This is a genomic window from Bacillus sp. B25(2016b), from assembly GCF_001679765.1.
In the GTDB taxonomy this organism is placed as follows: domain Bacteria; phylum Bacillota; class Bacilli; order Bacillales; family Bacillaceae_G; genus Bacillus_A; species Bacillus_A thuringiensis_K.
In genome coordinates, this window is record NZ_CP016285.1 from 563,557 (window position 1) to 657,979 (window position 94,423).

Genomic DNA, 94,423 nt, shown 5'->3' on the forward strand with positions numbered 1-94,423 from the left:
GTTCTTTCTTTAGGACCATTCCTTCCCGTGTAGATTTGGATTGCGCTTTTTTAAATACTCAACCTGTGCCTTCAAATAAGCATTTTCTTCTTCTAGACTATTAAAATTCTTTCGATTCCAGACACCACGTTGATCATCAAAGGACTCCCCTTGTTGCGCACGTTTTACCCACTCAATAATCTGGGCATCGCTCTTCACACCGAGTTGTTCACGAATTTCTCGCAATGATTTTCTCTCTTCTAATCGAAGACGAACTGCTTCTCGCTTTAGTTCTTCTGTATATTTTTGAAATGATTGTCCTTTTCTTGCCATAAAAAAATCCCCTCCAGATAAAACAGTATTGAGTCCATCATATCAGATGGACTCTTTTTTTACTGTCTACCTATAGGGGATAATACCAAGCAGCTTCTCTTTATTTAATCCGTTTTTTGTGAGTCTTTCATTAGTACTGGATAGAGAATAAGGCCTAATACGAATAATCCAATTCCTAAGAAGAATGTTTTTAAATCAGCAGTTCCCGTTTTGATAACCCAAATAGAGTATACCAACGCCAATGTAGTAATGATTCCATCTTTTACTCGAGATCCTGGCAGTATATCATACGTTTCTCCTGTAATAACTAATTTTAATTGGTACAAGGTAGAAACAAGGTATGGAATTAAATAGGCTAATGTTGCTACGACGATAGCGAAACTATACGCTTCTGAAACAGTACCAGAAATCGTTGAAAATAAGAAAATTTGCGTCATTACATTTGTAATCAATAATGATTTTGAAGGACTACCTTTTTTATTTGTTTTCCCGAAAAACTTAGGGAAAAGTCCATTTTTTGCTGCCTGGTAAGGTACTTCTGAACTAACAACGATCCAGCCAACTGTAGATCCAAATAAAGATATAAGAGCGAGTAAAGCCATTATATATGCGCCTTTATTTCCAATTGCTAAATTTAATGCGTCTACTAATGGTTTTTGAGACTCTTTTAAAGCATCTTGCGGAAGAGCTCCCATTGTAAGTAAAGTAATTGACATGTAAATAAGAAGAGCGATAATTAATCCGAAAATCGTAGCTTTTTTTACATCGCGCTGTGATTTTGCACGATTAGAAAGCATAACTGCTGATTCAATACCGATAAATGCCCAGAGTGTTGCAATAGCAGCTGAATTGATTTGTCCACCTAATGAGATTGATTGTCCTGCTTCATTCATAAAGGTTTGACCGTCTCCGAAATTAGAAGCATTGAAAATGAATAATGTAATTACAATAAACATTGTAAATCCGATAATTTTTGCAATGGTAGCAAGTAGATTCATATTTCCAGCTCGATCAATATTTTGAGAAAGAATATATTGAATTCCCCACAGCATAAGGCTACATACGAGGAAAGTTAACCCTTTTCCGAGTTCTAGTGAAAATCCGTTTATTGAAAAAAGAATTTGCTTACTTTGTAAAACTGGAAAGAATGTTGATAAATATCCAGCGAAGGAAATAATAACAGATGCTGTTGCAGCCCAGTTAGCAGCCCAATATCCCCATGCCATACTATATCCTGCAACTTTACCAGCTTTTTTTGAAGGAAACATTGCTTGAGCATAGCTTTGTGGTCCAGCTTTTAATTCTGGTTTACGAATCGCTAAATTTCCAAATACAAGTGCAATCATAAATACGCCAAGGCCTGTAATACTCCATGCGAGTGTAGAACCCATTGGACCTGATACTTGTGCTAAATTTGCTGGAAGCATAAATACGCCACCGCCAACCATATTCCCGATAACAAATGCTGTTAAAACCCATAATCCCCATTTTTTCGTTTCCATTTTTGTTAACTCCTTTGTAGTAAGTTTTGCTTAAACATCATTTTTCACTAGCTTTTTGACAATAAAAAAAGAGCCATGTAGATAAAAAAATACCTACATGGCTCTTTCGCCAAAGCGTAGGTACAACGGGAATAACCCTTGTACCTACGCGTAATTTTTCCGCTAGGTTTCAAGGGTTACGTATGATGATGATGTTTTTGTGCAAATGTAACTACAGTTGTTGTATAAGTAAGCATAGTTCTTTGCTCCCTTTCTCCTCTGATTTTGAAGTTAGTATACTACATGTTTTTTTGAATGAAAAGAAAAATATAAAAAATTTTATAAAAATACGTTTTAAAGATTAAATATTTACCTATATTTTTCTTGTAATGGAAAATAAGTGAGAGATTGGCAGAAGAGTGAAGCATGTTATAATACATATAGAATTATAAGGTGACAAGGGGCTATTGTAGATGATGAGTAAGTATGAACAAATTTATACAGAAATCAGTAAATCTATTGATAATAAACAATTAAAAGAGGGATGCAAAATCCCATCAGAAACAGAATTAATGAAGCAGTATGAGGCAAGCCGAGGCACGGTAAGAAAAGCGGTAGATTTACTGCAAGAGCGTGGATATGTACAAAAAATTCACGGAAAAGGTGTGTTTGTTTTAAAGCGAAAAAATATTGAATTTAATTTTGGTGGTATTGTAAGTTTCCAAGAAGAAAATGAACGTTTAGGGCGTCATTGTATTACAGACGTCGTAGAAATGGAGAAAATTGAAGCGACGAAAGACGTAGCAAAGTTATTAAACGTGAAAGAAAAAACAGTGATTGACCATATTAAACGTGTACGAAATATTGATGGAGAAAAAGTAATTTTAGATATAAACCATTTTGTATCGGAATATATTCCAGGCTTAACGAGAGAAATTGCAGCTACATCGATTTATAAATACATTGAGAAAGAGCTTGGGCTACATATTAGTTATTCACAGAGGGTAATTGAAGTACAGCCATGTACAGAGGATGACAGAAAGTATTTAGATTTAAATGGAACAGACTATGTTGTCGTTGTGAAAAACTTTACACATTTGTATGATGGAAGTCAGTTTGAATATACAGAATCACGCCACCGCTTAGATATTTTTCACTTTTCGGATGTGGCACGTAGGAAGTAAAGAGGTGGAACAAAATATTGTTTCATCTCTTTTTTTTATAAAAAAAACACAAACTCGTACATACGAGTGTTGACTAACTTATATATACGAGTTAATATGTAATTGTAAACGGTATCAAAAAAAGAAAAGAGGGACGGGAATATGGGGAAAGACTATCGTAAAACAGCAGAGGAAGTGTTGCAGTATATTGGTGGGAAAGACAATATTGAACAAGCTGCGCACTGTGTGACGAGGCTCCGTATCGCTTTAAAAGATGAAAGTAAAATAGATAATGATAAATTACAGTCTGTTTCATTAGTGAAAGGAGCTTTTCATAACGCTGGGATATTTCAAATTGTAATTGGTCCAGGGGATGTAGATCGAGTATATGCGGAATTGATAACGCTTGCGGGTATGAAAGAATCGACTGTAGCTGACGTAAAAGATTCAGGTAACCAAAAGTTAAATCCAGCTCAAAAGTTTGTAAAAATATTTTCGGATGTATTTATGCCAATATTACCAGCGATCGTAACAGCTGGTTTACTAATGGGTATTAACAACCTATTAGGCGCAAAGGACTTATTTTTTGATGGGAAAAATTTATTAGATGTTTATCCAAACTTAGGCGGGCTTTGGGATTTAATTAATATGATGGCCAATACAGCATTCGTATTCTTACCAGCACTTGTCGGGTGGTCAGCAACGAAGCGTTTTGGTGGTAGTCCAATACTAGGGATTGTTATGGGATTAATGCTTGTGCACCCGGCCTTATTAAACGCTTGGGATTATGGAAAAGCAGCGACTGGTTTAGAGGGGCAAAAGATTGAGTACTTCAATATTCTAGGACTGTTCCAAATTGAGAAGGTAGGATATCAAGGACAAATTTTACCTGTTTTAGTAGCAGCATTTGTATTAAGTAAAGTAGAAATTTTCTTAAAGAAACATGTACCAAATGCAATTCAATTATTAGTTGTACCAATTACAACAATCGTTGTGACAGGTGTGTTAGCATTAGGAATTATCGGTCCGGTTACACGTCATATTGGAGATTTATTAACAGTAGGATTAGTAGGTGTATATGAAACAGTACCAGTAGTTGGAGCAGTATTATTTGGAGCATTATATGCACCGCTTGTAATTACAGGTATGCATCATATGTTTATTGCAATTGATTTACAATTGATTGCACAACATGGCGGTACATTTATTTGGCCGATGATTGCTCTTTCTAACATTGCCCAAGGTAGTGCGGCACTTGCGATGTTCTGGATTTCTAAAAATCAAAATGATAAAAGTATGGCATCAACATCAGCCATTTCAGCATACTTCGGTATTACAGAACCAGCGATGTTTGGTGTGAATTTACGAAATAAGTTCCCGTTTTATGCAGCGATTATAGGGTCTGCTGTGGCAGCGATATTCATTACATTAAATGGTGTATTAGCACCTGCTATCGGAATTGGCGGATTGCCAGCATTTATTTCTATCATTCCGAAATCGATTCCAATGTTTATTGTCGGAATGATTATCGCAGTTGTAATCCCATTTACTTTAACATGGTTATTTGCAAAAAGAGTCAAACAGAAGTAGGAGGAAGTTAAACATGAAGGATTGGCATAAAAGTGTAGTCTATCAAATTTATCCGAAGAGCTTTAATAGTTATTACAATAGGGAAACCGGGGATATAAAAGGGGTTACAGAGAAACTAGATTATTTAAAAGAACTCGGAGTGGATTATATATGGTTAACACCGATATACCAATCACCACAAAATGATAATGGATATGATGTAAGTGATTACTACAGCATTGATCCATCTTACGGAACGATGGAAGAGTTTGAAGAACTTTTAGCAGAAGCGAAAGTACGTAACATTGAGATTATGCTTGATATTGTTGTAAATCATAGTTCGACTGAACATAAGTGGTTTAAAGAAGCGAAGGAAGATAAAAATAGTCCATATCGTAATTACTATATTTGGCGTGATGAAAAAAATAATTGGCAGTCTAAGTTTGGTGGATCTGCTTGGAAATATGATGAGAAGACGGAGCAATATTATTTACATTTATTTGATGAAACACAAGCTGATTTGAATTGGGAAAATGAAAAACTTCGTGAAGAAGTATATGATATGATGCGCTTTTGGCTGGATAAAGGGGTAACGGGATTCCGATTAGATGTCATTAATTTAATTTCAAAAGACCAATGCTTCTTAAACGATGAAGGTAATACTGCGACAAGTGATGGACGCAAGTATTATACAGATGGCCCGCGTGTTCATGAATATTTACAAGAGATGAACCGCAATGTTTTTGCAGGAAAAGATGTAATTACAGTTGGAGAAATGTCTTCTACGACAATTGATAATTGTATTAAATATTCTAATCCTGAGCGCAATGAACTGAGCATGACGTTTAGTTTCCATCATTTAAAAGTAGATTATCCGAATGGTGATAAGTGGAAGAAAGCAGAGTTTGATTTCATTAAATTAAAAGAGATTATGTCTAACTGGCAAATTGAAATGCAAAAGGGCGGAGGATGGAATGCGTTATTTTGGTGTAATCATGACCAGCCTCGCATTGTGTCACGCTTTGGTGATGATGGAAAGTACCGAAACGAATCTGCAAAAATGTTAGCGACAGCTATGCACATGCTGCAAGGAACGCCTTATATTTATCAGGGGGAAGAAATCGGTATGACGAATCCTAAATTTGAGTCCATCGAGCAATATCGTGATGTGGAATCGTTAAATATATACGATATAAAGCTAAAAGAAGGGCTATCAAAAGAAGATATTATCGGGATTTTAAAGCAAAAATCTCGTGACAACTCTCGCACTCCGATGCAGTGGAATGAAGAAATAAATAGCGGGTTTACAACAAGTACACCTTGGATTTCAGCGGCTAAAAATTTTAAAGAAATAAACGTAGAGAAGGCACTAGCCGATAAAGAGTCTGTATTTTATCATTATAAAAAACTAATTGAACTAAGAAAAACATATGATGTTATGACAGAAGGAGAATATGCTATTTTAGATAAGAATCATCCTAAGATTTGGGCATATACACGTACTGTAAATGATGAGATATTACTTGTTATCAATAACTTCTATGGAGAAGAAATAAAGTATTCTGTACCAGCTCATGTTCAATTAGATGGAATGAAACAAGAGGTACTACTGTCGAATTATAAAGATTGCAGCAAGGATATTACAAAACTTAACTTAAGACCATATGAATCAATTGTGTATCGATATACGAAATAAAAAGGTTGTATGCCCGAGCGGCATACAACCTTTTTATTTTAAGACACCACTATACAAAATATTTACATCTACCTCAGGTTTGAATTTTACTTTTGCATAATCTTTATTCCAATTTTTTTTCTTCCATAAGTCAGGGTGATAGGCGATAAGGTGTCTTCCGATACCGAAAGCATCACAGTTAGCTTTTTGTAGCTTGTTAGTTATCTTTTTAGCTTCTTTCGTAAGCTGTTTAGACAATTCTTTATTTAGTTTTTTTCTTTCATCCATTTTATAAAGGTTATCTCTTGGAGCTTCAAGCGCTATCACTTTTAGTTGTAGTTTAATGTGAGCATAAACATTTCCTTTTTTATCTGTCGTTATTTTTAAGTCTCGTTTTAACTTTCGATTGCTAATTTCCATTGTTAAATAATCAGATGTCTTCTCTGATTTCTCGCTAGTAAGCTTTTGGGTTATACGCGCACTTGTTCCCATTTTTCCGGTTAATAATACGAATAAAACCGATTGTTTCAAAGGTAAATGCCCAGTTAATTTATCATTGTTAAATAAAGCTAACCCGTTTGTAATTACTTCTTTTCCTTTTATTTTTATGGAAGGGAGTATAAAGTCTTTACCGGGGTCTAACATTTTTGTAGCAGCTGTTTCTAAAGTTTCTTTTGGAAATACACTCATATCTTCTAAGCTTTTCACTTTTTTCTTTAAAAAATCTCCAATTAATAAATTTCCTACTTTCTTTTTTTCGAGTACCTCGGACGTTTCACCATCTACTGCAATAAGCTTTACTAAAGCAGTTGGATTTGTTGGATCCCGAAAACTGACATCTAAATAGGGTAGTATCCCTTTTTTTAGAATTTTGGTTCCTAGTAATTGAACACCATATTTAAAATAGCGAATATTTCCAGTCACATTTTTTTTTAGGGAATCGCTTGTATCTCTTATGTTATGCCCGGTTGCTGAATGTATTTCATTCTCGAATGAAGATTGTTCTCCGCTTGAACTTTTTACGAGCTCGATTGTTTGCTGGAGTTTATTCTCTTCCGTAATATCAGCTCCAATACTATAAGCTAATCTCGCTTCTCTTAATGGTTCTTGATCCCAACAGCCAGAAAGGAGGGAACTAGTACATAATATAAAAAGTAATTTAACTCTTTTTTGGAACATATTGTTCTCCTTTCTTCTTTCTTATTACTGAATAAAGTAGAAATAAAAGAGGGAGGACAACGATGAAAATATAGGTGAACTTATCAGTGAAAGTTGCAATTACTTTTAATTCTTCAGGTGTATCTATAAATAAGGCTACACTAAAAGCAATTATACCAACGATTGGAACAGCTTTTTTATGATTAGCAAGGTTGAATATGTGTCCAATGCCGATAGAAGCAGCACAATAATAACTAGCAATAGAGGCAGCGACAGTTATCATCCAAATTGGTATGAAGATTAGGTCCGTTCGGTCTATAATTCCAATATGCAAGGAGCGTAATAAGTAAGCAACTGGCTCTGGAATAAGCTCAACTTGTTTTGGACTAAATACGATAAAGCAAATCCAAACGGTAAAAGTATAAAAAAGTGTTACAAATCCATTAGCGATAGAAATGGCCTTCAGTTTTGCCACAGAACTCCCGTTTACTTTTGGAAAGGCAATAAGAATAATTTCAAAACCATACATGGCTGTAATTGTTTCTTTCGATGCTTGAATAATATTCCACCACCCAGCCTCTGTAAGTGGGAAAATATAAGAAAAATCAGCTCGGGAAAACCCTAGGGCAATTAAAAGGGCCATTGGAATAATGAGAATAGAGGCCATGACATAAAATCGTACGATGACTTTAAATGTATTATAAGCGACATAACAACAAGCTACTGTACATAATATGAGAATTGCAGACCACGGAGTTGCTTGTAAAACCCATACTTTAATGACATTACAAGCATTTAACATAACCGTCATACCGATAAGTGTAAAATAAAAAACATAAGCAAAACCTAATAGTTTTCCAAACTTATTACCAAATAGCATACAAACACTTTCATACATATTTGCATCAGGAAATCGTTTTAAGAAAAGCCACATAAGTAAAATAATAAGTTGAATTGCCAGACCAGCGATAAGAGCAGAAATCCATCCACCACCTTTTGCTATTAGGTGAAGACGGTTCGGTAGAGAAAGTATGCCCACTCCGATTTGGCATTGAATAACGAAAAAGGTAAATTGAACTAGTGAAATTTTACTTTGCGTGTTTGTCACCGTCCTCATCCTCTCTCGTTACATGTTGGCGTTGCATTTTTTTCGGCTTTGGATCATGTGGTCTTTCCCAAAATGACCAAATTGGTAGTCTTACGAAAGAATCTTTCATATCTTTTATCCGCATCGGGGCAACAGGAGAAAGATATGGTGTATGAAATGAATGTAGCTGACATAAATGAACAAAAGTTATAATGAGACCGAATGATATTCCTAAATATCCGAATATAGCAGCAAGAAGCATTAATGGAAAACGAAGAATGCGAACTGCTGAGCTCATATCATTTGATGGAACGAGAAAAGATGAAATTGCAGTTAAAGCTACAACGATAATCATTGTGTAAGAAACAAGCCCAGCCTTTACAATTGCATCACCAATTACTAAACCACCTACAATACCGATTGTTTGTCCCACTCGGCTCGGCAAGCGAATACCAGCTTCGCGTAACAATTCAAAGATTAATTCCATTAAGAGAGCTTCAAAAATAGGAGGAAGCGGTACTTTCTCTAATGAAGCTTTAATTGTATACACAAGTTCGAGCGGTAACACATCAGGATGAAAAGCGACAGTTGCAATATATAAAGCTGGCAAGAGAAAGGCAATTAAAAAACTTACTAAGCGAATCATTCGGACGAAAGAACCTACAATCCAGCGGTTATTATAATCATCTGGTGATTGATAAAAAGCGAATAACGTAACAGGTACGATGAGCGCTGTTGGGTCCCCATCAGATAAAATTGCAACCCGTCCTTCCATTAAATTAGCAGCGGTCCTATCTGGACGCTCTGTATTTAATTGCTGCGGAAATGGCGAGAAGGACGTATCCTCTATGAATTCTTGTATGTATCCTGGAGGCATAAGTGCATCTGTCTTAATTTTTTCTAACCTTCTTTTCACTTCGGCAACTAGATCGTCATTGGCTATATTTTGCATATAAGCAATTGCCACTTTCGTGTGCATCTCTTCACCGATTGTAAAGTACTTAACAACTAAATTTGGACTCTTAATGAGTTTGCGAATAGAGGTTAAATTCGTTGCTAGATCCTCTACAAAACCAGTATGTGGACCGCGCACAATTCCTTCATTATCAGGCTCTGCTATATCTCTCTTTAAAGATAAAGCTGTTTCGAAAATACAAAAACTATTGACATGTTCATGAAAATATAAGGATTTACCTTGTAATAAAACCTGTACTCCATAATTTAAATTCGTTTCTTTTTGCATATTTAATGTGGAAAAGGCTTTATCTAAGGACAGATCCGATCGAGTTAATAATGGTTCAAGAGCTAATTGATGAATTAAATTTGGATCTGCTAAAGATTCAATATATAAGATTGTTCCTTTTCCGTTTTGAAAAGGGAGATCTAATTTTTTTATATCATCAGAATGAGAAAGTTTATTTTCAATGTAATTAATGTTCTCCGGAAGTGATGGAAACATATGCTTTTGTTTTTTACTCTCTTGTTGTTCTTTTTTCTCTGTCATACTTTCCACCTCTTTTAGAATAAAATTACTTCTGTTAATTTTTGCTTTTTGTGAGAAATTTATGCTTGGATTATTTTTTTAAGAAGAGAATTGAAAGTTACGTTACATTGTCTTTTGTGCATTATTCAATTTCATAGCAGTACTTCTCACGTTTGTGTCGAATTAAGAAGATATATAGGAGGGATATATATGGAAATAGCTGTAGAACGTGTTTTTACAAAGGAAATTTTAGCAAGAGCGGCAAGGGAATTTCATGTAACAGTAGAAGAAAAGCCACTTGGAGATTTTGAAAATTATATTTTTAAGGCAAAGGGTGATAATGATGAAGATTACGTATTACGTTTAACACATTCTTCTCATCGCTCTAAACAAGAGGTAGAGGCTGAACTAGATTTTTTACGATATGTTGCAGAGAATGGGGCAAAGGTAGCAGGACCTCTTGATTCAACGTCTCGAAATCTCGTAGAAGAAATCGTAGCAGAGGATGGAACGTTCTTTTTCGCGTCTTTATTTACATATGCAAAAGGCGAGCAAGTAAAAGGGGAAGGATCACCTTATTGGGGAGATGCTTATTTTGAAGCATGGGGAAAAGCGATTGGACAACTGCATCGCCTAACAATGAACTATCCTAAAACGAATCATCGTGATACGTGGGAAGAAGACGAAAGTGGGATTATTAATGAATTAGAAGATGATCAAGTGAAAAAGATTGCAGCGGTATTAATGGATGAAATTAAGGCTCTTCCAGTTGAAAGAGAAACGTTCGGTCTTATGCACGGTGATATTCATCCAGGTAATTTTCATTATGATGGTAAAGAGCTAACAATCTTTGATTTTGATGATGCGGCTTATAATTACTTTATACATGATTTAGCGATGGTTCTATACTACTCTGTTCTATTTACACCGTGGACAGCAGAAGAGAAAACAGATTTTGCTCGTAAACAGTTACAAGTGTTACGAAAAGGATATGAGTATGAGCACAGGCTGGCGGATAGTTGGTATGAATCGTTACCACTATTTTTACGTTTACGTGACATAGGTCTATACGGCACACTCCAAAAGAAGTTTAAGGGGAAAGATATGCCAGATAACTTCCAAAAATTATCTGAAGAGTTATATGAAAGAATTATAAGCGAAGAAGCAATTGTGAATATATAATACATTTTGTTCAAAACAAAGTATACAAAATAAATGTATACTTTGTTTTTTTATACAAAAATATGTTTGTTTTATTAAAATAATATTGTCCTAGATTCGGTATGCACTTATAATTTTATATATATTCTGAATATTCTTTATAAAGAAGGAGGGGGAATGTTGGAAACTTTCGTAAATTGGTTAAATAATATTGTTTGGAGTCCAGCACTTGTTTATTTATGTTTAGGAGTAGGTTTATATTTTTCCATTCGAACAAAGTTTTTACAAGTAAGACACGTAGGAGAAATGGTGAAGCTGACATTTCAAGGAGAAAAATCAGAGGCTGGTGTTTCTTCATTTCAGGCGTTAGCACTTTCTTTATCAGGGCGCGTTGGGACAGGGAATATCGCTGGGGTAGCAACAGCGGTTGCATTTGGTGGACCAGGGGCTGTATTTTGGATGTGGGCAGTAGCCTTCTTAGGAGCAGGTTCTGCTTATGTAGAATCGACATTAGCGCAAATATATAAGACGAAACATCAAGGGCAGTTCCGAGGTGGTCCTGCTTATTACATCGAAAAAGGTTTAGGAGTTAAATGGTATGCTTTAGTGTTCGTTGCAGCGACAATTCTTGCAACAGGACTTTTATTACCAGGTGTACAAGCAAATAGTATTGCTGTAAGTTTAGAAACGGCTTTTGGTATTAATACTACCGTATCAGGGGCTATATTAGTTGTCGTATTAGCTCTTATTATTTTCGGTGGAGTGAAGCGAATTGTTAACGTAGCGCAAGTTGTCGTACCGTTTATGGCAATAGGCTATATTTTAGTAGCTTGCGTCATTGTTGCTATGAATATTGAAAAATTGCCAGAAGCATTTATGTTAATTATAAGAAGTGCATTTGCATTAGAAGCTGCTTTTGGTGGTATTATCGGTTTAGCAATTTCTTGGGGAGTAAAACGTGGTATTTATTCCAATGAAGCAGGGCAAGGAACTGGACCACATGCAGCAGCAGCAGCTGAAGTATCACATCCAGCTAAGCAAGGTTTAGTGCAAGCATTTTCCGTTTACATTGATACATTATTTGTTTGTTCAGCAACAGCATTTATGATGATTATTACAGGCATGTATAACGTATTTGATGCAAGCGGAAAAAACTTTATCGTTAATAAATTAAATGGTGCTCAGCCAGGACCAGGATATACACAGGCGGCGGTAGAATCTGTTTTCCCTGGATTTGGAAACGGTTTCGTTGCAATCTCGTTATTATTCTTCGCGTTTACAACAATTATGGCGTATTACTACATTGCAGAAACGAATATCGCGTACTTAAATCGAGATAAAGATCGTCCTTGGTTGTCTATGGTACTAAAATTTGTTTTTTTAGGAGCTGTATTCTACGGCTGTATTAAAACAGCAGCAACGGCGTGGGCTTTAGGTGATATCGGTGTAGGAATTATGGCATGGGTAAATATCATTGCGATTTTACTATTACAAAAACCTGCATTAGTCGCATTAAAGGATTATGAAAAACAGAAAAAAGAAGGAAAAGATCCAGTATTCGATCCGCAGCCATTAGGAATTAAAAATGCTGATTTTTGGGAGCATGAATACGGGAAAGATAAGAAAGAAGAAGTATCTTAACAGAATAGAAATGAAGAAGCAAAGGGGAAACTCTTTGCTTTTTTTTATGGACAAATTGAAGCTAAAAGTTATTTTTGGGACTATTTTTGAATATAAAAAGAATGTACATGCATTGTTAGGGGAAGGGGGAGTATGTTGATAGAATTTCGTAATGTAAATAAATATTATGGTAACTTTCAAGTTTTGAAAAATATTAATGTGCAAGTGAAAAAAGGCGAAGTGGTAGTAGTTGTCGGGCCTTCAGGATCAGGAAAAAGTACGTTGCTTCGGTGTATAAATCAATTAGAGCCAATTACAGATGGAGAATTAATTGTACAAAATACAGAGGTACACAATAAAAAAACGGACATGAATGAATTGCGGCGAAATATTGGGATGGTCTTTCAACATTTTTATTTATATCCACATAAAACGGTTCTTCAAAATATTACATTAGCACCGATTAAAGTAAATAAAGTTTCCAAAGAAGAAGCAGAGAAAACAGCAATGTTTTATTTAGAGAAAGTAGGAATTCCAGAGAAGGCTAACGTATATCCACATCAATTATCCGGAGGACAACAGCAACGGGTGGCAATTGCTAGAGGACTTGCAATGCAGCCGGAAATTATGCTATTCGATGAGCCTACGTCTGCTCTTGATCCAGAGATGATTGGAGAGGTACTTGATGTTATGAAGGCGCTGGCTAAAGAAGGGATGACGATGGTCGTTGTCACGCATGAAATGGGATTTGCGCGAGAAGTAGCAGATCGGATTTTATTTATGGATGATGGTCAAATTATTGAAGATACAACACCGGCGCAATTTTTTGCAAACCCTGAACAAGAAAGAGCTCGTTTATTTTTAAGTCGGGTGCTAAATCATTAGAGGAGGAATTTTATGCTTAAAATGAAAAAATTATTTACTTTAATCGTATTTTCATGTTTATTCGTGCTTGTTGTTGCTGGATGCGGAAGTAAGAAAGATGAGTCGAAGGAAACAAATACGAAGCAAGGCGGGGCTGTTGAACAAATTAAGAAACGAGGGAAATTAGTAGTCGGGGTAAAGAATGATACGAATTTATTTGGATTAAAAAATCCTTCAACAGGGCAGGTAGAAGGATTCGATGTTGATGTCGCGAAGGCACTTGCGAAAAAGATTCTTGGAGATGAAAAGAAGCTAGAGCTGAAAGAAGTAACGTCTAAAACACGTATTCCAATGCTGAAAAATGGTGATATTGATGCAATTATTGCAACAATGACAATTACGGAAGAACGCAAAAAAGAAGTGGATTTTTCAGATGTATATTTTAAAGCAGGACAATCGTTACTTGTGAAAAAAGGAAGCAATATTAAGAGCGTTGATGATATAAAACAAGGCGTTAAAGTATTAGCTGTAAAAGGATCAACATCTACAAATAACATTCGTCAAAAGTCACCAGAAGCGACTGTATTAGAGTTTGAAAATTATAGTGAGGCATTTACAGCGTTAAAGGCAGGTAAAGGTGATGTGTTGACGACAGATAATGCGATCCTTTACGGAATGGCAAAACAAGATTCTAATTATGAAGTAGTAGGAAAAATTTTTACAGATGAACCATACGGAATTGCAGTGCAAAAAGGGGCAGATGATTTAACGAAAGAGATTAATACTTTAATTAAAGACATGAAAGCAAGCGGGGAGTATGACAAATTATATGAGAAGTGGATTGGACAAAAACCAGAAAAGTAGATAGTAAAAGTGAGAGGATGAGAGTACTCATCCTCTTCTTGTAAAGAAAGAGGGGAGAATATGTGCCTGATTTTTCTATATTAACGAATAACATTGATATGTATTTAGAAGGATTTAAATATACAGTTATGTCTAGTGTAATTGCATTGATAGGCAGTTTTATTTTAGGAGTAATTTTGGCAGTAATGCGTATTGCACCTATTCGTATTTTAAATTGGATAGGATCAGCTTTTGTGGAGTTTGTAAGAAATATTCCACTCGTATTAATTGCATTTATATTCTATTTTGCTTTACCTGTAATAGGAATTACTTTAAATGGTTTTGTAGCAGGAACAGTTACGCTTACGGTATATACGGCAGCTTTTATTGCGGAAGTAATTCGCGCTGGTATTTTATCAGTTGCGAAAGGGCAAATGGAAGCTGCCCGCTCTTCAGGGCTAACGTATGTGCAGGCGATGTATTATGTTGTCTTACCCCAAGCTGTGAAAATTGTAATTCCCCCTTTAGGAAACCAGTTTCTCAATTTAGTTAAAAACTCTTCAATACTTGGAATCATTGCTGGTGCTGATTTAATGTATCAAGGAGATTTAATTTCAACGAAGACGTTTGTTACGTTTGATGTTTATATATTTGTCGGGATGTTTTATTTAATATTAACAATTCCGCTCAGTATGCTAGTGCGTTATTTAGAAAAACGCTTGGCAAAGGAGGCGGTGTAAATGGATTTCAAGGGAGCAATTACAGGAGATCATATTCTATTTTTATTAAAAGGGTTACTCATAACATTAGAGGTAGCGCTCATAGCAATTGTACTTAGTTTTATTATTGGAAGTGTAATCGGTATATTGCGCTACACGAAAATACCTGTCGTCTCACAAGTATTAGGAGTTATAGTTGAAGTGATTCGAAACTTACCACTACTGTTAATTATATTTTTCACGTATTTTGCACTTCCAGAAGCAGGCTTGAAATTAGAAATTATAACAGCTGCAATTGTTGCTTTAACAATATTTGAGGCAGCAATGATATCTGAAATTGTTAGAAGTGGTTTATTGTCTATTGAAAAAGGGCAGGTTGAAGCCGCACGATCTTCGGGATTAACTTATGTGCAAGCGCTTTGGCATATTATTTTGCCACAAGCATTAAGGAGAATGGTTCCGCCGCTTGTCAGTCAATTTATTTCATTGCTGAAGGATACGTCGCTAGCGGTTGTTATATCACTCCCTGAGCTTATGCATAATGCTCAAATTATTAGCGGGCAAAATGTGAATTACATGATTCCAACATTTATATTAGTAGCTTGTATGTACTTTATCGTAAATTATAGTTTATCAATTTTATCGAGAAGATTAGAACTTCGTTGACTCTTACAATATATGTAAGGGTTTTTTCCTTGTTTCTCCTTATTTTCCTCTAAATAGAATCTAAATCTTGCAATAATTAGATTTTTTATATTATTTTATCAGAAAAGTTTTAATTTTATATAGAAAATGTAATCGCTTTCGTGTATATTTTTATTATCAGAAAATTTTAACAAGATATAGGGGTATTGGTAGGGGGAGGATTTAGATGCAGCAACCAACGAATGAGAAATTACATCGCACGATGAAGAGTAGACATTTATTTATGATCGCACTTGGTGGTGTAATCGGAACTGGTTTTTTCTTAGGTTCAGGTTACACTATTAATCAGGCTGGACCAGGGGGAGCCATCCTTTCATATTTAGTAGGCGGATTTATTATGTATTTAACAATGCTTTGTCTTGGAGAGTTAACGGTAGCGATGCCGGTTTCAGGATCTTTCCAAAAGTATGCAACGAAGTTTATTGGACCAGGAACGGGCTTTATGATTGGCTGGTTATACTGGCTTGGCTGGGCAGTAACAGTGGGTCTAGAATTAACGTCAATAGGTTTAATGATGAAAAGATGGTTTCCAAATGTTGATGTTTGGGTATGGTGCCTTGTATTCGGTGTTATTTTATATGCTTCAAACGCAATTTCGGCAAAAAGTTATGCTGAATTAGAATTTTGGTTTTCTAGTATTAAAGTAATTACAATCCTTGCATTTGTCGTTCTTGGTGGTAGTGCATTATTAGGATTTATATCATATGACGGAAAAGAAGCAGCACCTCTTTTCTCTAACTTTGTAAGCGATGGTGGACTTTTCCCGAATGGACTAGCTGCCGTACTACTTACAATGATTACAGTTAACTTCTCATTCCAAGGAACAGAGTTAATCGGAATTGCAGCGGGAGAAAGTGAAAATCCAGAAAAAACAATTCCACGTGCGATCCGTAATACAGTATGGCGCATTATGTTATTCTTCATTTTAACGATGACAATTTTAGTAGGATTAATTTCTTGGAAAGAAGCAGGCGTAATTGAAAGTCCATTCGTAGTCGTATTTGATAAAATTGGTATTCCATACGCAGCTGATATTATGAACTTCGTTATTATTACTGCGTTATTATCTGTAGCGAACTCTGGATTATATGCAGCGACACGTATACTATGGTCACTTGCAAATGAGGGAATGGCACCAACTTCCTTCCAGAAAGTAAATAAGCGTGGTATTCCAATTACAGCGCTAGTCGTAACGATTGCGGTAGCAGGTCTTTCTTTATTCACAAGTTTCCTTGCAGAAGATACAGTATACATGTACTTATTATCTATAGCTGGTTTATCAGCTGTTTCAAGTTGGATCATTATTGCTCTATCGCAACTTCGCTTTAGAAGTCAGTATATAAAAGGCGGAGGAAAGTTAGAGGACTTAAAGTATAGAACACCACTATACCCAATTGTTCCAATTTTAGCTTTAATTACAAATAGTATCGTTGTTATTAGTTTAGCATTTATTCCTGAACAAAGAATGGCGTTATACTGTGGTATTCCATTTATCATTTTCTGCTATATATATTATTATATTAGTAAGAAACGGCAGAAACCGATGAAAGTGGAGATGGAAAAAACAAATGAAACTAACAATCAAACACGATGATATAGAAGCAGATTTATCGTATGATCAATTAGCAATTGGAAAAGAAAACGGGTATTCACCGTTACAATTACTCGTTTCTTCTATCGCAGGGTGTAGTGCAATTGTCTTTCGAACGATTTTAGAAAAGAAACGTATTACATATGATACGTTTACAATCGAAACTGAAATTGGTAGAAGTGAAGCTTTATCGAAGCCAGTTGAAAGTGTTCATTTGCACTATAAAATTAAAGCAGAAAACATTACAGAAGAGCAGCTGGACAAGGCGCTGCAGCTTGCAGTGAAAAATTGTACGATTGTTCAATCTGTAAAAGATAGTATAAAGGTTACGGAAACAATTGAGCTAATAAAGTGAAACATAAAAACGTGAGAGCCGTATTCTCACGTTTTTATGTTTTTAGAAAGAGGGGAAAGTGTAGTGGACTGTTTAGGTTGTAAATTAGCAAACGAAGAGGAAAAAATATATAAAGTATATGAAGATGATTATGTAACTTGTTTTTTAGATCATGCGCCTTTCTACCCAGGACATACTTTAATTGTGCCAAAGCAGCATGTTGTAGAAGTAGACGAATTAGATGACGTTGTAGCAAAATCCATTATGGATGCTTCTAAGCTTATTGCAAAAGCGATTAAGATAGTATATAAACCTGACGGAGTTACAGTTTGTCAAAATGGTGGAGTATTTAACGAGTTAACACATTATCACATGCATGTCGTACCAAGATATAAAGAGCGCTCATTTGCTGAGTTTTATACGGTGCAACCAGAGGAAAAGAAGAATCATAACTTGGAAGAGGCAAAGAATTTGTTAAAAGAAGCGATAGAGCATATGCTGCTTACTGAAAAGGCGTAAGAGGGATATTCCTAGGGAAACAGTCAAGAAAATTCTAATATTAAAAAGCCCAATTTCTCAGTTAAAATAGAGAAATTGGGCTTTTGTTTATTTTTTTATTAAATTTTATATATAAATAGATTTTATAGTGTCACAAATTATATCGCCCATTCGTTATATAGAGTGAGAGGAGGAATTATATGAAAGTTACAAACACCAATTATGAAAAGATGGAAGAGCTATACGAGTTGTACGAACAAAAAATTTATTACGTAGCTTATTCTATTTTGAATAATATTCAGCAGGCAGAAGATGCAGTTCAAGAGACGTTTATTACTCTTTATAAGAACTTGGAAAAGCTCCATAACTTGGCTACTCAAGAGCTTAAACGTTACATTTTGAGGGTCGCGAAAAACAAGGCAATTGATAGTTACCGGAAAAATAAACGACATGAAACATTTTTAGAAGAATATGAAAGAGAATCAGTAGAGGCAGTAGATGAAAATATTGAAGAGTGGGAAAAACGTAAAATGTCTGAGCTTCAAATTGATGCATTGCTAAAAGAGTTAAATGAATCTAACAGACAGGTGTTTAAGTACAAAGTCTTCTATAACTTAACGTATCAAGAAATTTCAAGTGTTATGGGGATAACGGAGGCAAATGTCCGCAAGCAGTTTGAACGCGCTCGAAAACGAGTCCAAAATATGATAGGAGGTATACAACATGACGAATTCAAAGAACTCCAAAGAAATATATGAACTTGCTGAAAAAATTGCTTTAGAAGATTTTGATAAACTTGAAGAACAACATGAATTTTCACATACATATACGCGCAAAAAGAAATTGTTTTTAGAGGAAATGAAGCTGAAAGATGGACAACCGCAGAAAAAGCGTAAAAGACATCGTATGTTAATCGCTGCTGCTTGCTTATTGATCGGCATGCCGACAACCGTTTTTGGAGCAGTGAAAGTCTATAATATGATCGTGCAAAAACAAAATTATGAAGTAAATGTTTCCTTAACAAATAAGGATTCGAAAAAGAGTGATCAGTGGTATAAGTTGAAGGTTGGTAAATTGCCAGAAAATATGGAAGCAATTGATGACTCTGCTATGAAATATTCATTTAAAGATAACTATGCAAAGGGTGGATTTTCATTCGTTCTTTGGAGAGTAGGAGGGAATTTAGATTTTCCAACCCTGTACTCGAAAAATTATGAAGAAAAAGAGATAAATGGTAAGAAGGCAGTAATTGTCCATAGAGAAAATGGTAATAAAGATTTAATGTTTAATAGAGTAATTTTTCTCTATTTTGAGGAAGAAGGAATTATGTTACAAAGTTATATTGGAAATGATATAAACGAAGAACAAATGATAGATGTGCTAGGGAGCATTTCACTTGAGCCCACGTCAAAAGAAAAGTCATCATATATAAGCGATTATGATAAAAAGTATTTTAGCCAAGAAAGTAAAACAACTAAGGTAATTCCTTTGAAGAAGGATAGCAAACGACTATTTCATATAGGGCAAAAGGTTCCAGTAACGATATCTATGGATAACAGTCAAATTGAATATGTGATAGAAAAAGTTGAAGCCTTTGATTCAATCAAAGATTTTAAACAAGAGAACTTTAATGAAATGGGCTTAGGAATACTAAGCAGGAATCAAGCTTTGGATCAAGCTGGACAATTGATACCATATAGAAGGGATAAATATAAAATTGGAAATGGTAAAGATTCAATTGATCAATTAGTAGAATCAAAATTAATTCATCCTAAATTTGTCTACCTGACAACAACAGTGAAAAATATAGGTAAACAGGCGACAGAAGAAATCTATATGACTCCATCTATAAAAGTTCTTGAAGATAAAGGAAATGCATGGCAGTATGCTGGGAAAGATGGAATCGCAGAAAAAAATATTATGACAGGCGAAGTTGATTATTTAGAGCCTCATGGAGATGGAAAAAGCTTTTACAATATTGGCAGTATCACACCAGGAGAAACGGTAAAAGTTAATTTAGGTTATTTTGTAGATGAAGATAAATTAGATTCAATCTTTTTGGATGCTTTCAATTACAGAGGGATTGGTGACACTGAAAATATGAATTCGAAAAATCGTTGGTGGTTTGATATTCGTCAATCGTAAACATAATAAAAACAACTAGATTAAAAAGCTGCTTATATTTAGCAGCTTTTTTCGTCTCCATACATATGTAAAACTTCTTTCGCACGCATACGTAAACCATCTATCAATTCTATCGGTTCTAAAACTTTTGCATCTTTTCCGAGTCTATAAAATAAAGGGGTAATAAAATCGATTTCTCCTTTATCAATTGTTGAATGTATATATCCTGTCCCGTTTTCGTTTGTTACAACGAATTCTTCAAGGTAAGGCACGCTTTTACATTGGCGTACGCCTTCTGTTGACAGTAAAACATGTAACTGAGTAGGATTATGTACTACGTGAGAGTTAGAGGCAAACCACTCTTCTAAATTCATGAATGTATCTTCATTTTCTTCCGTTGATAATATAGAAAGAATACGATCGACGCGATACAGTAATGTTTTTTCTACATTAAAATCATAAGCAGGTAAATACCATAAACCATCATGCGCATATACACCGATAGGATGAACGTGTTTTGTTTTGATCCTTGATTTAGATTCGTATTGAAAGTGTAAATTTTTATTTTCAATAGCCGCGGTTAATACTTCGTGTAAAAGTGGTGTCTCAATTGTTCTCTTCGGATTCCAAAAAGCAATATAAGAACGTATTTTATCAACTTTCGCTTTTGCCTCATTTTGTAGAGAACTATACAGTTTATGCGTAACGGAATTGATTTCTGTGTTAAAAGGTAAGTCTCGATAGTAATTTAAAGATTGAAAAGCAAAAAAGATGGAGACTGCTTCTTCTTCCGTAAATAAGATAGGGGGAATGACTTTATTCGTTAATACTTTATAACCTCCGTTACGACCTTGTTCAGCATAAATAGGTAATCCCATATCACTTAAATCTACAATATATCTATGGACAGTACGAACAGAAATATTAAATTCGTCAGCTATTTCTTGAGCTGTAAATGTCTTTTTGGCAGAAGCAAATATAAGAATATCTAATAAGCGTTTAGCTTTTGACAAATGTATCACCTTTTTTCTTTTTAAACATGACATAAATTGTCGTGTTTTATTGTTAGTATATTGTTTACAGCATAATGTTATCAAGATGAGATGTAAGGAGGAAAAAATATGTCACGTGAAATTGTTTTATTTATTGCGGCGAGCTTAGATGGATATATTGCGAAAGAAAATGATGATTTAGAGTGGTTAATGGAAACGGAAGGAGAAGGAGATAACGGTTATACAGAAATGTATGAAACAATTGATACAATAATTATGGGAAAAAGAACGTACGATTATGTAGTAGAGCATATAGAACCATTCCCGTATTTAGATAAAAAATGTTATGTTTTTTCTAACTCAGAAAAAGGTTCAAACGAACACGTAGAGTTTGTAAATGAAGATGTAGTGGAGTTTACGAAAAGGTTGAAAGAGCAAGAAGGATCTAAAATATGGATGGTCGGTGGAGGGGGTCTACTAAGAGAGTTCTTTAAGAATAATCTAATTGATGAATATGTTGTTACGATTACACCACATATATTAGGCTCTGGAGTGCCGTTATTTCAAGACAAGAACCCGGAAATCAATTTAACTTTAACGGATACGAAACGTTTTGGGCAATTTGTAAATTTATATTATAAAGTTAAATGATAAAGAAACACGACTACTGATGGTAGTCGTGTTTTTGTATAGATGCTAATGAAATGATAAAGCAAGACCCGTAATCGACTTCGCTCGTTACACTAATATTCCCGCCGTGTAGTTCTACAATTTCTTTTACGATAGATAGTCCTAAACCAGTTCCACCTGTAGCTCGTGATCTTGCTTTATCAACTCGATAAAAACGGTCGAAAATGTGAGGGAGGTCTTCAGGCGGAATACCTTCGCCTTCATCTTCAATTGTAATGGAAATACGTTTATGTTCTTTTGTAACAGAAATGTTTATATGAGAATGTTCTTTTGAATGTCTATAAGCGTTATTTAAAATGTTCACCACAACTTGTTCAAATCGTTGTTCATCTAAGTTTACTAGCAGTGTAGGAGGACAAGAGAAAGAAACTTTAATGTATCTTTCTTTATATATGGCATTTACTTTTTCGGCTATGCGAGTTAGGAAGGTGTGTAAATGTACTTCCTTTACTTGAATAGAAAAGTTATGTTGTTCCATTTGTGCAAGTGAAAATAAATCTTGAACTAAGTTTGTAATGTAATCAGACTCATCTTTTATAATTGATAAATATCGCAAACGTTGCTCTGGGGGTGTGCTTTCTTTTAAAGCAATGTCAGCGTAACCTCTTACGTATGTTAATGGTGTTCGTAATTCGTGAGCAACACTTGCTAGAAATTCACTTCGCTCTGTTTTCATATAATGTAAATCATTAGCAAGCGTTTGAATAGATGATGCTAGTTCACCAATTTCATCATTTCGAGTAGTCGTTAACGAAACTGATAAATCGCCTTTACTCATTTTTTCAGTGGCATGTTTCATGTGTAACAATGGTTTTGTTAACAACCGTGATAAGAGAAAGATAGTGATGGCTGTTAATAAAAACGTAATGACGCCGGCAATAATGAATTGTCTTGTTAGCCCATTCACCATCTTTTCAATGGATTCTGTCCCAAGAAACATGTACACATAGCCTTCATGTTTTCCATCTACTACAATGGGACTAACTGTACATATATAATTAGATGTTTTCCAATGATTCTCTATAATTGCGCCTTCATGATTTGTCCGTGTTTGCATCTTTTTAATATGCTTTTTTATAGTAGTATTTATTTCGTTGGATTTAGCTAGTACATCCTTATTTGCATTTGTAATAACGACAGTCGTTTCGGCTTCGGATTCCATTAGTGCAACATGGGAGATTGTTTGCTTATCAAAATACTTTTCAAGGACATCCCGATGACTATTTCCGCGCTTTAATAAAGCTGTCATTTCTTCATTTACTCTATTGTTGACAAGGCTATAATAAAGCAAGACAAATAGAACACTTTCAATTAAAAGTGTAACAATTAAAAAATAAAATCCGAGTTGAATAGAAATTCGCTTCATCGTTTTGCTCCTTACTCTAGAGTATCAACCCATCGATACCCGACTCCGTAAACTGTTTTTAAGTGGTGATCAATAGGGAAATTTACTTTTCGTAATTTTTCACGCAAATTACGAATATGTGAATCGACTGTTCGATCTTCTGTATTTGTATTTAACCCCCAAATTCGTTCAATAAGCTGATCGCGGCTCAATACGTAGTTTACATGGCGTAAAAATAATCCGAGTAAAGAGAATTCAATTGGAGTGAGAAGAAGTTCTTCATTATGTACAGAAACGAAATGCTTTGCCTCATCCCATAAAATGCCGTCATATTGGATTTGGGCGTGTTGATTCGTTCGCCTTAAAACAGCTTCAATTCTTGCGAAAAGCTCCTCTTCATGGAAAGGTTTCGTTACGTAATCATCCGCTCCCAGTATCAACCCTTGGATGACATCTACTGTTTGATCACGAGCAGTTACCATAATGATAGGAACGTTACTAAATGATCGAATTCTTTTGCACGTTTCCCACCCATCCATCTTTGGCATCATAATATCAAGTAAAACAAATTTAAAGTTTTGATTTTCTATATGTGAAATCGCTTCTTCTCCAGATCGTGCACATATGCAGTTATATCCAATTGGAGTAAGATAAAGTGTTAATAATTCAAGCATTCTCGGCTCATCATCTACGAGTAGTATATCGACCATAGAGTACCTCCGCATTTGTAGTTATTACTTAAATTGTAAGTCAAAATCATGAAGAAATGGTGCAGATTATTATGCATCTGCATAATTTCTTCAGAATTGCTTGTTATTGTAAAGTTGAAATTCCATTTTAGGTAATGATATTGGCTCAAAAACGATTCATAAGGAGGCGGTATAGTGAAAAAAATGACCCGAATTTTTGGGATAACAATAATTACAGCAGTGGGTCTTGCTGCATGTGGACAAACGAATACAGACCATAAAAACCATGAAGCTACAAAAGAGAAGAAAACAGAGCAAAAGGAAATGAAAATGGTTCAGGAAGTAACTGCGCCGAAAGAAATGAACCAAGGGGCATCGAATGATTTATTAACGACAAGTCTAAAAAATGTGACGAGGTTAAATACAAATGATCCCCTGCAAATGGCAGTGTTAACTTCGCAAACGATATGGCCAGCAACCCATAAAGAGAACCAGCCAGGTGCTGTTATTTTAGTACCAGCAAGCGAGTGGCAATTAGGCATTGCGAGCGCGGACCTTATTCATCATCCGAATAACGGGCCGATTTTATTTATAGAAAAAGAAAAGGTACCCGAAATGACGTTAAAAGAAATAAAACGGCTAAATCCGCTCGGAACGAAAGATGGAACACAAATTATGGTAATGGGGGATGTAGGTGCTAGCACGCTTGCACAATTAAAAGATTATAAAGTAAAGCAAATAAAGGAAACGGATCCAGCTATATTCGCTAAAGATGTGGATAAAGAATACACCGATATAACAGGAAGCTACCCAAATAGTGTTATTATCGGTTCGTCTGAAGAAGAAGGACGTTTATATACAACACCCGCTGTAAACTGGATTTCTCATATGCCGGAACCACTACTGTATACAGAAAAGGATAAAGTGCCAGAAGCGACAATAGAGGCATTAAAGATGAGAAAAGATAAAGCAAATATATATTTACTAGGACCAGAAAAAATTGTTTCAAAAGAAGTAGAAAAAGAGTTAAGCAAATACGGGAAAGTAACGCGTATTAGCGGTGAGAATCCAACAGAAAATTCTATCGCATTTGCGAAGTTTAAAGATGAAAAAACAAAATTTGGCTGGGGATTCATAAAACCTGGTCACGGTTTATCATTTGTTTCAAGCAAAACACCAGATTTAGCAGTTGCTGGGGCACCATTTTCACATATGGGTAAACATGCCCCTGTTATCTTTTTAGAGGAAGGAAAAGCTTCACAACCAGTGTATGACTTCCTTGCAAGTATTCAGCCGAAGTTTAAAGATGACCCAACACTTGGACCGTATAATCACGGCTTCTTATTAGGAAGTACGAGTGATATTTCATTCGAAACACAAGGAATATTAGATGAGAGATTAGAGATTGTGCAAGAAAGTGGTCAAGGGCATGATGGGCATTAATAAAAGGAGTAAAGGCGCTACTGAGGTAGCGTCTTTTTCTTTAGGAAACTTTTACATAGCAAAAAATCTTCTACTCGTTATATAATAGCTTTCGTGCAGTCGGCTAGATTTTCTTATGGAGAAAATCAAATTATAAAGGAGTAGAGGAGTGGTATTTTGTTTCAAACGATAAAAAATGACTGGTTTTCTAATGTGAGAGGGGACGTGTTATCAGGAATTGTCGTTGCTTTAGCATTAATCCCTGAAGCGATAGCCTTCTCTGTTATTGCAGGCGTGGATCCGACAGTTGGACTATACGCAGCCTTTTGTATTGCGGTTACCATTTCATTTGTTGGCGGAAGAACTGGAATGATTTCAGCTGCAACAGGTGCAATGGCATTATTAATGGTAACGCTTGTTAAAGATCATGGTTTGCAATATTTATTTGCTACAACAATATTAACAGGTATCGTCCAAATTATTTTTGGCGTGTTCAAACTGAGCTCATTTATGAAGTTTGTTCCGAAATCTGTTATGAGTGGTTTTTTAAATTCACTTGGAATTTTAGTTTTTACAGCGCAATTACCGCATTTTAAAAATGCAACTTGGCAAATGTATGCACTCGTTGTATTAGGACTTGCAATTATATATTTATTTCCACGTATTACAACGGCTGTACCTTCTACGCTTATTTCAATTATTATTGTGACGAGTATTGCACTTATGAGCGGATTACAGTTGAAAACAGTAGGGGATATGGGAAGCCTACCGAAAGAATTACCGTTCTTTAGTATTCCTGATGTGCCATTTACATTAGAAACATTAGGGATTATTTTACCTTATGCAGTTATGCTTGCAATCATTGGTTTACTAGAGTCTTTATTAACAGCTTCAGTTTTAGATGATATGACGCATACGGAAAGTAATAAGCATAAAGAGGCACGCGGACAAGGGATCGCAAACGTTGTTGCTGGTTTCTTCGGAGGAATGGCAGGTTGTGCAATGATTGGTCAATCTGTTATTAATATTAAATCAGGTGGACGCGGACGATTATCGACGTTTATAGCGGGCGGGTTTTTAATTGTATTACTATTCGTTTTAGGTGATTATGTTGTTCATATTCCGATGGCAGCATTAGTTGCAGTTATGATTATGGTTTCGATCGGAACATTTGATTGGAACTCTGTAACAACGATTCATAAAGTACCAAAAGGGAATGCATTCGTTATGATCGTAACAGTAGTAGTCGTTCTTATTACCCACAATTTAGGGTTAGGCGTAGTCATTGGGACAGTAATTAGTGCCGTATTATTTGCATTCAATATGGCAAAGATTCACGTGAAACATTTATATATTGAAAATAAGAAAATATACGAAATTCACGGTCAACTTTTCTTTGCGTCTACGGCAGATTTTATAAATGCTTTTTCATTTAATGAAGATGTGAAAGAAATTGAGATGAACTTTACTCATGCGCATGTATGGGATGATTCAGCAGTGGCATCAATTGATAAAGTTATCATGAAGTATGAACAAAGTGGTGTGAAAGTGAGTATAACGGGATTAAATGAACGTAGCTCAAAACTTGTTGCAAATTTAGCTACTTATAATAAAAGAATTGCTAGTTAAAAGCCTCCTTTTTAGGGGGCTTTATTATATAATACGAGTAGGATAACGAAAAGGGGATTCAGCATATGTACAAACAAATTATATTAGCATGTGATGGTTCTGAACATGCACTTCGAGCAGCGGAGCATGCAACATATATTGCGAAATGTAGCGAAGAAACAAATGTTGAAGTTGTGTACGTAGTAGATAATAGAACGGCAAAATCAGATATTATACAAGGTCAAACAGATTTAGAAACAATATCAGCTAGTCGAAAAGATAAATTAAAAGAGATTGAAGGTTTATTAAAGAAAGAGAACATTTCTTATACAATTACGATATTACATGGTGATCCTGGAGATACGATTGTTCAATATGTAAATACAGGAGATATAGATCTTGTTATCGCTGGAAGTAGAGGATTAAATACATTGCAAGAAATGGTGCTTGGAAGTGTAAGTCATAAAATAGCAAAACGAGTGAAATGTCCGGTGATGATTATAAAATGAAATAGAATGTAACGAAGACCTTAGTATAACTGAGGTCTTTTTTATGTATAAATGACTCTTATTTGTGGAAATACTAGATATATAAGTTGAAAAGATGTTAACTTACAAATTTGTAAGTTAGTTGTTAGAGAAATCGATGTTATGAAATTTTTCCCATTGGTAAAATAAAAGTATCAAAGGGGAGATAGGGAGGATGGAAGCAATGAAATCATTTCAAAATTTGTCATATAGTCAAGGGGTAAGTTTAATTTGTCTAGGGGGATTTGCTGCATCTGTTACGTTAGCTGTTTTAATAAAGGTGTTTCATCAAATCTTTTAATATTAGAGTAGGGAAGGAATTGGTTGTTATTATTAGTAGGAACAGCAATGAAAATAAAAAATAGCTCTTAGCATGTATGTAGATGCTAAGAGCTATTTTTATGCTTGTTATATGTTATTTAAGCTTGTTTTGATTTTACTGACCCTGTCTTTAAAGTAAGAGCAAGGAAGAACATTGCAAGTACGCAAGATGCGAGTAATAAGATGAATCCGCCATCCCATCCGAATGCATCTACGATAAAGCCCATAGCTGCACTAGCGAAAGCAGCTCCGCCTAAGTAACCGAAGAATCCAGTTAAGCCTGCTGCAGTTCCAGCAGCTTTCTTTGGTGCTAAATCTAGAGCGTGTAGACCAATTAACATAACCGGTCCGTAAATTAAAAATCCAATTGCGACAAGTGCGATACTATCAACCATTGGATTACCAGGAGGGTTTAACCAGTAAACAAGAACTGCGATAAATACACCAACCATAAATAAAATACCAGCAGGTGCACGACGTCCTTTAAATAGTTTATCACTCATCCATCCGCAAAGAAGTGTACCTGGAATACCAGCCCATTCATATAGAGCGTAAGCAGTACGTGAGCTACTATGAGTAAAGCTTTTTTCTTCTACTAAATAAGTAGGAGCCCAGTCTACAACGCCGTAACGTACGAAATATACGAAAACGTTCGCAATAGCGATGTACCATAAAAACTTATTGTTTAATACATATTTAAACAAAATTTCCTTTACTGAAAGCTCGCGTTCGCGATCTTTTACTTTTTCATCTGGTGGATATTCCCCAGTATGTTCTTCAATAGAAGGTAGTCCACAAGATTGAGGCGTATCTTTCATCGTAATTAATACATAAATACCAACTAAAATTGAAAGAATACCTGGGAAGTAAAAAATACTTTTCCAGTCATCTGCGAAGAAGTATAAGCCTAATGTTACAAGGGAAGGCATAAGCGCTCCGCCAACATTATGAGCGACGTTCCAAATAGACATTTTTGTACCACGTTCGCTAATAGAGAACCAGTGAACCATCGTACGACCACAAGGAGGCCATCCCATACCTTGTACCCATCCATTTAAAAACTGAAGTACAAACATAAGTATAATGCTCGTTGTAATGAAAGAAAATGAGCCGAAAATAATATTAATGATACCTGATAAAAATAGCCCAGCTGCTAAAAAGTAGCGAGGATTACAACGATCGGATACGATACCCATAAGAAATTTACTTAATCCGTAAGCGATAGAAACTGCTGAAAGGATAACCCCAAGTTCCCCTTTACTAAAGCCTTGCTCGATTAAGTATGGCATTGCTAGTGAAAAGTTTTTTCGAACAAAGTAGTAACCTGCATAACCGATGAAGATACCTAAGAATACTTGTAAACGTAATTTACGGTATTCGCTATCAACGCGATCAGCTGGTAAGCATTCCGCGTGGGGCGCAGGTTTAAATAATTGTGTGAAAAACATAAAATGAAAATCCTCCCCTAATTAATTCGAAGCGTTTTAAGACAGAGAACATAAAAAGGCCATGAAATATAAAAAAGTTTCCTTTTTTATGATTCATAGCCGTGTACTCCGTTTCTCCGTGACTGTCAATATTAACTTCGTCGAAAATTATACAACTTTGTGACAAAAATGTAAACGTTTTTATGAATAAAAGTATTGACGGATTTTGTTCGTGGGATTAATATTTAAATACATTAAATATTTTATTGTTTAAATAAGAGGTGGATAACATGCCAAATGATATGACGCATATCGATAAAATTCAAGCTCTTGCCTTTTCGATTGGAAAGAAAATGCAGACGGAGTTATTAGAACAAATGCAAGCGACAGGACTTACACCACCGCAGTTTTATATTTTAAAGATTTTAGATCATTATGGGGCTTCAAGAGCGACAACATTAGCGAAAAAGATGTATGTGAAGCCTAGCGCGATTACAGTGATGATTGATCGTCTAATCGATCAAGAACTTGTAGAACGCTATCACGACAAAGATGACCGTCGCGTTGTCATCATCGAGTTAACGAAAAAGGGGAAATCTAGAGTAGAAGAGGCAATGACAGCTCGTAACGAGCATATTGCAAAATACTTTTCACATTTAGAGTTGCAAGAAAGAGAAGATTTATTACGTCTCTTTGAGAAGTTAGAAACCATTATTTGTGGGACACAAGAGAAAAAAGAGAATAACTAAGAGGAATTGAGGAGATTACATGGAGCAACAAGAAAATCAAAATAGAAAGTTGTTGTTAATCGGTTTAATTATCGCGATGCTATTTGCTGCATTAGATGGAACAATTGTTGGTACAGCAATGCCACGTATCGTCGGTGACCTAGGTGGATTAAGTTTAATGACATGGTTAACAACAGCTTATATGTTAACATCAACGACAGTTGTACCAATTGCAGGTAAATTAGCGGATTTACTTGGTCGTCGTAACGTATATATAACAGGGCTAGTTATTTTCATGATTGGTTCGGCGTTATGTGGTATGGCAAATGGTATGACAGAATTAATTATTTTCCGTGGTATTCAAGGTCTTGGTGGCGGTATTATGATGCCAATGGCTATGATTATTATTGGAGATATGTTCACGGGGAAAGAACGTGCAAAATGGCAAGGTATTTTTGGTGCGTTATACGGCCTTGCTTCTGTAATTGGACCACAAGTTGGTGGTTGGATTGTAGATGCAGTGAACTGGAGATGGGTATTCTACATTAACTTACCGGTTGGTATTTTAGCAACAATCTTTATTGCAATGGGATTAAAATCGCATAAACAAACAGGACCAATTAAAATTGATATCGCTGGAATCTTTACGATGATTCTCGGTGTTGTAAGTTTATTACTTGCGCTAACGTTTGGCGGAAAAGATTATGCATGGGATTCTTGGCAAATTATCGGTTTATTTGCACTAGCTGTAATTGGTATTGTTAGCTTTGTTATCGTTGAAACGAAAGCTGAAGAGCCAATTTTACCAATGCATTTCTTTAAAAATCGCACATTTACAATACTGAATGCGATTGGATTCTTTATGAGTATTGGAATGTTCGGCGCGATTATGTTCGTACCATTCTTCATGCAAGGTATTGTAGGAGTAAGTGCTGCTGAATCAGGAACAATTATGACTCCAATGATGATTACAATGATTGTGATGAGTATTATCGGTGGGCAACTTGTATTAAAAGTTGGTGTAAAACCACAAATTATCGCAGGTATGCTTATTATGGCCGGTGGTTTCTGGTTATTAACAACGATGGATATGCACACAACGAAGCTTACAGCTACTTCTTATATGATGGTTATCGGTTTAGGAATGGGTCTTGTAATGCCGACATTAACATTAGCGTTACAAGAAAGCTTCCCGAAAAAAGACCTTGGTGTTGTAACATCATCAAGTCAGTTCTTCCGACAAATCGGTGGTACATTTGGTATTACAATTTTAGGATCAATTATGAATAACACTTCAGGTACGACATTAACAAAGAATTTAGTACCTGTATTAGATACATTCCCGAAAGAAGCGGGACAAATGGTAACGAAATTTAAAGATATGATTCACACAGATCCACAAGGTTTATATTCGATGCTATTTAGCCCAGAGGCATTAAAACAAATGCCAGAAGCGTTCGCTAACAGTATTGTACCTATTTTGAAAAACTCTTTAGTAGACTCGCTTCATACTGTATTCTTAACAGGATTAGTATTTATCGTAGTAGGTGCTATCTTTACGATTTTCTTACAAAAAATTAAACTATCAGATCGTAAAAAAGATGCTGAAGAGCCTGCTGTAGAAGAAAAAGAAAAAACTGTATCATACTCATAATGAAGAAGCATCGCCTTATGGCGGTGCTTCTTTGAGTATAACCTTAAAAGCTTTTTAGTGAGAAATGATTGACGTATTTTTAGAAATACGTTATATTATTTTCTGTAAACGGTTACATGAAGTGAGGAGAAAAGAGAATGAGTACGATCAAAGACGTTGCGAAATTAGCGGGAGTATCTGTTGCGACCGTTTCCAGAGTTCTAAATAAAAATGGATATGTTCACGAAGATACATTAAAAAAGGTAGAACGTGCAATTGAGATGTTAGATTATAAGCCTAGTACAGTAGCGCGTTCACTGTATAATAAAAAGTCTCGTTTAATTGGCTTAGTTGTTCCAAATATCGTGAATCCATTCTTTCCGGAAGTTGCACGTGCCGTAGAAGATGTAGCACATAAACAAGGTTACACAGTTGTCCTTTGTAACTCTGATGAAAGTTTAGAAAAAGAGAAACAATATATTGATGTGCTTAGACAAAATAATGTAGATGGATTTATTGTAGCAACGAATCCACAAAATAGTGTTAATTACATGAATGTATCTGTTCCAGTTGTTGCGATTGACCGTATGTTTAATGAGCGTATTCCTACTGTATATGCAGATAACTATGCAGGAAGTCAGGCTGCGACAAAGTTGTTACTAGATAAAGGATGTAAACATATTGCACATATTCGCGGTCCACGTGATGTGAGTACTGCAAATGAACGCTTTGAAGGTTTTGTAGACGTTATTACGCAAAATAATCTTTCGTATATGATTGCAGAGAGTACGTTTGATCCAGCAAATAGTGAGCGTGTAGCGATGGAATTATTAGAAGAATACCCGCATATTGATGGTATTGTTGCTGGGAATGATTTAATTGCGATTGGTATTGTAAAGGCTGCACTTCAAAAGGGGATTGTCATTCCAAATGATTTACAAATTATCGGATTTGATGGAATTTCTTTAACGGAAATGATGTATCCATCTATTACAACAGTTGCACAACCGATATATGAAATGGGGAAAATTGCAACAGAGTTGTTGCTAGAGCAAATGGAAGGAAATACATTAGAAGAGAAACACTATCGTTTACCGATTGAAATTATAGAACGAAATACAACGAAGTAAGGAGATGAAACAGATGCCAAATATTGCAGTAGTAGGAAGCATTTCAATGGACTTAGTGGCTGTTTCAAAGAAACGGCCGAAAGCAGGAGAAACAGTAATTGGTGAAGAGTTTCATACAATCCCAGGAGGGAAAGGGGCAAACCAAGCAGTTGCTGCAGCTAGGTTAGGAGCAAATGTAGCAATGGTTGGAGCCGTAGGAAATGATGATTATGGAACAGTAGTTAGAAAAAATTTAGAGGACGAACGCGTTTTTATCGATTATGTGGTACCGGTTACAGATAGAACGACAGGAATTGCTCATATCGTTTTAGCAGAAGAAGATAACAGTATCGTTGTCGTACAAGGGGCAAATGCTTTTGTAAACAAGTCAGTGGTAGATCGCTCCAAAGACCTTCTTGTAAAAGCGGATATGGTTGTTCTTCAACTGGAAATTCCACTTGAAACAGTAAAATATGTATTAGCTATTTGTGAGGAACATAACATTCCTGTTATGTTGAATCCAGCGCCAGCACAAGTTTTATCAGAAGATATTTTAGAAAAAGCAACTTATATTACGCCAAATGAACATGAGTGCCGCATCGTATTAGATGATTTTACATCACCAATTGAAGATTTATTGGCGAAGTATCCAAATAAATTATTGATGACAGAAGGTTCTAAAGGTGTCCGTTTCCATAATGGAACAGAGATTGTACATGTTCCTAGCATTGCTGTTGATGTAGTGGATACAACTGGAGCTGGTGATACATTTAATGGTGCGCTAGCAGTTGCACTTTCTGAAGGAGAGACACTTCAAAAAGCAATTCGTTTCGCGAATATTGCTGGTGGTCTTTCTGTAACAAAACTTGGAGCACAGGGCGGTATGCCAACGAGAGATCGAGTACGTGAAGTGCAGGTGATTGTTGGATGAAAAAGCATGGTGTATTAAACAGTGAAATCGCGGCAGTCCTTGCTTCACTTGGGCATACAGATATGGTTGTAATTGCTGATTGCGGGTTGCCGATTCCGGATGGAGTAAAACGAATTGATTTAGCTGTTGAGATTGGAAAACCGAGTTTTTTAGAGGTGTTACAAGTTGTAGCTGATGATATGGCAATTGAAAAAGTGACGTTAGCAGAAGAAGTCATTATAAAGAATGCGGAAGTAAATAAAGAAATCGAGCAGAAATTAATAGAGCCAGCATTTGAGTATGTATCTCATGAACAATTTAAAGAGCATACAAAGAAAGCGAAGGCGATTATTCGTACAGGTGAGGCTACGCCTTATGCAAATATAATTTTACATGCAGGCGTGATTTTTTAATAAAGGGAAGTGATGAGAATGCATATTGAAATGAAAAATATTTCAAAAGCGTTCAATGGCAATCCTGTTTTGAAGAATGCACAGTTTATGATTGAAACAGGAGAAGTTCATGCATTGATGGGGGAAAATGGAGCGGGTAAATCAACGCTCATGAAGATTTTAACAGGTGTATATAAAAAAGATGGTGGGACGATCACGATTGATGGGCAAGAGCGCACCTTTAAAAATGCGAAAGAAGCTGAAGAGTACGGCATCGCATTTATACATCAAGAACTAAACATATTGCCGAATTTAACAGTAGCTGAAAATATGTTTCTCGGTAAAGAGTTAATGTATGGGAAAACAGGTATTTTACGCACTCGACAAATGAACGCGATTGCGCAGCAACAACTAGCAGAGCTAGGATTGCATGTAAGAGGCGCTATGTTAGCAGAGGAATTATCGGTTGGACAACAGCAAATTATCGAAATTGCGAAAGCATTAATGACAAACGCGAGCGTTATTATTATGGATGAACCTACTGCGGCACTGACGGATCGTGAAATCGAAACGCTCTTTACAGTAATTAATAAGTTACGTAAAGAAGGTGTTTCATTCGTGTACATTTCGCATCGTATGGAAGAGATTTTCTCAATATGTGATGCTATTACGATTTTGCGTGATGGAGAATACGTGGGAAAGAGATTAATTCCAGAAACATCATTTGATGAAGTAGTGAGTATGATGGTGGGGCGCAGCATTGGTGAACGTTACCCAGAGCGAAATAGTCAAATTGGTGATATCATTTTTGAAATGCGTAACGGAACGAAGAAAGGGAAATTTGAAAATGTTTCGTTTCAAGTGAGGAAAGGTGAAATCCTTGGTGTAGCTGGTTTGATGGGGGCTGGTCGCACTGATATTATGAAAGCGATATTTGGTTATGAACCTTTAGACTCTGGACAAATTTTTATAAATGGACAAGAAGTAAAGATTGATAGTCCAATAGATGCAATTAGACAAAGAATTGCTTTTATTACAGAAGATAGAAAGTCTGAAGGATTAGTGTTAGATTTTTCAATTCGAGAAAATTTAGCTTTACCGAATTTAGAAAGTCTTTCAAAGGGAAGTGTTCTAAGCAATGAGCTAGAACAACAGTTTACAGAGGATATGATGAAGCTTCTTAATGTGAAAGCATCTAGCGGAGAGCAGGCAGTGAAATCTCTTTCTGGTGGAAATCAGCAAAAGATTGTAATCGCAAAATGGCTAGGCATTTATCCGCAATTACTCATTTTAGATGAGCCAACAAGAGGTGTTGATGTTGGAGCGAAAAAAGAAATTTACTCTATTATGAATAAGCTTACAGAGCAAGGCGATGCCGTTATTATGGTATCATCTGAGCTTCCGGAAGTTTTAGGGATGAGTGATCGAGTTCTTGTTATTCATGAAGGAAAAGTCGGCGGAATTTTAGGGAAAGATGAGGCATCACAAGAGTCTATTATGGCACTAGCTACAGGGGGAGAGTAAGGATGGCTAAGAAGGGGAATGTATTACAACAACTCGGTTCTTTAATCGGTTTAGTATTAATTATCGTCGTAATTACAGCTTTAAATCCAGCGTTTATTGAAATTCCAAATTTATTTAATATACTGCGTCAAGTATCGATTAATGCGCTTATTGCATTCGGAATGACCTTCGTAATTTTAACAGGGGGTATTGACTTATCGGTAGGTTCTATTTTAGCATTATCAAGTGCACTTGTTGCTGGAATGATGGCAAGTGGCATGGATCCGTTCCTTGCAATGGCAGTTGGACTATTAGCAGGTCTTGTAATGGGAATTGTAAACGGTATCATCATTGCGAAAGGAAAAGTAGCTCCATTTATTGCAACTTTAGCAACAATGACTATTTTTCGTGGGTTGACGCTTGTTTATATGGACGGACGTCCGATCACTGGTCTTGGTGATCATTTAATGTTCCAGATGTTTGGCCGCGGTTATTTTCTTGGTATTCCTGTACCAGCTGTTACAATGATGATCGCTTTCGCAGTACTGTACTTCATTTTGAAGAAAACGACATTTGGTCGCCGTACATTTGCAATTGGTGGAAATGAAGAAGCAGCAGCACTATCAGGTATTAATGTTACGAGAATTAAAGTAATGATTTACGGTCTTTCCGGAATTTTGGCAGCGCTTGCAGGTATTGTCTTAACATCACGATTAGATTCTGCACAGCCGACTGCAGGTACTTCTTATGAATTAGATGCAATTGCAGCAGTTGTATTAGGTGGAACAAGTCTTTCTGGGGGAAGAGGATGGATTGTTGGTACATTCATCGGTGTACTTATTATCGGTGTACTAAATAACGGTTTAAATTTATTAGGTGTATCTTCTTTCTTCCAACAAGTTGTAAAAGGACTTGTAATCTTACTAGCTGTATTAATTGATCGCCGAAAAGAAGCGTAATGGAGGGACAGTTCATGAAGAAATGGTTACTTATACTCGTTGCATGTATTATGGTCATTACTGCTGGTTGTTCAATGGAACCACCAGAATGGGCAAAGGATTCTAGCGATAAAGGTCGAAATAAAACTATTAAAGTTGGATTCTCTGTTTCAACTTTAAATAATCCCTTCTTTGTAACTTTGAAAAAGGGTGCAGAAAAGAAAGCGAAAGATAGCGGCATCGAATTGATTGCTGTTGATGCACAAAATGATGCAGCAAAGCAAACGAACGATGTTGAAGATTTAATTCAAAAGGGTGTCGATGTAGTTGTTATTAATCCGACCGATTCAGATGCTGTTGCTTCAGCAGTAAGTGCGGCAAATGCAGCGAATGTTCCTGTTATTACAGTAGACCGCGTTGCGAATTCAGGTAAGGTTGTTTCTCACATTGCATCTAATAATATCGAAGGTGGTCAAATGGCTAGTGATTACATTCGTGAATTAGTCGGCGATGGAGCAAACGTTGCTGAGTTAGAAGGAATCCCTGGATCGTCTGCTGCTCGTGAACGTGGGAAAGGATTCCATAACGTAGCCGATAAGTCTTTACAAGTAGTTGCCAAACAAGCGGCTGATTTTGATAGAGCGAAAGGATTATCTGTTATGGAAAACATTTTGCAAGCAAATAGCGATATTAAAGCCGTGTTTGCGCATAACGACGAGATGGCATTAGGTGCACTTGAAGCATTGAAGTCTGCTGGAAAAACGGATGTAGTCGTTGTTGGATTTGATGCAACAGAAGATGCTGTGAAAGCGGTTAATGATGGGCGTATGGCTGCAACAGTCGCTCAAAAACCAGAATTAATCGGAGAGAAGGCGATGCAAACAGCAAAAGAGATAACACAAGGTAAAAAAGTGGACAAATCTATTCCGATTGAATTAGAGCTTATTAAGAAAAATAAATAAATATAAAATGAAAATTAGGAAGGAAGAACAACAAATGAAATTCTTTATTGATACAGCAAACATTAACGAAATTAAAGAGGCAAATGCATTAGGCGTATTAGCTGGAGTAACGACAAATCCATCACTTGTAGCAAAAGAAGGCGTAGATTTTCACGAGCGCATTCGTGAAATTTGCAACGTTGTAGAAGGTCCTGTAAGTGCAGAAGTAATTAGCTTAGAAGCTGATAAAATGATTGAAGAAGGAAAAGAATTAGCGAAAATTGCTCCAAACGTTGTTGTAAAAGTTCCAATGACAACAGAAGGTTTAAAAGCAGTAAAAGCATTCTCTGACTTAGGAATTCGTACAAACGTTACATTAGTATTCTCAGCAGTTCAAGCGTTACTTGCAGCTCGTGCTGGTGCAACATACGTTTCACCATTCTTAGGTCGCTTAGACGATATCGGTCATAACGGTATGGACTTAATTCGTCAAATCGCAGAAATCTTTGCGATTCATGGCATCGAAACAGAAATCATTGCAGCATCTGTACGTCACAGTGTTCACGTAACTGACGCAGCATTAAACGGTGCACATATTGCAACAATCCCAGCAAACGTAATTGCTTCATTAGTGAAGCACCCATTAACAGATCAAGGAATTGAGAAATTCTTAGCTGATTGGGAAAAAACACAAGAGAAATAATAGAAAATCAAGAATCCTAGTTTAATTGACTAGGATTCTTTTTTATTTAAAAGAATTTTCATGCAATTTTGCATATTGTCTTTTAAATTTGTTATATAAGATATTTAATATATATCACATAACTCTTTATTTTTCATATTTCGATATAAAGTGGAACTTTAATCAGTGGGGGCTTTGTTCATCACCACACTGATTATTAGTTAAACCAAGGGATAAACAGATAGAGGGTCTGACCAGAAAACTGGAGGGCATGATTCTATAACAGAAAGTTTAATGTTTATAGAATTATGTCTTTTTATATAGGGAGGGTAGTAAACAGAGATTTCGACAAAAATGCACCGATTTATCTGAATTTTAAGTTTTATAAAAGGAGAGAAATGGAATGAGAAGAAAAGCCCCATTTAAAGTGTTGTCATCATTAGCAATTGCAGCAATTATCGGATGCACATCTGTAATGAGTGCGCCGTTAGCATATGCAGAAACGCCAGCAAAAGAGAAAGAGAATGTGTCTACAACGCCAATTGATTACAATTTAATTCAAGAAGATCGTTTAGCGGAAGCTTTGAAAGAAAGAGGAACAATTAATCCAGCATCTTCTAAAGAAGAGACGAAAAAGGCTGTCGAGCAATATATTGAAAAGAAACAAGGAGATCAGGCGAACAAAGAAATTCTTCCAGATGCTCACTCACAAGAAACGTCTGATTTCACAAAAAAAGTAAAAGAGAAAAAGATGGAAGAAAAGGAAAATGTAAAAAAGACTGAAAAAAATATTAATCTTGAGCAAAAGCCAGAACCAAATAAAAAGCAATTGAATGGGCAAGTTCCAACTTCAAAAGCAAAGCAAGCTCCATATAAAGGATCTGTTCGATCGGATAAAGTATTAGTGCTACTCGTTGAATTTAGTGATTATAAACATAATAATATTGATCAAACACCAGGTTATATGTATTCGAAAGACTTTAGTAGAGAACATTATCAAAAGATGTTGTTCGGTAAGGAGCCTTATACATTATTTGATGGTTCAAAAGTAAAAACGTTTAAACAATACTATGAAGAGCAGTCTGGTGGTAGTTATACGACAGACGGATATGTAACGGAGTGGCTAACTGTTCCCGGAAAAGCATCTGATTATGGAGCTGATGGTAGCAGTGGTCACGATAATAAAGGTCCGAAAGGTGCACGTGATTTAGTGAAAGAAGCTTTGCATGCAGCTGCTGAGAAAGGACTAGATTTATCCCAGTTTGATCAATTTGATAGATATGATACAAACGGAGACGGGAATCAAAATGAACCTGACGGTGTAATTGATCATTTAATGGTAATCCATGCTGGTGTTGGTCAAGAAGCTGGTGGCGGTAAATTAGGTGATGATGCAATCTGGTCACATCGTTCAAAATTAGCAGTAGATCCAGTAGCGATTGAAGGTACGAAATCAAAGGTAGAATACTTTGGTGGTAAAGTAGCAGCACATGATTACACAATTGAACCAGAAGATGGAGCTGTAGGTGTGTTTGCACATGAATTTGGGCATGATCTTGGATTACCAGATGAATATGACACGAAATATACTGGAAATGGTTCACCAGTCGAAGCTTGGTCATTAATGAGTGGAGGTAGTTGGACAGGGAAAATCGCAGGAACAGAGCCGACTAGTTTTTCACCACAAAATAAAGACTTCTTACAAAAGAATATGGGTGGCAACTGGGCAAAAATATTAGAAGTAGATTACGATAAAATTAAGAGTGGTGTGGGAGTTCCTACATATATTGATCAAAGTGTTACGAAATCAAATCGTCCCGGCGTTGTACGTGTTAACTTACCAGGTAAAAGTGTTGAAACGATTAAACCGGAGTTTGGAAAGCATGCATATTATAGTACAAGAGGCGATGATATGCATACAACGTTAGAGACACCATTCTTTGATTTAACGAAAGGAACAAATGCAAAATTCGATTATAAAGCAAATTATGAGTTAGAAGCAGAGTGCGATTTCGTCGAAGTACATGCAGTAACAGAAGATGGAACGAAAACATTAATTGATAGACTTGGAGAAAAAGTAGTCCAAGGAGATAAAGATACAACAGATGGGAAATGGATTGATAAATCATATGATTTAAGTCAATTTAAAGGCAAAAAAGTGAAACTACAATTCGACTATATTACAGATCCGGCTGTAACATATAAAGGTTTTGCGATGGACAATGTAAATGTAACTGTTGATGGACAAGTTGTATTTTTTGATGATGCAGAAGGACAGTCTAAAATGAATTTAAATGGTTTTGTTGTTTCTGATGGGACAGAGAAGAAAGCTCATTATTACTACTTAGAGTGGAGAAACTATGCGGGATCAGATAATGGTTTAAAAGCAGGAAAAGGTCCAGTGTATAATACAGGTCTTGTCGTTTGGTATGCAGATGATAGTTTCAAAGATAACTGGGTTGGGATGCATCCAGGTGAAGGATTCCTTGGTGTTGTTGACTCTCATCCAGAAGCGCTAGTTGGTAATTTAAACGGCAAACCAGCATACGGTAATACGGGCATGCAAATTGCAGATGCTGCATTTTCATTTGATAAAACACCAGCATGGAGTGTAAATTCATTAACACGTGGTCAGTTTAACTATTCTGGATTACAAGGTGTTACAACTTTTAATGATTCAAAAGTATATAGTAACAAGCAAATTGCAGACGCAGGAAGAAAAGTTCCAAACCTTGGACTTAAATTCCAAGTTGTTGGACAGGCAGAAGATAAATCGGCAGGCGCTGTTTGGATTAAACGTTAATAACATAAAAGCACATTCTTCATATGAAGAGTGTGCTTTTTAATTTGTACAGTAAGTTATTATTTTAATTTGTACAGTAAGTTATTATTTTAGTTTATCCCGCATTAACGGTCAGTAAGATCCCCACCTCAAAATTCAGCGGAAGTAAAGAAATTAGGTGGGAGATCAACTGCCCGTAAAAGCCCGATTGGTTCAACTAATAATCAGTGGGGATGAACAAACCCCCACTGATTAAAGTTTCACTTTATGTAATACAAGTGTTTATTCATGTGTACTGTATCAAATTATGTGGGGAAAGGAAATATTTCCGAGGAAATTGTCGAAGTATCGTCAGTATTTATAAACTTTCTGTTTAAAAGAGGAGATGTATTATTGCCTTTACGGCTCAATTTATTTACATTGTTATTTAGTTATACACAAAAGTAATATATTGGGCAAAAAGAGTTCTATTCGATAGGGCTCTTTGGTTTTGTATTTGATATACAAATATTAACCTCAATTGTTTGGAAATGTATCTTCTTGTTTAGCGTCATTTGGACTTTAACTGCAGTTTTTGTTTTTCGTTTATATGAAGAGCGAGATGAGCCGTTACCTTTTATATTTAAAGTAATTGGAATTATTCCAACGCTTCTATTATATTACGGATTATATCAATATGCATTTTAAAAAAGACAACGATGGATTATCCCATCATTGTCTTTTTTACTTTGCTTCTTACATAAATCATCCCAGCAAATGTTAATAAAAATGCTGTCCCGATAATGAAGCTGATGCTAGGTGATGCTCCGATTGCACCGACTGTAAAGGAGCCAGCAACAACTCCTAATGAGAAGAAGGCATAAAATAATCCGAATGCCTTTCCGCGATTATCGTCTGTAGTATTTTCAACGAGTAAAGCGTTAATAGACGGAAAGAGGATTGCGAATCCAATTCCATAAATCATCATTACGATAAAGAGCATACCTTTTGTAGCAAATAATCCGAGTAAAGATAATGCGAATGCCATAACTGCAATTCCGATTAGCATTAGTTTCGAACGATTAAATCGATCGTAAATACGATTTGTTGGAAGCAAGAAGAAGAGGATAGCAGTTATACCAAATACACTTAACATCATGCCTGTTGTGGATGCTTTAAGCGTTAATGCCTCAACTTTTACTGGTAACATATAAGTGACAATTCCTTGTGAAAACATTAATGTGAAAGCACCAATATATGCTTGTAATAACGGTTCTGATTTTAAAAGTTCAACCATATCTTCTTTGTTCATCATTTGCGTTCTTGATGTATCTTTTCTTGATACGTTATTTGGTAAGAAGAATAGAGATACGATCGTACCAAGAGCCATTAAAATAGAAATAGTAATGAAGACCCATTCTACGCCAGCTGTTGCTTTCATAATACCGCTGAAAGCCGGTCCTACGATTGCGGCTGTTCCAACAGCAGCACCAGATAGAGCCATTGCTTTTCCTTGTCTTTTTGCATTTGTTTGTTTTGATAAAAATGTAAAGGCAGCAGGAATTAAAAAGCCATCACTAAATCCATGCATAAAGCGAACAACTAATAGTTGTTCACCACTTTGAACAACGGTGTATAACAAGACTATGAAACTCGTAATTCCCATGCTTATATAAAGGATTTTTTTTGCACCAAATTTATCGACAGCTGCTCCAGCAATAATATTACCGATCATATTAGCGAATGAGTACATACCGACAACTAGCCCGATAATAAGAGGGGTTCCTCCAAGGCTTTGAGCGAAAGTACTCATAATAGGTAATTGTGAAAATGTATCTAAAAAAGCCACGATAACGATAAAGTAAATAAAATATTTCAAGCGATATTCACCTCTCCTATGCTATTATGGCACAATGCTAATTTCACCTGCAATGAAATTGAATTAACAGATGTGGAAAAAAGTACAAAGTGACAAAATATTGAACGTTATTTGTAAAAAATTAGTAGAGATGCGATTGTTTTTTTGAAATATATGGATAGAAGTATTATAATAGAATTGTAAACTTCACCAGGTTAAGTATATACATAGAGAGGGATGTATAAAATGAAAGCACTACTTTGGCATAATCAACGTGATGTACGAGTAGAAGAAGTACCAGAACCAACAGTAAAACCAGGAACAGTGAAAATCAAAGTTAAATGGTGTGGTATTTGTGGGACAGACTTGCATGAATATTTAGCAGGGCCTATTTTTATTCCAACAGAAGAACATCCATTAACACATGTGAAAGCACCTGTTATTTTAGGTCATGAGTTTAGTGGTGAGGTAATAGAGATTGGTGAAGGAGTTACATCTCATAAAGTGGGAGACCGCGTTGTTGTAGAACCAATTTATTCTTGTGGTAAATGTGAAGCTTGTAAACATGGACATTACAATGTTTGTGAACAACTTGTTTTCCACGGTCTTGGCGGAGAAGGCGGCGGTTTCTCTGAATATACAGTAGTACCAGAAGATATGGTTCATCACATTCCAGATGAAATGACGTATGAACAAGGTGCGCTTGTAGAACCAGCAGCAGTAGCAGTTCATGCAGTACGTCAAAGTAAATTAAAAGAAGGGGAAGCTGTAGCAGTATTTGGTTGCGGTCCAATTGGACTTCTTGTTATCCAAGCAGCTAAAGCAGCAGGAGCGACTCCTGTTATTGCAGTTGAACTTTCTAAAGAACGTCAAGAGTTAGCGAAATTAGCAGGTGCGGATTATGTATTAAATCCAGCAACTCAAGATGTGTTAGCTGAAATTCGTAACTTAACAAATGGTTTAGGTGTAAATGTTAGCTTTGAAGTAACAGGTGTTGAAGTTGTACTACGTCAAGCGATTGAAAGTACAAGCTTCGAAGGACAAACTGTAATTGTTAGTGTATGGGAAAAAGACGCAACAATTACTCCAAATAACTTAGTATTAAAAGAAAAAGAGGTTATTGGTATTTTAGGATACCGTCACATCTTCCCAGCTGTTATTAAATTAATTAGCTCTGGTCAAATTCAAGCAGAGAAATTAATTACGAAAAAAATTACAGTCGATCAAGTTGTTGAAGAAGGATTTGAAGCACTTGTAAAAGATAAAACACAAGTGAAAATTCTTGTTTCACCTAAATAAGATAGAATCGAATAGAGTAGCCCTTTTCTAGAAATAGAAGAGGGCTACTTTTTTTCTATACTGAAAGGTGATAGACTTTCCTTTGACTAAATGTATTTTTGTTTGGAAGGGAGAATCTAATGCTTTCATTTTTGTTAACTTTAAAGCGAATGTTAAGAGCCTGTTTACGAGCGTGGAAAGATAAAGAATTTCAAGTATTATTCGTATTAACAATTTTGACTTTAATATCGGGTACGATTTTTTATAGTACAGTTGAAGAATTACGTCCTATTGACGCTTTATATTTTAGTGTGGTCACGTTGACGACTGTCGGTGATGGGAATTTTAGTCCGCAAACTGATTTCGGAAAGATATTTACAATCTTATACATATTTATTGGGATTGGATTAGTGTTTGGATTTATTCATAAGTTAGCAGTTAATGTACAATTGCCAAGTATATTATCGAATAGAAAAAAAGAGTAAAGCATTCAGATGCTTTACTTTTTTTTTACATTAGTTTAGACAAGCCTTAATAATAGTTTATTAAAATGAAAGTGTATTTATTCATTATATTCACTGTGTATAAAGTTATAATGATATGAACATTTGCATATTTTAATTTAGTGATAGAAATTTCGTGAAAGGTGGGATATTCTAGTCATAGGTTAACCGGACGACATCATAGGATCCTAACAAAATGTTTACAATAATTCAATTATAAAATGGAGGATTTTATATGAAAAAGAAAGTACTTGCTTTAGCAGCAGCTATTACATTAGTTGCTCCATTACAAAGTGTTGCATTTGCTCATGAAAATGATGGGGCACAGAGATTTGGAGTTATTCCGCGCTGGTCTGCTGAAGATAAACATAAAGAAGGCGTGAATTCTCATTTATGGATTGTAAACCGTGCAATTGATATTATGTCTCGTAATACAACACTTGTAAAACAAGATCGAGTTGCACTATTAAATGAATGGCGTACGGAGTTAGAGAACGGTATTTATGCTGCTGACTATGAAAATCCTTATTATGATAATAGCACATTTGCTTCACATTTCTATGACCCTGACAATGGGAAAACTTATATTCCGTATGCAAAGCAGGCAAAGGAAACGGGAGCTAAATATTTTAAATTAGCTGGTGAGTCTTACAAAAATAAAGATATGAAACAAGCATTCTTCTATTTAGGATTATCTCTTCATTATTTAGGGGATGTAAATCAACCGATGCATGCGGCAAACTTTACGAACCTTTCATATCCACAAGGGTTCCATTCTAAATATGAAAACTTTGTAGATACGATAAAAGATAACTATAAAGTAACGGATGGAAATGGATATTGGAACTGGAAAGGTACGAATCCAGAAGATTGGATTCATGGAGCGGCAGTAGTTGCGAAACAAGATTACGCTGGCATTGTAAATGATAATACGAAAGATTGGTTCGTGAGAGCTGCTGTATCACAAGAATATGCAGATAAATGGCGCGCTGAAGTTACACCAATGACAGGTAAGCGTTTAATGGATGCACAACGTGTTACTGCTGGATATATTCAGCTTTGGTTTGATACGTACGGAAATCGTTAAGTATTTAAAAAAGGTCAAATCTCAGAATAGAGTATTTGGCCTTTTTATCACTATACAATACATGGAGGTATGAAACGTGAAAGGTAAATTGCTAAAAGGTGTACTTAGCTTAGGTGTTGGTTTAGGGGCTTTATATAGCGGAACGTCAGCTCAAGCAGAAGCGTCTACAAATCAAAATGATACATTAAAAGTGATGACGCATAATGTATATATGCTATCAACAAACTTATATCCGAACTGGGGACAAACTGAGCGTGCTGATTTAATTGGGGCGGCAGATTATATAAAGAATCAAGATGTAGTTATATTAAATGAAGTGTTTGATAATAGCGCCTCAGATCGTTTATTAGGGAATTTGAAGAAAGAATATCCAAATCAAACAGCGGTATTAGGTCGTAGTAGTGGTAGCGAATGGGACAAGACGTTAGGAAACTATTCATCTTCAACTCCTGAAGATGGTGGCGTTGCGATTGTGAGCAAATGGCCAATCGCTGAAAAGATTCAATATGTATTTGCAAAAGGATGCGGGCCAGATAATTTATCGAATAAAGGATTTGTATACACGAAAATTAAGAAAAATGATCGTTTCATTCACGTGATTGGTACGCATTTGCAAGCGGAAGATAGCATGTGCGGAAAAACTTCACCTGCATCTGTACGTACAGACCAATTAAAAGAAATTCAAGACTTTATTAAAAATAAAAATATACCAAAGAATGAGTATGTGTTAATTGGTGGTGATATGAACGTAAATAAAATAAATACAGAGAACAAGAATGATTCAGAGTATGCATCTATGTTTAAAACATTGAACGCTTCTGTACCATCTTATACTGGACATACAGCGACTTGGGACGCGACGACAAACAGTATTGCAAAATATAATTTCCCTGATAGTCCTGCTGAGTATTTAGATTATATTATTGCAAGTAAAGACCATGCGAACCCATCGTATATAGAGAATAAGGTGTTACAGCCGAAATCTCCACAATGGACTGTTACATCATGGTTCCAAAAATATACGTATAATGATTACTCTGATCATTATCCAGTAGAGGCGACTCTTTCTATGAAGTAGTTTCAAAAAGTTTCTTCGTAAAGAAGAAACTTTTTTTATTTGCAAACAGGAAAATCACACTTTCTTTCCAATATGTATAAGACATATTGAGAAGAGGAGAGAAAAATGTGGATCGAGGACTTTTTAAAGAAGTTCCATTACCGTGTGCATTTTTGGATGAAGTGGCTTTAGATAGAAATATTCAATCGATTATAGAGTTAAGTGGAAATAAAAAGATTCGTATAGCGAGTAAATCGTTACGCTCTGTTCCGATTATGCAAAAGATTTTAGCTGCAAATGATCGATTTCAAGGTATTATGTGCTTTTCACCTAGAGAGATTTTATTTTTAATAGAACAAGGATTTAATGATTTATTGCTTGGATATCCTGCTTACGATGAAAGAGCTCTGTATGAAATTAGTTTGTTAACAAAGAAAGGTTTCATTATAACTTGTATGGTGGATTGTGAAGAGCATATTGTGTATTTAGAAAACATTGCTGAGAAATCTAAAGGATGTTTTCGTGTTTGTTTGGATATTGATATGAGTAGTCGTTTCTTTCAATTTCATTTTGGTGTACAAAGGTCCCCAGTAAAAAATGTGCAGGATGCGTTGAAAGTAGTAGAAAAGGTGAGAAGGTCATCATATTTAATGTTAGATGGTGTGATGGGTTATGAAGCTCAAATTGCTGGCGTGGGAGATCATATACCGAATCAATGGTTGAAAAGTAAAGTGATTTCGTATTTAAAGCAGAAATCAGTGCTAGAAGTTAAAGAAAGAAGAGAACATATTGTAAAAGCAATACAAAACATTGGTATTGAGCTAAGGTTTGTAAATGGAGGCGGAACAGGAAGCATAAAAACAACCGAGAAAGATAATTCAGTTTCAGAGATTACAGTAGGTTCTGCTTTTTATTCTCCAAAGCTGTTTGATTATTATAAAGAGGTGAAATTTCATCCAGCGGTCGGATTTGCCTTACCAGTTGTGCGGAAACCAGTCCCGTTTATTTACACTTGCCTAGGTGGTGGATATATTGCTTCAGGAGCAGTTGGAAAAGATAAAGAGCCTGAAGTTTGGAGACCGAAGGGTGCAAAACTATTAGCTTTAGAAGGTGCTGGAGAGGTACAAACACCAATTTTTTATAACGGCGAGGAACGAGTGGATATAGGAGAGTCCATATTGTTTCGCCATAGTAAAGCTGGTGAGTTATGTGAGCGTTTTCCTTTTTTGTATCGTGTTAAAAAAGGAGAGATTGTTGGGGAGTATTCAACATATCGGGGGGATGGCCAATGCTTTCTATAAAGGGACAAAAGTGGAGAAATTGGACAGGGAATGTAGAAGGAACGCCGCATTATACGATGTATCCAGAAAGTATACAAGATGTAGTAGAAGTTGTGGGGCTTGCGCGAAAAAAGGGGAAGAAAATTCGTGTTGTCGGTTCAGGACATTCGTTTACACCCCTTGTGCAAACGGAAGAAGTTTTAGTTTCTTTAGATGAATTGAAGGGTATTGTGAATATTGATGCAGAGAAGATGGTTGCTGAAGTATGGGCAGGAACAAAGTTATATGATTTAGGGAAGTTACTTGAGGAAAAAGGTTATGCGCAAGAAAATTTAGGAGATATTGATTTACAATCTATTGCAGGAGCGATTAGTACGGGGACTCATGGAACGGGTATTACCTTTGGGAGTTTATCAACACAAGTTATAGAGATTACGGCAGTTTTATCTAATGGTGAGAGTATAGTTTGTTCGGAAGCTGAGAACGTAGAATATTGGAGAGCGTTTCAGTTGTCACTTGGAATGTTAGGTATCATTGTAAAGATAAAATTGAAGGTTATTCCAGCGTATTCACTCGTTTATGAAAGTGAGAAACAGTCATTATCTACTGTAATGAACAAACTAGAAGAATATAAGAAGCATCGTCATTTTGAATTTTTCGTTTTTCCTTATTCTGATGAAGTACAAGTGAAACTTACGAACGAAACAACGAATAAAGGCAGTGATTTGAAATGGCATAAATTAAAGGTGGAGTTACTTGAAAATAGGATGTTCTCTTTGCTATCTAAAGGGTGTAAATGGTTTCCTTCTATAAGTAAAGGAGTGAGTCGATTATCAGCTAAGGCTGTACCAAATACAAAAATAATTGGCCCGAGCTATGAAGTATTTGCTACATCACGTACGGTACCATTTTATGAAATGGAGTATAGCATTCCTTCAAAGTATATGAGGACGGTTGTAGAAGAAATCTCAAATCTTATTGAAAAGAAAAAGTATAAGGTGCACTTCCCAATCGAATGCCGCTATGTAAAAGGGGATGATATATGGCTTAGTCCAGCCTATGGAAGAGATTCAGCGTATATCGCTGTTCATATGTATAAAGGTATGAAATATGCTGCTTACTTTGGCGAAGTGGAAAAAATTTTTCTGAAGTATGAAGGGCGTCCGCATTGGGGGAAAATGCATACATTATCGTATGAGCAATTACAAGATATATATCCAGAGTTTCATTCGTTTTTACAGGTGAGGAAATCTCTAGATGAACTTGGAATGTTTTTTAATCCTTATGCAGAAAAGTTATTTATCCCGCTATTTGTCAGGCAGTAAGACCCCCACCTCAAAATTCAGCGGAAGCAAAGAAGTTAGGTCGGGGCTGATTAAAGTTTCACATTATGTATATGAAAAAGCTGACAAATAATTATTTGTCAGCTTTTTTTAGTGTAATTGCATTTCTTGTATGACTAATATGTTCATAAAATAGTAGTTTATCACGGCTAAATACATGAAGTAAAACATGAATAATGAATAGGCCGTTAATGATAAATAGGAATAACAATGTAACGAGTAATACTAAAGGCTCTGTGTGATTTAAAATAGAGCTACTAGAAAGAATATAATTGATTCCGCCTAACGCAAAATAAAATATACTGTAGCGAATAAATAGTTCTTTTAATGTAATACGATTTGATTTTCCTTTCACGTGAATGCGAAGCAATGCTTTCCCAATTGTTTTTCCATTCGTAAAGTATGGAATAATAATAAAGTAAATAAGGATTGAACACGTAATGAAAATGAGTTCATACATATTCGTGTAAGATTGCATATTAGAAACGAAGAAAGAATTCCCTTTGTTTTTAACGACAGGTACGACGATAGATAAGAAAATCCAATCAATTTGCATCGCGATAAGGCGACGAATGAATCCGACTGGTTTCGTTTCCAAATTAATATGACTATCTAACTCGTTTGTCTTCGGAAGGAAGTACGTAAATATTGGTGCAATGATAAAACCAATTACGCCACCTAATGTATTTAAAAATAAATCATCGATATCAAATAATCGGTATGCACAATTGTATATACCGTATAATCCAGTCACTTGTGTTAGCTCAAAAAATAGTGAAAGGAAAAAGGAAATGCAAATTGTTTGTAAGAAACTACGTCGGAAATAATAACGTAAGTAAATGCCGAATGGAACAGTTAATAGAACATTAAAGGCAACTTGTAAAAACGCAGACTCTTTTAATAAGTAGAAATAAGTAGTTGGTTTCGTTAAAACTGCCGATGTATGACTACTAATCTCTTGTATGAAATAAAATGGTGAGAGTTGCATGTGTTGTGTATTAGCCGGTTGTAGGCTACAAGTATCAAACGTTTGTGGCAACGGCAAAATAACAAGAAAATAGGCATTTAATAAGTAAAGTAATAATGAGTATAAAATAAATGAGCGCCATTTATTTAAATAACCGTATTTTCGATAATTAAATATTAAAAAAGGGATTAAAAGAAACATTGCTAAAAAAGGAAATAAAATAAATGCTGTTTTCACTGGAAATAAATATGCAGTCAAAGTAAAACTCCTTTCAATAAAAATTCGTTTATCATTATAGCGCTAAAAATATTTAAATACAAAGTTAAAATTTTTCGAAATAGAAATAATTACTAATTTTATAGGGATTAAGTTATAATAAATTAAATATAAGGATATTGTGATTACATAATTTGAGAGAGGGTACAAGAGATGCGATATGAACTTTTTTCTGTAAGTGGGGATCATATTACGACTTTTGAAAGTGCATGGCGTTTTCAGGAGGGAGAACAGATTTTTGTTTATGATGATCAAACAAAACGAAACTTTATTATTATTCGGCTGACACATGATGTATTTCAACAAAATAAACATGTTATTCGTTTGTATTGTCAAGAGAAGAAAGTGTATGCATAAGAGAAGCCCTCTTACAGTATGAAAAGTAAGAGCGTCCTTATCTCGTTATTTGTGAACAGCCCAATTGATGAGGGCTGATTAAAGTTTCACTTTATCATTTTGGCCCTCGTAAGGAATAAAAAGAGAAGGATTAATGCACATAGGTAGCATTTGATTTGGAAGAAAGGATATAGCCTTGTATTTTGTGCTTCAAAGTTTCATTGCCTTCTTTTTGAGAAAGCCATGTATGGTAATCTTGTTGTGTTTTCCATAACATACGAATCATATACTCTGCCTTATCATTTGTACGATGAACAGGTGAAAACTCTATGTTAATACAACCGTTCGTTCCGGGGGAAGGATAATATTGTTTAAGCCCATAAAGTAGCTCATTTTCATATCCGTACTTAATGTGAATGAGTTTAGTAACTATAAACATATAAACACCTCTTTTACGATAATAGTAGGAAAGATAGAATTACTGTAATAGTGAACTTTATAAAAATTATACTATTCAGAAAATTATAAGTAAATAATAGGTTTTAACTTAATAAAGGTATAAAAAAGCGAGTTATTCTATTACACTAGATGACTCGCTTTTAATTTGTAAGTTTTACTTTATAAGAAAATAAGAGTAAGTACACCTACGATAATACAATAGAAAGAGAAATATTTTAAATTTCCTTTTGCCATAATGTTCATAAACCATTTTAGTGAAATATACGTCATGATAAATGTTGCGATGAATGCAACGACATATGGTACGAATAATGTGTCTAGATTTGGATCATTTGCAATGTCTGTAATGCTTAACAATAAGCCACCTAAGCTAACAGGAATGTATAGTAAGAATGAGAAGCGAAGAGCTGTTTCTTGCTTCATACCAAGTAACATTGCTGCTACGATTGTGGCACCAGATCGGCTTATTCCGGGAATCAGTGCGCAAGCTTGTGCTAATCCGACGATGATTGCATCTTTCATAGAAAGGTCGCCATCATTTTTACGACCGCGTAAATTTCTAATAATCCAAAGGCCGACAGCAGTAATAAGAAGGGAAATCCCAACCATCTTCACACCTTTTAAGTACTGATCGATGTAATCTTTAAATAAAACACCAATAACACCTGCTGGAATAGTTGCCATAACAAGATAAATAATAAAGAAGAAATCTGATTTTGCGTCTTCTGCTCTTGTAAATATATAAGAGAGACCATTCTTTGTTAGACGAATTAAATCATTTCTATAAATAAGTAATACAGCTAATAATGAAGCTGAATTAACAAGTAGTTCGAAGCTAAACCCTTCTATTTTTAGTTCTAGCAAATGTTGTGCTAAAACGAGATGACCACTTGAAGAAATCGGAATTGGTTCTGTTAGTCCTTGGAACAGACCGAGAATTAAATATTTTAAAACGTAGTAAAATTGTTCCATAATAACCTCCTTGTTTATTAGTTGAAAGAAACAACTTTTCCATTATAACAAAGATATGGATGAATATTGAAAAGAAATAAATATTCGAAATAAAATAAAAATCCCTTATAGCAGTATAAGGGATTTTTATTTTTAATTAAGAAGTTACTGTTCCTTGAAGACTTTTAGACAATTGAACATCGACTTTTTCAGCATCATGAATATGATTCATAATAGTAGTATTTAATTTTTGGAACATTTGTTGTGTGTTAGCGAATTCTCGTAATATGTCATCATTACAAGATTTTTGGTTTTCAATAGCCTTAATAACATTTGTAGCACCATTTTGTAACGTTTGAATCATAACTAAAATATTTTCAATTCTAGCATTTGTATCGGCGCTCATTTCTACACCTTCATCGACTAAATGTAAATTATCTTTTGTGTTATCATATGCTTTTTCAATTTCTTCTTGAATTTTTTTCGTTAAGTTGCCGATGTTTTTTGTACTTTCTGCTGTACTTTCCGCTAGTTTTCTTACTTCATTGGCAACGACAGCGAATCCTTTACCGTGCTCTCCAGCACGTGCGGCTTCAATACTCGCATTTAAAGCAAGTAAATTTGTTTGTGCTGCAATGTTTTGAATGACTTCTACAATTTGCTCGATTTCCTTTGAGCGTTCGCTTAGATGATTCATACTATTAGACGTGCGTTGAGATTGTTCACCTAATTTATTAATTACAATAAGTAAGCGGTGAACGGATTCTTTTCCTTCATTAGAGCAGTCAATAATTTCTGCAATAGATTGAATTAAGCTTTGTTCCTTTTGTAACATTTCATTATTTAGCTCATTGGAATGTGTCGTACGTGTTGAAACATTTTCGAAACATGAACTTAATTGTTGAACTAAATTTTGAAGTGTATTATGTTGGTTATTTACAAGTTGATGCTCTTGGACAACACTTTGTACACGATCGTGGATAGTAGAAATAGTCTCTTGTTTTTCAATATCTTTTTGTTTTAATTCTGCTTCTAATTCTTGTATACGCTCTTCTAATTGAGCAATTGTATGTTGGAGTGATTTTTTTTGAGTAAACATGTATTTATTTCAACCGCCTTCGAAAGTTATATTTTCTCTATATTTGGATTTTAGCATCTTTTGTATTTTTTAAATATAGGAATTGTTAAATATTTAAGAATCTATTACATTTTATTCATAATTCTCTTTTTTTTGTCACGAAAAATAAACTGTATTTAATCGTTTTGTAAACAAACTGTAAAATAAATCATGTATAACTGTATAAGAAGGGAGTCGGATTATGAACTATTTTAAGCGAATCAGCTGTCTAGTATTAGCAGGAATTATCGGTCTTTCTAGTACAGTCGCTGTTAAAGCAGAGTCAAACGACGAGAAACTTAACAACATGCAACAGCAATTGCAACAAAACGATGCAGAAATGCAAAAGAAAGAGCAAGAGAAGCAAGCTGTTAGTAAAGAAATTAAAGGTATCGAAAACGAACTACATAATTTAAATAATACAATTGCAAAAAATAAAGAGGATCAAGCTGCTATTCAACGTAAAATCGATGAAACACATAAGCAGATTGAGCAAAAAAAGCAAGAAATTGTCGTTTTGGAGGATAAAGTCCTTGCTCGTAAAGATATTATGAGAAAACGTATGGTTTCTGTTCAAAACAGTTCAAATACAAGTTTAGTAGTAGAAGTTGTAGTAGAATCAAAAAACTTTGCAGACTTCTTACAACGTATGAACGCAGTTTCTACTATTCTAGAAGCTGATAAAGAAATTTTACGTCTACAAGAACAAGATCTTCGTCAAATTGAAGAAGATAAGAAAACAATTGACGAAAAAGAAGCATCTTTAGTAGTAGACAAACAAAAATTAGCAAAAGCGCAAGCTGAACTGCAAGATAACTTGAAAAAGCGTCAAGATAACTTACAAACAGTTCAAGCTAAATATAATGAAGTTGCAAGTCAACTTAATTTAGCAGCGGAAGAAAAAGCTAAAATTGAATCAAATATGAAGACAGTACAAGAAACGATTGCTCGTGAGCAAGAAGCAGCAAGAATCGCAGCGGAAGAGCGTGCAAAAGCAGAAGCGGCTGAAAAAGCAGAGCAAGAAGCTTTAGCGAAAGCACAAGCAGAAATTGCTGAAAAGCAAAAGCAGGAAAAAGCTAGTAAACCAGCTGAACCAGTTGCTAATAATAATTCGAAGGTACAACCTACCAAACCTGCACAACCTGAACCACCTTCTAAGCCAACTGCTGGTGGGAAAGAAATTTATGTAGAAGCTACAGCTTATACAGCTGATCCAGCGGAAAATGGTTATGCACCAGGTCAACAAGTATTTTCTGCATGGGGACACTATAACTTAACTGCAAACCCAGGAATGAAATTAATTGCTGTAGATCCAAATGTTATTCCATTAGGTAAGACTGTAAATGTTGAAGGTTATGGAGTAGCAATTGCAGCCGATACTGGTGGAGCTATTAAGGGGCATAGAATTGATGTTTTAATGCCAGATAAAGGTTCATCAAGTAGTTGGGGCAGAAGAACAGTTAAAGTTACAATTTTAAACTAAAGCGAAATCCAACTTTACAATATGTAAAGTTGGATTTTTTTATAATAATAATGTTAAGTTGAGTTTACATTTTGTTAAGGATAGCATACAATAATGGTGAGAGGTGGTAAATTTGACCATTTTAAACAGAGTAAAAGAATTAAGAGCTCGTTTTAACTTTACGCAAAGCGTATTAGCAGAAAAGGTTGGAGTAACGAGACAAACAATTGCAGCAATTGAAAAAGGGGATTACGTTCCTTCGTTGTTATTAGCACTTACGATTTGTGATGTGTTTCAGTTAAAGATGGAAGATGTGTTTGTTTTAAATAAGGAGGGGGAAGAGGATGAATAGAATTGTTTTTTCTTATATCATAAACGTGCTTTATACTGCTTTAGCATGCTGGACATTTGTTGAATTTTATAGTGTCATTACAGAGTTAGCAGATATAATTAAAAACGAGAAATTCCCATTTGAAGTATGGTTTAATGGAGTACCATTCATTTTATTATTTATTGGAGCAATTATAGTTACAATTTTTTATAGAATTCAAAAGAAAAAATATAAGAATTTATCTTTTTGGATGTATCCATTATTATTTCCACTAGAAGATGAACGTGAAAAAGCGATTACGGATAAAGCTTGCCGAACAACATTTGTATCGTTATGGTTTGTGTTACCTTGTGCAGTTGGATTTTTAACTTTTTCGCCTATTATTAATGAATATCTTCCTGGATACCCATTATATATTATATTTTCGATTTTCTTTATTCAAATGACAGTATTTCACGTATCACTATACAGAAATAAATTAGCTTAAAAAGAAACCTTCTTGCACCGGCAAGAAGGTTTCTTTTCAGCTAATACTTGTACATATGGCGATATTATTTTATCATTTTATATAGAGTAAGATTTTGTAAGGGAAAGGAATTGTATATGAATAAGCAAAGAATTTATAGTATAGTAGCAATCCTTCTATTTGTTGTAGGTGGCGTGTTAATTGGAAAGCCATTTTATGATGGATATCAGGCTGAAAAGAAACAGACTGAAAATGTGCAGGCTGTTCAAAAGATGGATTATGAAAAGCATGAGACGGAATTTGTAGATGCTTCCAAAATTAATCAACCAGACTTGGCGGAAGTAGCGAATGCATCATTAGATAAGAAACAAGTAATCGGTCGTATTTCGATTCCAAGTGTTTCAGTAGAACTGCCTGTTTTGAAAGCTTCTACTGAAAAAAACTTATTATCAGGTGCAGCGACAGTAAAAGAGAATCAAGTTATGGGAAAAGGAAATTATGCACTAGCAGGACATAACATGTCTAAAAAAGGTGTTTTATTTAGTGATATAGCTTCTTTGAAAAAAGGCGATAAAATTTATTTGTATGACAATGAAAATGAATATGAGTATGCGGTTACTGGTGTATCTGAAGTAACTCCTGATAAGTGGGAAGTTGTAGAGGATCATGGGAAAGATGAGATAACGCTTATTACATGTGTATCTGTAAAGGATAATTCTAAGCGTTATGTTGTTGCTGGTGATTTAGTAGGAACGAAGGCGAAGAAGTAAAAAAGAAGGTGAACTCTTTAAAGAGTTCACCTTCTTTTTTACTAATGTTGAGAAATAATAGAATATTTCGGTTCGTATTTAAATATTCTTCTATTTATGTATAATAAAGTTAGAATTCTATATTTTGGGAGGAACAAGAGTGAGACAACAAGTGAAGAAACTTCTTTTAACAACGAGTATAGCGTTATTGGTAGCTCCAATTTCAGCTTATGCGCATCCAGGGCGTACAGATGCTAATGGCGGACATACGTGTCGTACAAATTGTGAGAAGTGGGGATTACAGTATGGGGAATATCATTATCACAATAAACCAGCTTCTAGTAGTGGCGTAACGAGCCCAGCTCCTAGTCAGAATAATAATAGTGCTGTAGAAACTGAGAGACAAGCAGAAGCACAGCGCAATACTGAGGCTGAAAAACAACGTGCTGCAGAAGCACAGCGCAACGCTGAGGCTGAAAAACAACGTAATGCAGAAGCAAAGCGTAAAGCTGAAGAAGAGAGACAACGTGTAGCCGAGGAACAAAGAAAAGCTGAAGAGGCACGTAAGCAAGAGGAAGCACAGCGCCAAGCTGATATGGAAAAAGGTCAACTTGAAGGTCAAAAGAATGGAGAAACTGATTTTAAAGCAGGAAAAAATGATGCAGAAGTGCATGTAGCTGGAAAATCTGATGCATATAAACAAGCGTTTAAAGCGACTTATGCAGCCGCATGGTCTTTAGAAGAGCAGAAGAAAACGCATTTTGAAAAAGGAAAAGAACAAGGTTTAGCACAAGAGACGATGGACGATAGTCAAGTTGCTCCAGAGTTTAAGGTAAACTTTGCAGACGGGTTCAAAGCAGGGAATAAAGAAAGAACAGAAAAAATTGAAAAAGAGCAAGCTGAATTAGGGGAAAAGACAGGGAAAGAACTAGCTGAAAAGAATCCTGAAAATAGAGAGAAAGAAGTATACGTGAAGGCATATGAAACAGCGTATGAAAAAGGCTATAAGTCTACAAAAAAGGCAGTAGAAAAGGCTGGCTATAAGTATGCATTTGAAAACTATGATTTAAAAGTTCCTGCTAAGTATGAACGAAATGAATTGTTAAAGAAGTGGTTTACTGAAGGATTTAAATCGAATAAAAAAGCAGCGGAAATTCGAGAAGAAGGGTATAAAAAAGGAGACAGCTGGTTCTCATTCTTCTATAAGAGTTTCGTACCAAGTGAATATAAAGAACATAAAGAGCTGTACGAACAAGCAATAGAAAAAGGTAAAACAGCATAAAAAAGATGAGGAGAAATTCCTCATCTTTTTTAATCCATCCATTTCACTAATTTCTTAGAAATTAATAATAAAACACAACCTAATACAATTGCCACAGCGCCAATAACTGTGAATACTTCAGCGTATCCAAGTGAAGTTGTGAAGCTTGCAAGTTGTCCGCCTAAAATGTTGGCGATACCTGAACTTGCTAGCCATACACCCATTAATAAAGATGCTAATTTTACCGGAGCAAGCGCACTAACCATTGATAGTCCGACAGGTGATAAGAATAGCTCACCTAACGTATGGAAAAGATACGTAAAGACGATAAACAGTAAGTTTGCTTTTTCTGTAATGTTATGTTCATCACTACCTGTTTTTAATGTAGCGATAACGAGAATGATATAACCGATACCGAGTAAGATCATACCAAGTCCCATTTTAGTTGGGATTTTTAAATCACCCTGCTTGCGAGTTGCAAGTTTTGCCCATAATGCAGAAATGACTGGAGCAAGTAAAATAATAAATAATGGATTGACCGATTGGAACCAAGATGTTGGAACTTCCCATCCGAACACAGAGCGGTCTACAAATTTGTTTGTATATAATGTTAATGAGCTACCAGCTTGTTCAAAGCCAGCCCAGAAGAAGACAACGAAGCATGTTAAAATGACAATAACTGCGGTACGTTGTTTTTCTTTTTTTGTTAACGGTGTATCTCCTACTGATGGTTGTCCAGTAGCTGTTTGTAAATCGCGAGTTGGTTTCTTACCGATATTACCAAGGAAGCGATTTGATAGTGTTGTAAATAAAATTTGTCCAATGATCATTCCGATTGAAGCGGCTAAGAAACCGTAACGGAATCCGTAATGTACAACGCCATCAACTGTTGTTTTGAATAAATTTTCTGATAAAAATCCGCAAACGAGTGGAGCTAAAAATGACCCGACGTTAATACCCATATAGAAAATGGTAAATGCACTATCACGTTTTGGATCGTTCTCTTCGTATAATTCTCCAACCAGTGTAGAGATGTTCGGTTTGAAGAATCCGTTACCTATAATAATAAGCGCTAATCCGAGGTATAGACCTAATTGGTTTTGCAAGGCAAATAGTGTAAGGTTACCGATTGCCATTGTTATACCACCAATTGTGATTGCTTTTCGTCTACCTAGAAAACGGTCTGTTAAGTATCCACCAATCATTGGTGTGAAATAACAGGCTCCAGTATAAAATCCGTAAATAGAGAGTGCCCATGCGGGACTAAACCCAAGACCACCGCTTACTAAAGCTGTCGTTAAATATAATGTTAATAATCCTCGTAATCCATAGTAACTAAATCTTTCCCACATTTCTGTAAAGAAGAGTAAGTATAAACCTGGAGGATGTTTCTTTTTTCTTTGTTGTTCTCTTTCTAGTTGTATCGCTGATTCCATGTTATTTTCCTCCTGACACAAACAAAAACAAAGTTAATAATTTTGTACATTTAATATTTTACTTTATTAACTATTATAAGTCAATAAAGGTTGATTTTTCAGAAGAAATTGGAAAAGAGGAATAGCTATAGAATGGGTGTTTCTTTTGTGATAGACTATGGACTATGTTTTCTTTGTAAGGAAGCGGGTTATTGTACTTTTTTATATGTGAAATTGATTTCATAAAAGATGAAATTAAAGAAGGAGAAAGAAATGAAATTGTTACAGAAAAAAGAAATTTTACTTATTAGCCTTATGTTATTCTCTATGTTCTTTGGAGCAGGGAATCTTATATTTCCACCTTTCCTTGGGTATGAAGCAGGAGAACATGTTTGGATTTCATTAGTAGGGTTTATTATATCAGCAACAGGTCTTCCTATATTAGGTGTTATCTCTATTGCAAAAGCAGGAAGCTTTCAAACGTTAGCGGGTAGGGTTCATTCTTCATTTGCAATTATTTTTCCATGTATCGTGTATGTATTTATTGGACCTGGGCTTGGTATACCACGTGCGGGAAGTTTAGCTTTTGAAATGGGGCCAGGTCAGTTATTCCCTGAAGCAGGAAACGGATTATTATTGTTTTACACAGTTATTTTCTTTAGTATTGTTTACTGGTTAAGTTTATCCCCATCTAAATTAATGGGGTTGTTTGGAAAAGTCTTGACGCCGTTATTATTATGTATGATTGCACTCATTTTTATAAAGAGTATGTTTACAACGGTAGGAGATATGAAAGAACCAATAGGGAACTATGGACAAGCTCCTATGTTTCAAGGGTTTTTAGATGGATATTTAACAATGGATGCGTTAGCTGCTTTAATCTTTGGAATTGTTATTGCAAATGCATTACGTGCAAAGGGTATTGAAGATGATAAAGGTTTAGCGAAATATATGAGTATTGCTGGAATTGGGGCAGGACTATTATTATCTATTATTTATGTCATCCTTGGATATGTGGGGGCAATTAGTGGCTCATTAGGAACATTTGATAACGGTGCGAAAGTGTTAGCACAAGTTATGATTACATTATTTGGACAGGGCGGAGTCGTTTTATTAGGTCTTATTTTTACTATCGCGTGTTTATGTGTTTCAATTGGACTTGTTACGTCTTGTAGTCAATTTTTTGCGAGTGCATTTCCGAAAGTATCTTATAAATTGTGGGCATTTATAGTAAGCGTTGTTAGTATGATCTTAGCTAATTTAGGGTTAACGCAAATTTTAAAAGTATCAGTACCAATTCTTGGATTTATTTATCCAATTGCGTTAACGCTTATTATTCTAGGGTTATTCCATCAGTATATTGGAAAGTATACATACGTATATGCAGTAACTGTTTTGGTTGTAGCGATATTTAGTGCAATTGACATTTTAAATAAAAATGTAATGATGAATCAGTGGACGTCAGCATTAAAATACATCCCGTTTTATACAGAAGGTGTTGGGTGGATTGTTCCAGCTATTGTAGGCATGTGTCTTGGTTTTATCGTTAGCATTGTTCTAAATAAGAATAAATGAGTAAAAAGGTGTTTTCCTATTTTGGGAAGACACCTTTCTTTTTTTGGAAAAATACTATTGAAAATGAATAGACTAAGAGTATGATAAAGATAATTGGTAATATATAGGTTCAATGAGAGTTACGAATGAGGGGGGAGCGTATGAAGAAGGATTTGGATAAGAAAATAGAAGCACTCGAAACGGCAATTGAAACAATTCAAGAAGCACTTGCTGAATTAAAAGTAAAGCAAAGGGAAATAGAAGTAGAAAACGCTCAGCAACATGTTAGTAAGAACAAGAAAGAATATATTGAAACGGTAATGGAGGAAAAGCCAAAAGAAGAAATAGTTAAGATAAAAGAGCCTTTGCAAGAACCTGAGGTAAAACAAGTAGATATATCGGCTTTTAAACCAGAGCCATTTAATATTATTAAGTTTTGTCAGACGTGGTTACCGCGTGTATTTGTCGGTATTATGTTGCTTGGAGTGATCTGGTTATTTAAAGCAGGGGTAGATGCTGGTTTATTAACACCAGCGATACGAATTGTGTTTGGTATCGCATTATCTATCGGGTTGTATTATATAGGAGATATTCAAATTAAAAGAGAGCGGCAAGCGTTAGGATTAGTATTAGCTGGAGGAAGTATTACCGGGATTGTTCTAACGACGTTTGCAGCACATTATTTATATGGATTTATTCCGGCCAGTGTCGCGTTTCTCTGTAATATTGCATGGGTTATTTTAGGTATTTATTTAGCGAAAAGATATCAATCGGAATATCTTACTATTTTCGTAGCGGTCGGTGCGTTCTTCGTACCATTCTTGTTAAATAGTACGACTCCTAATCCTTATATTTTCTTTGGATATGAGACAGTATTAACACTTAGTTTATTATGGTATGCGTTGAAAAATCGTTATAAATACTTATATATGATTTCTTACGCTGTTGCAGCCATTGTCCTTTTCGTTTTCTTTGCTGTTATGTCAATGTTAGTAGAGAACTTGCAAATGCAGTTAACGATTGTATATGGTTTGATTCATTTACTATTATTTTGGCATATGTTTACGGAGAGAAGTTTTATACTAGAACCACGTTTGGCGATATTTAGTGCGAATGCAGTGTTCTTTATACTAGCTATTTCAAAAATACCTGATTTTACAACATGGGGATTGATTATTAGTGCATTCGTACATGCCGCTATGTTCGTATGTGAATATAGGAAAAATAGACATTCTACATTTACAAATCTCTTATTTGGTTTCGCAATGGGAGCATTTAGTTTAGCAATTTTATATGAGTATAGTTTAGTGAATGCAGCGATTGTACTATTGTTACAAGGTTTCCTCGGCATGGTCACTTCTATTAAAGTAAAACAACAGATAAAATTGTATGTTAGTGCGACGGTTTACGCAATTGGAATGATACAGACTATTTTTAGCCCGTTTGATCAATTTATTTCGGCAGGCTTTGTTGCTCATCTTATTTTAATAGGAACGTTCTATTATTGCATGAGAGAAGCGAAAGAAGTATTAGCGAGCTTCGGTAAATATATGTATTCTATAGTGCTCTATTGGTTTATGATAATTGTATTTATTACAATTACGAGAATCGGTGAAGTTTTATCTACAGATGGAAGCGTAATTAGTGTATCAGTATCGTTATTATGGATGGTATATGCATTATTTGCGGTTTGGTTTGGAAGAAATAGAAATATGAATGAAATATTATATGCTGGTTTAGTCGTTTTAGTCGTAACGGTAGGGAAGTTATTCTTACTTGACTTACCAGAGGTATCGATGATGATTAGGGCAGTGTTATTCCTAATCGTCGGTAGTATAGGTATCGTTATTTCAAGAATGTTTTTCTCGAAGGAAGAGAAGTGAGAAGAAGGCAATCCATGTATGGATTGCCTTTTTTATTATTTCTTATTAATCGTTACAGTTTCATTATATTTCGTTGTTGTATTTTGGCGTAGACGAAGCGTTGCTTGTCCAGTTGTATTTGAATCAATCTGTACATTTACAACTTTCTCAGCAGAGCCTAAGCTGTTTGTTGTGAAAGAAAATGCACTACTATATCCGAAAGTAGATGGCCAAGTGCCGTTTGCATTTTGTACTTTAGCCACTTGTGTTCCACCAGTAGTGAAGATACCTAAAGAATAGTTGTTATACGTTGTATTAGGTAGTAAGTTATTTACTTGAATCTTCATTTGGAAAATTTCATTGTTTGGTAGAATGCTAGGGTGTGTAACGACGTAGTCGCTTGTTGTTACCGCACCGTTATAACCGTATGAACCTGGTTTAAAAGTATTTGTATTAAACCATTGATAACCTGCATTTGGTGCACTCCAAGGTTCAGGTTGTGGTTCTGTTGATAAGTTTGGCTGTTCAAATGTTTGTAGAGCTGTAGGTGAATCAAGTTGTAAACCATTTACTTGATCTAAACTTGTAAATGTCTCTTTATTTGATAACCAATTTACGATGTTTTCTAATAAAATCGCATCGTTTTCTTCTTTATAACCATCATAAGTTTTCTTTGTTTGACCAGAATCTTCACGAACGTATTTTGGCGTAGCATCTTCAACAGGAGAAGAGTCACCAATAAAGGCAGCTTTTCCAAGTCCTACTTTTGCAATTGCAGCATATGGGCCTTCTGCAATACCACCGCCATTATAAACGCCACTATCAACAGCGTTATTCCATTTTGATGGATTTTCTGGAAGGTAAACAAGTCCTTTTGCTAGTTTTGGGTTTGTAATTGCTAGAGTAGAACCAGCATGCATTGCTACAGACGAAACACCTTTTGTAATTCCGAAAGATTGTTCAGGCGATACAATTGTTTTCGCTGAAACATCACCAAGTGCATTGTAGCGGAAGCGAATACCGAAGTTGTCAGAGAGCCAATCAGAGCTTTCTACTCCTTGCATAGCTTGTGAATTTGCTTCTTCATTAGACATTCCTTTTGCTGGATTATCCCAAGCACCGCGTCTATATCCATTAAATACTTCAGAAGAGTCCCAGCGATTTTTATTACGATCTGCATTGTAATGATCAGCAATAAAGAAGATACTACCACCATTTTTTACATATTGTAACATAGCGTCCTGCTCAGATTTTTTGTAAGGAATATTAGCTTCTGGAACGATAAATACATTGTAATCTTTTAAGTCTTCGTACGTAATAGGTGTTGATTTACGAAGTTCCTTTACGTGATATCCGTTTTTTGCAATGCCGTTTCCGAAGTCAGAAAAGCCACCGTCAATAACCCAGTCAGCTGTCCCAGCAGTTTGACCGTGTGTATTATCGAATAATACTTTCTTCCCATTGTTTTGATTTACAACTTTTGCAGCAATTTCAGGAGCTGGGTCTACAGAGCTTTCGGCATAAGTAGACGGTATGAACGAGGTCCCTATACTTAGTGTAATTGCTGTTGCTAAAGAAAATGTAATCCATTTTTTATTCTTCATAGAAGAATCCCCCTAATAATAAATATATGTGCTTTAATAATGTAATTTATTTTTCTGTAAAAATAAAGACGGAAAACATAAAAAATATTAAAAGATTGTAAAAATACCGTGAATTATGTTGAGAAATATTTATATAGATATAAAAACATCCCTTCCAAGTAATAAGGAAGGGATGTTTTGCTTAACTAATTTTTGAGTTAGGTGTTTCATCAATCTTATGAAACCCTTTCATGTAATATACAATTGCTAAGCCGATAAGCCAAATTGGGCCGACAATCAATGCGATTCGTGTATCTTCTGAATACGCCATTATACCTAATACTAATACAAGGAAAACGAGTGAGAAATATGAGCTTAATGGGTATAAAGGCATTTTATACGATAACTTTTGTTTATTTTGAGTAGGCAAGCTTTTACGGAATTTAATTTGAGCAACTAATATAATTCCCCAAGTCCAAATTGCGCCGAAAGTTGAAATGCTAGTAAGCCATGTAAATACCTTTGCAGGTACGAGATAGTTTAATATAACACCAATGAGTAAAACGATAGCAGTTGCTACAATTCCTTGGCTTGGAATGCCATTTTTATTTAAACGACCAAATCTTTCAGGAGCTTTTTTCTGCTGAGCTAATGTATATAGCATACGGCCTGTACTAAATAAACCACCATTACAAGAAGAAAGAGCTGCTGTTAATACGACAAAATTAATAATACCTGCTGCTTTTGCGATACCAATTTGCTGGAATGTTAATACGAATGGACTGCCTTTCTCACCAAGTTCATTCCATGGATAAATTGCCATCATAACGAATAATGCCCCAACGTAAAAGAGTAGAATTCTCCAAAATACGTTATCGATTGCCTTTGCGAGTGTTTTCTTCGGATTTTGAGCCTCACCAGCTGTAACACCGATTAATTCAACGCCTAAATAAGCGAATAGTACCATCTGCATGGAGAGTAGTAATCCAGAAAATCCATTTGGGAACCAGCCACCATGTGACCAAAGGTTTGAAATACCAGTAGCGATACCACCGTTTCCGAATCCGAATAAAATAATACCAGCTCCGACTACTATCATACAGATAATTGTGACAATTTTAATGAGAGCAAACCAAAACTCAAGTTCTCCAAATACTTTTACCGATAAGAAGTTAAAAGCGCTCATTAATAATAGAGCAAGTAACGCCCAAGTCCAGCGCGGAATATCTGGGAACCAGTACTGCATGTAAATACCAGCTGCTGTAATTTCAGCCATACAAGTAACAACCCATAAGAACCAGTAATTCCAACCAGTAATATAGCCAGCGAGTGGTCCAATATAATCATATGCATATTTACTAAAAGAACCGGCAACAGGTTGTTCAATTGCCATTTCCCCAAGCGCTCGCATAATGAAAAAAATAACGAGTCCGGCAATCATATAGCCTAGTAAAATAGAAGGACCGGCTAGTTTAATGGCGGAAGCGGATCCTAAAAATAGCCCAACGCCAATAGCTGAGCCAAGTGACATTAAAGTAATATGTCTTTCTTTTAAACCACGATTTAAAGTTCCAGATTTGTTTGCGTGCTGCATAAGAAGAATCCCCCTTGTAGAGTGAACGATATTTGAATGCGTTTACTAAATATTTAACTATTTAAAATTATAAAACATTTCTATCTGTTATGCTACAAAAATAATCATAATGAACTGTACTACATCTGTACTTGTCCGACTTAAACTTAAAATTCGAACTATTAGGGAATATATTGACTCTTCTTTTTATTGATTGTTAAGATTAAGTATTATATTTTCTCACATACTAGTAAGAAAAAGAATGTGTGATAATAATTCAGGTGTAGGAAGGGTACATAAGCATGTTTCAATTACAAAAATATAACACTTCTGTGAAGCAAGAGTTTTTAGCTGGCATCACAACTTTTTTTACATTTGCGTATATTCTTGTCATCAATCCAAAAATATTATCTGATGCAGGTGTACCGTTTGACCAAGCGTTTACAGCAACAATTATTGCCACTGTTGTTGGAACAGTAGGTATGGCGATTTTCGCGAATTACCCGATTGTTATTGCTCCAGCTATGGGAATGAATGCATATTTTGCTTATTCTGTTGTACAGAAGGCAGAAGGGATTACATATGTAGTTGCCTTTTCAGCTGTATTTGTAACGGGAATTATTTTTCTTTTATTATCTTTTACTTCGTTTAGGCAAAAGTTAATTTTAGCAATTCCTGATAGTTTAAAGCATGCAATTGCAGGTGGAATTGGACTATTTATTGCTTTTATTGGATTACGCCTTTCTGGAATTATCGTGGATCATCCGTCTAATTTAGTTACGATTGGTGATTTTCATTCTCCAGCTGTTATTTTAACTTTAATTGGTTTAATCTTAGCGGCGGTATTAATGGCATTACGTGTGAGCGGTGCATTATTTATTAGTATGATTGTGACAGGAATTATTGCCTTCTTTACAGGGCAATTGAAGTTTGCTGATAAAATTGTGGCGATGCCTCATTTACCAGAGGGTATTATCGTTTCAAACCCAATCAATGCCTTTTCTGATGTAATTGAATACGGATTATACGGCGTTGTATTTTCATTTTTACTTGTACTGTTATTTGATACAACAGGTGCATTACTCGGTTTAATTAAACAAGCAGGTTTAATTACAGACAATACAGAGAAGCGTTTTGGTAAAGCATTTATTGCAGATGCAATTGGCGGGACTACAGGTTCTATCTTTGGAACAAGCCCAACAGCAGCGACCATTGAATCGTCAGCAGGTATTGCTGCAGGTGGTAAAACTGGATTAACAGGGATTGTAGTTGTTGGTCTAACAATTATAACGGCATTTTTCAGTCCTGTTATTGCTTCTTTATCAAGTGTAGCTGCTATTACAGCTCCTTCATTAATTATAGTAGGTAGTTTAATGGCACAAAGCATTCGAGATATTAATTGGAATGAATTTGAAGATGCGTTACCAGCATTTTTGATCTTTATAGGTATTCCGTTAACATCTAGTATTGCAAATGGAATCGCAATTGGATTTTTAGTATATCCAGTCTTGAAAATTGTGAAGGGTAAAGGGATGGAAGTACATCCATTACTATACCTATTTGCATTCTTATTTGGATGTCATTTATTCTTATAATATAAATATAGGAGAGGGCCTTCTTATGGGAGGCCCCTTTTTTGTGTATAATAAAGTGAAACTATAGGCAGTAGGGGGATCCCCACTGTGTATTAGCCCACACCAATTGTGATAAGATGAAAACTTAAATGATTTCGTAAAATATAAATTACTTAATGGAATATATATGTTACAATAAAGATAGAGGAGGAACATGAATGGCTGTAAGTAAAATAAAAGTCGCGCGTGTTCAGTTAGATTTAACACAGCAACAATTAGCAGAAAAAGTAGGCGTTACAAGGCAAACGATTAGTTTAATTGAGAAGGGGAAATACAATCCATCTTTAGATTTATGTTTAAAAATTTGTTATGCAGTAGATAAAACGTTGAATGATTTGTTTTGGGAGGAAAAGGAGTGGTAGGATGAAAATCGTGAAAGATGAACGTTTAATGATTGAAGGGTTAAAACATATTAGATTAGCTTTCATTTTACAAAATATCGTCATACTAGCTATCGTCTTTTACCGCTATGTCTTGCAAGGGGCAGGATATGAAAGTGTTTCGGATTTATTAATGGTATTTATGGGCGGGATAATAATTATTAACTTTTTAAATCTGAAAAATTCAGTGGAAGTGTATGAGCATACGGGCGGAGTGTCGCGTCGTTATTTTATGAAGCTATTATTCATTCCGGTGGGTATTATTATTGGGATTTTAGCTATTTGTATCGTTGTAACACCAGATATTTCGATAAAGGAAATTAGTATGACAGGACTTATTATGTTTGCTTGTTTTTTAGTTCCTAGTTTGTTTATATACATATATATGAAAAAAATAAAAAGAGAAGATTGAAATATAAGAAAGGCTTTCCTGTATTGAGGAAAGCTTTTCTTATATCTTTTTATACAAAACTTTATGAAGGCCAATTGGTTCAATTTCAAAAATTTCACCATGTTCCTGAAAGCCTAAGCGCTTGTAATAGTCAGCTACAGTAATTCGGCCATTACACCATAACATATTTGCTTGACGCTCTTGTAAGATTTGTTCTGCATTCTGAATTAAGGAGCTTCCAGCGTGGTTGTTTCGAAACTCAGGTAATGTGGCCATTCCTCGTAGACGATAATGAATACCGGCTGGTAGGTCAGGATATATTTCTTTTGAGAAGGAAGCGATACTAATTAGTTCATCGTTTATAAATGCGCCTAAGTGGAAGGTGTCTGTTTCATAATCGGAAGGATATTTACAATCTGCTAATGTTTGATTGGGGCGTAAAATTTTTTGACGTAATACGTAAGTTTCAGATCCCTCAATATTTTTCACGATAATCATATTAACATCCTTTCTTATAAGGCTTTTTCTGTTAATTGTATAAAGAAATAAGCAGGTGCGGCGAGAAGTCCGAGTATGCTAGCAGTTCCGAGAAGGAGTGAAAGTAGGAGGCAAGAATATTTTATTCCATTCGATTTTTTCCATCCGTAACTACAAATCTCAATACTAACACCGATGAGAATAATGGCAATGAGTATTTCTGCTAATAATAAAAGAGCTAAAGTTACAATAGACATAATGTGATCCATCCTCATAATATGTGATAGTAACATTTTACCATATGAAGTTAAAAAAATGCCCCTCAATTATGTGAGGGGCATTTTTTTACTCTAATATGTTTTTTAGTGTATCGATATGTTCTTTTGAACCTGTTACAAGTAATGTGTCACCGTGTTGTAGTCTTGTATCACCATGTGGTATTAATGCTTTGTTACCGCGGTAGATTTGAATGACAAGTACATCACCTAAAAACGGGAGGCGGCGAAGCGCAACGCCGTTATATTTATTGCTGCGCAGTTCAACTTCACGTACTGTTTCGTTTGCTGTTGTAATTAAGCGAACGAGACTAGGTTTATCAATAAGTGCACGTAATAAAATACGTGTAGAGTTAATTGTTGAGAATACAGCGATATGTTCTTGCGTTGCTTTTTCTTGTAGAAGTGGATCTTCTACACTTGCAATAACATGTTCAACACCTAGCTCTTTTGCATGTTCTGCCAATAATAAGTTTTGTTCATCATCGCTTGTTGCAACAACGACGCGATCTGCATCAAATGCTGTTTGTTCAGTTAATGATGCGATTGTAATATCATCTAATTTCACGATAGGAAAGTCGTGTGATTTCGCTTCTTCATCATTTATTTTGTTTTGCCGCATCATATATAGCGTTACGTCATAATCTTCTCGTTTTAAATCTAGTGATAACGGAAGGGTAATTCTGCTCGCGCCAATAATAGCTACTTTTGGTTTTGGTGTTTCTACTTTTGGGAACATTTTTTTAAACAATATAGGTGCAAAAATACAAGTAATAACTGCGCTTAAAATAAGAGAGGCAGATAAACTTGGACTGATAATCCCCAGTTTTTCACCAATTTGTGCAGCCGCAATAACTAAAGAAAGTGTCGATGTTAATAAAATTGCACTTCCAAGTACGATATTACGTGGATACCATTTTCTTAAGACGAGTGATGGTAAGAGTTTCGAAATAAAGAGTCCTACAATTAAGATTGGGATCATTAGCATGCTAGAAGGTTCTTTGAAAATAGACCACACCTCTAGATTTACACCAACCATTACGAAGAAAATAGGGATGAAGAAACCATAGCCGATAGAATCAAGTTTTTCCACCATATCTTCATTTGGTGATAATAACGATACAAGTACACCTGCTAAGAAGGCTCCTAAAATATTTTCTGCTCCAACAGATTCCGATAACCCAACTAAGATTAAAATGAGTGCAAAAACAGCTCGTGTATCAATTTGTACACTACCAGCTTTTAAACTATCTAAGTATGGAATGTTTTTAAAGCGTTTTGCAATAAAGTAAATGATAATACCGGCACCGAATAGAATAAGTAAGAGCCACATACTTTGGCCGCTTTCGGAATTTAATCCGACGAAAACAGCGAGTAAAATCATTGTAACTAAATCTGCAATAACAGCAACTAATAAAATGATTTGTCCGATTGCAGTTTTTCCTAGGCTGTTCTCTTTTAATGTTGGTACAACAACACCTAAAGAAATAGTTGAAATAATTAAAGTCATGAACATTGCATTATCTACGAATCCTAGCCATACGAATAGTAATGATAGGGCATAAGATAAGATGAAAATAAATAAGAAGATAATGCTTGCTGCTTGAAATGTATTTGGTTCGTTTGTCGTATTCTTTTTCCCTTTTTGTTTAAAGATAGAAAAATCAATTTCTAAACCGCTTAAGAACATGAGGAAGATAAATCCTAATGTTGATAAAACTTGAAGCCATATATCTGGCTCAATAATATTAAACCCACTTTTACCTACAAAGATTCCTGCAATAATTTCTGCAACGACCACAGGAAGTGCTTTTAATTTAAAGCGTTGTAACAAAAGGGGAACGAAAAACGCGATTGCAACGACAACCATAAGTGATAGAACAGAAGTATGATGTTCCATTGCGTTCTCTCCCTTCAAATAAATATAGTACCTATTTAGCCATATAATAGGTAGAAAAGCAACGCATATGGATTCGATTTCATAAAGAAAGAGTTTTCTTAACATTTGTCATAATAAGTATATTTTTCATGATTATGTTGTTAATTCCGTAATGTGGATGTAATAGGGGAGAGGATAAAAAAAGGACTGCTGAGCAATCTCAGCAGTCCTTTTCATGTACATTACATTGAGAAGAAGATCCATACAGTTAAACCAACAGTTGCGGTTGCAACGAAGAAACTGTAGATCATAGTAAGAATTTGAACTCTTCCTTCTCCTTCTTTTAAATGCATGAACATAATTAATTGTAACAACGCTTGCGCAACAGCCATTATGATAATGGTAGTTAAGATCGTTGATAGTGGCAGGTTTGTGTAAAGTGCCACGTATAGAGCTAGAAACGTTAGTGCAAGCGATAAAATAAATCCGAAAACGTGTGACCAAGGGAATCCGCTATGCGCATGCCCGTTTGCTTGATTGTTATTTTGACTCATTTACGCCACCATCCCGTTCAAGTAAACTAGTGTGTAAATAAAGACCCAAACTAGATCAAGGAAATGCCAGTATAAGCTGATAATAAATACTTTACGAGCTGTAACTGGTGTTAAACCTCGTTTTAAAATTTGGATAATAACACAAATTGCCCAAATGATACCGCCTGTTACGTGGGCTCCGTGCGTTCCAAGAAGAACGAAGAATCCAGATAGGAAAGCACTTGTTTGAATTGTTGCGCCTTCACCAATATACATAATGAACTCTTCAATCTCGAAGAATAGGAAGCCTGCACCTAAAAGTAATGTAAGGACGAACCATCCAAGCATCGCTTTTTGGTTGTGCTTACGCATTTCGTGAATCACGATACCACATGTGAAACTACTTGTTAAAAGTAGTAATGTTTGAATTAAAAGCGTTTTAAGTTCAAACAGTTGTGCTGGTGTTGGACCATCTGCCGTACGACCAGCAAGTACTAGATAAGAGGCGAAAAGTGTTGCGAACAGCATAATTTCAGCCCCAAGAAAAATCCAGAATCCTAGGATATTCAATCTGCTTTGTTCGGATTGATATTCCAAAGGTAAGCTTTTATCTAAAGCCGCCATATCATTTCACCTCTCATGCTACATGTTCTGATTTTTTAATTTCATCAACACTAATATAGTAACCTTCATCGTAATCGAATGAACGATAGATTAAGCAAGCTAAAATACCAATGCCGCCGATTGCTGCAAGCCAGAACCAGCTAAATACTAATGCGAAACCTGCAAGACCGAAGAATCCAGACGCAATAATAGGCACACCAGAGTTACTTGGCATGTGAATTGGTTTGATGTCTTCTTCTGCTGGTGTAACTGTTTCCCCGCGCTTCTTCATGTACCAGAAAGCATCAGCTTCTTTAATTTCAGGAAGTTTCGCGAAGTTGTAATGTTGTACAGGAGATTGAGTAGCCCATTCAAGTGTACGGCCATCCCATGGATCTCCAGTTGTGTCACGTTCACCGTGACGAGCACTCCAAATTACGTTGTAACAAAGAAGTAGGAAACCAATACCCATCATTACCGCACCAACAGATGCGATTTGGTTTAGCCATCCCCATCCAAGACTTTCAGAGTAAGTGTACATACGACGAGTCATACCATCTAAACCTAAGAAGTACATTGGGAAGAAACAGATGTTGAATCCGCTCATAAAGATCCAGAATGTCCATTTACCTAGGCGTTCATTTAACATATGACCAGTCATTTTTGGATACCAGAATGTAAATCCAGCAAGCATAGCGAATACTGTACCTGCGATTAATACGTAGTGGAAGTGAGCAATTAAGAAGTAGCTGTTATGGTACTGATAATCAGCTGCTGCCATACCAAGCATAACCCCTGTAACCCCACCGACTACGAAGTTTGGAATAAATGCCAATGACCAAAGCATTGGAACTGTAAAACGAATACGTCCTTTATACAGCGTAAACAACCAGTTAAAGATCTTAACACCGGTTGGAATCGAAATCGCCATTGTCGAAATCGAGAAGAATGAGTTAACCGCTGGACCTGCACCCATCGTGAAGAAGTGGTGAAGCCATACGACGAAACTTAGTAAAGAAATTGCAACCATTGAGTATACCATCGCACTGTAACCGAATAGACGCTTACGTGAGAATGTACTAATGATTTCAGAGAAAATACCGAATGCCGGTAAAATAACGATATATACTTCAGGGTGACCCCATACCCAGAATAGGTTGGCCCATAACATTGGCATACCGCCGCTCGCCATCGTAAAGAAGTGAGCATCGAATAGACGGTCAAATGTCATTAATGCAAGAGCAACTGTTAATACTGGGAAAGCGAAAATAATGATAATTGTTGTAATTAAGATTGACCAAGTAAACATTGGCATTCTCATTAAAGTCATACCAGGTGTACGCATTTTTAAGATAGTAACAAGGAAGTTAATACCTGTCATTAACGTACCGAGACCTGAAATCTGTAATGCAATTGCGTAGTAGTTATTTCCTACACCAGAAGTAAACTCTGTACCTGCCATTGGGAAGTAAGAAGTCCACCCAGCGTCTGGAGAACCACCGATTACGAAAGCGATGTTGAATAACATTGCTCCGACAAAGAATAACCAGAAACTTAAAGCATTTAAGAACGGATATGCAACGTCACGAGCACCAATTTGTAATGGTACTACAAGGTTCATTAATCCCATAACGAATGGCATTGCCATGAAAAGAATCATTACTGTACCGTGTGTTGTAAAGATCCCGTTATAGTGTTCAGCGTTTAAATAAGTTGTTTCTGGGAATGTTAACTGTGCACGGATCATTAAACCATCCATACCACCACGGAATAACATGATAACCGCAGAAATAATATACATAGCTCCGATTTTTTTATGGTCAACAGTTGTCAACCATTCGTCCCAAAGCCATTTCCATTTTTTATACTTTGTTAGTACGAAAATGATTGCTAATGTCACAAGAACGATAGAAGCGTCTGCACCGTAAATAATCGGGTCACCTGTGACAAAGAATTCATCAAGCTTCACTGTGTTCACTCCAATCTGTTGGAATACTAGCTATTATTTTTTGTTTTTGTAGTAGTTGTAATCACAATATTCAAGTGATTTTGGATCTACATAACTTAAGTGGTGACTAGAGAATGTCATACGACCAACTACACCAGGTTTAACAATTTCGTTGTACTTATCTTCTGTTAGTTTAGGAGCAGTTTGTTGTACTTCTTTAACCCACTTGTCATATTTCTCTTTAGTTTTTGCTTCAACTTCGAACTCCATGTGTGTGAATCCTTCACCAGAGAAGTTCGCGCTACGACCTAGGTAAGAACCTGGCTTATCAGCTTGTAAATAAAGATCCATAATCATGCCATCCATTGTGTACTTCATACCACCAAGTTCTGGTACCCAGAAAGCATTCATTGGGCCGACAGAAGTCAGTTTGAATTGAATTGGTACACCAGCTGGGATGTTTAAATAGTTAACGGTTTCAATTTTTTCCTCTGGGTAACTGAATAACCATTTCCAGTTTGCAGATGTAACATAAATTTCAACTGGTTTAATATGTTTGGACTCTTTCGGCACCTCTTCAGAAGCATAAGTTGCTTTTACTGTTGGAATCGATAATGCGATAACGATAATAACAGGAACAAGCGTCCAAATAATTTCTAGTAATGTGTTACCGTGTTGTTCAGGTGGCTCATAGTCCATATTCTCTGGTTTTTCACGATAACGAATCAAGATGACTGTAAACAGAATGAATACAATTGCGATAATTAATGACATAAGCAAGAATGACCAAACAATTAAATCATACTGTGCTTTTGCAACAGGTCCTTGCGGATTTAATACTGCGAGTTTTTTATCACAGCCACCGAGGAACAGAAGTAATGATAACGGAAGAAGCGAAGCCAACTTCCAAAACGCTTTCTTTAGTTGCACGATTGAAAATCTCCTTTCTCCTTGGATTGAAACTATGCCAATAAAACAATATAAACCTATTAATTTATAGAAGGCAATAGTTTTTGATATATTGTTAAAAAATAGACACAAATGCACACTTTTTAAGGTGAATATCATTTGTAACTTGATTACATTGTAAACTATTTTCCAGAGAAAAACGTGATTGTGAAAATTTTAAGATAAATAAAGTTATACCAGGATATCCAAGAAATAGAAAAAAGCTATCTTATCATAAGGAAGATAGCTGAATGTTTTGTATATTTAGTTTATTTATCGTGTGACAGTTCGCGGCTGTTCAAGTGTGACAATTTTTTTATATTTAACTTGGTATAAAATGTAACAAATAATCATAAATGGAATGCCACAATAAAGAGCAATTCTTTGATCTGGAATGAAAGCCAAACTAACAAATGTAATGAAATTGAGCGAGAACGCTACGATTGGAACTAGTGGATAGAGCGGTGTACGATATTTTAAATCATTTATGTCGCCACCATTTTTCACGAAATTTCTACGGAAGAAAAACTGTGAAGCGGCGATTGACATCCAAACGACAACGGCAGCCATTGCTGCAATAGATGTTAAAACTAGAAAGACAGTATCTGCTGCAAATACACTTGTTAATAAGGAAAGGCTAGCAAAAATCAGACTGAAAATTAATGCATTTAGCGGTACACCTTTTTTAGTTAATTTCGTAAATGCTGGGCTTGCCATTCCTTGTTTTGCCATCGCCCACAGCATACGAGAATTTGCGTATAGACCAGAGTTAGCAACGGATAATACAGCTGTAATAATAACAAAGTTCATAATGTCCGCTGCATATGGGACACCGGCTACATCAAAAACAAGTACAAACGGACTTTCGACTAGATTAGCCTCTTGCCATGGGAGTAAACCTACAACAACTGATATCGCTAAGACGAAGAAGAAGAGAGTTCGCCAAATTGTATTTTTGATCGCTTTTGGAATTGTTTTTTCAGGATTTTCACTTTCTCCTGAAGCGATTCCGATTAATTCTGTTCCTTGGAAGGAGTAATTTACTGTAATCATCGTAAGAAGAACAGCTAATGCACCATTTGGAAATAGCCCGCCATTTTCAGTGAAATTATGAAGCATCGGAGCTGGCTTTCCATTAAAGTCTAGTAAACCGAACATAACAGCCCCACCAAGTACAATGAAAATAACGATTGTTGCGACTTTTACACTTGCGAACCAAAACTCTGCTTCTGCATATGCTTTTGCTGATAAAGCGTTTACGAGGAAGAGCGCTGCTGCAAATGTAACGCACCAAATCCATGAAGAAACGTCTGGAAACCAGCGTTTCATTAAAATACTTACAGTTGTTAACTCTACACCAACTGTAACAGCCCAATTTAACCAATACATCCAACCGACAACAAATCCAAAACCAGGTGAAATGAATTTGCTTGCATAGCTTTGGAATGAACCTGCTTCTGGCATAGCAACAGATAATTCACCAAGACATAACATCGTTAAATACATAACAAATCCACCGACTAAAAATGCAAGAATAGCGCCACCAGGTCCGGCATTATGGACGATTTGACCAGATCCCATAAATAGCCCGGTTCCGATAACACCACCGAGTGCAATCATAAATAGGTGTCTACTTTTCATTGTTCGTTTTAAATTTGTTTGTTCAATTTGTTGATTCATATGCCCCTCACCCCGTATTTTCTTGAATGTGTGAACTTCATTTTATTCTGAGTTTTTAATCATTAGTGGGGGATGCAACACACACTCGGTTTATTTGCTATGAAATGAATGGAGTATGTAAAAAACGAACTATGACTAAATACTCTAAGAATGTTTGTTAACATGGTGATATCTTCACTATGTTAACAATTTTGATTTTAGCAAAATATTCTGGAAATGTATATTTATTTTTCTTTTTATTAAAAATAATTAGAATTTTTACAATTAATTTTATGAGCGATAATTCACATGATCTTTCTAGCAAACTAGTAAGAAGAAAGGTACAATGATAAGAGTTGTGTCTGTAAAATAATAATTAATGGAGTTTTGTTTATAATGAAAAAGTTAAAATATCTTTTTGTTTTTGGTATTATACTTGTTGCTGCATTTTTTATAGGGAAAGATAAAATCATGCAAAAGGCGCAAGTTTTACGCTTAGAGTTTCTATCTGAAATGAAAGAAGCAGCTATGATTGAAGATGTTCCGTTTATTAAACAATTACCAGAATTACCTCGAGGATGTGAAGTGACAAGTTTAGCTATGTTGCTGCAATATAAAGGTGTACAAGTAGATAAGATGCAACTTGCTAGCGAAATTTATCGTGTTCCATTTGAACAAAATGGTTTGCGTGGAAATCCTTACGAGGGATTTGTAGGAAATATTTATACAAAGGCAAAGCCTGGATATGGTGTATACAATAAACCAATCTTTGATTTAGCAGAAAAATATGTTCCTGAAAAAGTAATTAATTTAACAGGTAGAGACATGCAAGATATATATAAAGTAATTAGTTCTGGCTCCCCGGTATGGGTCATTATTAATACGACGTTTAAGCCGCTAGCTGAAAGTAGTTTTGAAACATGGAATACGAGTTCAGGCGAAGTGAAAATTACATATTATGAGCATAGTGCAGTAGTAATTGGATATGATCAAAACTTTGTATATGTAAATGATCCTCTGAAAAATAATCCACGTTTGGCTGTTCCACGAGCAGAATTTGAGAAAGCTTGGGAGCAAATGGGAAAACAAGCGATTACTATTTTATAATAAAGAAAAAGTCATCTTTTGGATGGCTTTTTCTTTTTGTTTTATTGTAATTGAAAATTCAGAAGATTCTTTTAAAAGTTAACAATTCACGTTATAATAACATTTAACTTGGTGAAGAAGGAGTGAAGGGGTATGGATGTTGCAAAGGAACTTGTTTTGTCAAAAAATCAGTTAGTTGAGTGGAGAAGGCATTTTCATAAGTATCCAGAGTTATCTTTTCAAGAAGAAAAAACATCGCAGTTTGTGTTCGATATACTTCGGAAATGCCCATATTTAGAAGTGTCACGGCCGACTAAATATAGTGTGATGGCAAAGTTAGTAGGTAAACAGCCGGGCAAAACAGTTGCGGTTCGAGCCGATATGGATGCTCTTCCTATTCATGAAGAAAATGAGTTTGACTTTATTTCTAAATATCCAGGTGTAATGCATGCATGTGGCCATGATGGACATATAGCGATATTACTTGGGGTTGTACATAAGTTAGTAGAAGCAAGAGAGAAGATTAAAGGGGAGATTCGTTTTCTATTCCAACATGCTGAAGAAAATTTTCCTGGTGGTGCAGAGGAAATGATTGCGGCAGGTGTAATGGAAGGTGTGGATTATATCATTGGTGCTCACCTTTGGGCGTCGTTAGAGGTTGGGAAAATAGGCGTTATTTATGGTCCTGCAATGGCTGCACCGGATGTTTTTAAAATTAGGATAGAGGGAAAAGGTGGACATGCTGGAATCCCTCATGAAACGGTAGATAGTATCGCAATCGGTACACAAGTCGTTTCGCAACTTCAGCAAATTGTATCTCGCCTCACGAATCCATTAGATTCTCTCGTAATATCCGTTACGCAATTTCATGCGGGGACAACTCATAATGTAATACCAGAGCAAGCGGAGATTGAAGGGACAGTGAGGAGTTTAAGACATGAGTTACGAGGTGAAACAGAGAAGAAGATTGAGCGGATTGTGAAGCATATTACGGAATCTTACGGAGCGAAATATACGTTTTCTTATGAATATGGATATCGACCAGTTGTAAATAATTATGAAGTTACAGAGCTTATTGAACAAACGGCATTACAACTTTATGGAAGAGATAGAGTTGTTCGTTTGCAGCCGACGATGGCTGGAGAAGATTTTTCAGCGTTTTTACAAAAGGCACCAGGGGCATTCTTTTTTATCGGAGCGGGAAATAAAGAGAAAGGTATTATATATCCTCATCATCACCCTCGTTTTACGATTGACGAAGATGCATTACCGATTGGAGTGGAAGTCTTTGTATCAGCCATTATGAACTTTATAAGTAAAGGAGAATGAGATGAAGAAAATACACATTCTAGCGCTTATCCCAGTTCTTTGTTTAGTAGTTGGGCCAATATTTGCGAATTCAGTTACTCCTTACGTATTAGGGATGCCATTTTTATTATTTTGGGTATTATTATCAGTGTTTATTACATCTCTTTGTATGGGGCTTGTGTACGTGTTTGATCCTGCTAATAAGGAGGATGTAAAATGACTGCATTACTTATCATTATTTTATTTTTGTTTCTCGCACTATTTTTAGGGATTCGGGCACAACATGGAAAAGATATGAATTTAGAGCAATGGTCAGTTGGGGGAAGAGGATTTGGCACTATTTTTGTTTTTCTCCTGATGGCAGGTGAGATTTATACGACGTTTACATTTTTAGGGGGAAGCGGCTGGGCGTATAGTAAAGGAGCACCTACCTTTTATATTTTGGGATATGGTGCTTTAGCTTATCTTTTATCGTATTTTTTATTACCACCAATTTGGAAGTATGCGAAAGAGCATAACCTTGTTTCGCAGTCGGATTTTTTTGCGAAGAAATATAGAAGTAAAGCTCTTGGACTTATTGTTTCAGTTGTTGGTGTTGTTTCCATCATCCCATATCTTGTTTTACAGTTAAAGGGACTAGGGATTATCGTTTCAGAAGCTTCTTACGGAAGGGTGTCACCTGTTGTTGCAGTATGGATTGGTGCTATTGTTATAACTATATATGTAATGGTTTCAGGTATACACGGTTCGGCTTGGACGGCTGCTTTGAAGGATATTATGATACTGTTTATCGTTATGTTTTTAGGTATATATTTACCGTATCATTATTATGGAGGATTTCAGCCTATGTTTGAGGCTGTAGAAGCAGCGAAGCCGGGATTTTTATCTTTACCTGAAGAAGGAATGAGTATTTCTTGGTTTGTTTCTACTATTATATTAACGGCCCTAGGTTTTTATATGTGGCCTCATACATTTGCTTCTGCTTTTTCTGCAAAAAATGAAAAAGTATTTCGTAAAAATGCAGCAATTATGCCATTGTATTCTTTAGTGTTACTTTTCGTATTTTTTGCAGGGTTTGCTGCTATATTGCAAGTTCCTGGGTTAAAGGGAGCGGATGTGGATCTTTCGTTATTCCGTCTTGCTTTACAAACTTTTGATCCTTGGTTTATTGGAATTATTGGTAGTGCGGGAGTATTAACGGCGTTAGTTCCAGGCTCTATGCTTGTTATGGCGGCTTCTACACTGTTAGCGAAAAATATTTATCGAACGATGGTTCCATCTGCTTCAGATAGACAAGTTGCTAAAGCTGCAAAGTTATTTGTACCTGTAGTAACGCTCGTAGCAGTTTTATTTACATTTAAAGGAGGAGAAACAATAGGAGCCCTTCTATTAATGGGGTACAGTATTGTTACACAACTTTTCCCTGCACTTGTATGTAGCTTGTTTCCACGTCAGGTTATTACGAAGCAAGGAGCGATTGCAGGAATGGGAATGGGGTTATTAGTTGTTGCATATATCACTTTATCGGGCTCTAATATAGCTACGATGTTTCCGAGTTTTCCGCAGTCTATAAAAGATTTAAATGTAGGTATAGTCGCATTGTTAATTAATATGATTGTGATGTTTGTAGTTAGTGGATTTACAAAAAGTGTATCTATAAAGAAAAACAGCATAATAGTAGAAAAGTAATTCGTTTATTAGAGCCATCTTTGAAAAGAGATAGCTCTTTTTTGTATATATTTTCTTCTATTAGCGGAATCTAACTAAAAACTTGTTGAAAAGGAAGTTAGGTGGGGAAATTGTTAGAGCTTGAAGGTAACTTATTTGAAGTTATGAAAGAAATTAGGGATGAGTTAGGTTCACCTAATGATTTAACAATTAGAGAAGTTGCTCTTGCTGGGAGTTTTACACGTTGTGCGGTTGTGTTTTTATGTGGGTTAACAGACAAGGATAATGTTTATAAATATGTCGTTCGTACGCTGCAATACGAAGAAATTCCAAGTGAGGAAGCCGTTGTTCAAACGTTATTGGATCGTTTTATTTCTATCGCAGAAGTTGGTGTAAAGACGAAGTTTCCAGACATTATGAATGCGATTTTAGCGGGAGATACAGTTATATTAATTGATAATATTCAAACTGCTATCGTTATTAATAGTAGGGCTTGGGAGAAGAGAAGTTTAGAACCACCAGTGACAGAAGATTTAATACGTGGACCGAGGATCGGATTAAATGAAGATATTAACGTGAATAAAATGTTAATTCGCCGTAGTTTACGTGACCCAAAGCTGAGATTTCAATCTTATATTATAGGGAAGAGATCCCAAAAAGAAGTAACTTTAGTATATGTAGAAGACGTTATTAATCCTTACATTGTAAAAGAGTTAGATCGGCGTCTTCAATCAATAGTGACAGATGTCGTTTTTGAGACGGGAACGATTGAGCAGTTAATTCAAGATAATAATTTGTCACCGTTTCCACAATTTTTGAACACAGAAAGGCCTGATAATATTGTGGCCTCATTAATGAAAGGTAAGGCGGCTATTTTAGTGGATGGATCACCGTTTGCTCTTATTGCGCCATTAGTATTTGTTGATATTTTTCAATCTGTGGAAGATCATTATGAGCGCTGGGTAATTGGGACTTTATTAAGAATTTTGCGGATGGGTTCTGGTATAATTGCGATTTTAATGCCAGCGATGTATGTAGCGCTCGTCTCATATCATCAAGGACTTATTCCTTCTAAATTGGCTTATTCAATTGCTGGAGCAAGAGAAGGGGTTCCGTTTCCTGCATATATTGAAACGTTAATGATGGCATTAACGATGGAGCTAATACGAGAAGCAGGAATTAGGTTGCCGAAACCGATGGGGCAAACAATTGGGATTGTAGGTGGTCTTGTAATTGGAGAGGCAGCGGTGAATGCAGGAATTGTAAATCCATTTTTAGTTATCATTATTGCGGTTACAGCTATTGCTACATTTTCACTTCCAGTGTATAGCATCACAATTACGTTTCGGATTTTACTTTTCGTCTTTGTATTAGCAGCAACGGCTTTTGGGTTGTATGGAATCATTCTAGCTCTTATTGCGCTTGCTGTTCATATTACAAATTTAACAAGTGTTGGTGTACCGTATACAACTCCAATTGCTCCTGCATTTTATAAAGATTGGAAAGAGGAGTTTATTCGCATGCCAAAATCAATGTTGAAAGAGAGACCGGAATATTTACAAACGAAAGATTCTACAGTACGTCCAAAGGAGCGAAAATAATTGAAACCATTTGAGTATGGCGATGAAGAAATTGGATCTCGGGAAATTGGGTTTGCGGTATCATCGACCATTATTGGTATAGGAGCATTATCTATGCCAAGGGATATTGCTAACCAAACTTTATTTTCAGATGGTTGGATTATTTTGCTTTTGGGTGGATTGATATGTGCAGTTTTAGGCTGGTTTGTAACGAGGGTGGCTATTTTATTTCCAAAACAAAACTTTGTTCAATATACGAGTGCACATTTGACAAAGCCGGTAGCATACACGATTAGTATGGTTTTAGTATTAACGTTTGCTGCTTTGACAGCATATGAATCGCGAATGATTTCAATTATTTCTCAAACGTATTTATTTAGTGAGACACCGATACAACTACTGTCTTTCTTCTTCTTACTAGTTGTTATTTACGGAATAGCAGGATCAAGAGCGGCCTTATTAAGGTTAAATGTTCTATTTTTACCTATTGTTTTAATTGCGATAGTGCTTCTTTCTTTATTGAATATAAATTTAATGGAAATAAACAATTTATTTCCAGCTTTTCAAACGGAAGTAAGTCAGTACGCTGTTGGGGTTAAAAATTCTATATTCACATTTATTGGATTTGAGGTAGCTCTGTTTTATGCTGTGTTGTTGAATGATAAGACAGCGAAAAAGGCACCAATGGCAGTTGCAAAAGCCGTGATAGTAAATGTGCTCTCATATATTTTAATTTATGTAACTTGTATTAGTGTTTTTACGTATATGACAACTCGTGGATTGACATATCCAACAATTGAATTAGGGAAAGAAATTGAAATTGGTGGAGGCTTTTTAGAAAGGTTCGATGCAATTTTTTTTACGACTTGGATTATTACTATTTATAACACTACAGCAATGTATTATGACGTCGCATCTTTATTGTTTTGTGCCATGTTTCCGAAAGTGAAGAAACATATTTTTATTTTCGGAAGCGCGCCTCTGATTTTTATGCTGAATATGCTCCCTGGTAATTTAGATACGTTATCAAGTTACGGAACGTATTTAGCGTGGATAGATATGGGGTTTGTCGTATTAGCTCCTTTGCTAGTTTTTATTGTATATAAAATGAAAAGAAGGAATGGTAGAAATGAAAAACCTTCTTAAAATTATAATGGTTATGGTTTTAGCTGGATTTATAAGTGGGTGTTCTGAACTAGAAGAAATAGAAGAAAGAGGATTTGTAGTAGGCGCAGCTTACGATATTGTGAAGAAAAAGAAATCAAATCCGATTATGAAAGGGACGTATCAGATGGTACTTCCCAGTAAGTTAGCACAACAAGGTGGACAGGGCGATGGAGATAGTGAAAATTATATTAACGTAAGTGCGAAAGCAGATAGCGTCTTCGAGCAAATAAGAATAATTGCTAAAAAAATTAGTCGAACATTATTTTTTCCGCATATACAAGTCATTATTTTTTCGGATGAATTACTAGCGAATCCGTATGTTTTGCAAAATACGTTAGATGTATATTTTCGTGATCATGAAATGAGAAGAAATATTCGTTTGTTCGTTTCCAAGAAAAATGCAGAATCTATTTTAAAACAGAGCGCCAAACCTGAAAACTTACCGGCGCAGTACATTGATATGTTAGCTGAACATCCTCCGAAAAACGCTCAAATGATTGAGGCGGCGAGAATTGGTGAGGTACAAGGGAAAATGATCGCAGATCGAAGTTTTGCATTACCTCTCTTAGGATTAACTAAACAAGGAGTACAAATGGAAGGAGCGGCATTGATCCGTGGAAAGGATAATAAGTGTGTTGGAACTTTGAGTGGAGAACAAACATTAGGAATGAACTATGTAATAGGTAAAAAAATTGGAGGTTTCTTTACTGTTCGTAAAAAGAATCAGCTCATTACATATGAAATTCATAAGTTGCGCCGAAAGATTCAGGTGTCTACTGAAAATGCTACAAAACCGAAGTTTGATATTCATTTGTCCACAGAAGGCATATTAGCTGAGTTACATTTTAATGAACCGAAACAAGTGATGAATGAAAAGTTTTTAAAGAAAGAGATTTCAAAGGAAATGAAGAAGCGTATTGAAAAGTCTATACAGCTTGTTCAAAAAAAATATAAGGTAGATGTATTGGAATTAGGAGAGGTATATAAGAGGCATAATTATAAAGAGTGGAAGAAAATTAGTAAGAATTGGGATCAAGGTCAGAATTATTTTAGTAATGCTGAAATTAATGTTCACGTTGATCCAACAATTGAACATTCAGGTTCAGCATTACCAAAGAAAGTGAAGTAAGGTGATGGAAGTTGTTTACTGGATTAGGAATTAGTTGCACAATATTAATAGCGATTCTTCCAGGAGCCATATACTTTATTCATAAGAAACTCACAACGTATGGAGCGCAACCTTGGAATACTGATGTGCAAAAAAAGAAACCTGAATGATTTCAGGTTTCTTTTATACAAAGCATATGTGAAGGGGGATACCTTCTATGTATGCTTTGCTTTATACAAGCCCTAACCAATGTACCAATTGTGTAGAGAGGAATGTCACAACAATAGCGATAACGGTAGGGATTGCAAACGATAAGAATGTCCATTTTGCACTTTTTGTTTCTTTATATATGTTAACCAGTGTTGTTCCACATGGGAAATGAAGAAGTGAGAACAACATTGTGTTTAACGCTGTTAACCAAGTCCAACCATTTTCTAAGAATAAATTTTTAATTTGATTAAAATCATCTATTTCAGTTAAAGCCCCGGTTGATAAGTAAGACATTAATAAAATTGGGATAACAATTTCATTTGCTGGTAGTCCAAGAATGAACGCAGCTAGAATAAAGCCATCAAGTCCTAACATTTTAGCGAATGGATCCAGGAAGTTTACAAAATACATAAGTAGACTTGTATCACCGATGAAAATATTAGCTAGTAACCAAGTTAATGCAGCCGCAGGGGCAGCTACAACAACAGCTCGTTTTAAAACATAGACTGATTTATCGAGTGTTGCACGCACAATTGTATTCCAAACCTTTGGCTTACGGTACGGCGGTAACTCAAGTGTGTAGTGAGTTGGAACGCCTTTTAAAGCTGTTTTTGATAGTACCCAAGAAACGGTTAATGTCATAATAATACCAATTACAACCATTCCAACTACAACGCCGGCAGTAACAAGTGTTTGCATACTACCTGTATAACCAGCAGCCATAAATAATGAGGCCATTAAAATTAACATAGGCCAGCGACCGTTACAAGGTACGAAGTTGTTTGTTAAGATTGCTAGCATACGTTCACGTGGTGATTCAATGATACGTGTTGACATAATGGCTGCTGCATTACAACCAAATCCCATTGCCATTGTTAAAGATTGTTTCCCGTGTGCACCGGATCGTTTGAATAAGCGGTCCATATTAAACGCGACACGTGGTAAGTATCCGTAGTTTTCTAATAGCGCGAACATAGGGAAAAAGATTGCCATAGGTGGTAACATAACGCTAATAACAGCACCGATACCACGGAATAAACCAAGTATTAAAATGCCGTGTAACCATTCAGGTGCATGTGCTGCTTGGAACCAAGATGTTAAATATCCTTCGGCCCATCCGAAGAATTCGGCAATCATATCAGATGGTACGTTAGCGCCTGCAATTGTAAGATAAAAAATAATAGATAAAATACCAAGCATAATTGGGAATCCCCATATTGGAGATGTGAAAACTTTATCTAGTTTTTCGGAACGATATAATTTATCAGTATTTGTATATTGGACGGATTCTTTACATATGCTTGCAGATGTTCGGTAAATATCTCCGACTATATCATCTCGTATATCTTCTTTTGAAAGTGTTTGTGCATGTTGAATAATATAGTCTAATGGAAGAGCTTTACTGGCTGAGTGAGATTCCATTAATTACGACCTCCCTTACAAGTGGTTCATTATGGTGTTTTTGAAGTGTAGTTAAGAAATTTTTATCTCCATCTAGTATACGTAACGCAATCCAACGTGCTGGATACGTATCACCGAACACTTTATAAATTTGTGGTTCTAATTCCTGAATCATATTTTCGATTTTTTCGCTGTAAGTAATTTTAATTGGTGTTGGAATTAGTTTTTTATTTGCTACTTTTGCAATAACATTCAGCAAATGACCAATACCTACTCGGTTACGTGCTGAAATTTTAACGACAGGCACACCAAGTGATTTTGCTAATTTCTTTTCATCGATAACGATGCCTTTTTTCTCAGCTTCATCAATTAAGTTAATACAAATGACTACGTTACTCGTCATTTCAATCACTTGAAGTGCTAAATTTAAATTTCTTTCCATTGCAGTTGCATCTACAACGACTACAGTTACTTCTGGTTTTTCAAATATAATATAATCCCTTGCTACTTCTTCATCCGCAGAGTTTGAATATAGTGAGTAAGTTCCAGGTAAATCTATTAATGTATATTTACTTCCGTTATGTTCATATTCCCCTTCAGCTTTTAAAACAGTTTTTCCCGTCCAGTTGCCAGTATGTTGTTTTAAGCCTGTTAAAGTATTAAATAATGTACTTTTCCCGGTATTCGGGTTACCAGCTAAAGCGATACGATGTTTGCTCATCTGAAATCATCTCCTATTAATACCCCGAAAATAAGGGAACTTTCTTCTTTGCGCAGTGCAATAGTTGTGTTGCTTACTTGATAAGCAACTGGATCTCCAAGTGGACTGCGTTGCAATACTTTAATCGTTGCCCCAGGGATAAATCCCAAATCTAATAAACGTCGTTTCATAGTTCCTTCTAATTGTATCTTCTCAATTTGTACAAACTCTCCTGTTCTAAATTCGGAAAGTGGTTTTGTATTAGCCGATACCATAAAAGTTACCTCATCTCTATATTGTTAGTTTAAGTTTAAAAAGTTTCCTAAGGTAAACTTTTTGTTAGTAATATAGTAGACCACGTTGGATTATGTTGTCAATTAGTACTTTAAAAATATTCATTTAATTTTAGAATTGTTCCAATTTATTTAGTTGTACTAAAAAATATTACTGAAATTCTTTTTAATGTTCACAAATTAGGCGTGTAAAAGTTACAAAATGCGCGGAATTGTAAATCTAACTTTAACTAGAAAGGGAAAAGATAGAAAAACATTTACATTGAATTTACATTGTTAAGAATAAATTTACATTACAGCATAGTTAGTGTGGTTTTTGTTGGATTCTTTAACTATAAATGTTGGGATTCCTAGCTTTTAAAGAGTATTATCGTCATTTACTTAAAATTAAAAATTGCTTAACACTCACATAATATTGTTGTCCTACAATGAATTTGTGTTCGAAAGAAAATGAATTCGAAAAGCGATAATCCAAATGGGGGTACAAGACATGGTTATGAAAAAAGGTATTAAATTTTCTTTAGCAGCTTTAGTGGTGGCAGGAGCGTTAGTTGGATGTGGGAAAGCAGAAGATACAGCTAGTAAAGAAACTGCTAAAGGAAGCGATAATACAAAACAAGAGTTATCAGGTACGATTGCAGCAGCTGGTTCTACAGCTCTTCTACCTCTTGCGGAGGAAGCTGGAAAGAAATTCATGGAGAAAAATTCAAAAGTTTCTATTCAAGTACAAGGTGGCGGTAGTGGAACTGGGATTAACCAAGTAGCATCGGGTGCAGTACAAATTGGTAATTCAGATGTTCCATCAGGAGATAAAATAAAAGATGCTGAAAAAGCGAAAGAATTAGTAGATAACAAGGTTGCGGGTATTGCATTCGCACTTGTCGTAAATAAAGATGTAAAAGTTGATAACTTAACAGTGCAACAAGTACAAGATATCTTCACTGGAAAAGTAACAAACTGGAAAGAGGTAGGCGGGAAAGATGAAAAAATCAACGTAATTAACCGTCCGGCTTCATCTGGTACACGTGCTACATTTGAAAAGACAGTTATGAAAGAAGCAAAGATTAATGATGGAACTGGTACGACACAAGATTCTAACGGTGCAGTAGAGCAAGCGATTAACTCTACTCCAGGTTCAGTAAGTTATTTAGCGATGTCTTACATGGTTGGCGACAAAAAAGGTGCACTACAAACAGTGAAAATTGATGGTGCTGAACCAAAAGTTGAAAACATTTCGTCTGGTAAATATCCATTCTGGTCTTACGAGTACATGGTAACAAAAGGTGAAGCGAAAGAAGCAACAAAAGCTTACATTGATTATGTAAAAGGTAAAGACTTTGAAAAGCAAGTAGAAGATATGGGTTACATCCCAATGTCTAAATTAAATAAGTAATAAAGTTTATGGGGCTGGCTGCAAGGCCAGTCCTGTTCATTTCAATCTATGAAGTGGGGTCTGACCTGTGATGAAGGGGAAAAAACAAATTAATTACGTAAAAAGTGAATATATAGGAAGATCGCTTGTTACGTTTTGTGGTATTTTTATTGTTTTAATTACATTAGCTATTATCGCGTTTATTTGTGGTAAAGGTATTCAATCTTTTACACAAAGCGGTATTTCATTTACTGAGATGTTAACATCCACAAAATGGAATCCAAATGCTGACGAAGGAACCTTCGGGGCTTTGATTTTCATTGTAGGTTCAACAGTGGTTTCGTTAGGTGCGGTTATTATTAGTGCGCCAATTGCTATAGCTCTTGCTATATTCATGAATTTAATTTCGCCGAAGTTTGGAAATAAAGTATTGAAGCCTGTTTTAGAATTATTAGTTGGTATTCCTTCGGTTGTATACGGGTTATTAGGGGTTACGATTTTAGTGCCGCTATTACGTGATTCGTTTGGAGGAGTGGGCTTTAGTTTAATTGCAGGTATTGTTGTATTAAGTATTATGATTTTACCTACTATTGCTAGTATCGCTTCTGATGCAATACGCTCTGTTCCATTTGATTATTTAGAAGCTTCTTATGGTTTAGGGTCAACGAAATGGCAAGCGGTTAGCCGAGTGATTGTTCCTGCTGCGAAAAAAGGGATTTTAACAGGTATTGTTTTAGGTTTAGCGCGTGCTTTTGGTGAAGCATTAGCGGTTCAAATGGTAATCGGGAACACAATTAAATTACCAGAAGGAATATACAGTCCGACAGCAACGTTAACTGGTATTTTGACAATGGACATGACAAATACATTAAACGGAACTGCTTGGAACAATGCGCTATGGACTTTAGCGATGATTTTACTTGTTATTTCATTCCTGTTTATTTTAGTAATTCGAGCGATTGGGCAAAGAGGTGAGCGATAATAATGAATGCAAGAACGGTAAATAAAGTTTGGACAGGTATCTTTTATGCAGTTGCAGCTTTTGTTGTAGCTTTACTAGTATTCTTAGTGTTTGAAATTCTGCAAAAGGGATGGGGATTTTGGGATCCTAATTTCTTGTTTGGAGAACCAAGTAATACAAGAGCTGGTGGTGGGATTGGTCCACAGTTATTCAATTCCTTCTACATGCTTGTTATAACGCTTGTTATATCTATTCCTCTTGGTTTAGGTGCTGGAATATATTTAGCGGAGTACGCAAAACAAGGACGTTTTTTAAATTTTGTTCGTTTATGTATTGAGACAATGGCGTCTTTACCTTCGATTGTTGTTGGTTTATTCGGTTTGTTAGTGTTCGTTACAATGACAGGCTGGGGATACACAGTAATGGGTGGTGCTCTTGCTTTAACTATTTTAAATTTACCAGGTTTAACACGTGTTTGTGAAAATGCGATTTCAGAAGTTCCTCATAATGTAAAAGAGGCAAGTCTTGGATTAGGTGCAACGAAGTGGCAAACGATTGCTCGTATTATTATCCCATCGTCATTACCGCAAATTATTACAGGTATTATTTTAGCGGCGGGTCGTATATTTGGAGAAGCGGCAGCATTAATTTACACAGCGGGTTTAACATCGCCGATTTTAAATTCAGCAGCGGATTTCTCAAGTCCTGCGCATCCTTTAAATCCGTTTAGACCAGCTGAAACATTAGCGGTTCACATTTGGAAATTAAATTCTGAAGGAGTTATTCCAGATGCGAAGTTGATTGCGACAAAATCTGCAGCTGTATTAATTATTATGGTATTATTATTCAATGTTATTTCACGCTTGGTAGCGTCTATATTACACAAGCGTTTTACAGGAACGAAAAGAAAAAGTAAAACGACGAAGAAGGTAAAAGCGGCATAAGTTACAAAGGAGAACTCTCTATTTATAAGTAGGGGGTTCTTTTGTATTTTAATATAGAAGGAATGGATGTAATGATTGTTGAATTTGTAATTAATTATAAAGACGAACAGATGTAATTTGGATTGTGGATTCTAGTAAACCTATAGAGCGATATGTGGAAAAAATGATGCATTATATGATTAAGTAGAGAAAAGGCGTTATCTTCATTTTTGAAGATAACGCCTTTTGTTTTTAAATATCAGGTGTTTCTGTAGAAGTGCTGATTTTCCTGCGGGAGCGTCTTTTTCTCCCAATTTTATCTAACAGTTCATACATAACTGGAACGACTACTAATGTAAGAACAGTTGAGACTGCCAAACCACCGATGACAACGACGGCTAAACTTTTTGATACCATACTTCCTGCTTGGGATTGGCCAAATAGGAGTGGGAGCATAGCAACGATTGTTGTAATAGCTGTCATAATAATTGGGCGTAGTCTAGTAGAACCTGCTTCAAGTAAGGCTTCTCTTGTTTCCATTCCGTGTTCCCGATTTTGTTGGACTCTTTCTATTAATACAATAGCGTTTGTAACAACAATACCGATTAACATTAATGCGCCAATTAAGGAATTTACATCAACAGGTGTTCGTGAAATGATTAATCCTAAAATACCACCGACAGCAGCTAGCGGCAAGGAGAATAGGATTGCAAAAGGAGCACGTGCTTGCCCGAAGGTGATAACCATAATTAAATATACAATACCGATTGCAATCCCCATAATTTTGAATAAATCCGTAAAATTCTCTTGCATAGATTCAGTAGCTCCTGCGATATTTACTTTTGCACCGCTAGGTAAATCTAAGTCAGTTATCGCTTTATTTACTGCTGTGTTTACTTTGCTCAAATCTTCATTTGAAGCTTCGGCGGTAATTTGGATTGTTTCTTTTCCATCTTTATGGAAAATTTCTGTTTGCGTTTGTTTTTCTGAAATAGTTGCGATGTCTTTTAAAGGTATTGGGCCATTAATAGGTGATAGCATGTTTGTATTTAAAATATCTTCTTGTTTATTAATGTTTTCTTTTTTGTGTTCTATCATAATAGTAGTTTTTTCGTTATTAATTGTAATTTCGCCAATAGGTGATTTCTTCATAAGGAATGCTACTTGTTGCGCAGCTATTTCTGGTGTTAAACCTAGTTGTTCAGCCTTTGTTTGATCAATATGAATTTGCCATTCTTTCTTAGAGTCTTCTAAATTTGTTTTTACTTTAGAAAGATCATCCATGCTTTTTAGTTTTGTTTCAACGATAGTAGCCGCCTCTTTTAAATTCGCTTCGTTAGTAGCTGTTACGTTAAATTGTAAGTTATTGCCGCCGCCAGAGCTTGAATAACTTGTTTTTATATAATCAAGTTCAGCAGGTTCAAAAGTTTTATTTTCCTTTTTTAACTCTTTAATATATTGATCAATATCAGAACCTTTTTTAAAGACTACGAATATACTAGCGAGGTTATTTTTAGTTGTTTGCCCCCATTGTGCATCTTCTGCGCTAGATCCCATTCGTAAAATAACGTCTGTTATATCTGAATTAGAAAGTAATTTCTTTTCAAAATCAAATGCTTTTTGTTTTTGAGATTCAGCATTATAATCTGCTGGAAATGTCATGTTAATAGATAACATTGTGTCGTCTTCAGATTTTATGTTTGCTTTCGGTAGTAATATATAGGCTGCAATTGATCCTACAAATAATAAAAATGCAGTAAGTAGAATAATGAATTTATGAGAAAGAGCCCACTTTAACGTAGCGACATATCGTGATGAAGAACTTGGCTTTCGATGCTTTGTTTTTTTGAGTAGTAAAAAAGCCATAAGTGGAACAACTGTTAGTGCAACGATTAAGGATGATAGAATAGAATATACAACTGCTAATACCATAGGTAACATTAATTTTCCGATTGCTCCTGATACGAGGCCGATAGGTAAAAAAACAGCAACCGTTGTTAAAGTAGAAGAAGTAATTGCGACTGCGACTTCTTTCGTTGCATCGAGAATGATATCTTTAGAGAAAGAATCTTTTTGTAAACGGCGGAAAATATTCTCGATGACAACGATACTATCATCGACGAGACGTCCAACTGCAACAGCTAAACCACCGAGTGTTAAAATGTTAAGCGTAATGTTAGATTGATGTAGTAAAAAGAGTGTTAATAAAATAGATAATGGAATACTGACAACAGCGATGAGTGTTGTTCGGAAGTTACGTAAAAAGATTAAGATAATTAGAGTTGCAGCGATTGCTCCAAGTATTACTTCTTTTCCCATGTTAGTAACAGCATTTTCAACTTGTTCATGGGTTGAAGCCAAAAGTTTAATAGAAAATTGATCTTTATATTCCTTATCTATCTCTTTAACTTTTTTATCAATCTCTTTTCCAATGGCAACTGCATTTTTACTCGGTTCTTTCATGATGATTAATCCTGTGCCTTTTTCTCCGTTTATATGTGAGATTGTATCGTAGTGTTGTTTAATTTCAATTTGAGCAATGTCTTCCAATTTCACCTGGGGTGCCACAGTGATGTTTTTAATGGCATTTACATTTTTTATGTCCCCAATGACGCGGAGGTTGTATTCTTCCTGATTAACAGTAATTGCCCCAGCTGGAGTAGAAGTTTCTTTTCCTTGTAAAACAGTTAGTACCTGCTGTGATGTTACGTTTTTATTTTTTAATTGGTTCGGATCAAGTACGATAGATAATTCAGAGGTGGATTTTCCGAAAAACATAACGTTGGCAACACCATCAATGTTTTCGAGTTGTGGTACGATTTCTTTTTCAATTTGTTTTTCATCTGCTTTTGAAAAACCGTTTTGTTTCTGGATAGTAATTTGAGCGAGTGGAATCATAGAAGTGTTTAATTGACTAACTACGGGCTTGGTTACATCTTTAGGTAATTTAATTATATTGACGGCTTTTTCGACTTCGCGTGCTGCATCTTTCATGTTTGCTTTTGATGTATACGCAATGTCAATACGTGATAATCCCTCGTATGTAGAAGAAGTAATGGTGTCGACGTGTTCTAAATTGCGAAATTGTTTTTCGAGAGGATCAGTTACATCCTTTGTCATCGTTTCAGCGTCGAGTCCTTGAGATAAGGTTGTGACGGTAATTGCCGGATTGTCGATACTTGGTAAAAATTCCATAGGTAATTTAGAGCCGGAATAAACACCGAGTATGGAAATGAGAAAGATCATGATGATAATGGCAGCTCGGTTTTTTAATGAAAACTTTGTTAACCTATCCATAAAATAATTCCTCCATTGGTTTATTTATAGTTGAGTGCGTCCTTTCTTACTATATAACAAAAAATGGATATTTTTCATTAATTAAATGTAAAAAAATTCTAAAAATACCCTTAAGTTTATATTAGGATTGGAATGTTGTTAATTTGTAGGGGGGAATTTTCGAATGAGAAGGAAGGGGATAATGCGCGTGAGTGGCTGTTTAATGTAGATGGGATTTTTTCTTACGGCTAATTTGTATAGTTATTTTATAGAAGGATAATTATTATAAACCTTAATATAGAAGAGAATGAAAATTTGGGAAGGTATTGTGAAATTCAATTTTGTTGAATGAAGTGTAGTAGTATACAATCAGAATAACTATTTTTAGTAGAGAGGATAATAGTTATTTCTATAGAAGAAAGTAGGGTAGATAATTTTTTTATATTTTTATAAAAAAACACTTGTTATTTAAAAAGTGTGATGGTATATTAATAAACGTCGCTGATGCGGAAACGCAGAAAACGACAAAAAAGAAATTTTAAAACTTAGTTGACATCGAAAAATGAAGATGTTAATATGATGAAGTCGCTTCTGAAGCGACGGACAAGTTCTTTGAAAACTGAACGAAACAAACAACGTGAAACGTCAATTTTTATTTTAGATGCTAGACAAACTAACTTTATTGGAGAGTTTGATCCTGGCTCAGGATGAACGCTGGCGGCGTGCCTAATACATGCAAGTCGAGCGAATGGATTAAGAGCTTGCTCTTATGAAGTTAGCGGCGGACGGGTGAGTAACACGTGGGTAACCTGCCCATAAGACTGGGATAACTCCGGGAAACCGGGGCTAATACCGGATAACATTTTGAAC

Annotated in this window: 83 protein-coding genes and 3 pseudogenes; 57 read left to right on the forward strand and 29 right to left on the reverse strand. The window is 35.6% G+C overall.

Annotation, left to right across the window (positions count from 1 at the left end; translation table 11 throughout):
- A pseudogene (locus tag BAQ53_RS02935) lies at positions 1–312 on the reverse strand (transposase); the annotation flags it as partial.
- A gap of 104 nt (positions 313–416) precedes the next feature.
- Positions 417–1,814: an amino acid permease gene (locus BAQ53_RS02940; protein ID WP_000448449.1), complete on the reverse strand. Its 1,398-nt coding sequence runs from the start codon at positions 1,812–1,814 to the stop codon at positions 417–419.
- Positions 1,815–2,266: 452 nt separating this feature from the next.
- Between BAQ53_RS02940 and treR the strand changes: the two genes are divergently transcribed.
- The 3 genes from treR to treC all read left to right on the forward strand — a co-directional run bounded on the left by treR (position 2,267) and on the right by treC (position 6,221).
- Complete coding sequence (treR, locus tag BAQ53_RS02945) at positions 2,267–2,977, forward strand: trehalose operon repressor (protein WP_000987236.1); 711 nt, start codon at positions 2,267–2,269, stop codon at positions 2,975–2,977.
- A gap of 141 nt (positions 2,978–3,118) precedes the next feature.
- Positions 3,119–4,546 (forward strand): PTS system trehalose-specific EIIBC component, encoded by a 1,428-nt coding sequence (gene treP, locus BAQ53_RS02950; RefSeq protein ID WP_000513935.1) that lies wholly within the window; start codon positions 3,119–3,121, stop codon positions 4,544–4,546.
- Positions 4,547–4,559: 13 nt separating this feature from the next.
- Complete coding sequence (gene treC / locus BAQ53_RS02955; RefSeq protein ID WP_000656138.1) at positions 4,560–6,221, forward strand: alpha,alpha-phosphotrehalase; 1,662 nt, start codon at positions 4,560–4,562, stop codon at positions 6,219–6,221.
- 33 nt (positions 6,222–6,254) lie between these two features.
- On the opposite strand, the gene gerKC is transcribed toward treC, so the two are convergent.
- From gerKC to gerKA, 3 genes are read right to left on the reverse strand one after another with little or no spacing between them, the layout of a single operon-like run.
- Positions 6,255–7,379 carry a spore germination protein GerKC gene (gene gerKC, locus BAQ53_RS02960; RefSeq protein ID WP_000486845.1) on the reverse strand — a complete coding sequence of 375 codons (1,125 nt, stop codon included), beginning with the start codon at positions 7,377–7,379 and terminating at the stop codon, positions 6,255–6,257.
- A complete protein-coding gene (locus BAQ53_RS02965) occupies positions 7,360–8,466 on the reverse strand; it encodes a GerAB/ArcD/ProY family transporter (protein ID WP_000185767.1) in 1,107 nt (368 codons plus the stop codon). The genes gerKC and BAQ53_RS02965 overlap by 20 nt, the downstream gene beginning before the upstream one ends.
- Positions 8,447–9,949, reverse strand: coding sequence for a spore germination protein GerKA (gerKA, locus tag BAQ53_RS02970; RefSeq protein WP_000136665.1), 1,503 nt, complete (start codon positions 9,947–9,949; stop codon positions 8,447–8,449). The genes BAQ53_RS02965 and gerKA overlap by 20 nt, the downstream gene beginning before the upstream one ends.
- A gap of 189 nt (positions 9,950–10,138) precedes the next feature.
- Here gerKA and BAQ53_RS02975 point away from each other — a divergent pair, with 189 nt between their 5' ends.
- The 11 genes from BAQ53_RS02975 (at position 10,139) to BAQ53_RS03025 (ending at position 20,408) form a co-directional block, all read left to right on the forward strand.
- A complete protein-coding gene (locus BAQ53_RS02975) occupies positions 10,139–11,110 on the forward strand; it encodes a phosphotransferase enzyme family protein (protein WP_000401633.1) in 972 nt (323 codons plus the stop codon).
- 159 nt (positions 11,111–11,269) lie between these two features.
- The gene (locus BAQ53_RS02980) at positions 11,270–12,730 is read left to right on the forward strand and encodes an alanine/glycine:cation symporter family protein (RefSeq protein WP_000447398.1); all 1,461 of its coding nucleotides are present in this window, start codon (positions 11,270–11,272) and stop codon (positions 12,728–12,730) included.
- A gap of 132 nt (positions 12,731–12,862) precedes the next feature.
- A complete protein-coding gene (locus tag BAQ53_RS02985; protein WP_279615941.1) occupies positions 12,863–13,594 on the forward strand; it encodes an amino acid ABC transporter ATP-binding protein in 732 nt (243 codons plus the stop codon).
- A 12-nt stretch (positions 13,595–13,606) separates the two neighbouring features.
- Positions 13,607–14,437: a glutamine ABC transporter substrate-binding protein GlnH gene (gene glnH / locus BAQ53_RS02990; protein ID WP_016117156.1), complete on the forward strand. Its 831-nt coding sequence runs from the start codon at positions 13,607–13,609 to the stop codon at positions 14,435–14,437.
- Between the two features lie 62 nt (positions 14,438–14,499).
- Positions 14,500–15,156 carry an amino acid ABC transporter permease gene (locus tag BAQ53_RS02995; RefSeq protein WP_001112667.1) on the forward strand — a complete coding sequence of 219 codons (657 nt, stop codon included), beginning with the start codon at positions 14,500–14,502 and terminating at the stop codon, positions 15,154–15,156.
- Positions 15,157–15,801 carry an amino acid ABC transporter permease gene (locus BAQ53_RS03000; RefSeq protein ID WP_000345958.1) on the forward strand — a complete coding sequence of 215 codons (645 nt, stop codon included), beginning with the start codon at positions 15,157–15,159 and terminating at the stop codon, positions 15,799–15,801.
- 205 nt (positions 15,802–16,006) lie between these two features.
- Complete coding sequence (locus BAQ53_RS03005; protein WP_001187097.1) at positions 16,007–17,434, forward strand: amino acid permease; 1,428 nt, start codon at positions 16,007–16,009, stop codon at positions 17,432–17,434.
- Positions 17,409–17,786, forward strand: coding sequence for an OsmC family protein (locus BAQ53_RS03010; protein WP_000778819.1), 378 nt, complete (start codon positions 17,409–17,411; stop codon positions 17,784–17,786). Before BAQ53_RS03005 ends, BAQ53_RS03010 begins: the two co-directional genes overlap by 26 nt.
- Before the next feature lie 63 nt (positions 17,787–17,849).
- The gene (locus BAQ53_RS03015; protein ID WP_000340516.1) at positions 17,850–18,284 is read left to right on the forward strand and encodes an HIT family protein; all 435 of its coding nucleotides are present in this window, start codon (positions 17,850–17,852) and stop codon (positions 18,282–18,284) included.
- Between the two features lie 179 nt (positions 18,285–18,463).
- Complete coding sequence (locus BAQ53_RS03020; protein WP_000869302.1) at positions 18,464–19,021, forward strand: RNA polymerase sigma factor; 558 nt, start codon at positions 18,464–18,466, stop codon at positions 19,019–19,021.
- A complete protein-coding gene (locus BAQ53_RS03025) occupies positions 18,987–20,408 on the forward strand; it encodes a DUF4367 domain-containing protein (protein WP_000185140.1) in 1,422 nt (473 codons plus the stop codon). The genes BAQ53_RS03020 and BAQ53_RS03025 overlap by 35 nt, the downstream gene beginning before the upstream one ends.
- 38 nt (positions 20,409–20,446) lie before the next feature.
- Here the strand turns inward: BAQ53_RS03025 and BAQ53_RS03030 are convergent, their stop codons facing one another.
- Complete coding sequence (locus BAQ53_RS03030) at positions 20,447–21,433, reverse strand: helix-turn-helix transcriptional regulator (RefSeq protein ID WP_208906473.1); 987 nt, start codon at positions 21,431–21,433, stop codon at positions 20,447–20,449.
- A gap of 75 nt (positions 21,434–21,508) precedes the next feature.
- Here BAQ53_RS03030 and BAQ53_RS03035 point away from each other — a divergent pair, with 75 nt between their 5' ends.
- Positions 21,509–22,030, forward strand: a complete 522-nt coding sequence (locus tag BAQ53_RS03035; RefSeq protein WP_199697158.1) for a dihydrofolate reductase family protein — start codon at positions 21,509–21,511, stop codon at positions 22,028–22,030.
- 13 nt (positions 22,031–22,043) lie between these two features.
- Here BAQ53_RS03035 and BAQ53_RS03040 read toward each other — a convergent pair whose 3' ends face one another.
- Entirely contained in the window at positions 22,044–23,435 is a 1,392-nt protein-coding gene (locus tag BAQ53_RS03040) for a sensor histidine kinase (protein ID WP_208906474.1), read from the reverse strand.
- Positions 23,436–23,446: 11 nt separating this feature from the next.
- The gene (locus BAQ53_RS03045; RefSeq protein WP_208906475.1) at positions 23,447–24,124 is read right to left on the reverse strand and encodes a response regulator transcription factor; all 678 of its coding nucleotides are present in this window, start codon (positions 24,122–24,124) and stop codon (positions 23,447–23,449) included.
- 174 nt (positions 24,125–24,298) lie between these two features.
- Between BAQ53_RS03045 and BAQ53_RS03050 the strand changes: the two genes are divergently transcribed.
- From BAQ53_RS03050 to BAQ53_RS03065, 4 genes are all read left to right on the forward strand, one after another.
- A complete protein-coding gene (locus tag BAQ53_RS03050) occupies positions 24,299–25,546 on the forward strand; it encodes a cell wall-binding repeat-containing protein (RefSeq protein ID WP_000738852.1) in 1,248 nt (415 codons plus the stop codon).
- Positions 25,547–25,702: 156 nt separating this feature from the next.
- The gene (locus BAQ53_RS03055) at positions 25,703–27,154 is read left to right on the forward strand and encodes a SulP family inorganic anion transporter (RefSeq protein WP_000487913.1); all 1,452 of its coding nucleotides are present in this window, start codon (positions 25,703–25,705) and stop codon (positions 27,152–27,154) included.
- Between the two features lie 65 nt (positions 27,155–27,219).
- Positions 27,220–27,642 (forward strand): universal stress protein, encoded by a 423-nt coding sequence (locus BAQ53_RS03060; RefSeq protein WP_000277998.1) that lies wholly within the window; start codon positions 27,220–27,222, stop codon positions 27,640–27,642.
- A 202-nt stretch (positions 27,643–27,844) separates the two neighbouring features.
- Positions 27,845–27,961 carry a DUF4027 family protein gene (locus BAQ53_RS03065; protein WP_000834733.1) on the forward strand — a complete coding sequence of 39 codons (117 nt, stop codon included), beginning with the start codon at positions 27,845–27,847 and terminating at the stop codon, positions 27,959–27,961.
- 118 nt (positions 27,962–28,079) lie between these two features.
- Here BAQ53_RS03065 and glpT read toward each other — a convergent pair whose 3' ends face one another.
- The gene (gene glpT, locus BAQ53_RS03070; protein ID WP_208906476.1) at positions 28,080–29,429 is read right to left on the reverse strand and encodes a glycerol-3-phosphate transporter; all 1,350 of its coding nucleotides are present in this window, start codon (positions 29,427–29,429) and stop codon (positions 28,080–28,082) included.
- A 269-nt stretch (positions 29,430–29,698) separates the two neighbouring features.
- On the opposite strand from glpT, the gene BAQ53_RS03075 reads away from it, so the two are divergent.
- The 11 genes and pseudogenes from BAQ53_RS03075 to BAQ53_RS03125 all read left to right on the forward strand — a co-directional run.
- Positions 29,699–30,157 carry a MarR family winged helix-turn-helix transcriptional regulator gene (locus BAQ53_RS03075; RefSeq protein WP_001132366.1) on the forward strand — a complete coding sequence of 153 codons (459 nt, stop codon included), beginning with the start codon at positions 29,699–29,701 and terminating at the stop codon, positions 30,155–30,157.
- A gap of 19 nt (positions 30,158–30,176) precedes the next feature.
- Positions 30,177–31,790 carry an MDR family MFS transporter gene (locus BAQ53_RS03080; protein WP_000437640.1) on the forward strand — a complete coding sequence of 538 codons (1,614 nt, stop codon included), beginning with the start codon at positions 30,177–30,179 and terminating at the stop codon, positions 31,788–31,790.
- Between the two features lie 137 nt (positions 31,791–31,927).
- Complete coding sequence (gene rbsR / locus BAQ53_RS03085; protein ID WP_000104059.1) at positions 31,928–32,899, forward strand: ribose operon transcriptional repressor RbsR; 972 nt, start codon at positions 31,928–31,930, stop codon at positions 32,897–32,899.
- A 13-nt stretch (positions 32,900–32,912) separates the two neighbouring features.
- Positions 32,913–33,809: a ribokinase gene (gene rbsK, locus BAQ53_RS03090; RefSeq protein WP_061883778.1), complete on the forward strand. Its 897-nt coding sequence runs from the start codon at positions 32,913–32,915 to the stop codon at positions 33,807–33,809.
- A complete protein-coding gene (gene rbsD / locus BAQ53_RS03095) occupies positions 33,806–34,201 on the forward strand; it encodes a D-ribose pyranase (protein WP_000716135.1) in 396 nt (131 codons plus the stop codon). The genes rbsK and rbsD overlap by 4 nt, the downstream gene beginning before the upstream one ends.
- Positions 34,202–34,219: 18 nt before the next feature.
- Positions 34,220–35,704: a ribose ABC transporter ATP-binding protein RbsA gene (rbsA, locus tag BAQ53_RS03100; protein WP_208906477.1), complete on the forward strand. Its 1,485-nt coding sequence runs from the start codon at positions 34,220–34,222 to the stop codon at positions 35,702–35,704.
- 2 nt (positions 35,705–35,706) lie between these two features.
- Positions 35,707–36,642 (forward strand): ABC transporter permease subunit, encoded by a 936-nt coding sequence (locus BAQ53_RS03105; protein WP_001074641.1) that lies wholly within the window; start codon positions 35,707–35,709, stop codon positions 36,640–36,642.
- Between the two features lie 14 nt (positions 36,643–36,656).
- Positions 36,657–37,583: a ribose ABC transporter substrate-binding protein RbsB gene (rbsB, locus tag BAQ53_RS03110; protein WP_000758971.1), complete on the forward strand. Its 927-nt coding sequence runs from the start codon at positions 36,657–36,659 to the stop codon at positions 37,581–37,583.
- A gap of 34 nt (positions 37,584–37,617) precedes the next feature.
- Positions 37,618–38,265, forward strand: coding sequence for a fructose-6-phosphate aldolase (gene fsa, locus BAQ53_RS03115; RefSeq protein WP_000667661.1), 648 nt, complete (start codon positions 37,618–37,620; stop codon positions 38,263–38,265).
- A 382-nt stretch (positions 38,266–38,647) separates the two neighbouring features.
- Positions 38,648–41,047: a M6 family metalloprotease immune inhibitor InhA2 gene (gene inhA2, locus BAQ53_RS03120; protein ID WP_208906478.1), complete on the forward strand. Its 2,400-nt coding sequence runs from the start codon at positions 38,648–38,650 to the stop codon at positions 41,045–41,047.
- A gap of 453 nt (positions 41,048–41,500) precedes the next feature.
- A pseudogene (locus tag BAQ53_RS03125) lies at positions 41,501–41,713 on the forward strand (hypothetical protein); the annotation flags it as partial.
- 16 nt (positions 41,714–41,729) lie between these two features.
- Here BAQ53_RS03125 and BAQ53_RS03130 read toward each other — a convergent pair.
- A complete protein-coding gene (locus BAQ53_RS03130; RefSeq protein WP_046946755.1) occupies positions 41,730–42,884 on the reverse strand; it encodes an MFS transporter in 1,155 nt (384 codons plus the stop codon).
- 225 nt (positions 42,885–43,109) lie between these two features.
- Between BAQ53_RS03130 and bdhA the strand changes: the two genes are divergently transcribed.
- The 6 genes from bdhA (at position 43,110) to BAQ53_RS03160 (ending at position 49,393) form a co-directional block, all read left to right on the forward strand.
- On the forward strand, positions 43,110–44,162 hold the full coding sequence (gene bdhA / locus BAQ53_RS03135) for a (R,R)-butanediol dehydrogenase (RefSeq protein WP_000645827.1): 1,053 nt from the start codon (positions 43,110–43,112) through the stop codon (positions 44,160–44,162).
- Between the two features lie 119 nt (positions 44,163–44,281).
- On the forward strand, positions 44,282–44,626 hold the full coding sequence (locus tag BAQ53_RS03140; protein ID WP_000948209.1) for a potassium channel family protein: 345 nt from the start codon (positions 44,282–44,284) through the stop codon (positions 44,624–44,626).
- A 253-nt stretch (positions 44,627–44,879) separates the two neighbouring features.
- Positions 44,880–45,731: a phospholipase CerA gene (gene cerA, locus BAQ53_RS03145; protein ID WP_000730995.1), complete on the forward strand. Its 852-nt coding sequence runs from the start codon at positions 44,880–44,882 to the stop codon at positions 45,729–45,731.
- A gap of 76 nt (positions 45,732–45,807) precedes the next feature.
- Positions 45,808–46,809, forward strand: a complete 1,002-nt coding sequence (sph, locus tag BAQ53_RS03150) for a sphingomyelinase C (RefSeq protein WP_000676791.1) — start codon at positions 45,808–45,810, stop codon at positions 46,807–46,809.
- 107 nt (positions 46,810–46,916) lie between these two features.
- A complete protein-coding gene (locus BAQ53_RS03155; RefSeq protein WP_000373793.1) occupies positions 46,917–48,089 on the forward strand; it encodes an amino acid deaminase/aldolase in 1,173 nt (390 codons plus the stop codon).
- Positions 48,077–49,393, forward strand: coding sequence for a D-arabinono-1,4-lactone oxidase (locus BAQ53_RS03160; RefSeq protein ID WP_000948945.1), 1,317 nt, complete (start codon positions 48,077–48,079; stop codon positions 49,391–49,393). The genes BAQ53_RS03155 and BAQ53_RS03160 overlap by 13 nt, the downstream gene beginning before the upstream one ends.
- Positions 49,394–49,484: 91 nt before the next feature.
- Here BAQ53_RS03160 and BAQ53_RS03165 read toward each other — a convergent pair whose 3' ends face one another.
- Entirely contained in the window at positions 49,485–50,636 is a 1,152-nt protein-coding gene (locus tag BAQ53_RS03165; protein ID WP_208906479.1) for a VanZ family protein, read from the reverse strand.
- Positions 50,637–50,807: 171 nt separating this feature from the next.
- On the opposite strand from BAQ53_RS03165, the gene BAQ53_RS03170 reads away from it, so the two are divergent.
- Positions 50,808–51,011: a hypothetical protein gene (locus tag BAQ53_RS03170; RefSeq protein ID WP_001268333.1), complete on the forward strand. Its 204-nt coding sequence runs from the start codon at positions 50,808–50,810 to the stop codon at positions 51,009–51,011.
- 130 nt (positions 51,012–51,141) lie between these two features.
- Here the strand turns inward: BAQ53_RS03170 and BAQ53_RS03175 are convergent, their stop codons facing one another.
- From BAQ53_RS03175 to BAQ53_RS26545, 3 genes and pseudogenes are all read right to left on the reverse strand, one after another.
- The gene (locus BAQ53_RS03175) at positions 51,142–51,429 is read right to left on the reverse strand and encodes a hypothetical protein (RefSeq protein WP_000471252.1); all 288 of its coding nucleotides are present in this window, start codon (positions 51,427–51,429) and stop codon (positions 51,142–51,144) included.
- 179 nt (positions 51,430–51,608) lie between these two features.
- Positions 51,609–52,421 (reverse strand): undecaprenyl-diphosphate phosphatase, encoded by an 813-nt coding sequence (locus BAQ53_RS03180; RefSeq protein ID WP_000434790.1) that lies wholly within the window; start codon positions 52,419–52,421, stop codon positions 51,609–51,611.
- 136 nt (positions 52,422–52,557) lie between these two features.
- Positions 52,558–53,088 (reverse strand): annotated as a pseudogene (locus BAQ53_RS26545) (methyl-accepting chemotaxis protein); the annotation flags it as partial.
- Between the two features lie 631 nt (positions 53,089–53,719).
- On the opposite strand from BAQ53_RS26545, the gene BAQ53_RS03190 reads away from it, so the two are divergent.
- The 5 genes from BAQ53_RS03190 to BAQ53_RS03210 all read left to right on the forward strand — a co-directional run bounded on the left by BAQ53_RS03190 (position 53,720) and on the right by BAQ53_RS03210 (position 57,807).
- A complete protein-coding gene (locus tag BAQ53_RS03190) occupies positions 53,720–55,000 on the forward strand; it encodes a 3D domain-containing protein (protein ID WP_208906480.1) in 1,281 nt (426 codons plus the stop codon).
- 112 nt (positions 55,001–55,112) lie between these two features.
- Positions 55,113–55,331 (forward strand): helix-turn-helix transcriptional regulator, encoded by a 219-nt coding sequence (locus tag BAQ53_RS03195; protein WP_000154019.1) that lies wholly within the window; start codon positions 55,113–55,115, stop codon positions 55,329–55,331.
- On the forward strand, positions 55,324–55,797 hold the full coding sequence (locus tag BAQ53_RS03200; protein ID WP_001080041.1) for a DUF2178 domain-containing protein: 474 nt from the start codon (positions 55,324–55,326) through the stop codon (positions 55,795–55,797). The genes BAQ53_RS03195 and BAQ53_RS03200 overlap by 8 nt, the downstream gene beginning before the upstream one ends.
- A 116-nt stretch (positions 55,798–55,913) precedes the next feature.
- Positions 55,914–56,546 carry a class A sortase gene (locus BAQ53_RS03205; protein ID WP_001041724.1) on the forward strand — a complete coding sequence of 211 codons (633 nt, stop codon included), beginning with the start codon at positions 55,914–55,916 and terminating at the stop codon, positions 56,544–56,546.
- 139 nt (positions 56,547–56,685) lie between these two features.
- Positions 56,686–57,807, forward strand: coding sequence for a YHYH domain-containing protein (locus BAQ53_RS03210; protein ID WP_001249823.1), 1,122 nt, complete (start codon positions 56,686–56,688; stop codon positions 57,805–57,807).
- Positions 57,808–57,836: 29 nt separating this feature from the next.
- Here the strand turns inward: BAQ53_RS03210 and BAQ53_RS03215 are convergent, their stop codons facing one another.
- Positions 57,837–59,222, reverse strand: a complete 1,386-nt coding sequence (locus BAQ53_RS03215) for a peptide MFS transporter (protein ID WP_000443145.1) — start codon at positions 59,220–59,222, stop codon at positions 57,837–57,839.
- A gap of 252 nt (positions 59,223–59,474) precedes the next feature.
- On the opposite strand from BAQ53_RS03215, the gene brnQ1 reads away from it, so the two are divergent.
- Together brnQ1 and BAQ53_RS03225 are read left to right on the forward strand one after the other, a co-directional pair.
- Positions 59,475–60,776, forward strand: coding sequence for a branched-chain amino acid transport system II carrier protein BrnQ1 (gene brnQ1 / locus BAQ53_RS03220; protein WP_000771693.1), 1,302 nt, complete (start codon positions 59,475–59,477; stop codon positions 60,774–60,776).
- 140 nt (positions 60,777–60,916) lie between these two features.
- Positions 60,917–62,638, forward strand: a complete 1,722-nt coding sequence (locus tag BAQ53_RS03225; RefSeq protein WP_000710922.1) for a DUF2339 domain-containing protein — start codon at positions 60,917–60,919, stop codon at positions 62,636–62,638.
- Positions 62,639–62,673: 35 nt separating this feature from the next.
- Here BAQ53_RS03225 and BAQ53_RS03230 read toward each other — a convergent pair whose 3' ends face one another.
- Positions 62,674–64,221 carry a DNA-binding protein gene (locus tag BAQ53_RS03230; protein WP_000791506.1) on the reverse strand — a complete coding sequence of 516 codons (1,548 nt, stop codon included), beginning with the start codon at positions 64,219–64,221 and terminating at the stop codon, positions 62,674–62,676.
- 181 nt (positions 64,222–64,402) lie between these two features.
- Positions 64,403–65,794 (reverse strand): amino acid permease, encoded by a 1,392-nt coding sequence (locus BAQ53_RS03235; RefSeq protein WP_001163362.1) that lies wholly within the window; start codon positions 65,792–65,794, stop codon positions 64,403–64,405.
- Between the two features lie 281 nt (positions 65,795–66,075).
- On the opposite strand from BAQ53_RS03235, the gene BAQ53_RS03240 reads away from it, so the two are divergent.
- From BAQ53_RS03240 to BAQ53_RS03250, 3 genes are all read left to right on the forward strand, one after another.
- Entirely contained in the window at positions 66,076–67,368 is a 1,293-nt protein-coding gene (locus tag BAQ53_RS03240) for an NCS2 family permease (protein ID WP_061668135.1), read from the forward strand.
- A gap of 197 nt (positions 67,369–67,565) precedes the next feature.
- Complete coding sequence (locus tag BAQ53_RS03245; RefSeq protein WP_000301183.1) at positions 67,566–67,769, forward strand: helix-turn-helix transcriptional regulator; 204 nt, start codon at positions 67,566–67,568, stop codon at positions 67,767–67,769.
- 1 nt (position 67,770) lies between these two features.
- Positions 67,771–68,199, forward strand: coding sequence for a hypothetical protein (locus tag BAQ53_RS03250; RefSeq protein ID WP_000706629.1), 429 nt, complete (start codon positions 67,771–67,773; stop codon positions 68,197–68,199).
- 39 nt (positions 68,200–68,238) lie between these two features.
- Here the strand turns inward: BAQ53_RS03250 and BAQ53_RS03255 are convergent, their stop codons facing one another.
- The 8 genes from BAQ53_RS03255 to BAQ53_RS03290 form a co-directional block, all read right to left on the reverse strand.
- Positions 68,239–68,676, reverse strand: coding sequence for a GNAT family N-acetyltransferase (locus BAQ53_RS03255; protein ID WP_000587679.1), 438 nt, complete (start codon positions 68,674–68,676; stop codon positions 68,239–68,241).
- Positions 68,677–68,690: 14 nt separating this feature from the next.
- Entirely contained in the window at positions 68,691–68,948 is a 258-nt protein-coding gene (locus BAQ53_RS03260; RefSeq protein ID WP_003300023.1) for a DUF4022 family protein, read from the reverse strand.
- Between the two features lie 52 nt (positions 68,949–69,000).
- A complete protein-coding gene (locus BAQ53_RS03265) occupies positions 69,001–70,830 on the reverse strand; it encodes a monovalent cation:proton antiporter family protein (RefSeq protein WP_208906481.1) in 1,830 nt (609 codons plus the stop codon).
- 221 nt (positions 70,831–71,051) lie between these two features.
- Positions 71,052–71,363 (reverse strand): cytochrome aa3 quinol oxidase subunit IV, encoded by a 312-nt coding sequence (qoxD, locus tag BAQ53_RS03270; protein ID WP_000081349.1) that lies wholly within the window; start codon positions 71,361–71,363, stop codon positions 71,052–71,054.
- The gene (gene qoxC / locus BAQ53_RS03275; protein WP_000729317.1) at positions 71,364–71,966 is read right to left on the reverse strand and encodes a cytochrome aa3 quinol oxidase subunit III; all 603 of its coding nucleotides are present in this window, start codon (positions 71,964–71,966) and stop codon (positions 71,364–71,366) included. It lies immediately after the preceding gene.
- A gap of 13 nt (positions 71,967–71,979) precedes the next feature.
- Positions 71,980–73,914 (reverse strand): cytochrome aa3 quinol oxidase subunit I, encoded by a 1,935-nt coding sequence (qoxB, locus tag BAQ53_RS03280; protein ID WP_000762377.1) that lies wholly within the window; start codon positions 73,912–73,914, stop codon positions 71,980–71,982.
- A 33-nt stretch (positions 73,915–73,947) separates the two neighbouring features.
- Positions 73,948–74,823 (reverse strand): cytochrome aa3 quinol oxidase subunit II, encoded by an 876-nt coding sequence (locus BAQ53_RS03285; protein WP_001176167.1) that lies wholly within the window; start codon positions 74,821–74,823, stop codon positions 73,948–73,950.
- A 291-nt stretch (positions 74,824–75,114) separates the two neighbouring features.
- Positions 75,115–76,521 carry an amino acid permease gene (locus tag BAQ53_RS03290; RefSeq protein ID WP_001075768.1) on the reverse strand — a complete coding sequence of 469 codons (1,407 nt, stop codon included), beginning with the start codon at positions 76,519–76,521 and terminating at the stop codon, positions 75,115–75,117.
- A gap of 375 nt (positions 76,522–76,896) precedes the next feature.
- On the opposite strand from BAQ53_RS03290, the gene BAQ53_RS03295 reads away from it, so the two are divergent.
- The 7 genes from BAQ53_RS03295 (at position 76,897) to gerLC (ending at position 84,438) form a co-directional block, all read left to right on the forward strand.
- Positions 76,897–77,607 (forward strand): C39 family peptidase, encoded by a 711-nt coding sequence (locus BAQ53_RS03295; RefSeq protein WP_000734496.1) that lies wholly within the window; start codon positions 76,897–76,899, stop codon positions 77,605–77,607.
- Positions 77,608–77,739: 132 nt separating this feature from the next.
- Positions 77,740–78,915 carry an amidohydrolase gene (locus BAQ53_RS03300; RefSeq protein WP_000382121.1) on the forward strand — a complete coding sequence of 392 codons (1,176 nt, stop codon included), beginning with the start codon at positions 77,740–77,742 and terminating at the stop codon, positions 78,913–78,915.
- A 1-nt stretch (position 78,916) separates the two neighbouring features.
- Positions 78,917–79,114: a DUF3311 domain-containing protein gene (locus BAQ53_RS03305; protein ID WP_000719836.1), complete on the forward strand. Its 198-nt coding sequence runs from the start codon at positions 78,917–78,919 to the stop codon at positions 79,112–79,114.
- On the forward strand, positions 79,111–80,583 hold the full coding sequence (locus BAQ53_RS03310) for a sodium:solute symporter family protein (RefSeq protein WP_000125940.1): 1,473 nt from the start codon (positions 79,111–79,113) through the stop codon (positions 80,581–80,583). The genes BAQ53_RS03305 and BAQ53_RS03310 overlap by 4 nt, the downstream gene beginning before the upstream one ends.
- Positions 80,584–80,684: 101 nt before the next feature.
- Positions 80,685–82,163 (forward strand): spore germination protein GerLA, encoded by a 1,479-nt coding sequence (gerLA, locus tag BAQ53_RS03315; RefSeq protein WP_003300032.1) that lies wholly within the window; start codon positions 80,685–80,687, stop codon positions 82,161–82,163.
- The gene (gene gerLB / locus BAQ53_RS03320) at positions 82,164–83,288 is read left to right on the forward strand and encodes a spore germination protein GerLB (RefSeq protein ID WP_000801999.1); all 1,125 of its coding nucleotides are present in this window, start codon (positions 82,164–82,166) and stop codon (positions 83,286–83,288) included.
- A complete protein-coding gene (gene gerLC, locus BAQ53_RS03325; RefSeq protein ID WP_000793363.1) occupies positions 83,272–84,438 on the forward strand; it encodes a spore germination protein GerLC in 1,167 nt (388 codons plus the stop codon). The genes gerLB and gerLC overlap by 17 nt, the downstream gene beginning before the upstream one ends.
- 210 nt (positions 84,439–84,648) lie before the next feature.
- Here the strand turns inward: gerLC and BAQ53_RS03330 are convergent, their stop codons facing one another.
- The 3 genes from BAQ53_RS03330 to BAQ53_RS03340 are packed head-to-tail and all read right to left on the reverse strand — an operon-like array spanning position 84,649 to position 87,003.
- Positions 84,649–86,049 carry a nucleoside recognition domain-containing protein gene (locus BAQ53_RS03330; RefSeq protein WP_000443617.1) on the reverse strand — a complete coding sequence of 467 codons (1,401 nt, stop codon included), beginning with the start codon at positions 86,047–86,049 and terminating at the stop codon, positions 84,649–84,651.
- Entirely contained in the window at positions 86,027–86,749 is a 723-nt protein-coding gene (locus tag BAQ53_RS03335; RefSeq protein WP_000033859.1) for a FeoB small GTPase domain-containing protein, read from the reverse strand. Before BAQ53_RS03335 ends, BAQ53_RS03330 begins: the two co-directional genes overlap by 23 nt.
- The gene (locus BAQ53_RS03340) at positions 86,746–87,003 is read right to left on the reverse strand and encodes a FeoA family protein (RefSeq protein WP_000252992.1); all 258 of its coding nucleotides are present in this window, start codon (positions 87,001–87,003) and stop codon (positions 86,746–86,748) included. Before BAQ53_RS03340 ends, BAQ53_RS03335 begins: the two co-directional genes overlap by 4 nt.
- A gap of 508 nt (positions 87,004–87,511) precedes the next feature.
- Between BAQ53_RS03340 and BAQ53_RS03345 the strand changes: the two genes are divergently transcribed.
- The 3 genes from BAQ53_RS03345 to pstA all read left to right on the forward strand — a co-directional run bounded on the left by BAQ53_RS03345 (position 87,512) and on the right by pstA (position 90,298).
- Positions 87,512–88,414 (forward strand): phosphate ABC transporter substrate-binding protein PstS family protein, encoded by a 903-nt coding sequence (locus tag BAQ53_RS03345; protein WP_000245105.1) that lies wholly within the window; start codon positions 87,512–87,514, stop codon positions 88,412–88,414.
- A 70-nt stretch (positions 88,415–88,484) separates the two neighbouring features.
- Positions 88,485–89,375, forward strand: a complete 891-nt coding sequence (pstC, locus tag BAQ53_RS03350) for a phosphate ABC transporter permease subunit PstC (protein WP_000676674.1) — start codon at positions 88,485–88,487, stop codon at positions 89,373–89,375.
- Positions 89,376–89,377: 2 nt separating this feature from the next.
- Positions 89,378–90,298, forward strand: coding sequence for a phosphate ABC transporter permease PstA (gene pstA, locus BAQ53_RS03355; RefSeq protein ID WP_000994135.1), 921 nt, complete (start codon positions 89,378–89,380; stop codon positions 90,296–90,298).
- 231 nt (positions 90,299–90,529) lie between these two features.
- Here the strand turns inward: pstA and BAQ53_RS03360 are convergent, their stop codons facing one another.
- Positions 90,530–93,574 (reverse strand): efflux RND transporter permease subunit, encoded by a 3,045-nt coding sequence (locus BAQ53_RS03360; protein WP_208906482.1) that lies wholly within the window; start codon positions 93,572–93,574, stop codon positions 90,530–90,532.
- Positions 93,575–94,423 lie beyond the last annotated feature (849 nt).

Coding starts and splice junctions, on each gene's coding strand:
- BAQ53_RS02940 (WP_000448449.1), bottom strand. CDS start 1,814: ATGGAAACGAAAAAATGGGGATTATGGGTTTTAACAGCATTTGTTATC.
- treR (WP_000987236.1), top strand. CDS start 2,267: ATGATGAGTAAGTATGAACAAATTTATACAGAAATCAGTAAATCTATT.
- treP (WP_000513935.1), top strand. CDS start 3,119: ATGGGGAAAGACTATCGTAAAACAGCAGAGGAAGTGTTGCAGTATATT.
- treC (WP_000656138.1), top strand. CDS start 4,560: ATGAAGGATTGGCATAAAAGTGTAGTCTATCAAATTTATCCGAAGAGC.
- gerKC (WP_000486845.1), bottom strand. CDS start 7,379: ATGTTCCAAAAAAGAGTTAAATTACTTTTTATATTATGTACTAGTTCC.
- gerKA (WP_000136665.1), bottom strand. CDS start 9,949: ATGACAGAGAAAAAAGAACAACAAGAGAGTAAAAAACAAAAGCATATG.
- BAQ53_RS02975 (WP_000401633.1), top strand. CDS start 10,139: ATGGAAATAGCTGTAGAACGTGTTTTTACAAAGGAAATTTTAGCAAGA.
- BAQ53_RS02985 (WP_279615941.1), top strand. CDS start 12,863: ATGTTGATAGAATTTCGTAATGTAAATAAATATTATGGTAACTTTCAA.
- glnH (WP_016117156.1), top strand. CDS start 13,607: ATGCTTAAAATGAAAAAATTATTTACTTTAATCGTATTTTCATGTTTA.
- BAQ53_RS03000 (WP_000345958.1), top strand. CDS start 15,157: ATGGATTTCAAGGGAGCAATTACAGGAGATCATATTCTATTTTTATTA.
- BAQ53_RS03005 (WP_001187097.1), top strand. CDS start 16,007: ATGCAGCAACCAACGAATGAGAAATTACATCGCACGATGAAGAGTAGA.
- BAQ53_RS03010 (WP_000778819.1), top strand. CDS start 17,409: ATGAAACTAACAATCAAACACGATGATATAGAAGCAGATTTATCGTAT.
- BAQ53_RS03020 (WP_000869302.1), top strand. CDS start 18,464: ATGAAAGTTACAAACACCAATTATGAAAAGATGGAAGAGCTATACGAG.
- BAQ53_RS03025 (WP_000185140.1), top strand. CDS start 18,987: ATGACGAATTCAAAGAACTCCAAAGAAATATATGAACTTGCTGAAAAA.
- BAQ53_RS03030 (WP_208906473.1), bottom strand. CDS start 21,433: ATGTCATGTTTAAAAAGAAAAAAGGTGATACATTTGTCAAAAGCTAAA.
- BAQ53_RS03035 (WP_199697158.1), top strand. CDS start 21,509: ATGTCACGTGAAATTGTTTTATTTATTGCGGCGAGCTTAGATGGATAT.
- BAQ53_RS03040 (WP_208906474.1), bottom strand. CDS start 23,435: ATGAAGCGAATTTCTATTCAACTCGGATTTTATTTTTTAATTGTTACA.
- BAQ53_RS03045 (WP_208906475.1), bottom strand. CDS start 24,124: ATGGTCGATATACTACTCGTAGATGATGAGCCGAGAATGCTTGAATTA.
- BAQ53_RS03060 (WP_000277998.1), top strand. CDS start 27,220: ATGTACAAACAAATTATATTAGCATGTGATGGTTCTGAACATGCACTT.
- BAQ53_RS03065 (WP_000834733.1), top strand. CDS start 27,845: ATGAAATCATTTCAAAATTTGTCATATAGTCAAGGGGTAAGTTTAATT.
- glpT (WP_208906476.1), bottom strand. CDS start 29,429: ATGTTTTTCACACAATTATTTAAACCTGCGCCCCACGCGGAATGCTTA.
- BAQ53_RS03075 (WP_001132366.1), top strand. CDS start 29,699: ATGCCAAATGATATGACGCATATCGATAAAATTCAAGCTCTTGCCTTT.
- BAQ53_RS03080 (WP_000437640.1), top strand. CDS start 30,177: ATGGAGCAACAAGAAAATCAAAATAGAAAGTTGTTGTTAATCGGTTTA.
- rbsR (WP_000104059.1), top strand. CDS start 31,928: ATGAGTACGATCAAAGACGTTGCGAAATTAGCGGGAGTATCTGTTGCG.
- rbsK (WP_061883778.1), top strand. CDS start 32,913: ATGCCAAATATTGCAGTAGTAGGAAGCATTTCAATGGACTTAGTGGCT.
- rbsD (WP_000716135.1), top strand. CDS start 33,806: ATGAAAAAGCATGGTGTATTAAACAGTGAAATCGCGGCAGTCCTTGCT.
- rbsA (WP_208906477.1), top strand. CDS start 34,220: ATGCATATTGAAATGAAAAATATTTCAAAAGCGTTCAATGGCAATCCT.
- BAQ53_RS03105 (WP_001074641.1), top strand. CDS start 35,707: ATGGCTAAGAAGGGGAATGTATTACAACAACTCGGTTCTTTAATCGGT.
- rbsB (WP_000758971.1), top strand. CDS start 36,657: ATGAAGAAATGGTTACTTATACTCGTTGCATGTATTATGGTCATTACT.
- fsa (WP_000667661.1), top strand. CDS start 37,618: ATGAAATTCTTTATTGATACAGCAAACATTAACGAAATTAAAGAGGCA.
- inhA2 (WP_208906478.1), top strand. CDS start 38,648: ATGAGAAGAAAAGCCCCATTTAAAGTGTTGTCATCATTAGCAATTGCA.
- bdhA (WP_000645827.1), top strand. CDS start 43,110: ATGAAAGCACTACTTTGGCATAATCAACGTGATGTACGAGTAGAAGAA.
- BAQ53_RS03140 (WP_000948209.1), top strand. CDS start 44,282: ATGCTTTCATTTTTGTTAACTTTAAAGCGAATGTTAAGAGCCTGTTTA.
- cerA (WP_000730995.1), top strand. CDS start 44,880: ATGAAAAAGAAAGTACTTGCTTTAGCAGCAGCTATTACATTAGTTGCT.
- BAQ53_RS03160 (WP_000948945.1), top strand. CDS start 48,077: ATGCTTTCTATAAAGGGACAAAAGTGGAGAAATTGGACAGGGAATGTA.
- BAQ53_RS03170 (WP_001268333.1), top strand. CDS start 50,808: ATGCGATATGAACTTTTTTCTGTAAGTGGGGATCATATTACGACTTTT.
- BAQ53_RS03175 (WP_000471252.1), bottom strand. CDS start 51,429: ATGTTTATAGTTACTAAACTCATTCACATTAAGTACGGATATGAAAAT.
- BAQ53_RS03180 (WP_000434790.1), bottom strand. CDS start 52,421: ATGGAACAATTTTACTACGTTTTAAAATATTTAATTCTCGGTCTGTTC.
- BAQ53_RS03190 (WP_208906480.1), top strand. CDS start 53,720: ATGAACTATTTTAAGCGAATCAGCTGTCTAGTATTAGCAGGAATTATC.
- BAQ53_RS03200 (WP_001080041.1), top strand. CDS start 55,324: ATGAATAGAATTGTTTTTTCTTATATCATAAACGTGCTTTATACTGCT.
- BAQ53_RS03205 (WP_001041724.1), top strand. CDS start 55,914: ATGAATAAGCAAAGAATTTATAGTATAGTAGCAATCCTTCTATTTGTT.
- BAQ53_RS03215 (WP_000443145.1), bottom strand. CDS start 59,222: ATGGAATCAGCGATACAACTAGAAAGAGAACAACAAAGAAAAAAGAAA.
- brnQ1 (WP_000771693.1), top strand. CDS start 59,475: ATGAAATTGTTACAGAAAAAAGAAATTTTACTTATTAGCCTTATGTTA.
- BAQ53_RS03225 (WP_000710922.1), top strand. CDS start 60,917: ATGAAGAAGGATTTGGATAAGAAAATAGAAGCACTCGAAACGGCAATT.
- BAQ53_RS03230 (WP_000791506.1), bottom strand. CDS start 64,221: ATGAAGAATAAAAAATGGATTACATTTTCTTTAGCAACAGCAATTACA.
- BAQ53_RS03235 (WP_001163362.1), bottom strand. CDS start 65,794: ATGCAGCACGCAAACAAATCTGGAACTTTAAATCGTGGTTTAAAAGAA.
- BAQ53_RS03240 (WP_061668135.1), top strand. CDS start 66,076: ATGTTTCAATTACAAAAATATAACACTTCTGTGAAGCAAGAGTTTTTA.
- BAQ53_RS03245 (WP_000301183.1), top strand. CDS start 67,566: ATGGCTGTAAGTAAAATAAAAGTCGCGCGTGTTCAGTTAGATTTAACA.
- BAQ53_RS03250 (WP_000706629.1), top strand. CDS start 67,771: ATGAAAATCGTGAAAGATGAACGTTTAATGATTGAAGGGTTAAAACAT.
- BAQ53_RS03255 (WP_000587679.1), bottom strand. CDS start 68,676: ATGATTATCGTGAAAAATATTGAGGGATCTGAAACTTACGTATTACGT.
- BAQ53_RS03260 (WP_003300023.1), bottom strand. CDS start 68,948: ATGTTACTATCACATATTATGAGGATGGATCACATTATGTCTATTGTA.
- BAQ53_RS03265 (WP_208906481.1), bottom strand. CDS start 70,830: ATGGAACATCATACTTCTGTTCTATCACTTATGGTTGTCGTTGCAATC.
- qoxD (WP_000081349.1), bottom strand. CDS start 71,363: ATGAGTCAAAATAACAATCAAGCAAACGGGCATGCGCATAGCGGATTC.
- qoxC (WP_000729317.1), bottom strand. CDS start 71,966: ATGGCGGCTTTAGATAAAAGCTTACCTTTGGAATATCAATCCGAACAA.
- BAQ53_RS03290 (WP_001075768.1), bottom strand. CDS start 76,521: ATGAATCAACAAATTGAACAAACAAATTTAAAACGAACAATGAAAAGT.
- BAQ53_RS03295 (WP_000734496.1), top strand. CDS start 76,897: ATGAAAAAGTTAAAATATCTTTTTGTTTTTGGTATTATACTTGTTGCT.
- BAQ53_RS03300 (WP_000382121.1), top strand. CDS start 77,740: ATGGATGTTGCAAAGGAACTTGTTTTGTCAAAAAATCAGTTAGTTGAG.
- BAQ53_RS03305 (WP_000719836.1), top strand. CDS start 78,917: ATGAAGAAAATACACATTCTAGCGCTTATCCCAGTTCTTTGTTTAGTA.
- BAQ53_RS03310 (WP_000125940.1), top strand. CDS start 79,111: ATGACTGCATTACTTATCATTATTTTATTTTTGTTTCTCGCACTATTT.
- gerLC (WP_000793363.1), top strand. CDS start 83,272: ATGAAAAACCTTCTTAAAATTATAATGGTTATGGTTTTAGCTGGATTT.
- BAQ53_RS03330 (WP_000443617.1), bottom strand. CDS start 86,049: ATGGAATCTCACTCAGCCAGTAAAGCTCTTCCATTAGACTATATTATT.
- BAQ53_RS03335 (WP_000033859.1), bottom strand. CDS start 86,749: ATGAGCAAACATCGTATCGCTTTAGCTGGTAACCCGAATACCGGGAAA.
- BAQ53_RS03340 (WP_000252992.1), bottom strand. CDS start 87,003: ATGGTATCGGCTAATACAAAACCACTTTCCGAATTTAGAACAGGAGAG.
- BAQ53_RS03345 (WP_000245105.1), top strand. CDS start 87,512: ATGGTTATGAAAAAAGGTATTAAATTTTCTTTAGCAGCTTTAGTGGTG.
- pstC (WP_000676674.1), top strand. CDS start 88,485: ATGAAGGGGAAAAAACAAATTAATTACGTAAAAAGTGAATATATAGGA.
- pstA (WP_000994135.1), top strand. CDS start 89,378: ATGAATGCAAGAACGGTAAATAAAGTTTGGACAGGTATCTTTTATGCA.
- BAQ53_RS03360 (WP_208906482.1), bottom strand. CDS start 93,574: ATGGATAGGTTAACAAAGTTTTCATTAAAAAACCGAGCTGCCATTATC.